General features: G+C 64.4%; 89 protein-coding genes and 5 pseudogenes. 57 read left to right on the top strand and 37 right to left on the bottom strand.

Going from position 1 to position 103,563, the window contains the following annotated elements:
• The 8 genes from E1809_RS17795 to E1809_RS17760 all read left to right on the top strand — a co-directional run.
• Nucleotides 1-1,698, top strand: a 1,698-nt coding sequence (locus tag E1809_RS17795) for an alpha-amylase family glycosyl hydrolase (RefSeq protein WP_133205564.1), incomplete at its 5' end; no start/stop codon positions are given.
• Nucleotides 1,699-1,738: 40 nt separating this feature from the next.
• The gene (locus E1809_RS17790) at nt 1,739-2,158 is read left to right on the top strand and encodes a hypothetical protein (RefSeq protein ID WP_133205563.1); all 420 of its coding nucleotides are present in this window, start codon (nt 1,739-1,741) and stop codon (nt 2,156-2,158) included.
• Between the two features lie 95 nt (nt 2,159-2,253).
• Nucleotides 2,254-2,628, top strand: a complete 375-nt coding sequence (locus E1809_RS17785) for an SPW repeat protein (RefSeq protein WP_133205562.1) — start codon at nt 2,254-2,256, stop codon at nt 2,626-2,628.
• 108 nt (nt 2,629-2,736) lie between these two features.
• On the top strand, nt 2,737-3,363 hold the full coding sequence (locus E1809_RS17780; RefSeq protein ID WP_133205561.1) for a TetR/AcrR family transcriptional regulator: 627 nt from the start codon (nt 2,737-2,739) through the stop codon (nt 3,361-3,363).
• An 81-nt stretch (nt 3,364-3,444) separates the two neighbouring features.
• Complete coding sequence (locus tag E1809_RS17775; RefSeq protein WP_133205560.1) at nt 3,445-4,035, top strand: TetR/AcrR family transcriptional regulator; 591 nt, start codon at nt 3,445-3,447, stop codon at nt 4,033-4,035.
• A 290-nt stretch (nt 4,036-4,325) separates the two neighbouring features.
• Nucleotides 4,326-5,822, top strand: coding sequence for an aldehyde dehydrogenase family protein (locus E1809_RS17770; protein ID WP_133205559.1), 1,497 nt, complete (start codon nt 4,326-4,328; stop codon nt 5,820-5,822).
• Entirely contained in the window at nt 5,823-7,463 is a 1,641-nt protein-coding gene (locus E1809_RS17765; RefSeq protein ID WP_133205558.1) for a GMC family oxidoreductase, read from the top strand. It begins immediately after the preceding gene.
• A gap of 301 nt (nt 7,464-7,764) precedes the next feature.
• Nucleotides 7,765-9,453 (top strand): APC family permease, encoded by a 1,689-nt coding sequence (locus E1809_RS17760; RefSeq protein WP_235835667.1) that lies wholly within the window; start codon nt 7,765-7,767, stop codon nt 9,451-9,453.
• 52 nt (nt 9,454-9,505) lie between these two features.
• Here the strand turns inward: E1809_RS17760 and E1809_RS17755 are convergent, their stop codons facing one another.
• Entirely contained in the window at nt 9,506-11,011 is a 1,506-nt protein-coding gene (locus E1809_RS17755) for an amino acid permease (protein WP_133205557.1), read from the bottom strand.
• Between the two features lie 266 nt (nt 11,012-11,277).
• On the opposite strand from E1809_RS17755, the gene E1809_RS17750 reads away from it, so the two are divergent.
• The 4 genes from E1809_RS17750 to E1809_RS17735 are packed head-to-tail and all read left to right on the top strand — an operon-like array spanning nt 11,278 to nt 14,874.
• Nucleotides 11,278-12,414, top strand: a complete 1,137-nt coding sequence (locus E1809_RS17750; RefSeq protein WP_133205556.1) for a diaminopropionate ammonia-lyase — start codon at nt 11,278-11,280, stop codon at nt 12,412-12,414.
• Nucleotides 12,415-12,426: 12 nt separating this feature from the next.
• Nucleotides 12,427-13,602 carry an ArgE/DapE family deacylase gene (locus tag E1809_RS17745; RefSeq protein ID WP_205754238.1) on the top strand — a complete coding sequence of 392 codons (1,176 nt, stop codon included), beginning with the start codon at nt 12,427-12,429 and terminating at the stop codon, nt 13,600-13,602.
• Nucleotides 13,603-13,610: 8 nt separating this feature from the next.
• Nucleotides 13,611-13,898 (top strand): RidA family protein, encoded by a 288-nt coding sequence (locus E1809_RS17740; protein ID WP_133205555.1) that lies wholly within the window; start codon nt 13,611-13,613, stop codon nt 13,896-13,898.
• Nucleotides 13,899-13,944: 46 nt separating this feature from the next.
• Complete coding sequence (locus E1809_RS17735; RefSeq protein WP_133205554.1) at nt 13,945-14,874, top strand: LysR substrate-binding domain-containing protein; 930 nt, start codon at nt 13,945-13,947, stop codon at nt 14,872-14,874.
• On the opposite strand, the gene E1809_RS17730 is transcribed toward E1809_RS17735, so the two are convergent.
• A complete protein-coding gene (locus E1809_RS17730) occupies nt 14,871-15,794 on the bottom strand; it encodes a LysR family transcriptional regulator (RefSeq protein WP_133205553.1) in 924 nt (307 codons plus the stop codon). The two genes, E1809_RS17735 and E1809_RS17730, sit on opposite strands and share 4 nt — an antisense overlap.
• Nucleotides 15,795-15,931: 137 nt before the next feature.
• Here E1809_RS17730 and E1809_RS17725 point away from each other — a divergent pair, with 137 nt between their 5' ends.
• The 5 genes and pseudogenes from E1809_RS17725 to E1809_RS17705 all read left to right on the top strand — a co-directional run.
• Nucleotides 15,932-17,311: an MFS transporter gene (locus E1809_RS17725; RefSeq protein WP_133205552.1), complete on the top strand. Its 1,380-nt coding sequence runs from the start codon at nt 15,932-15,934 to the stop codon at nt 17,309-17,311.
• 19 nt (nt 17,312-17,330) lie between these two features.
• The gene (locus E1809_RS17720; protein WP_133205551.1) at nt 17,331-18,050 is read left to right on the top strand and encodes an SDR family NAD(P)-dependent oxidoreductase; all 720 of its coding nucleotides are present in this window, start codon (nt 17,331-17,333) and stop codon (nt 18,048-18,050) included.
• 46 nt (nt 18,051-18,096) lie between these two features.
• Nucleotides 18,097-19,395: a flavin-containing monooxygenase gene (locus tag E1809_RS17715; protein WP_133205550.1), complete on the top strand. Its 1,299-nt coding sequence runs from the start codon at nt 18,097-18,099 to the stop codon at nt 19,393-19,395.
• A 96-nt stretch (nt 19,396-19,491) separates the two neighbouring features.
• A complete protein-coding gene (locus E1809_RS17710) occupies nt 19,492-21,177 on the top strand; it encodes a thiamine pyrophosphate-dependent enzyme (RefSeq protein WP_133205549.1) in 1,686 nt (561 codons plus the stop codon).
• Nucleotides 21,178-21,559: 382 nt separating this feature from the next.
• A pseudogene (locus tag E1809_RS17705) lies at nt 21,560-21,781 on the top strand (substrate-binding domain-containing protein); the annotation flags it as partial.
• 56 nt (nt 21,782-21,837) lie between these two features.
• Here E1809_RS17705 and E1809_RS17700 read toward each other — a convergent pair.
• Nucleotides 21,838-22,935 (bottom strand): LacI family DNA-binding transcriptional regulator, encoded by a 1,098-nt coding sequence (locus E1809_RS17700; protein WP_205754237.1) that lies wholly within the window; start codon nt 22,933-22,935, stop codon nt 21,838-21,840.
• A gap of 277 nt (nt 22,936-23,212) precedes the next feature.
• Here E1809_RS17700 and E1809_RS17695 point away from each other — a divergent pair, with 277 nt between their 5' ends.
• The 5 genes from E1809_RS17695 (at nt 23,213) to E1809_RS17675 (ending at nt 30,449) form a co-directional block, all read left to right on the top strand.
• Complete coding sequence (locus E1809_RS17695; RefSeq protein WP_205754236.1) at nt 23,213-24,172, top strand: carbohydrate ABC transporter permease; 960 nt, start codon at nt 23,213-23,215, stop codon at nt 24,170-24,172.
• Nucleotides 24,169-24,990: a carbohydrate ABC transporter permease gene (locus E1809_RS17690; protein WP_133205547.1), complete on the top strand. Its 822-nt coding sequence runs from the start codon at nt 24,169-24,171 to the stop codon at nt 24,988-24,990. Before E1809_RS17695 ends, E1809_RS17690 begins: the two co-directional genes overlap by 4 nt.
• A gap of 99 nt (nt 24,991-25,089) precedes the next feature.
• A complete protein-coding gene (locus E1809_RS17685) occupies nt 25,090-26,364 on the top strand; it encodes an ABC transporter substrate-binding protein (RefSeq protein WP_133205546.1) in 1,275 nt (424 codons plus the stop codon).
• Between the two features lie 89 nt (nt 26,365-26,453).
• The gene (locus E1809_RS17680) at nt 26,454-29,072 is read left to right on the top strand and encodes a glycoside hydrolase family 78 protein (RefSeq protein WP_133205545.1); all 2,619 of its coding nucleotides are present in this window, start codon (nt 26,454-26,456) and stop codon (nt 29,070-29,072) included.
• Between the two features lie 78 nt (nt 29,073-29,150).
• Nucleotides 29,151-30,449: an MFS transporter gene (locus E1809_RS17675; protein WP_133205544.1), complete on the top strand. Its 1,299-nt coding sequence runs from the start codon at nt 29,151-29,153 to the stop codon at nt 30,447-30,449.
• Between the two features lie 216 nt (nt 30,450-30,665).
• Here the strand turns inward: E1809_RS17675 and E1809_RS17670 are convergent, their stop codons facing one another.
• Nucleotides 30,666-31,226, bottom strand: coding sequence for a LacI family DNA-binding transcriptional regulator (locus E1809_RS17670; RefSeq protein WP_133205543.1), 561 nt, complete (start codon nt 31,224-31,226; stop codon nt 30,666-30,668).
• A 106-nt stretch (nt 31,227-31,332) separates the two neighbouring features.
• Here E1809_RS17670 and E1809_RS17665 point away from each other — a divergent pair, with 106 nt between their 5' ends.
• On the top strand, nt 31,333-31,941 hold the full coding sequence (locus E1809_RS17665) for an L-rhamnose mutarotase (protein ID WP_308166918.1): 609 nt from the start codon (nt 31,333-31,335) through the stop codon (nt 31,939-31,941).
• Between the two features lie 9 nt (nt 31,942-31,950).
• Here the strand turns inward: E1809_RS17665 and E1809_RS17660 are convergent, their stop codons facing one another.
• Complete coding sequence (locus E1809_RS17660) at nt 31,951-32,679, bottom strand: GAF and ANTAR domain-containing protein (protein ID WP_308166919.1); 729 nt, start codon at nt 32,677-32,679, stop codon at nt 31,951-31,953.
• Between the two features lie 427 nt (nt 32,680-33,106).
• Here E1809_RS17660 and E1809_RS17655 point away from each other — a divergent pair, with 427 nt between their 5' ends.
• From E1809_RS17655 to E1809_RS17640, 4 genes are all read left to right on the top strand, one after another.
• Nucleotides 33,107-33,325 (top strand): hypothetical protein, encoded by a 219-nt coding sequence (locus E1809_RS17655; RefSeq protein WP_133205541.1) that lies wholly within the window; start codon nt 33,107-33,109, stop codon nt 33,323-33,325.
• A 153-nt stretch (nt 33,326-33,478) separates the two neighbouring features.
• Nucleotides 33,479-33,997 (top strand): hypothetical protein, encoded by a 519-nt coding sequence (locus E1809_RS17650; protein ID WP_133205540.1) that lies wholly within the window; start codon nt 33,479-33,481, stop codon nt 33,995-33,997.
• A gap of 2 nt (nt 33,998-33,999) precedes the next feature.
• Complete coding sequence (locus tag E1809_RS17645) at nt 34,000-36,165, top strand: bifunctional polysaccharide deacetylase/glycosyltransferase family 2 protein (RefSeq protein ID WP_133205575.1); 2,166 nt, start codon at nt 34,000-34,002, stop codon at nt 36,163-36,165.
• A 278-nt stretch (nt 36,166-36,443) separates the two neighbouring features.
• The gene (locus E1809_RS17640; RefSeq protein ID WP_133205539.1) at nt 36,444-37,235 is read left to right on the top strand and encodes a hypothetical protein; all 792 of its coding nucleotides are present in this window, start codon (nt 36,444-36,446) and stop codon (nt 37,233-37,235) included.
• 58 nt (nt 37,236-37,293) lie between these two features.
• Here the strand turns inward: E1809_RS17640 and E1809_RS17635 are convergent, their stop codons facing one another.
• The 3 genes from E1809_RS17635 to E1809_RS17625 all read right to left on the bottom strand — a co-directional run bounded on the left by E1809_RS17635 (nt 37,294) and on the right by E1809_RS17625 (nt 39,804).
• A complete protein-coding gene (locus E1809_RS17635) occupies nt 37,294-38,724 on the bottom strand; it encodes a glycoside hydrolase family 15 protein (RefSeq protein ID WP_133205538.1) in 1,431 nt (476 codons plus the stop codon).
• Nucleotides 38,725-39,028: 304 nt separating this feature from the next.
• Entirely contained in the window at nt 39,029-39,475 is a 447-nt protein-coding gene (locus tag E1809_RS17630) for a hypothetical protein (protein ID WP_133205537.1), read from the bottom strand.
• Nucleotides 39,472-39,804, bottom strand: a complete 333-nt coding sequence (locus E1809_RS17625; RefSeq protein WP_133205536.1) for a hypothetical protein — start codon at nt 39,802-39,804, stop codon at nt 39,472-39,474. The genes E1809_RS17630 and E1809_RS17625 overlap by 4 nt, the downstream gene beginning before the upstream one ends.
• A 165-nt stretch (nt 39,805-39,969) precedes the next feature.
• Between E1809_RS17625 and E1809_RS17620 the strand changes: the two genes are divergently transcribed.
• Nucleotides 39,970-40,494 carry a hypothetical protein gene (locus E1809_RS17620; RefSeq protein WP_133205535.1) on the top strand — a complete coding sequence of 175 codons (525 nt, stop codon included), beginning with the start codon at nt 39,970-39,972 and terminating at the stop codon, nt 40,492-40,494.
• Here the strand turns inward: E1809_RS17620 and E1809_RS17615 are convergent.
• On the bottom strand, nt 40,478-41,179 hold the full coding sequence (locus E1809_RS17615) for a hypothetical protein (RefSeq protein ID WP_133205534.1): 702 nt from the start codon (nt 41,177-41,179) through the stop codon (nt 40,478-40,480). The genes E1809_RS17620 and E1809_RS17615 overlap by 17 nt on opposite strands.
• A 147-nt stretch (nt 41,180-41,326) precedes the next feature.
• Between E1809_RS17615 and E1809_RS17610 the strand changes: the two genes are divergently transcribed.
• The gene (locus E1809_RS17610) at nt 41,327-42,256 is read left to right on the top strand and encodes an ABC transporter ATP-binding protein (protein ID WP_133205533.1); all 930 of its coding nucleotides are present in this window, start codon (nt 41,327-41,329) and stop codon (nt 42,254-42,256) included.
• Nucleotides 42,253-43,524, top strand: a complete 1,272-nt coding sequence (locus tag E1809_RS17605) for an ABC transporter permease (protein WP_133205532.1) — start codon at nt 42,253-42,255, stop codon at nt 43,522-43,524. Before E1809_RS17610 ends, E1809_RS17605 begins: the two co-directional genes overlap by 4 nt.
• A gap of 304 nt (nt 43,525-43,828) precedes the next feature.
• Here the strand turns inward: E1809_RS17605 and E1809_RS17600 are convergent, their stop codons facing one another.
• Together E1809_RS17600 and E1809_RS17595 are read right to left on the bottom strand one after the other, a co-directional pair.
• Nucleotides 43,829-44,080 carry a hypothetical protein gene (locus E1809_RS17600; protein WP_235835666.1) on the bottom strand — a complete coding sequence of 84 codons (252 nt, stop codon included), beginning with the start codon at nt 44,078-44,080 and terminating at the stop codon, nt 43,829-43,831.
• Nucleotides 44,081-44,190: 110 nt separating this feature from the next.
• Nucleotides 44,191-45,330, bottom strand: a complete 1,140-nt coding sequence (locus E1809_RS17595; RefSeq protein ID WP_133205531.1) for an acyltransferase family protein — start codon at nt 45,328-45,330, stop codon at nt 44,191-44,193.
• 149 nt (nt 45,331-45,479) lie between these two features.
• Here E1809_RS17595 and E1809_RS17590 point away from each other — a divergent pair, with 149 nt between their 5' ends.
• A complete protein-coding gene (locus E1809_RS17590; RefSeq protein ID WP_133205530.1) occupies nt 45,480-45,830 on the top strand; it encodes a hypothetical protein in 351 nt (116 codons plus the stop codon).
• Here E1809_RS17590 and E1809_RS17585 read toward each other — a convergent pair.
• Nucleotides 45,811-46,506, bottom strand: a complete 696-nt coding sequence (locus E1809_RS17585) for a GntR family transcriptional regulator (protein ID WP_133205529.1) — start codon at nt 46,504-46,506, stop codon at nt 45,811-45,813. The two genes, E1809_RS17590 and E1809_RS17585, sit on opposite strands and share 20 nt — an antisense overlap.
• Before the next feature lie 103 nt (nt 46,507-46,609).
• Between E1809_RS17585 and E1809_RS17580 the strand changes: the two genes are divergently transcribed.
• From E1809_RS17580 to E1809_RS17565, 4 genes are all read left to right on the top strand, one after another.
• Entirely contained in the window at nt 46,610-47,302 is a 693-nt protein-coding gene (locus E1809_RS17580) for a fumarylacetoacetate hydrolase family protein (RefSeq protein WP_165962372.1), read from the top strand.
• Between the two features lie 42 nt (nt 47,303-47,344).
• A complete protein-coding gene (locus E1809_RS17575; protein WP_133205527.1) occupies nt 47,345-47,851 on the top strand; it encodes an SDR family NAD(P)-dependent oxidoreductase in 507 nt (168 codons plus the stop codon).
• A gap of 234 nt (nt 47,852-48,085) precedes the next feature.
• Entirely contained in the window at nt 48,086-48,622 is a 537-nt protein-coding gene (locus tag E1809_RS17570) for a PadR family transcriptional regulator (RefSeq protein ID WP_133205573.1), read from the top strand.
• 4 nt (nt 48,623-48,626) lie between these two features.
• The gene (locus E1809_RS17565) at nt 48,627-50,339 is read left to right on the top strand and encodes an ABC1 kinase family protein (protein ID WP_133205526.1); all 1,713 of its coding nucleotides are present in this window, start codon (nt 48,627-48,629) and stop codon (nt 50,337-50,339) included.
• A gap of 10 nt (nt 50,340-50,349) precedes the next feature.
• Here E1809_RS17565 and E1809_RS17560 read toward each other — a convergent pair whose 3' ends face one another.
• Nucleotides 50,350-51,156: an AfsR/SARP family transcriptional regulator gene (locus E1809_RS17560; RefSeq protein ID WP_133205525.1), complete on the bottom strand. Its 807-nt coding sequence runs from the start codon at nt 51,154-51,156 to the stop codon at nt 50,350-50,352.
• 546 nt (nt 51,157-51,702) lie between these two features.
• Between E1809_RS17560 and E1809_RS17555 the strand changes: the two genes are divergently transcribed.
• From E1809_RS17555 to E1809_RS17530, 6 genes are read left to right on the top strand one after another with little or no spacing between them, the layout of a single operon-like run.
• Entirely contained in the window at nt 51,703-52,482 is a 780-nt protein-coding gene (locus E1809_RS17555) for a glycosyltransferase family 2 protein (RefSeq protein ID WP_235835669.1), read from the top strand.
• Nucleotides 52,475-53,503 carry a glycosyltransferase family 2 protein gene (locus E1809_RS17550; protein WP_235835665.1) on the top strand — a complete coding sequence of 343 codons (1,029 nt, stop codon included), beginning with the start codon at nt 52,475-52,477 and terminating at the stop codon, nt 53,501-53,503. The genes E1809_RS17555 and E1809_RS17550 overlap by 8 nt, the downstream gene beginning before the upstream one ends.
• Nucleotides 53,496-54,584, top strand: a complete 1,089-nt coding sequence (locus tag E1809_RS17545) for a hypothetical protein (RefSeq protein WP_133205524.1) — start codon at nt 53,496-53,498, stop codon at nt 54,582-54,584. Before E1809_RS17550 ends, E1809_RS17545 begins: the two co-directional genes overlap by 8 nt.
• Complete coding sequence (locus E1809_RS17540) at nt 54,581-56,728, top strand: glycosyltransferase (protein ID WP_133205523.1); 2,148 nt, start codon at nt 54,581-54,583, stop codon at nt 56,726-56,728. The genes E1809_RS17545 and E1809_RS17540 overlap by 4 nt, the downstream gene beginning before the upstream one ends.
• Nucleotides 56,728-58,623 carry a hypothetical protein gene (locus E1809_RS17535; protein ID WP_235835668.1) on the top strand — a complete coding sequence of 632 codons (1,896 nt, stop codon included), beginning with the start codon at nt 56,728-56,730 and terminating at the stop codon, nt 58,621-58,623. Before E1809_RS17540 ends, E1809_RS17535 begins: the two co-directional genes overlap by 1 nt.
• Nucleotides 58,613-59,035 (top strand): hypothetical protein, encoded by a 423-nt coding sequence (locus E1809_RS17530; protein WP_205754235.1) that lies wholly within the window; start codon nt 58,613-58,615, stop codon nt 59,033-59,035. The genes E1809_RS17535 and E1809_RS17530 overlap by 11 nt, the downstream gene beginning before the upstream one ends.
• Nucleotides 59,036-59,096: 61 nt before the next feature.
• On the opposite strand, the gene E1809_RS17525 is transcribed toward E1809_RS17530, so the two are convergent.
• Nucleotides 59,097-60,029 carry a glycoside hydrolase family 16 protein gene (locus tag E1809_RS17525; protein WP_235835664.1) on the bottom strand — a complete coding sequence of 311 codons (933 nt, stop codon included), beginning with the start codon at nt 60,027-60,029 and terminating at the stop codon, nt 59,097-59,099.
• A 227-nt stretch (nt 60,030-60,256) separates the two neighbouring features.
• On the opposite strand from E1809_RS17525, the gene E1809_RS17520 reads away from it, so the two are divergent.
• The 3 genes from E1809_RS17520 (at nt 60,257) to E1809_RS17510 (ending at nt 64,640) form a co-directional block, all read left to right on the top strand.
• Nucleotides 60,257-61,405, top strand: coding sequence for an alkaline phosphatase family protein (locus E1809_RS17520; RefSeq protein WP_133205522.1), 1,149 nt, complete (start codon nt 60,257-60,259; stop codon nt 61,403-61,405).
• A 223-nt stretch (nt 61,406-61,628) separates the two neighbouring features.
• The gene (locus E1809_RS27110; protein WP_205754234.1) at nt 61,629-63,488 is read left to right on the top strand and encodes a hypothetical protein; all 1,860 of its coding nucleotides are present in this window, start codon (nt 61,629-61,631) and stop codon (nt 63,486-63,488) included.
• A 279-nt stretch (nt 63,489-63,767) separates the two neighbouring features.
• A complete protein-coding gene (locus E1809_RS17510; RefSeq protein WP_133205521.1) occupies nt 63,768-64,640 on the top strand; it encodes a DUF998 domain-containing protein in 873 nt (290 codons plus the stop codon).
• A 164-nt stretch (nt 64,641-64,804) separates the two neighbouring features.
• Here the strand turns inward: E1809_RS17510 and E1809_RS17505 are convergent, their stop codons facing one another.
• Both E1809_RS17505 and E1809_RS17500 read right to left on the bottom strand, forming a co-directional pair.
• Nucleotides 64,805-66,271: an amino acid permease gene (locus tag E1809_RS17505; protein ID WP_133205520.1), complete on the bottom strand. Its 1,467-nt coding sequence runs from the start codon at nt 66,269-66,271 to the stop codon at nt 64,805-64,807.
• A gap of 183 nt (nt 66,272-66,454) precedes the next feature.
• Nucleotides 66,455-66,895 (bottom strand): Lrp/AsnC family transcriptional regulator, encoded by a 441-nt coding sequence (locus E1809_RS17500; protein WP_133205519.1) that lies wholly within the window; start codon nt 66,893-66,895, stop codon nt 66,455-66,457.
• A gap of 71 nt (nt 66,896-66,966) precedes the next feature.
• Here E1809_RS17500 and E1809_RS17495 point away from each other — a divergent pair, with 71 nt between their 5' ends.
• Nucleotides 66,967-67,707 carry an AzlC family ABC transporter permease gene (locus tag E1809_RS17495; protein ID WP_133205518.1) on the top strand — a complete coding sequence of 247 codons (741 nt, stop codon included), beginning with the start codon at nt 66,967-66,969 and terminating at the stop codon, nt 67,705-67,707.
• Nucleotides 67,700-68,026, top strand: coding sequence for a branched-chain amino acid transporter permease (locus E1809_RS17490; protein ID WP_133205517.1), 327 nt, complete (start codon nt 67,700-67,702; stop codon nt 68,024-68,026). Before E1809_RS17495 ends, E1809_RS17490 begins: the two co-directional genes overlap by 8 nt.
• Before the next feature lie 325 nt (nt 68,027-68,351).
• Here E1809_RS17490 and E1809_RS17485 read toward each other — a convergent pair whose 3' ends face one another.
• From E1809_RS17485 to E1809_RS17415, 14 genes and pseudogenes are all read right to left on the bottom strand, one after another.
• Nucleotides 68,352-68,636: a DUF427 domain-containing protein gene (locus E1809_RS17485; protein ID WP_133205516.1), complete on the bottom strand. Its 285-nt coding sequence runs from the start codon at nt 68,634-68,636 to the stop codon at nt 68,352-68,354.
• 105 nt (nt 68,637-68,741) lie between these two features.
• Nucleotides 68,742-68,948: pseudogene (locus E1809_RS17480) on the bottom strand (hypothetical protein); the annotation flags it as partial.
• 699 nt (nt 68,949-69,647) lie between these two features.
• Entirely contained in the window at nt 69,648-71,489 is a 1,842-nt protein-coding gene (locus E1809_RS17470; protein WP_133205515.1) for a 2-oxo-4-hydroxy-4-carboxy-5-ureidoimidazoline decarboxylase, read from the bottom strand.
• A 138-nt stretch (nt 71,490-71,627) separates the two neighbouring features.
• On the bottom strand, nt 71,628-72,362 hold the full coding sequence (locus tag E1809_RS17465; RefSeq protein ID WP_205754233.1) for an ATP-binding cassette domain-containing protein: 735 nt from the start codon (nt 72,360-72,362) through the stop codon (nt 71,628-71,630).
• A 68-nt stretch (nt 72,363-72,430) separates the two neighbouring features.
• Nucleotides 72,431-73,543, bottom strand: a complete 1,113-nt coding sequence (locus tag E1809_RS17460; RefSeq protein WP_133205514.1) for a ring-opening amidohydrolase — start codon at nt 73,541-73,543, stop codon at nt 72,431-72,433.
• The gene (locus tag E1809_RS17455; RefSeq protein WP_205754232.1) at nt 73,540-74,856 is read right to left on the bottom strand and encodes a hypothetical protein; all 1,317 of its coding nucleotides are present in this window, start codon (nt 74,854-74,856) and stop codon (nt 73,540-73,542) included. Before E1809_RS17455 ends, E1809_RS17460 begins: the two co-directional genes overlap by 4 nt.
• A gap of 83 nt (nt 74,857-74,939) precedes the next feature.
• The gene (locus E1809_RS17450) at nt 74,940-76,070 is read right to left on the bottom strand and encodes a sugar phosphate isomerase/epimerase family protein (protein WP_215279592.1); all 1,131 of its coding nucleotides are present in this window, start codon (nt 76,068-76,070) and stop codon (nt 74,940-74,942) included.
• Entirely contained in the window at nt 76,070-76,894 is an 825-nt protein-coding gene (locus tag E1809_RS17445) for an ABC transporter ATP-binding protein (RefSeq protein WP_133205513.1), read from the bottom strand. Before E1809_RS17445 ends, E1809_RS17450 begins: the two co-directional genes overlap by 1 nt.
• The gene (locus E1809_RS17440) at nt 76,891-77,931 is read right to left on the bottom strand and encodes an ABC transporter ATP-binding protein (RefSeq protein ID WP_133205512.1); all 1,041 of its coding nucleotides are present in this window, start codon (nt 77,929-77,931) and stop codon (nt 76,891-76,893) included. The genes E1809_RS17445 and E1809_RS17440 overlap by 4 nt, the downstream gene beginning before the upstream one ends.
• A gap of 22 nt (nt 77,932-77,953) precedes the next feature.
• The gene (locus E1809_RS17435) at nt 77,954-78,826 is read right to left on the bottom strand and encodes an ABC transporter permease (RefSeq protein WP_133205511.1); all 873 of its coding nucleotides are present in this window, start codon (nt 78,824-78,826) and stop codon (nt 77,954-77,956) included.
• A 9-nt stretch (nt 78,827-78,835) separates the two neighbouring features.
• Nucleotides 78,836-79,876, bottom strand: coding sequence for an ABC transporter permease (locus E1809_RS17430; protein WP_133205510.1), 1,041 nt, complete (start codon nt 79,874-79,876; stop codon nt 78,836-78,838).
• 5 nt (nt 79,877-79,881) lie between these two features.
• Nucleotides 79,882-81,459 (bottom strand): ABC transporter substrate-binding protein, encoded by a 1,578-nt coding sequence (locus E1809_RS17425; protein ID WP_133205509.1) that lies wholly within the window; start codon nt 81,457-81,459, stop codon nt 79,882-79,884.
• 216 nt (nt 81,460-81,675) lie between these two features.
• Nucleotides 81,676-82,917 carry a M24 family metallopeptidase gene (locus tag E1809_RS17420; protein ID WP_133205508.1) on the bottom strand — a complete coding sequence of 414 codons (1,242 nt, stop codon included), beginning with the start codon at nt 82,915-82,917 and terminating at the stop codon, nt 81,676-81,678.
• Nucleotides 82,918-84,020: 1,103 nt separating this feature from the next.
• Nucleotides 84,021-84,911 (bottom strand): LysR substrate-binding domain-containing protein, encoded by an 891-nt coding sequence (locus tag E1809_RS17415; protein ID WP_133205507.1) that lies wholly within the window; start codon nt 84,909-84,911, stop codon nt 84,021-84,023.
• 106 nt (nt 84,912-85,017) lie between these two features.
• Between E1809_RS17415 and E1809_RS17410 the strand changes: the two genes are divergently transcribed.
• The 5 genes and pseudogenes from E1809_RS17410 to E1809_RS17390 all read left to right on the top strand — a co-directional run bounded on the left by E1809_RS17410 (nt 85,018) and on the right by E1809_RS17390 (nt 90,557).
• The gene (locus E1809_RS17410; RefSeq protein WP_133205506.1) at nt 85,018-86,256 is read left to right on the top strand and encodes a CaiB/BaiF CoA transferase family protein; all 1,239 of its coding nucleotides are present in this window, start codon (nt 85,018-85,020) and stop codon (nt 86,254-86,256) included.
• Between the two features lie 92 nt (nt 86,257-86,348).
• Nucleotides 86,349-87,554: an acyl-CoA dehydrogenase family protein gene (locus tag E1809_RS17405; protein WP_133205505.1), complete on the top strand. Its 1,206-nt coding sequence runs from the start codon at nt 86,349-86,351 to the stop codon at nt 87,552-87,554.
• 71 nt (nt 87,555-87,625) lie between these two features.
• Nucleotides 87,626-88,851 (top strand): annotated as a pseudogene (locus tag E1809_RS17400) (acetyl-CoA C-acyltransferase).
• Nucleotides 88,852-88,859: 8 nt separating this feature from the next.
• Nucleotides 88,860-89,654, top strand: coding sequence for an enoyl-CoA hydratase/isomerase family protein (locus tag E1809_RS17395; protein ID WP_133205566.1), 795 nt, complete (start codon nt 88,860-88,862; stop codon nt 89,652-89,654).
• Entirely contained in the window at nt 89,655-90,557 is a 903-nt protein-coding gene (locus E1809_RS17390; protein WP_133205504.1) for a 3-hydroxyacyl-CoA dehydrogenase family protein, read from the top strand.
• Between the two features lie 69 nt (nt 90,558-90,626).
• Here E1809_RS17390 and E1809_RS17385 read toward each other — a convergent pair whose 3' ends face one another.
• Both E1809_RS17385 and E1809_RS17380 read right to left on the bottom strand, forming a co-directional pair.
• Nucleotides 90,627-91,457: an NAD(P)-dependent oxidoreductase gene (locus E1809_RS17385; RefSeq protein ID WP_133205503.1), complete on the bottom strand. Its 831-nt coding sequence runs from the start codon at nt 91,455-91,457 to the stop codon at nt 90,627-90,629.
• 17 nt (nt 91,458-91,474) lie between these two features.
• Nucleotides 91,475-91,888, bottom strand: coding sequence for a carboxymuconolactone decarboxylase family protein (locus E1809_RS17380; protein WP_133205502.1), 414 nt, complete (start codon nt 91,886-91,888; stop codon nt 91,475-91,477).
• A gap of 113 nt (nt 91,889-92,001) precedes the next feature.
• On the opposite strand from E1809_RS17380, the gene E1809_RS17375 reads away from it, so the two are divergent.
• Complete coding sequence (locus E1809_RS17375) at nt 92,002-92,628, top strand: TetR/AcrR family transcriptional regulator (RefSeq protein ID WP_133205501.1); 627 nt, start codon at nt 92,002-92,004, stop codon at nt 92,626-92,628.
• 70 nt (nt 92,629-92,698) lie between these two features.
• On the opposite strand, the gene E1809_RS17370 is transcribed toward E1809_RS17375, so the two are convergent.
• The 3 genes from E1809_RS17370 to E1809_RS17360 all read right to left on the bottom strand — a co-directional run bounded on the left by E1809_RS17370 (nt 92,699) and on the right by E1809_RS17360 (nt 96,742).
• A complete protein-coding gene (locus E1809_RS17370) occupies nt 92,699-94,078 on the bottom strand; it encodes an NAD-dependent succinate-semialdehyde dehydrogenase (RefSeq protein ID WP_133205500.1) in 1,380 nt (459 codons plus the stop codon).
• A 40-nt stretch (nt 94,079-94,118) separates the two neighbouring features.
• Nucleotides 94,119-95,744 carry a flavin-containing monooxygenase gene (locus E1809_RS17365; protein ID WP_133205499.1) on the bottom strand — a complete coding sequence of 542 codons (1,626 nt, stop codon included), beginning with the start codon at nt 95,742-95,744 and terminating at the stop codon, nt 94,119-94,121.
• A 65-nt stretch (nt 95,745-95,809) separates the two neighbouring features.
• Nucleotides 95,810-96,742 carry an alpha/beta hydrolase gene (locus tag E1809_RS17360; RefSeq protein ID WP_133205498.1) on the bottom strand — a complete coding sequence of 311 codons (933 nt, stop codon included), beginning with the start codon at nt 96,740-96,742 and terminating at the stop codon, nt 95,810-95,812.
• 244 nt (nt 96,743-96,986) lie between these two features.
• Between E1809_RS17360 and E1809_RS17355 the strand changes: the two genes are divergently transcribed.
• The gene (locus E1809_RS17355; RefSeq protein WP_133205497.1) at nt 96,987-98,045 is read left to right on the top strand and encodes an alcohol dehydrogenase; all 1,059 of its coding nucleotides are present in this window, start codon (nt 96,987-96,989) and stop codon (nt 98,043-98,045) included.
• A 10-nt stretch (nt 98,046-98,055) separates the two neighbouring features.
• Nucleotides 98,056-99,888, top strand: coding sequence for a sigma-54-dependent Fis family transcriptional regulator (locus E1809_RS17350; RefSeq protein WP_133205496.1), 1,833 nt, complete (start codon nt 98,056-98,058; stop codon nt 99,886-99,888).
• 85 nt (nt 99,889-99,973) lie between these two features.
• On the opposite strand, the gene E1809_RS27765 is transcribed toward E1809_RS17350, so the two are convergent.
• Both E1809_RS27765 and E1809_RS28105 read right to left on the bottom strand, forming a co-directional pair.
• Nucleotides 99,974-100,099 (bottom strand): hypothetical protein, encoded by a 126-nt coding sequence (locus E1809_RS27765; RefSeq protein ID WP_268908713.1) that lies wholly within the window; start codon nt 100,097-100,099, stop codon nt 99,974-99,976.
• Nucleotides 100,100-100,248: 149 nt separating this feature from the next.
• Nucleotides 100,249-100,365: pseudogene (locus E1809_RS28105) on the bottom strand (recombinase family protein); the annotation flags it as partial.
• A gap of 235 nt (nt 100,366-100,600) precedes the next feature.
• Here E1809_RS28105 and E1809_RS17340 point away from each other — a divergent pair.
• The 3 genes and pseudogenes from E1809_RS17340 to E1809_RS17330 all read left to right on the top strand — a co-directional run.
• Nucleotides 100,601-102,199, top strand: a complete 1,599-nt coding sequence (locus E1809_RS17340) for a PucR family transcriptional regulator (RefSeq protein ID WP_133205565.1) — start codon at nt 100,601-100,603, stop codon at nt 102,197-102,199.
• Nucleotides 102,196-103,128 carry a glutaminase gene (locus tag E1809_RS17335; RefSeq protein WP_133205495.1) on the top strand — a complete coding sequence of 311 codons (933 nt, stop codon included), beginning with the start codon at nt 102,196-102,198 and terminating at the stop codon, nt 103,126-103,128. The genes E1809_RS17340 and E1809_RS17335 overlap by 4 nt, the downstream gene beginning before the upstream one ends.
• A 99-nt stretch (nt 103,129-103,227) precedes the next feature.
• Nucleotides 103,228-103,563: pseudogene (locus E1809_RS17330) on the top strand (amino acid permease); the annotation flags it as partial.

Raw genomic sequence — 103,563 nt, 5'->3', positions numbered from 1 at the left:
TTGTCTTGGCAGGACCGGCCCGCGGACCTGAAGGACCTCGATGCCCGGCGGGAGGCGGATCCGGACTGGTTCCAGGCGCAAGGGATGCTGGGCGGAGTCTGCTATGTGGACCGCTATGCCGGAAATCTCCCGGGCCTGAAGTCCCGCATTCCCTACCTCAGGGAGCTCGGCCTCAATTACCTTCACCTCATGCCTGTGTTCCTCGCTCCGGAACCGAACTCCGACGGCGGTTATGCCGTCTCCAGCTACCGCCAAACGGACCCTAAAATCGGGACAATGGCCGAGCTGCGGGAGGTGGCRGCGGAACTGCGGGCCAACGGAGTGAGCCTTGTGGTGGACTTCATCTTCAACCACACCTCGAACGAGCACGAATGGGCCCGGCGTGCCGCCGAGGGAGACCCCGGGTTCTCTGACTACTACTGGATCTTCCCCGACCGGACCATGCCTGATGCGTTCGAACGCACCGTGCGGGAGATCTTTCCGGACGAYCACCCGGGATCCTTCGTGCAGCAGCCGGACGGGCGGTGGGTCTGGTGCACTTTCCACACGTTCCAATGGGATCTGAACTATTCGAACCCGGCAGTGTTCCGCGCCATGGCCGGCGAAATGCTCTTCCTGGCAAACCAGGGTGTCGAGGTCCTGCGCATGGATGCCGTGGCGTTCATCTGGAAACAACTGGGCACCGTCTGCGAGAGCCTGCCTGAAGCGCACGTGCTGCTCAAGGCGTTCAATGCCGTGTGCCGTATSGCCGCGCCGTCGCTGCTATTCAAATCCGAGGCCATCGTCCATCCGGACGAAGTCATCCAGTACATCGATCCCGCCGAATGCCAGCTTTCCTACAATCCACTTGAAATGGCGCTCGGCTGGGAGGCACTGGCCACCCGTGACACGTCGCTACTTTCCCAAGCGCTCGAGCGCCGCCACAATCTCCCTGCCGGCACCGCGTGGGTGAACTACGTGCGCAGCCACGACGACATTGGCTGGACCTTCGCGGACGAGGACGCCGCGGAGCTTGGGATCAACGGTTTCGACCACCGGCGCTTCCTCAACGCCTTCTACACGAACCGGTTTCCGGGAAGCTTCGCCCGCGGTGTCCCCTTCCAGGACAACCCTCGCACGGGAGACTGCCGGATTTCGGGCACAACGGCATCCCTGTGCGGGCTCGAGGTCGACCCCGCCGAGGCGATCCGCCGGATCCTGCTGCTCCATTCGATCACCCTCACCACAGGAGGKATCCCGCTCATCTACCTCGGCGACGAGGTCGGCCAACTCAACGACGCCGACTATGCGCTGGAACCCGGACATGAGGCCGACAGCCGCTGGGTCCACAGGCCCCGATACCCCGCCGAACCTTATGAACACCGCCATGACCCGACCACCATGGCAGGGAAAATCTTCGAAGGACTGTCGACAATGCTCGAAGTCCGCGCGAAGACGCCCGAACTCTCGGGGAACCGGCTCGTCGGGTTCAACACCCACAACCGTCATGTCCTGGGCTACCAGCGACCCGGTGACGCTTGCACCGTCCTCATCCTTGCGAACTTCGCCGATACCCCACAGCACATCGGGACCGCGACGCTCTCCGGGTTCGAAAGCGGCGCCGTCGACCTTCTCACGGGGCGGACAGTCCACCTTACAGACGGCATCACGCTCCCCCCGCAGGAATTCATCTGGCTTCGGACCGAGCCAGTCCACTGACCGTCGACACATCGCGGGCACGGCACCAGGACCGGATCCCATGACAGAGCTTTCATCGTCCGCCAGTGCCCCCGGGACGAGGACGCGCAGGATTCTCGCAATCGCTTCTGCGTTGATGGTCGCGATCGCCTGGGTCCTTGTCGTCATCGAGGCCGTCCTGTATCGGGGCGAGTTCATCTTGACGACGGTCGCCGAAGCCGTGGCCGCCGTCATCACACTGCGCCGGGCATGGATCGTGGGTTTCTCCGGCCGCCATAAAGACCTGGCCCTGACCAGACGGCCATGGAGGTGGCTGACGCTCGGGGTCATCGTCATTGCGGTGATCCTCTATCTGCCCTCGACAGCGGGCCAGCGACAATTCCTGGGAATCACCGCCGCGTCCATCATGTTCGTCGGTTACATGTCCTTGGTCCTGTTCGTCGAGACACCAAAGCGGCCAGACGATGCACCGATCCAGTGAGGCCCGCCCGCGCGATCTGCCGTCCCGGCCCGGCCTATTGACCGGGCGGTCAATCAGGCGTAGACCGGAATTGCCAATGAACTATTCATAGGGAGATGAGTTTGATGAAGCCGTGGACCAAATGGCAGAACTGGGTGGCTGTGGCCGCTGGTTTGTACGCCGCCTTATCGCCGATCTGGACACCGACCACTGGAAAGACAACAGCAACACTGATCGTGCTGGGTGTTCTCACACTCCTTGCCGGATTGGCCGATCTGGCAATGCCGAGACTGCTTTCGGTGGAATATGCCCAAGGAGTTCTGGGTATCTTGCTCTTTGTCGCACCGTGGGTGCTTGGATTCACCGGCATGACCGGAATGGCCATCACCGCCTTTGTGTGCGGCGCCGTCACGATCATTGCCACGGCATGGGCATTGCCTTCGGTCATGAAGATGCACGAAGGCCACGGCCACCGGCCAGCAGCCGCATAAAAATGGCATGACACCGGGTTTGTCCGAGTGCCATGCCCACAGCAATCCGTTTAAGGGGCCTGGATTCCTCCGACCCCTTAGACCGCATTGCAAACAACGGAGGCCACAGTGAAAACCGTTCAGGGACCGGAAATCCTTGATACCCGCGGCGATGCCCGGACACTGATCTTGGATTCCGCCGAGGACCTCATTGCCGAACACGGATTCAAGGGCACTTCGACGGCCTTGATCGCCAAATCCGCCGGCGTCGCGAAGGGCCTGCTTTTCTATTATTTTCCGGTCAAGTCCGATCTGCTGGTGGCCCTCATGGCCGAGCGTTTGCCCGCCATGCCATTGGACACCGATCGGCTGGCAATTCCCGGAGACCCCGCAGCCGGACTAATCGGCACTTTGGACGCATTGAACCTTAGCGATCACAAATCCATCGTTCTTCGTGTGATCCTCTGGCGCGAGGCCGACACGCACCCGACCGTGCGTGCCCAACTAAGGAAATTCCAAACGGGCCTGGAACGCGATACCGCCGCGGTGTTGCGCAAATGCCTTCCCGACATCGCAGATGCTGAACGGATCAAGGCCTGCGCTACCGCCTGGGTCAGTGCCATCTTTTCCTCCGCTACCGACGACAGGCTTTCCGATCTTGACGGGCTCCCCCGACGAAGCAAGGAGCAACTAAAAGCCATCGCCTTCGCCCTCGCAGCAAGCCTGCGCGGTGCCACGGCCGTGCTGGCTTCATGAATGCTGCCCAAATTGTCCTGGCTCCGTGACTTCGCCGGTCAGCGAGATGCACCTGCCCGGGTTTCCCAATAGTCTGGCCGAGTGGATACAAACACCGTTAATTCCGGCGAACAACTCGGCAGGCAGTCGCGCATTCTCGAAGCCGTGCTGGACCTGCTGTCACGCCACGGCATTTCCGGTGTCAATATGCGCGCTGTGGCGCGGGAGGCCGGCGTCGCCCTTGGCCTGGTGAATTACTACTACGAGGACAAGTCGAGTCTCATCCGGGCTGCCCTGCGACGAATGGACGAACATGACCTCATGCTCGTCGCACCCGACCCCGCTTCGACCCCGGACGAACAGCTGCGCAAGGCCCTCAAGCGGGTTGCCGCCGCGGAACTTCTGACCACGCGATACTTGTCCTTGCGACTCCATCTCTGGGCCCTCGCGCAAGCCGACGAGGATTTTGCACTGATCAACGCGGCCGCGTTCGACCGATACCTGGACGGGCTCGCGGCGCTCATCGGAAGCGCCAAACCCGAGCTGTCCCGGGATGAATGCAGGCAGCGCGCGGACGACATCGTCGTCATACAAAACGGCATGTGGCTGACTTCGCTCCTCGGCATAGATCAAGCCGCCATCCAAAGAAGCATCGCCCGCACGGAGCAAATCGCCTTCGCTCCTGCAGAATAGAGCTCACCTGCGCCGAACCACCATCACCGGCGCGGCGGACGGCCCATTTCCGATTCCTCCCTCCTGACGCCCCTGCCCTTCCGCAGAAACCGGGCGCAAAGTTTGAACATTTGTTCAGGCTAACCCTTGAACACTTGTACAAACTCCACTAACCTGCCTGTATGACTTACGCCACACCGGACCGGTTCCGGATGGCCAAGCTCATCGAGCCGGGCCGTCGAAGCCGTCCCGCCCAACGCCGGGTGGGAGACCGACAGCCATCCCCTCGCCGTCCTACTGGAGGAGACCCTATGACCGATACCGCATCCACCCTGTTCATCAACGGCTCGTGGGAGCCGGCCGGATCCGGCGCAGTGCGCCAAATCCGGAACCCCGCCGACGGCGAACTGGTCGCCACCGTCTCCGAGGCAGGCCGGGAAGATGCCGAGCGCGCCATAGCTGCTGCCCGCACTGCCTTCGACTCCGGCGTCTGGGCTGCAGTACCGGCGCCCCAGCGAGGCGCCTTCCTGCTCAAGGTGGCCGCGGAACTGCGCGAACGCCGCGAGAAATTTGCCCGTGCCGAGTCGCTGGATACCGGAAAGCGGATCATCGAAAGCCGGATCGACATGGACGATGTCGCAGCCTGCTTCGAATACTTCGGCAGGCTCACCGGACAGCAGGCGGGCCGCATTGTGGACGCCGGCGACGCCGCCGTCGTCAGCAGGATCGCCTTCGAGCCGGTAGGCGTCTGCGGCCTGATCACGCCATGGAACTACCCGCTACTCCAGGCAGCCTGGAAGATCGCGCCCGCGCTGGCGGCTGGCTGTACCTTCGTCCTTAAGCCCTCCGAACTGACTCCGTCCACCAGCATCCTGGCCATGCAGCTGCTGCAGGACCTCGGCCTTCCCGACGGCGTTGCGAACCTCGTCACCGGGCCCGGCGCGGAGGCGGGCGCACCGCTCTCCGAACACCCCGCCGTCGACCTTGTCTCCTTCACTGGCGGGCTGGAGACCGGCAAGCGGATCGCCGCCGCGGCCGCCTGCACTGTCAAGAAGATCGCGTTGGAACTCGGCGGCAAGAACCCCAACGTGGTGTTCGCCGACGCGGACTTCGACGCCGCCGTCGACAATGCGCTCAACGGCGCCTTCGTCCACTCCGGGCAGGTCTGTTCCGCAGGTGCGCGGCTGGTGGTCGAGGAATCGATCGCCGAACGCTTCGTCGACGAGCTGGTCCGGCGCGCGCAGGAGATCCGCCTTGGCGGCCCCTTCGATGAAGCAGCCGAAACCGGGCCGCTCATTTCCGCGGCCCACCGCCAAAAGGTCGACGCCTACGTCCGGCGCGGCGTGGAGGAAGGGGCGCGGTTGCGGTGCGGCGGCGCGGCACCCGCCGCGCAGAAGTACGACGCCGGGTTCTACTACCAGCCGACCGTCCTGGACCGCGTGCGCCGGGGAATGTCCGTCGTCGTGGATGAAGCGTTCGGCCCGGTAGTGACCGTCGAGACGTTTCTAAGCGAGGACGAGGCCGTGGCAACCGCCAACGACACCGTCTACGGGCTTGCGGGCGCCGTCTGGACCCAGGATGCGGGCAAGGCACAGCGTGTGGCGGGCCGGCTGCGGCACGGCACCGTCTGGATCAATGACTACCACCCCTACCTTCCGCAGGCCGAGTGGGGTGGCTTCGGCCAGTCCGGCGTCGGCCGCGAGCTCGGCCCAAGCGGGCTGGCTGAATACCAGGAAGCCAAACACATCTACCAGAACACCAGCCCGCAGGTCACCGGCTGGTTCGCTGACCACAGCAAGGAGAACTAGATGCACACCGACAACGTCGAGACCCTCAACGACCGGGAGTTCGACTACATCGTCATCGGCGGCGGATCCGCCGGCGCCGCGGTCGCCGCGAGGCTAAGCGAAGATCCGGCCGTGTCCGTGGCGCTGGTGGAGGCCGGGCCGGATGACCGTGGCAAACCCGAAATCCTGCAGCTCGACCGCTGGATGGAACTGCTGGAATCCGGCTACGACTGGGACTACCCGATCGAACCGCAGGAGAACGGCAACTCCTTCATGCGGCACGCCCGAGCGAAGGTCATGGGCGGCTGCTCCAGCCACAACTCCTGCATCGCTTTCTGGGCCCCGCGCGAAGACCTGGACGAGTGGGAGTCCAAATACGGCGCCAAAGGCTGGAACGCAGAGGCCGCCTGGCCGTTGTACCAGCGACTGGAAATGAACGAGGACGCCGGCCCGGACGCGCCGCACCATGGTGACTCCGGCCCCGTGCACCTCATGAACGTTCCCCCGGCGGACCCGGCTGGCGTGGCGCTCCTGGACGCCTGCGAACAAGCCGGCATTCCGCGCGCGAAATTCAACAACGGCACCACAGTGGTCAACGGCGCCAACTTCTTCCAGATCAACCGCCGCGCGGACGGCACCCGATCCTCCAGCTCGGTTTCCTACATCCACCCGATCATCGAGCGCGCGAATTTCACCCTGCTGACCGGACTCCGTGCCCGCCAGCTCGTGTTCGACGCGGACAAGCGGTGCACCGGCGTCGACGTCGTAGATTCGGCGTTCGGCCGGACCCACCGGCTCGCTGTGCGCCGCGAGGTGGTCCTGTCCACCGGCGCCATCGATTCGCCCAAGCTGCTCATGCTCTCGGGCATCGGCCCTGCCGCGCACCTGGCCGAACATGGCATCGAAGTCCTGGTCGACTCCCCCGGCGTCGGCGAGCACCTGCAGGACCACCCCGAAGGCGTGGTGCAGTTCGAAGCCAAGCAGCCGATGGTGCAGGCATCGACCCAGTGGTGGGAAATCGGCATCTTCACCCCCACCGAAGACGGCCTGGACCGCCCGGACCTGATGATGCACTACGGCTCCGTCCCGTTCGACATGAACACCCTGCGGCACGGCTACCCCACCACGGCGAACGGGTTCAGCCTTACCCCGAATGTCACCCATGCCCGCTCCCGCGGGACCGTCAGGCTGCGCAGCCGCGACTTCCGCGACAAGCCCATGGTCGACCCACGGTACTTCACCGATCCTGAGGGCCACGACATGCGCGTCATGGTTGCCGGCATCCGCAAGGCCCGCGAAATCGCTGCCCAGCCGGCAATGACCGGATGGACCGGCCGTGAGCTGTCCCCGGGCATTGAGGCCCAGACCGACGAGGAACTGCAGGACTACATCCGCAAGACGCACAACACCGTGTACCACCCCGTCGGCACTGTGCGCATGGGCCCGGACGAGGACATCATGTCGCCGCTCGACTCCGAACTGCGGGTCAAGGGAGTCACCGGCCTGCGTGTCGCGGACGCCTCGGTCATGCCGGAGCACGTCACGGTCAACCCCAACATCACCGTCATGATGATCGGGGAACGCTGCGCGGACCTCATCCGCTCCAGCCAAGCCTGCGAATCCGCGACAGCGGAGGCAGAACTCCGCGCCGTCTTTGCCTGATCGGCTGCCGGCTTCACTTCAATCGCCACAACCAGGCGCGATTACCATTGAACATCTGTTCATTCACAAGCCTTGAACACAGGTTCATCACCAACTAGCCCGTACATAGGAACCACGCCGCACACAACGGAGTCAGGCGGCGTGTGTCCATGACTTTTCAGCGGCTAGTCATCAGCAATGGGGGCGACTGGCCGGGCACTGCAACGCGCTGCCGGCCCGTCGATTCAGCAGTGTGATTTCCGTGCGTCCAATGGGGGCCGCAGGGAAATCACCAACATGCTTTTCTGACTTAGGAGGTCAGATGTTGGAACCCAGCAAGAGTACTGATTCAAGTGGCATGGACGAATTCGGCTATGCCCAGACCCTGGACCGGAGTATCGGCAAGTTCGCCAGCTTCGCCGCCGGCGTCAGCTACATCTCCATCCTCACCGGTGTATTTCAACTGTTCTACTTTGGTTTTTCCATGGCCGGACCGGCTTATGCCTGGTCCTGGCCCGTCGTTTTCGTCGGCCAGCTAATGGTGGCGCTGTGCTTTGCCGAACTGGCAGGCCGCTACCCCGTTGCCGGCTCGGTCTACAACTGGGCCAAACGGCTCGCCTCCGGGACATCCGCGTGGCTGGCCGGCTGGCTGCTGCTGTTGTCGTCCATCATGACGCTGGGGTCGGTGGCACTGGCCCTGCAGATCACCCTGCCGCAGCTCTGGTCCGGCTTCCAGATCGTAGGCGACGGCACCGGCACCTACGACTTCGCCCTTAACGGGGTTCTGCTCGCCACCATCATGATCACCATCTCGACCCTCATCAACGCGTTCGGCGTGAAGCTCATGACCCGGATCAACAGCATCGGCGTCTTCGTCGAGCTGATCGCGGCCGTGCTGCTGGTCCTCGCGCTGGGCTGGCATGTAGTGCGGGGCCCGGAAGTTTTCTTCAACACTGCCGGATTCGGCCAAGGCCACGACCTCGGCTTCTTCGGCGTGTTCCTCATTGGCGCCATGGCTTCCGGCTATGTCATGTACGGGTTCGATACCGCAAGCTCGCTCGGGGAGGAAACAAAGGATCCCAAGCGCACGGCTCCGAAAGCCATCCTGCGGGCCGTCACAGCTTCCTTCTTGCTGGGCGGGCTGATCCTGCTCTTCGGCATCCTGGCGGCGCCGGACCTCAGCGACCCCAAGCTGGGAGCTGCCGACGGCGGCCTGCAGCACATCGTTCTCTCCGTCCTCGGGGGACCCTTCGGCAAGGCGTTCCTTGTGTGCATCGTGGTGGCCGTGGTGGTCTGCACGCTGGCCGTCCACGCCGCGGCCATCCGCATGATGTTCGCCATGGCGCGTGACAACAACCTGCCCTTCAGCCGGCAGCTCAGCAAGGTAGACCCGGTCCGCAAGACCCCTACGATTGCAGCAATCGTGATCGGTATCCTGGCCGTGATTCCGCTGCTGGTCAACATTACGCAGCCTGCGATTTTCACGATTCTGTCCAGCATCAGCATCGTCCTGATCTACCTGTCGTACCTGCTGGTCACCGTTCCCATGTTGCGCAAGCGGCTCTCCCGGAAATGGCCGCTGCTCGATGATGGTTCGAAAGCCGGATTCAGCATGGGCAAATGGGGGCTGCCCGTGAACATCCTGGCAGTCCTGTGGGGTGGTGCGATGACCCTGAACCTGATCTGGCCGCGCACGGAAATCTACAACTCGGTGCCGCCGTTCGAGTGGTACCTGCAGTGGGGCGGGGTCATCTTCGTCGCCGTAGTCACGGCAGGCGGGGTCATGCTGTACCGCTTCAAGATCGGGCACCAGACCGGAGTCCTCGCCGAGCACGCCGCCATGGCACCAGTCAATCCAACCGGTGACTCCGCCCGGAGCGATGACTCGGAAACGGCGCAGCTTGCGCCGGATCCTGTCCGGCATGGCGTTGGCGTGGCATCTGCCGACATAACCAACGAGATTCCGGATGCACTGGCAGTTGACGCCGTCGCATCAAACAAGGGGGCATAGGCTTCGCGATGAGAACGTCCGGGTGCTACGGCACCCGGACGTCCTATTTGCATTACGCCCCGGAGCGTTCCTCCCTGGTGGCTGTCTTCGCGTCAGCCTGGGCCCGGATGTTGCTGCGTGCGAGGTACCAGCCGATGACCAGCAGCGGGACGATCAAGGCGATCGATGCGATGGTGTAGGTGCCTACCGGGTAGTCCATCGCCATAAGGACAAGCACTGCCACCAGGAAGACCAGGGTGATGATTCCGGTCCAGGGTGCGCCGAACATCCGGAAGGCGGGACGGTTGAGTTTTCCTTTCCGGGCCCATGACCAGAGGCGCAACTGGCACAGCACAATGGTTGCCCAGGCGACGATCAGGCAGAGCGATGAGATGTTGAGGACAATTTCGAAAGCCGCCCCGGGCACCACAGCGTTGAGGCCGACGCCGAGCAGAGCCACGGCGCCGGTCATCAGGATGCCTCCGTACGGTACGCCGTTGCGGCTCATGCGCCCCGCGAACTTCGGGGCAGAGCCGGCCACCGAGAGGGAGCGCATGATGCGGCCGGTTGAGTAAAGTCCCGCGTTCAGGGACGACAACGCCGCTGTCAGAACAATGAGGTTCATGACGGCGTCTCCGCCGGCGATGCCGATGGACCCGAAGAAGGTCACGAACGGGCTTTCGCCGGCCTTATAGGCGGTGAACGGCAGCAGGCAGGACAGCAGCAGGACGGAACCAACGTAGAACACGCCAATACGGACAACGACGGCGTTGATCGCCTTGGGCATGATCCGTTCCGGGTTGTCGGTCTCCCCCGCTGCGGTCCCGACCAGCTCGATCGCACCGTACGCGAAGATGACACCTTGAATCACGACCAGGGCCGGGAGGACGCCGTTGGGAAACATGCCCCCGTTGTCGGAGATAATGCTGAAGCCCGCGCTGTGGCCCGCAATCGGGGTGCCGAACAGGACAAAGCAGACGCCGACGACGACGAAGGTCACCAGCGCTGCAACCTTGATAAGGGAGAACCAGAACTCAAGTTCCCCGAAGACTTTCACCGAGAGCAGGTTCAGGCCAACGACGAGGGCCAGTGCGGCCAGGGCAAACACCCATTGCGGTACGTCCGCCAGGACCGGAACGTATTTCTTGAAGAAGTTTATGTAAAGAGCGACGGCGGTGACGTCCACGATCGCGATCATGGACCAGTTGAGCCAGTACAACCAGCCGACGGCGAAGGCCGCCTTTTCGCCGAAGAATTCGCGGGCGTAGGAAACGAACGAGCCCGAGGTGGGCCTGTGTAGGACGAGTTCGCCAAGGGCTCGGAGGATCAGGAACGCGAAGAACCCGCAAACGGCGTAAACCATTACCAGCCCGGGTCCCGCCGCGGCCAGCCTGCCGCCCGCGCCCATGAAGAGCCCGGTTCCTATTGCTCCGCCGATTCCGATCATCTGTATCTGACGGGCCGAGAGGCCCTTGTGGTAGCCCTGCTCGTCCTCCTGGAATCCCGGACCTGCGGCCGGGGAATCCGGGCCTGTTTGCTTTATGTCGTGGGTTTCCCGGGTGCTGCGTTGCACGGTCATGAAGGTCGCTTTCGTGGAAGGGGGTGGCCACAAAACGTGGCGTGATTTCGGCGCAGCCCTGTGGCGCCGCTCACTGTCCGGTCAATCCTCAAGGACTCCGGCGAAAAGAAAAAGCGCGGATAGCCGGACATGAAAGTGAAGGGAAAACGGCCATTCGCCCGCTATGCACCCCGAACGGCGAGACCGCTGAACTTGAAGAAATACTTCAACAAAAGGTCCCGAAACTACCGCTTTTATTTGAACCTAAGCCGGTTCACTCTGGATACATGCCATCGACTGACACAACTTCCTGGTACGCCAACCCCGCTGCCCGCACGTGGCGGACGGCCGCACCATCGTCCGCACTCGCCTACCACCAAACGCTGGAGGGGTACGCCCCGACCCCTTTGACTCCGCTCCCACAGCTGGCGGCCGAACTCGGCGTCGGGCAGGTATTCCTCAAGAATGAGTCGGACCGTCTCGGCTTGCCGGCTTTCAAAATCCTCGGCGCCTCCTGTGCGGTCTGCCGCGCGATCTGCGAACGGTTCAGCCTCGACGCCAGCGGAATCACCGTGCCGGAGCTGCGCGACTACCTGACCGCAAATGTTCCGGCCGGCCAGGTTCCGATCCTCGTGACAGCCACCGACGGCAACCACGGCCGCGCCGTGTCACGCATGGCTAGACTCCTCGGACTGAAAGCCCGCATCTACATTCCGAAGGGACTCAGCGATGCCGCTATCGAAGGAATCAAGGGCGAAGGCGCCGAATTGATCCCGCTGGAACTGACATACGACGACGTCGTCCAAGCCGCGGCGGAATCGGCAGAAGGCAACCCGCTGGACCTGCTGGTCCAAGACACCTCCTGGCCCGGCTACGAAGACATCCCCCGCTGGATCGTGGACGGGTACACCACCCTTTTCACCGAAATCGACCAGCAGCTTGCCGTCCTAGGCTACGACGGCCCCGACCTGGTGGCCTGCCCCGTCGGGGTCGGTTCCCTGGCCCACTCATTGGTGGACCATTACCGCAGCAACGGCCACCCGCACCCTTCGCTGCTAAGCGTCGAGCCGGAAACCGCCGCATGCATCGCCCGGTCATTGCTTGCCGGCGAGCCCATCACCGTGGACACCAGCTTCCCGACCATCATGTCCGGCCTGAATTGCGGCACCCCCTCCGAGCTTGGCTGGCCCTCGCTGCTCGCCGGACTCGATGCGGCCATCAGCGTCTCGGAGGACGAGTGCCGGCAGGCAGTAGTGGACCTCAATGCCCTGGGCCAGGACGCCGGACCGTGCGGAGCGGCCACGCTGGCAGGGGTGCGCACCGCACTCCAAGGCGAGGGCCGCCGTCGTGATCTCAACATCGGACCGGAATCCATCCTTGTCCTCGTCAGCACCGAAGGCCTGGACGCCAACCCCCTCCGCTAAGGACCAACAACAATGTCGACACAATCAGAAACCACACCCGCGGCCCGGCCCGTCATGGACCCTGCCGAACTTCTCAAAGACCTGGTCCGCATCGACTCGGTCAACCCCGGCCTCGTCGCCGGCTCCGCCGGCGAGACCGGAATCGCCGACTACACCTCAGCGTGGCTTGAATGTCACGGCTTCGAGGTAACGCGGCTTGAAGCAGAGCCGGGCCGCCCGTCCGTCGTCGGCGTTGCCGCCGGCAGCGGCGGCGGCAACAGCCTGATGTTCAACGGCCACCTGGACACCGTAACCCTCGCAGGGTACGACGGCGACCCCCTCGATCCGCGGGTGGAGGACGGGAAGATGTTCGGCCGGGGAACGTTCGACATGAAGGCCGGCATCGCGGCCATCATGGTCGCCGCAGCCACCGCCGCGGCACAGCCCCACCGCGGTGACATCATCGTCGCCCTGGTATCCGACGAAGAATACGCCAGCGCGGGAACCGAAGAAGTACTCCGCCACTTCACCGCCGACGCCGCCATCATCTCCGAACCCACACACGAAGACGTTGTCATAGCCCACCGCGGCTTCGCCTGGTTTGACGTCACCATCCACGGCGTGGCAGCCCACGGCTCCCGCCCGGACCTCGGCATCGATGCGATCGCGAAAGCCGGACGCTTCCTCACGGGCATGGACCAGCTCACCCGCAAGCTCGCCGAAGGGACACAACACCCCACCCTGAAAGCAGGAAACATCCACGCCTCGCTGATCCGCGGCGGCGAAGAAATCTCCAGCTACCCAGCCGAATGCACCATCTCCCTGGAACGCCGCACCATCCCCGGGGAAACCGCCGACACCGTCGAAGCCGAACTGCGTGCGATCCTTGACGATATAGCCGCCACCGACGCGGAATTCCAGTACACCATCACCCGCGGACTCGAACGCCAACCTTTCGAAGTCTCCCCCGAAGAACCCATCGTGCAGGCGCTGCTCACCGCCGCCAAGAACAGCACCGGCCAGGACCTGGCGCTGCGCGGCGAACCGTTCTGGACCGACGCCGCGCTCATGCTCGACTCCGGCATTCCCGGCCTCCTCTTCGGCGTCGACGGCGGCGGCGCCCACGCGGCGACCGAATGGATCGAACTGGCTTCACTCCGCCGCGTTACCTCGGTCCTGACCCAGACCACCCTCAACTATTGCCAGTGAAGGAACCCATGACACAGACAACCCACCACACCGGACTGCACGAACAGACGAAGCATCGACTGCAGGAACTCGGAATGGAACTGCCCACGCCTTCAACTGCCGTGGCCAGCTACGTGGCCGCCACCCGGATCGGAAACACCGTTTATACCTCCGGACAGCTCCCCCATGAAAACGGAGTCCTGGCCGCCACCGGCAAAGTCGGCGCCGACCTCGACCACGCACGTTCCGCCGTCGGGGTCGCCGAACTGCCCCTGAACGCACCGGTGGAAGTGGAACTCATCGTAGAGTTTTCCTAGCCATGGCCTCCACGGCCAGCGAAAACCATTAGCGGAAGGGCCGCACATGCTCAATGTCGGCAGGCTGAGGGTCTTGCGGGAACTGCATCAGCGCAAGACCCTTTCCGCCGTGGCCGAAGCCCTTTCCTACAGCACCTCGGCCGTGTCCCAACAGGTCCGCCTGCTGGAAAAGGAAGTCGGCGTGGCCCTGGTTGAGCCCGCCGGGCGGCGGCTGAAGCTGACGCCTCAAGGACTGACCTTGGTCGCCCACGCGGAAACCATCCTCGCCATGCTCGAGCGCGCAGAAGCAGACGTATCCACCTCGCTGGAACAGCCACGCGGAACAGTCAAAATCGCGGCCTTCCAAACGGCCGCCCTGACCTTCCTGCCACGGGTCGCCCTGGACCTGCGCGAGCTGCATCCGGACCTGACCATCGAATTCCATCAGGGCGAACCGGAGGAAACCCTCCCTGCCCTCCAATCGGGCGAATACGACCTCGTCATTGCCGAGTCCTACCCAGGCCTGCCGGCACCGTCCCTGACCGGCATCGTCTATGAGAGCTTGTTTCAAGACCCACTTAGGCTGGCCATGGACGCGGCCACAGCCGCCGGGATCAACCCCGGGCAGGACATCATCGGACAACTCTCCGAAGCAGGCTGGGCCGTCGAAGCGATGGACTCCGCACCCCGCACTTGGGTCATCAACCAGTGCCGCGCCACAGGATTCGAACCCCGCATCGTATGCTCCTCGGAGGACCTGGCCGTGCAACTGCGTTTCGTTGAGGCCGGACTCGCCGTTGCCGTCCTCCCCGGCCTCGCGCTGGAACACGCCGCGCCGAACATCCGCCGCTACCCCACGTCCACGGGAATCCAGAGCCGCACGGTGCTCGCCGCGTGCAGGGAAGCGTCCAAAGACCGGCCCGCAATCGCGGCCACCCTCGCTTCGCTGCACAGGGCAAGCACAAGGTACGGGAGTAACCAGGCACGCGCGGGCTAGTCGGGCGTGACGTCCTGCAGCAAAGCGATGTGCTGGTGGGCGTACTTGATGAACTCGCGGGTCGCCGGTGAAAGTGAACCATTGACCCGGGTGATGAAGGCGAAATGCTCATGAAAGGCAGGGGCGAGGGATACGTATCCCAGCCCCTGCCTTTCAATCATGGATTTGGCAACGTGGTACGAAACCAGCGAGTCGCCAACGCCTTGGGCGGCCAACTCAACAGCGTGGGTCTGAAACTCCACCTCTGCGATCGGGTTCAAGGTCACTCCCGCATGCTGGGCGCGCTCGGTCATCGACAACCGCAAAGGGTCTGAATTGGACCAGCGCGCCTCCGAAAGGATCAACGGCGCAGCGGCCATCTGTTCAATCGAAACCGGACCGGTCAACCGTTCAGGATCCGCACTGACGTAAACCACCTCGTCACTGAGCACGGGAGGACCGACGGACAATCCCCGGTCATCGACCGGCAGTTGCACGAGGCCGGCCTCCAGCTCACCGTCACGGACGGCATCGGCCACCTCGGAGGAATTCAGGCCGACAACCCTGATTTTCACCATGGGGTACTGCTCATGGAAATCACGGATGAGTCCGGTCAACAGGTAAAGGTGGGCACTGTTGAACGTCCCGAAGGAGACGGTCCCGCCTTGGAGAGTGCGGACCTCGCGCACAAGGTCGGACAGGCTGTCGACTTCATCGAGCGCCCGCTGGGCACTGGGCAATAGCAGCCGGGCTGCTTCGGTGAGTTGCAACTCCCTGTTGGTACGGGTGAACAGCTTCACTCCGAGGCTGCTTTCCAGCCGGCGAATCTGTTCGGACAGGCTTGGCTGCGCGATGTGCTCGGCCTCGGCGGCCGCCGACAGCGTCTTGTGCTTCGCCGCCGACAGAAAATAGCGGAGCTGCTGGAGCGTCAAACTAGGCATAGGCTTTTCCTTGAGGAAGGGTAAGAATTTGAGTCTACACCTCGAGCCAAATCTTCCGTAACGTTGTTCCCACGCCGGTGACGGCAATCACATCCAGCCGATTCCGGCACACTTTCTCCACTGATTAGGACAACGCCATGACTGCGATCTCTGCTGCTTCAGGCACCCATCTCATCGACGATGGACCACTGACGAGATACCACCGCCGGCTCATCGCCGCCTGCTCAGGCGGCCCCTTCCTGGACGGCTACCTCCTCAGCATCGTCGGTGTCGCCCTCACCGGCGCCAGCGCGGAACTGCGACTGGATTCCGTGCAGCTTGGCCTGGCCGGCGCCGCGTCCCTCGTGGGCCTGTTCCTCGGCAGCCTCGCCCTTGGCCCGATCACCGACCGGATCGGCCGGAAGATGATGTACACCGTGGACCTGCTGGCCATGGTCATCGGTTCCCTCGCCTGCCTTTTCATCAGCAACGGGGTTCAGCTGATCCTCCTGCGCCTCGTGGTGGGCCTGGCCGTGGGCGCGGATTACCCGATCGCCACCGCCCTCCTGACCGAATGGATACCTAAGAAGCGCCGAGGAGCGATCATCGGCTGGCTTTCCACCATCTGGCTGGTCGGCGCCATCGTCGCGTACCTGGTGGGCTTCCTGCTCTCCAGCACGTTCGGGCAGGGATCCTGGCGCTGGATGCTGGCCAGTGGCGCACTGTTTGGAGCCATCGTGATGCTGCTGCGTTTCGGCGCCCACGAGTCACCCCGCTGGCTGGTGGCGAAGGGACGGCTCGAGGAGGCCCGCCAGGCTCTTTCCAAAGCACTCGAACGCCCCGTCTCCCTCGAGGATGTACACGCCCTGGTGGCGACGGACGAACCCGAAACCAAGGCAAACTTCGTCGCCTTGCTCAAGGCACCCTTCCTGAAGCGCACCTTGTTCTGCGGGCTGACGTGGATGTGCATCGCCCTCCCGCAGTTCGCCCTGTTCACCTATGGCCCGATCATCCTGGCCCAGTTCGGCCTCGGACACGGCGGCGCGGAAGAAACCCTCGGCCAGATCGTCCTGAACCTGGGATTCCTCATCGGTTCCCTCCCGGCCCTCCGGTGGGTGGAAACCCGAGGCCGTCGCCCCTTGATGATCTGGACATTCGTCGCCGCGGCAGTCTTCCTGCTCCCCCTCGGACTGTGGCCGGAAGGACCCGGCTGGTTCGTGATGGTGTTCTTCTTCCTCTTCACGCTCGCCAGCGGCGCCGGAACCATCCTGGTGTTCATCTACCCCAATGAATTGTTCCCCACCAGTATCCGTGCCTCGGCCGTCGGACTCGCCACCGCCATCAGCCGCATCGGCGCTGCCATCGGCACCTACATGGTCCCTCTCTCCCTCAGTGGGATCGGGACCGGTCCGACCATGCTGATCGGTGTCGGGCTCACCGTCCTCGGCCTGGTGATCAGCATCGCCTGGGCCGAAGAAACCCGCAACAAGTCCCTCGCATCACTGACCACCAAGATCCTGACCACGGTCAAGGGCTAAGACTCCAAGGAATATCCGCATGAACACCACCTCACCCCGCGTCGCCCTCATCACCGGAGCAGGAAGCGGTATGGGCCGCAGCACCGCCGATGTCTTCCTCAACGAAGGTTGGCACGTCATCGCCGTCGACGTCACGGCCCCTGAATTCAACGGCCACCCCTCGCAGGTGACGCCCTTGGTAGCCGACGTCCGTGACCGTGCAGCACTGGAGGAAAAGCTCGACGGCGTCCTGCCGGGGATCGGCGGCGAAATCCACGCCGTCGCCAACATCGCCGGCGTCTACCCGCCCTCCACCCTGGACAGCTACACCGACGAGCTCTACCGCCTGGTGTTCGACGTCAATGTGCTCGGAGTCCTGAACGTTATGGCCGCCGCGAAGCGGTCCATGCCCGAAGGCTCCGCGATCGTGAACTTCGCCTCCGTGGACGGCTACCATGTCTCTCCTGGCCAACTCGTCTATGGAGCTTCCAAGGCCGCCGTCATCATGGTCACCAAGGCCACTGCGCTGGAACTGGCAGACAAGAAGATCCGGGTCAACGCGATCGCTCCAGGCTGGGTCAACACGCCTGGAAACGCCGCGACGGGCCGGATGGACGCCGCGGCCGCGTCCATCCCGCTTGGCCGCGTGGCCCAGCCGGAGGAAATCGCCCGCTGGGCATGGCTGTTGACCGGCAGCGACCAAGCCGGGTTCATGACCGGCGAAACCGTCACCCTCTCCGGCGGGGACGTCATCCGCTAACAGGCACCCGCCCACATCACCCCCGATACTTGAACGGATACACACCATGACCCGCTACTGCGTCATCGGCGCCGGTGCTGCCGGCATCTCCGCACTCCAGCAACTCCGCCAGGCCGGCTACGACGTCGACTGCTTCGAAAAGAGCGACCGCGTCGGAGGCCACTGGCACACCGACTACGAGGCGCTGCACCTCATCACCGCCCGGGATATGACCCACTTCGAAAACTTCCCCATGCCCGCGCACTACCCGCACTTCCCGCGCCGGGACCAGGTCCGGGACTACATCGAGTCCTACGCACGCCACCACGACCACTACGACATCATCCAGTTCAACACCGAAGTCCTCTCCGTCACCCCGGTCGCCACCGACGGCACCACCGGATCTGCGGGATGGAATGTCACCACCTCTAACGGATCAGATGTCTACGACGGCGTGATCGTCGCCAACGGCCACCTCTGGGACAAGAAGGTCCCTTCGTTCCCGGGCGAATACACCGGCAAGCAACTGCACTCCAGCGAGTACAACAACGTCAAGGACATCGACGGAAACCGGGTCCTGGTGGTCGGAGCCGGCAACTCCGGCTGCGACCTCGCCGTCGACGTCGCCCAGCACCGCCTCGAAGCAGACATCGTGATCCGCGAAGGAACCTACTTCCAGCCCAAAGCGTACTTCGGCAAACCCCGCCAGGAACTGGACTTCCTCAAACAATTCGCCCCCGACGAAGTAGACCTCATCAGCCGCCTCCTCGCCCGGGTCTCCATTGGCGAATGGAGCGACTACCCCGGCATGCCCGAACCCAAGCACCGCACCCTGGCCGAGGGAAGCACTGTGGTCAACAGCCTCCTGCCCTACTGGGTCCAGCACGGCCGCGTCGGAATCGTCCCGGGCATCGAACACTTCAACGGGAAAACCGTCCACTTCACCGACGGCACCGCCCGCGATTACGACACCATCCTCTGGGCCACCGGATTCCACTCCGGCGTCCCCTTCCTGGACACCCGCCTGGTCCCCCGCAGGAAAGGCGCCCCGATCCGCTACGGTGCCGGCATCATCCCCGAAGGCCTGGAAAAGCTCTACTACGTCGGCATGATCGCACCCCGCGGACCCCAAATCCCGGTCTACGGCATGCAAACGAAACTCGTCACCAAAATGATCGCCCTCCACGAACAAGCCGGAGAAAGCGGCGCGAACGTCGGCGCTTATCTCTCCGGACTCCAGGAATCCGAAGACCGCATCGACATCGTCCGCGCCATCTGGGAAGACCAGATGAAAGACACCGAACGACTCCTGAGCGCCTTTACCGCCGCCAAGTCCTCCGCCGTCCCGGAACCATCCCACGCCTAGCCGCATCCACGGTCAGGTGCGGCCTCCACAAACCCGTGTGCCGCACCTGGCCATCCTTTTTGACATCACAAAACTAACTAAGAGACCAGGAAAACGATGACGACGCAGTCGACGGACTTCCACCCCCGACTCCTTGAACAGATCCCTCCCACAACAAAGTCAGCCGGGCATGTCATTGTCGACACGCTGGTAGCCCACGGGGTGGAACGGACGTTCGTCGTGCCCGGCGAAAGCTTCCTCGACGTCCTGGACGGCCTGCACAACTCACCCATCGAGACCATCGTCTGCCGCCACGAAGGCGGAGCCGCCTACATGGCAGAAGCCGACGGGAAAATGAACCAGATCCCCGGCATCGCGATGGTCACCCGCGGCCCCGGTGCGGCCAACGCCCACGTCGGCCTGCACACAGCGTGGCAGGATTCGACGCCGCTGGTCCTCTTCGTGGGGCTGATCCCGTTCGCCCACCGGGACCGTGAAGCTTTCCAGGAATTCGACATCAAAGCCTGGTTCGACACCGGCGCCAAACGCGTCATGGTCCTGGACCACCCGGAACGCGCCTCCGAAATCGTCGCCGAAGCCATGTTCGCCGCCACGAGCGGACGCCCCGGACCCGTCGTCGTCGGCCTCCCCGAAGACATCATCCGCCAGCACATCAAACCCGCACTGCACCCCCGCATTCCGGTGGCAACCGGAGGCATGACCACCGCCGACAGCAGCGCAATAGCCGACGCACTCATGAACTCGACCAAGCCCCTCTTTGTCACCGGAGGCAACGACTGGTCACAAGCAGCGACCGCCAAACTCACCCGCTGGCTGGAAAAGCACCACATCCCGGCCGCGGCAGAGTGGCGCACCCAAGGAACGGTACCGTTCGATTCCCCATCGTATGTCGGCCCCATCGGATACGGACGCCCCCGCCCGACCTACGACCTGCTCGAGGAAACGGACCTCCTGATCTTCGTCGGCACCGTGCCCGGGGATGTCATCACCGACGGCTTTCTCTGCCGCCAGGACTGGAACAAGAAGAACTTCCTCGTCACTATCGATCCCTCCCTCCGGGGCCGTTCAGGCCCCGTGTCCTGGCAAATCGTCGCCAAACCAGACGTGTTCGTCCGGGACCTCGTCGAGATCGAACTGCCCTACCGCCACGACTGGAAAGCCTGGACGAACAGGATGCGCGGCGAACAAGTAGCCTTCGCATCGCTGCCGACCCAAACGCCCGGCAACGGCCGGGCCCGCATGGACACCCTCATGGCAAACCTGGTTCCAACCTTGCCCGACGACGCCATGGTGACCTTCGGGGCCGGTGAGCACACCAACTGGGCCCACCGCTACTTCCCGACCCGGCGCTACGCCTCCATGCTCAGCGCACGGAACGGCTCCATGGGCTACTCCATCCCCGCGGCCATCGCAGCTTCCCTGGCCAACCCGGGCCGGAGAATCGTCACCATCGCCGGCGACGGGGAGTTCCTCATGAATGGCCAGGAACTCGCCACAGCCGCACAGTATGGGGCCGCGCCGCTGATTATCGTCATGGACAACCAGGAATACGGCACGATCCGCACACACCAGGAACGTCACTACCCCGGGCGCGTTTCAGGCACGCAACTCCAGAACCCGGACTTCGCACTGATGGCGCGCGCCTTCGGCGGTTTCGGCGTCCGGGTCGAAATGGACAATGACGTCCCCGCCGCCCTCCAAGCCGCCCTGAACGCCATCGACAACAACAACGTTTTCGCCCTCATCCACCTCGTCGTGGAACAACGCGTCAAGGCCTACTAACACCCGAAGGCCAACACCCTCCCGCTCTACCCCAAAGCGCCCAAAACACCCCCAGCCTTTGGCGCCGAACCAGATAAGGAACCGGAAGCAATGAAATCCCGAACGGCATTGCTGCATCGCCAGCCAGCAGTGCGCATGCGCCCTTTGGCCACCAGCCGATCCGTCGTCGCAATCAGCGCCCAGCCCATGGGGCCGGATTGTGAAGATGAATGCCCCTACTGCCACCGCCCTGAAACCGACTAAACCGCCACGGCGGTAAACCGGACCAGCAGCTGCCAGCGACCCCTTCACGGACGGCGCAAAACACGAAGGTCCCGGCCCGGGCGCTGTTGGCTCAAGTCGGGACCTCGCGGGTTTGCGGGGAATTACACGGTGGCGCGGTTTCGCAGCATCCGCTGCCGTGCCATTCTCCTCCATCCGCCAGCCCACCGACGCCATCGGCAGGACCGCCGTCGAACTCCTGGCGGAAGAACTCGACGTCTGGCACCGGCGGCACCGCGCCGTCGTCTACACGCCCGAACTAGTCATCCGGCAAAGCACGGCAGGAACGGCGTCCCCGGCAAAACACCACACCCGAACCACCGCTCGGGTTCTGAGCGGCTAAACGCGCACGTCGGGATTGAAAAAGTGCCTTCCCCGCCTCGCTCCTCAGCAGGCGCCCTAAAGAGGCGCGGGATTGGCCGGTGCCATGCCTGCCCGCCTATCTTCTTCGGGCCGGGGGCGCCCGTTTGGGCCGAGGGTGCTTTCGCGGAGCACGAGCTGGGGTTTAAGGGTGAGCACGCGGTGTTCGTGATCCGGGTTGCGGATTTCGTCGAGGAGGATCGCCATGGCTTCGGCACCCATTAGGTGCCCATCCTGGGAGACGGTGGACATGGAAATCGCGGCCTCGGTGGTGAAGTGATTGTTGTCGTACCCGATAACGGCGACATCGTCGGGCACTTGCAAGCCCCTGGCCATGAGTTCGTGGATGACACCCGCCGCGATGCGGTCCGATGGCGAGAGGATTCCGTCGGGCATTTGACCTGCGGGGCGGTCAGCGACGGCGGCGGCTATTTTTCGCCCTTCATCGCTTTTCAAACGGCGGGACGGGATGACTTCCATGGTGACATTGCCGGCCTCCGTCACGGCACGCAGCGCACCGTTGCGCCGCTCCTTGATCGCGTAAAACTCTTCCGGACCGCCGGCGAAAAGCAGCCGCCGTCGGCCGAGCCCGATCAGATGCCGGGCCGCCAAGTATCCACCGTATTCCTCGTCGGAGAGCACCGCGCAGCAGTCCTGGCGCCCTCCGGCGTAGTTGACCAGAACGATCCTTCGGCCGTGGCGGCGTACACGGTCGACGCCTTCCAGGCTTGCGTTCATGGGCGTGAACAGAATGCCTGCCACCCGGGCCTCGTCGAAAATGTCCAGGTAGGATTCCTGGCGGCCGAGATCGATGTCGCTGTTGGCCAGCAGCAGGGCGTGTCCTGATTTCCGCGCCTCGTCCTCAGCGCCCCGGGCAATGTCGACAAAGAGCGAATTGTCGATGTCGGTCAAGACCAGGCCGACGGTGGTGCTGCTCCCGGCCGCCAACGAACGGGCGGCACTGTTCGGGACAAAGCCCAGCTGCTCAACAGCCGTGCGGACTTTCTGCAAAGACCTCTCCGAGACCTTCTCCGGTTTGTTGAGCGCGTGCGAGACGGTGCCCAAAGACACGCCTGCCAGGCGTGCGACATCCTGCATGCTCGGAGCCCGGCCCCCATGGGCCGTGTTGGCTGTCACCCGGTTGTTCCTCGGCTTTCTTCGTCCCGGCCATCATGCCCACGCGCTTCGCTGAAGCGCTTCACGATGACTATCAAGACAGGATAAAAGAGTGGGCGATGGGGGTCAAGTCCGACAAATCAGCTTTATATCGTTTCAAAAAGGGATTGACGCACGTCACACGCAGCCCTACTCTTGATCCAGATGAAGCGCTTCAAAATCTGTTTCAACTCGATGGAGAGGTTCCCGTGAATCGACGGATTGGCACTACGGTGCCCCTTTTACCTGGTGGCGTACGGTGAGCTCGATCAAGAGCCCGTCGCTCGCCGTTGCTGATGCTGCCGCCCCCGTTTCCCCGGCCGGCCGCCGCACCAAAAAATTCACCGCACGCCGGATCGGCGCGGTCCCGTGGTGGTTCGTGGTTCCAGCCTTGGTGTTCTACCTGTTCGTGGTCCTGTGGCCGAGCCTGCAAGGTGCGGCGTATGCGTTCACCAACTGGGACGGCCTCTCGGCCACGAAGGACTTTGTGGGCCTGGCCCAGTTCGAACGCCTCCTCAAGGACCCGGGCGGCGTAGGCGCCGTTGTCCACACGCTGCTGATCGCCGTCGCGATCACCGTGGTGCAGAACCTGATCGGCCTGCTGCTGGCGTTGGGTGTGAACACCAAGATCAAGAGCCGCAACATTCTGCGCGTCGCGTTGTTCACCCCCGCGGTCATCACCCCTGTGGCCACCGGCTACCTGTGGAAGTACCTGATGACCCCCGACGGGGCGATCAACCAGCTTCTGGGTTTCTTCGGTCTCGGCGCCCTGCAGCGTGACTGGCTTGGAGACGCCGACATCGCCCTGTGGTCGATCGTCGCGACCGTTGTCTGGCAGTTCGCCGGCTACTCCATGGTGATCTTCCTGGCCGGCCTGCAAGGTGTCCCGGAGGACGTCCTTGAAGCTTCCCGGATCGACGGGGCTGGACCGTTCCGGCGGTTCTGGTTCGTCGTCCGCCCGGAGCTCGCTCCGGCGATCACCATCAACTTGATGCTCTCGATCATCGGCGGCCTGAAGTTGTTCGACCAGGTGTGGGTCATGACCTCCGGTGGCCCGGGAACCTCCACGGACACCATGTCCACGCTGATCTACAAGAACGCGTTCCAGTTCGGAGACTTCAGCTACGGCATTGCCATGGCACTCGTCCTGACCGCTTTCGTCGCGATCCTGTCCACCGCCCAGTACAAGCTCCTCGGCAAGCAGGGAGGCACCAAGTGAACCGCTACTCCTGGCGGACGTTCATCCTCGAGGCCGTCATGGTCCTCGTCGGCGTCCTGTTCTTCCTGCCCGTCTACATCCTGGTCAACCTGGCACTCAAAAGGCCCGACGATCCGTCCTCGCCGCTGGCCCCGGTCACCGACCTGACGTTCCAGAACTTCTCGGACGCCTGGAACCAGGCCAACCTCGGCCAGGCGTTGCTGACCAGCGCTTTCGTCACCGTCTTCAGTGTCCTGGTCATCGTGGCCATTTCCGCCCTCGCCGCCTACCCCTTGGCCAGGGTAACGAAGGGGTGGTCGAAGTGGCTGTTCTTCCTCTTCATGCTCGGGCTGCTCCTGCCGTTCCAGCTCGCCCTGATACCGCTCTACACGACCATCCGTGACCTGGGCCTGCTCGGCAACCCGGTCTCCCTGGTCCTGTACTACGCCGGGCTGCAGGTCCCGTTCTCAGTATTCCTCTACACCGGCTTCATCCGGGCGGTCCCCCTCGACTACGAGGAGGCCGCGGCGATCGACGGTGCCGGGCCGATGCGCAGCTTCTTCTCCGTGATCTTCCCGCTCGTGCGTCCCATCACCGGAACCGTCATCATCCTGAACGTCCTGCACGTCTGGAACGACTTCCTCACCCCGCTGCTGTACCTGAGCGGGAGCAACCAGCAAACCGTTCCCGTGGCACTGTTCTCGTTCGTCAGCCAGTACGTCTCGCAGTGGAACCTGGTCTTCGCCGGCCTGGTCATCACCATCGCACCGATCCTGATTGCCTACTTCGCCATGCAGAAGACCATCATCAAGGGCTTCGCCAGCGGCCTCAAAGGCTAGCCCCACCCCCTAGGCGCGGCACCGTCCGGTCAGGCGCGGCACCGTCCGGTCAGGCGCGCCCACCATGCAGCCATGCTGCAGTTCAAAGGAGAGCACTAAATGTACAAGAAGAGCCTTCTGGCCCTGTCCGTCGCGGTCGTCGCGGCCGTGGGCCTGAGCGCCTGCAGCGGCGGAAGCTCCAATGCCAGCTCGGGCGGGGACAACAAGACCCTCACCCTGGCCGCCACCACCAACGAAAAACCCGCGCTCGATGCCGTCGTCGCCAAGTTCAAGGAGCAGAACCCCGGCGTCGACGTGAAATACACGACCTCAGCCCTGGACCAGTACCAGACCACCACCCGCACCCAGCTCTCCTCCGGCACCGCCCCCGACGTCGTATTTGTCTGGCCCGGGGACGGCAACCCGATGGCCACCCGCGTAGTCGCCAAGGCCGGATTCCTGGAGGACCTCTCCAGCCAGTCCTGGGCGAACAGCTTCCCGGCAGGCATCAAACCTGTCACCCAGTCCAACGGCAAGACTTACAGCGCCGCGGTCACTTTCTCGGGCATCGGCGCGGTCTACAACATGACGGCCATGAAACAGGCCGGACTGACGCCGCCGACCACGTGGAGCGGCCTCCTGCAGTTCTGCTCCGACGCCAAGTCCAAGGGCAAGGCCGCCTTCGAACTGGGCGCACAGACGAACTGGGTCACCCAGCTCATCCCGTATGCCCTGACCCCCAGCCTCGTCTATGGTCCGAACCCGAACTTCGCCCAGGACATGACGGACAAGAAGGCCACGTTCAGCGATTCGAAGTGGTCCGATGCCTTCAACAAGTACCTTGAGATGCAAAAGGCCGGCTGCTTCCAGGCCAACCCCCTGGGCACGGACTACAACGCCAGCCTTTCCGCCGTCGCCAAGGGCGACGCGCTCAGCGTGATCCAGGTCAACTCCGCGGTTGCCGCGATCAGCACCCAGGCGCCCAAGGGCACTGAGCTGAACATGCTCCCCGTCCCGGCGACCGAGAACGCGGCCGATACCCGCATGGCCGGCGCCGCCGGTTCGACCTATGGCGTCAACGCGAAAGCGAAAAACAAGGACCTTGCGATCAAGTTCGTCAACTTCCTCGAAAGCCCTGACGGGATGAACCTGTACGCGCAGACCAACAAGGCCCTGCCCGCGGTCCCGAACGACAGCTTCAAGGTCGACGCAGCGCTGAGCACGCTGCAGGACTACCAGAAAGCCGGTAAGACCGACCCGTTCATGGACCAGAACTGGCCCAACGCCCGCGTCCAGCAGACCCTGTTCCAGGTAGTCCAGGATCTCCTCGCCGGCAAGACAGACACCGCCAGTGCCCTGAAGCAAATGGACACCGCCTACACCTCAGGCTCCTAGGCCCACGCAGTACACATCCGCTCGTCCGGCGGTGGCGGTCCCCGGGACCGCCACCGCCGCCACACTTGAGAACATCTGGGAAGAAAAACATGACAGTCCCGGCAGCCGCCACAGACACACAGCAGACCACCGAACCCGCCGCCCGCGTCGTCCGCGTCCAGGCCGAACGCAACCCCACGGCGCTGGGCATCGGCGAAGCACTGCCCCGGCTCACCTGGCAGACGCAGGCGCCGGCCGAGTGGGAGCAGCAAACCTACGAAATCTCCCTCCGGCGCTCCGGGAAGCAGGACGCCACCGAGGAAATCGTGTCCTCCGACTCGGTCCTGGTGGACTGGCCGTTTGCTCCGCTGCACTCACGTGAACGCGCCGAGGTCCGGGTGCGGGTCAGCGGCGCCGACGGAAACCCGTCTGCCTGGAGCGACGCACTCACCATCGAAGCCGGACTGCTGTCCCCCGAGGACTGGACCGCGTCGGCCATCACCCCGGACTGGGAACACGACCCCAACACGGACAACCCCCCGGCGCTGCTCCGCCGCTCCTTCGACACGGGAGCAGGAATAGCGTCGGCCCGCCTCTACGTCACCGGTCAGGGCGTCTACGAAGTGGAAATCAACGGCCGGCGCGTCGGTGACGAGGTCCTCGCCCCCGGCTGGACCAGCTACCGCAACCGGCTGCTTTACTCGACCTTCGACGTCACCGGGCTCCTGCACCCGGGCGGGAACGCCATCGGCGTGTGGCTGGCGGACGGCTGGTTCCGTGGCCGTATCGGCTTCCAGGGAGGAACCCGCAACGTCTACGGCGACCGGACTTCCCTGCTCGCGCAACTCGAGGTCACCTACACGGACGGCCGCCGGACCGTGATCGGCACCGATGAGCAGTGGAAGGCCTCCCGCGGACCCATCACCTTCGCCGGCTTTTACGACGGCGAAACCCACGACGCGCGCCTCGAACAGCCCGGCTGGTCCGCCCCGGGCTTCGACGACGGCACATGGTCGGGCACGCGCACGGTCGACCTGGATAAGGGCATTCTCGAAGCCCCTGCGGGACCGCCCGTACGGTGCACCGAAGAGCTCGCGCCGCAACGGATCTGGACATCGCCGGCGGGCAAGACCCTCATCGATTTCGGCCAGAACCTCGTCGGCCGGCTTCGGCTGACAGTCCAGGGCAAGGCCGGTGACACCGTGACCCTACGCCATGCCGAAGTCCTCCAGGACGGCGAGCTGTGCACCCGGCCGCTGCGGCTGGCCGCATCCACCGACACCTACATCCTCGCCGACGGATCCGAGCACACCTGGGAACCGAAGTTCGCCATGCACGGCTTCCGCTACGCCGAAATCACCGGGGCGGTGGAAGCCGTCAACCTCGAGACGCTCACCGCCCGGGTGCACCACACCGACATGGAACGCACCGGCTGGTTCGAATGCTCGGACCCGCTGATCAACCGCCTGCACGAAAACGTCCGATGGAGCATGCGCGGGAACTTCGTCAGCATCCCCACCGACTGTCCGCAACGCGACGAGCGCCTCGGCTGGACCGGCGACATCCAGGTCTTCGCCCCCACCGCGTCCTACCTCTATGACTGCTCAGGCATGCTCGCAGGCTGGCTCAAGGACGTCGCTGACGAACAGCTCCCCGACGGAACCGTCCCCTGGTACATCCCCTGGGTCCAGGCAGGGTCCTGGGATGAAACCGTCCCGGGCGCGGTCTGGGGCGATGTTGCCGTGCTCACCCCGTGGACCCTGTACGAGCGGTTCAACGACAAAGGCGTGCTCGCTGCGCAATACTCCAGCGCCAAAGCCTGGGTGGACCTCATGGCAGAACGCGCCGGCGACACCCACCTCTGGGACGAAGGTTTCCAGCTCGGGGACTGGCTTGACCCCGCCGCTCCCCCGCACGACCCCGCCGATGCCCGCACCGACCGATACCTCGTCGCCACGGCCTACTTCGCCTGGTCCACCCGCCAGCTCTCCCGCACCGCCGGCGTCCTGGGAAAGACCGACGACGAGGCACGCTACGCGGATCTGGCCGGGAAAGTACGTGCCGCATTCGCGCAGCGCTACGTCCACGACGACGGAACCATGACCAGCGACGCGCAGACCGCTTACGCTCTCGCCCTTGTCTTCGACCTCCTGCCCACCACCCGGCAAAAGGACGGGGCAGCGGACCGGCTGGCCGAGCTCGTTGCCGGGGAAGGGAACCGCATTGCCACCGGATTTGCGGGAACCCCGGTCATCAGCGACGCACTGACCCTCGGCGGCCACCTCGATACCGCCTATAACCTGCTCAATGAAGAAGAATGCCCTTCCTGGCTCTACGCCGTAAAACAGGGAGGCACAACCATCTGGGAACGCTGGGACTCCATGCTCCCGGACGGCTCAATCAACCCGGGAGAAATGACCTCCTTCAACCATTACGCCTTGGGCGCCGTGGCTGACTGGATGCACCGAACCATCGGCGGCCTCGCACCCCTGGAACCCGGCTACAAGAAGATCGCCATCAAACCCCGCCCCGGCGGAGGGATCACCCACGCGTCCACAAAGCACCTGACCCCGTACGGCCTGGCCGAAGTCAGCTGGCGCATCGAGAACGGCCAGATCCGGCTGTTCGCCAACGTGCCCACAGGAACCACCGCAACCGTTCAACTCCCGGGCACTGCATCCAGGGAAGTTGGCCCGGGCAACCACCACTTCACAGCGCCCGTCCTGTAACACACGTCCTGCGCCGGATCCGCTAGCCCGGCGCAGGACAACCCCCATCCACACCGAACCAGATCAAAGGAGCCTTCCTTGACCCCCAATGCACGAGAGACGACCGCGAAAAATCCGTGGTGGACGGCCACGATCGCAGGCATGGCGTCCTACCTTGACGCTGCAGCCATCGTCAGCACCGGCATGGGCATGGTCCTGTTTGAAAAGGAGTTTGACCTTGGCCCCGCCGCTTTGGGCCAGCTATCGGCCCTCCTGACCGTCATGATCGCCATCGGCGCGCTCGTGGGCGGGCGACTAGGCGACAAATACGGGCGCCGCAAAGTCTTCTCTACGACCATGGGCATCTTCGCCGCAGGCGCACTGGCCCTGGTGTTCGCCACCGCCCCGTGGATGCTTTTCCTCGGCATCATCCTGCTCGGCTTCGCAGCCGGCGCAGACCTGCCGGTGTCGATGGCAATGATCGCCGAAACGGCACCCCCGGGCAAGAAGGGCAAGATGATCACCTTCTCGCACATCCTGTGGATGGTCGGAGTCCTGGCCGTCCAGCTCATCGGCATCATCGTCGGCGAGATGGGAACCACCGGCGGACGGATCCTTTTCGGACATTTGCTGGTCATGTCGCTCATCGTCCTGGTCCTGCGCGCAGGACTGCCTGAATCCCCGGAATGGGCCACCTCCCGGACCCGCGCCGAGAACTCCGACACTATCGCAATGAGCTCACTGAAAACGCTCTTCCACTCCAGTTACGTGGTCCCGCTGATCGCCACCGGCCTGTTCTACGCGATCGCGAACGTGGCCGCCAACACCAACGGCCAATTCAGCACCTACCTATACGTCAACGTCGCCGGCGCCAGTGTCACCACCGCATCGACAATAGGGCTCATCGCTTTCGGCTGCAGCTTCCTCGGACTCCTGGCAACCATGAAGTTCGCCGACACCCGCTGGCGCATGCCCGTCTTCATCGCAGCGACGGCGGTTTCCACCATCGCCTTCCTCGTCCCTGCCATCATGGGCACCACCACACCCACCCTGGCGATCATGGCTGTCCTCTACTCTCTCGGGGGCGCCGTCGCCGGGGAACCAATGTACAAAGTCTGGTCCCAGGAACTATTCCCCACCATCTACCGGAGCACCGCCCAAGGCATCACCATCGGCTTCACCCGCGTCGTTGCCGCCGCAATCGCACTCTTCACCCCAGCCATCATCAACGGCGGCGTCCAAGTGCTGTTCATCTTCCTTGTCACCACGACGCTCGCATCGTGCCTCATCGGCGTCCTGTGGCTGGCCAAACTGTCAAAGGCAGAACCCAGCACATCCGACCACGAGCAGGAATCCACACCTGCAACCGACGCACGCGAAAGCATGACAATGGCCTGACCCAAGGCAATTCCGCCTAAATCCCCACAACCGCACGACGACACTTCAATAATTCGGCCGCCCGGCGTCCCAGGAGTTCCCGGGGTTGTCTTATTGACGTCAGCGGAATGCTTGATTAGGCTGCGAAGTCGATGTCGTCGAAGCCGACCAGCGCGATGTCATTCGTTACTCTGATTCCTTCGCGGCGGATGCTTGCAGGAGGCCTAGGCAAGCCGGTCATTCGCGGCGAAGACGGTCCGGCGTCTGGAGCCTTTGAAGCGTGGCCTCCGTTTCGTCGACGGCGGTTGCGGCACCGGCGTGCCGGGCGGCGAGACGGCCCCCGACGACGTCGTCGAGTAAAACCGAGCAGAAGTGTCCGTGCGGAAAAGCGGTCGACGAGTATGGCGGGAATCCCGGGTTCCCGCATCCGCTCCAGGCGGGCGAAAACGTCGCCGATCGGGCTAATGAACACACCGCGCACGCGCTGCTCTTCGAAAAGGTCCAGGTACGCCGCCTCCTGCTGGGGTCCTCCGCGGTGTTGGCGAGGATGAGGGAATGGTGGTGCTTTGCCGCCATGTCTTCGGCACCGAGCGCGACGTCCGTGAAGCAGGGGTTGCGCACATCGAGGACGAGCATGCCGACTGTCGTTGTGGTTCCTGCGCGGAACGTCCTTGCAGCTTCACTGCGGACGAAACCGAGTTCTTTGATCGCGGCGAGTACGCGTGCCCGGCGTTGGGAGGACACCGAGACGCGCCCTTTAAGGACGTTTGACACGGTCCCGACTGAGACGCCGGCCATGGCGGCGACATCCTTGTTGACGTGAACAGGAACACGACCTAAGGTGTGAAGCGAGTTACGGAATGAAACGATTCAGAAATGAGGCAATGATGCCAAACACAACCGTTTGGGGAAGGCCTTCGCCCTCTGGGACGTTGAGAAGCTTGGCTCCCTCGCTGCCTACGCCGGTGCCGCCTTGGCCTCCGGCCAGATCACCGGTGCCGAAGGCGAGACCTTCAAAGCAGGCAACCTCGGCGAATTCAAGATCGGAGCAAACGCGCTTGATGAACTCTTCAGACCAGGCGTCCTCCACGCCGTTTCACCCACCAGGAGCACCATGAGCGAGACCCCCACGCGTCGGAGGATCTGCTTTCAGCAACGGATCCACCCGGACCGCATCGAGGAATACAAACGCAGGCACGCCGCCGTATGGCCCGAGATGCTCGAAGCCCTCGAAGCCACCGGCTGGCACAACTACTCCCTCTTCCTCGCACCCGACGGACTCCTCATCGGCTATGTCGAAACGGACAGCCTTACCGCCGCAGCGGACCGCATGGCCGCCCACGAGGTCAACACGCGCTGGCAAGCCGAAATGGCCGACCTGTTCGACGGCATCGAAAGCCCGCCCGATGAGTCATTCGTTCCCCTGGAAGAAATCTTCAACCTTGAACAGCAATTAGCCGCCGCACGCTCCGCAGCAGGCGCGAGCCGTCCCGGACAAGTTCCACGCCGCTAAGCACCGCCTCTAGTCTTCGAACCGCATCGGGCTTCCGGTTCCGCCGTTGAGGGTTGCGACGATGTCGGCGGCGAGGTCGTGGAGTTTCTGGTTGCGGTGGCTGGAAGCTGTGGTCAGGATCGTGACGGCTTCGGCGTGGGTGCACCGATTTTGGGCCATGATGATCCCGCACGCGGTGTCGATCACGGACCGGCTGGCCATCGCCGCTTTCAGGTCGGCGTTGGTGTGTTCGACCGTCTCGATCCGGATCGCCAGCCGCAGGGTACTTCCAGCGACGTCGGAGAACGTTGTGGCGGCGTCAATCACGTCGGGGGTGAACACGCCGGGCCGTGGCGCGAAAAAGTTCAGCACGGCTTCGGACCTCTCCCCCAGGTCCATCGGCACACCCAATGCGGACCGGCACCCGGCCTCGGCCAAGGTGCGGCTGTATTGCGGCCAGTCGGTGTCCGTTCCGACGTCGGCCAGCAGGACCGGGCGTCCGGCATCCAGGGCGTCCAGGCACGGGCCCTGGTCCAGGTTTTGTTCGATGAGGTCCAAAAGGATGGCTTTCTCACTGCTGCCCGCAACGGTGGTCGTACGCTTGCGCTGGCGCAGCGTCAGGGCGCAGTCGATCTCTTCCCCCGCTGCCTGCGTTACCGCGGCCGAGGCGAACCGGGTCACCCCGTCCAGGATGCCCTTGATATCGGCAGTGCCGGTCACCAAGTCGTGAAGGTCAAGAATATGCTCGACAGGATCCATGACCATCATGGTAAGTCGTTCGTGTTCTTCCGCGCTCCTGGTTATCGAAGAGCCCGGGAAAGGGCGGGGCCGGACCGGCCTATGTCGTGGCCGGTGCCCTTGACAATCACGAGGCACCGGGCCGATCCTACACATACGAGCGTCCACGCTCGACGGACTGCGCACCATCGAAGCCGCACTCCCCTGCCGCCCGGAACTCCTGTCCAGAGCCCGCATCCAACAAACGGACCCCGGCTCCCCCGTATTAGCCACAACCACAGGACGGGCGCCCAGCTTCAGATACCGGAGACCGCAATAGCTCCCGGGCAGACCCACAGGGATCGACAACCGCTCCAGTACGCCCGGCCTTCTTCGTATACATGCAACACGTCGTTTGTCCGCTTCCGGGCAATCACTCGCCACCCACACTCCTTATAAAGAAGGCACCATGAACGACTCAGCACCCGCAAAGGACCGGTGCACCATCCACGTCTCCGACCCCGCGGACCTGGATACCCAGCTCAGCCAGGCAGAGGCACAACTCCAACACCAGGCCAGCCGGTACCAAGACCGCGGAATCCTCATTACCCGCCACTCCCCCTGGGACTTCACCCTCGAACTCGACCCAAGCGTCCCCTTCGGCACCACCCGCGAAAACCCTGCCTAACAGGACGCAAAAGAACCGGAAACCACCCACCCGCGATCCGGCAGGGCAGGGGGTTTCCCGGCGACGGGCAATCATGTTCTGCAGGCCTGGCCCAGGGTTCCTGGGTGACGGTGTTTTGGGAAGGGCGAGGGGATCCTCTAAGGTTGGTGCCCGATGGCAGCTTTGGACGAACCACCCGCTCACCACACTTCCGCGGCTTCGGACGGACCCGTTTTTGTCGATGCGTCCGGCCGGCGTCTGCGGCGCCTGAAGCTTTTCGGGATTGGGGCGCTGGCCGTCGTCGCCGGGTATGTTGCCCTTCTGCTGGTTGCGCTGATCGGCGGCCCGAACATGGCTGCCCCATATCTTCCCTTCCCTGCCGCTCCTCCTGCAGCGCGTGATCTTCCCCCATCCGTGCCCGCGCCGGCCTCCGTTGCGGCCGGGCCGGGGGTCGGTGACTCTGCGGCAGCGGCACCCCTTGCACGGGCCGCTGTTCCCGCCCCTGCGGCCCCGGTCCTCGGCGCCCCCGCAGCACCGTCCCTCAGCAGCCCGGTCCTTGACCACACAGCTCCCACCGCTCCCGCGGCGTCGAACGGGGCGGGGACCGCACAGGGTGCGGCGTCGACGTCGCCGGGTAAGAGCGGCTCCGCTCCCGGCCGGACCGCGCATCCGTCGGCACCCGCGCACCCGTGAGCATGCCACGCCGGAACCAGGGCACGGAGCCCGTACCTGTTCGTGTCAGGGCTCATTGGGTGGTCCTGACGGCCGTGCTGTTCGCGGTCGGTCTCGCCCTCACCGTACAGGGGTATTTGCACCACCTGGCGGGAATCGGAAACGACTCCGTTACTCCAAGCGACTCTGCCGCCGCGGTGCCGGACACCGTGACCCACGGCGGTCCCTTGGTTGACTCCCGTCAAGGCGTTGTCCGCACTGCCGGCCCTCCCGACCACACGCTTGCCCTGACTTTCGACGACGGCCCCGACCCCGTGTGGACGCCCAAAATCCTCGATGTCCTCGAAAAACACCACGTACACGCAACCTTCTTCATCGTCGGCTCTGCCGCGATCGACCACCCCGAACTGGTGCAGCGGATCATCGCCGACGGCGACGAGATCGGGGTGCACACGCTGACCCACGCCGACCTCGGAAGCGCGCCGGCGTGGCGCCGCCAGCTTGAGGTGCAGGGCGACCAGGAAGTTCTCGCCGGAATCACCGGCCAGGCTGCCACGCTCCTGCGCCCGCCGTACAGCTCAGAGAACGACGCCGTCGCGGACGGGACGTGGGCCGCCATGCAGGCAGCGGCGAACCAGGGCTACCTGACCGTACTCACCACGAAGGACAGTGAGGACTGGCAACGACCCGGGGTGTCGACGATCGAGAAGAACCTCGCGCCCTCAGGCGCCCAAGGGCAGGTACCACTCATGCACGACGGCGGAGGAGACCGCGCGCAAAGCGTCGCCGCCCTCGACGCGAGCCTGACGACATTCGCGGACCGGGGTTTCCGAGTCACGAGCGTGGGCGAGGCCGTCGGGATCACGAGCATGCGTGGCGCCTCGGCCGCCGAGCAGATCAGCGGTACGGCGTTTGTGTGGGGCCTGAGGCTGAGCGAATGGGCAGTCACCGCGATCTCCTGGGCCCTGGTGGCGGCAGGCATCGTTACTGTCGTCCGCGCAGTCCTGGTGATCGGCTTTGCGGCCCGGCACCGGCGCGCCGCCCGGCGCATCCAAGCCGCCGGCCGGGGCCGCCGTCGTACGCAGGTACCCATCCGCCCGGACATCACAGACCCCGTCACTGTGATCGTGCCGGCCTGCAACGAATCGGCCGGGATCCAGGCCGCCGTGCGGTCCATCGCCGCGTCGACCCATCCAGTGGAGATCATCGTGGTCGACGACGGCTCGACCGACGGCACCGCCGATCTTGCCGAGGCCCTCGGCCTGCCGAACGTGCGGGTGGTACGGCAGGAGAACGGCGGAAAGCCCTCGGCCCTCAACGCCGGCCTCCGCCTCGCTTCCCACGAGATCGTGGTCATGGTCGACGGCGATACCGTCTTTGAGCCCGACACGGTCCGTGCGCTCATCCAGCAGTTCTCCGATCCACGCGTTGGAGCGATTTCGGGAAACACCAAAGTGGCAAACCGCGGCGGGATCCTGGGCGCGTGGCAGCACATCGAATACGTGGTCGGATTCAACCTGGACCGCCGGCTGTTCGATCTCGCTGAGTGCATGCCGACCGTCCCGGGCGCCATCGGCGCCTTCCGCCGCGACGCCCTCCTGCAGATCGGCGGGGTCAGCAACGACACGCTCGCTGAGGACACCGACCTGACCATGTCACTGTGCCGCGCCGGCTGGCGCGTGGTGTATCAGGACGACGCCAGGGCCTGGACCGAAGCGCCGGCGAGTCTTGGCGCGCTGTGGAAGCAGCGCTACCGCTGGTGCTACGGCACCCTCCAAGCCATGTGGAAACACCGTGGCGCAATTTTCCAGGGCGGGCAGGCCGGGAAGCTCGGCCGGCGCGGCCTCGGCTACCTGCTCGTACTCCAGGTCCTCTTGCCGCTCTTCGCGCCTATCGTCGACGTGTTCTCCATCTATGGCCTTGTGTTCCTCGACCCGGTCCGGATTGCCGCGCTATGGTTGGGCTTCCTCCTCGTGCAGTTTTTCATGGCTGCCTACGCCTTCCGGCTCGACAACGAACCACTCAAACCCCTCTGGACACTGCCCCTGCAGCAATTCGTCTACCGCCAGCTCATGTACCTCGTGGTCATCCAGTCAGTCGTCACCGCCCTGGCCGGAGTACATCTGCGCTGGCACCGGATGGAACGCTATGGCAGCCTGCGCGTCCCACCCGCCCAAAACCAGAGCTAACGCCAACCAATCCACCCGTCGGCGCGGTTCACGGTCGACGGGAACGGCAGTGGTCTTGTGGGACAGGTGATCTATGCGTGTTTGATGGTCCCCAGGTGGCTCAAGTCAGGTGACCGGTACTCGTGTGGAGACGATCCTGCGGAGCCTACGCTGGCGCATCGGGTGCGGACTGACCCGGTGAGCGTAGATACAGATGGGGACAGGAAATGGAGAATTTCCGGGCGCGCCGAACGCCATTGCAGCCGCAGCGAAATGCGCCCCGGAGACCAGGAGGGACCATGAGCAACTCCCGTCCGGCACGCAAGCTGAACCGGGTTCACACACGGCACGAACCACGGCTCCAGCAGTCGGGCGTCGGCACGGAAACCCCCGCGCCCGCTCCCCCGCCACGAGGCAACACGGTGAAACCGACTGGTCCCGGCCGCAACCACGGCTTGCCGTTCATGATCCTGGCCGGCGTCGTCCTTGCCCTCTCGTTTTGGGTCGGGCCGATCGCCAGCACGCTGCTTTGGGCCGGCCCGCCCCCTGCAGCCGCCGGATCTACCGGCTCCCCTGCAGCCGCCGGATCTACCGGCTCCGCTGCGGACCCGGCACCTGAGAACCCGTGGGCCATCCACCCTGGCGCTGCGGACCGGATCCGCGCGGCAGGCCTGCCCGTGAGCACGGATGAAGGAATCCTTGAGCATTTCCACTCCCACCTTGACGTCTTTGTCGACGGCAAAGCTGTGACCGTGCCGACTGGGATCGGGTACCCCGACATCGCCGAGGGGCAAAGCGGCGCCAGATCCCCGCTGCACACGCAGGATGCGTCCGGAATCCTCTACATCGAAGCCAAAACCCCGGGTCAGCGCTTCACCTTGGGCCAGGTCCTGCAGGAATGGGGCGTAATCTCCAACACCGGGGCGATCGGAGGCCTCCCGGCCGAAGGGTGGGCAGTCTTCATCAACGGCAAGGGGCAGACCACCAGCGTGTACTCCGTTTTCCTGCACCCCAAAGACGAAATCGCTCTGATCCACGGCACCGCTCCGGTGAAAATCCCTTCAAGCTACAACTTCCCCCCGAACCTCTGATCACCCCCGTACCCCCGGCAACACGAGAAAGGACAGCAGGACCGGAGGAATAGCTCAGTCAGGCAACCACGGCCCGTGCCCGCAGCGCGGAGAGGAAGGCCGCGTAACTCCAGGTCAGGTTGCGGACACTGCGCTCGTACCCAGTGGTGCCGTCGAATTGCTCGGAGAGTTCCAGGTTGTCGCTGTGGTAGACGACGGCGCGCATCATGGCGTCCCCGGTCGCGGTCAACGAGACGGCGGCATCCGCCGCGGACGTCGACGCATCGATGCCGGACTGGGCAAAGAAGACGGCTGACAGAGCGTCCAACGGCACATTGGCGCTCGAGGTGATCGCAGCGGCCAGCTTGTAGTGCAGTTCGGCGACGTTGCATGTGGTGAGTGCCCAGGGGTGGCCGCCAAGGACCGGGTCTGAAGTGTCGCCGTCGTACTCGTCGCCTGGGTAGCGGCCAAACAGCGGCCCGATGCCGAATCTCTCCTTGTCCGTCTTGTTGATCGGGTAAAACGCTTCGCCGCCTTCCTCCCACTGGGTCCGCAGCCTGGCAGCGGTGGCCAGCAGTTTGGTGTCAGTGACCGGAACGGCGCCGTAGACGGCGGACTGGACGACGTCGATGTTCGGGTCATAGGCGGGGGCGACCGGGTCGTGGGGTGACGGCGGGGCGCCGTTGCCGGGGTCAGCCATCATGCTCACGTATTGGGTCCCGTCCCAGTGGCCGGCCAGCGCTTCCGAAAGCCAGTCGATCGCGGTTTTCAGCCCGGCCAGCTTGTCGATCCCGGGAATGAGGGAGGCTTGGATTTCCTGGAAGCAGCGTCGCTGGGCGGCCCGCGCGAAGAAACTGTATCCGGTGTGTTCCTCCCACAGGTTTGTCGTGACGTCCTGGTACACGCCGAGGAGGTAGGCAACGTTCGAGTTCACCAGGTCGACCGCGCGCTGCTGGGTGTCGGGAGCGAGTTGGTTGTAGGCGGCAAGGAGGGTGATGGTTTGCAGGGCCGGTCCATCATTCTGTTCGGTCCACGGGCGCACGTCCCCGGCGATGGTGAAGCAGGCGTGCCCCTTGGAGACCGGCGGTTGGGCGTTGGAGTGGCAGAGCCCGGCGAACGCCACGTAGTCGTTCAGGGTCTGCACGGTCGCTTCCGGGCGGGTAGGCATGTTGGCCTTGGCCACCTCCATGGCCGTGATGGCGCCGTCACGCACCCAGTTGAAGACGTAGTCTTCGTCGGTGCCCGGCGTCTCGGCGGGGAAGGACGGGGCGGCGATGATGCAGCCCGGCTTCGAGTCCTTGGAAATGTCGTCCGGGAACTGCGGGTCACTGAAGATGAACCCGTCGCTGGCGATGTTGCGGAACATGAGTGTGTACATCGTCGGCCCGAGAACGGCCAAGTCGATCGCTCCCGGAGCCAGGGAGTTTTCAACGTTGGCCCGGGCCCGGGAAAGCTGCGGGGCCCGGCTCGTGCGGGATGGGAGTGCCTGGCTGGTGATGTGCTCCGACATTGCTGAACCTTCTTCGCTGTGAGACCGGTTGGCCAGTGTCCAGACCGGACAGGCCGCCGGCGGTACTCGCAATCAAGCATTGCGGCCGGTTCGGGGGATGCTGGCAGCCCGGCCACATCCACATCATGGAGACCGGCAATGCCGCCGTCAATACGCCGGAGGAAGTGACCTGCGGCGCGGTTCCGGCCCCGGCAAGTCGGACCAGAACTTTTCGGATCACAGCGTTTGTTGCCGGCGCGATAACGCAGATGGCGGCAACCCTCGTGGGGTTGCCGCCATCCGTTCGGTCTGACTACAAGGGCGGTTACTTCAGGACGTACCCGGAAACATCGGCGATGATCTGGGCGGTGCCCAGGGAGTTGTTCGCGACCGAGACCTTCCCGTCGGCCCCGACCGGAAGGTAAGCCATGTTGGCCGCCGTCTTCCGGTTCCATCCGTAGATCAGGTTCGACGTCGCGGGCGCCAGCGTTCCGGAGGCAAAGCCGGTCAGGAACCCGTCACCCTGGGTTTCGGTCACCGTCAGGTTGACCCACACACCCGCCACGTTCGCCGGTACGCCGTTCACCCCGGCCACCGGGAAGGACACCACTCCGCCGCCGGCCACCGGGCCCGAGGACGTGCGCGAGTCCAGGAAACGGGTCGGAGCCAGCGTGCCGAACGCTCCCGCGTCCACGGCCGTGCCGGCCAGGAAGTAGCCCGAGACGTCAGCGACGAGCTGGACGGTGCCATTGGACGTATTCGTCAGCGTCACCTTCCCGTCAGGGCCGCCGGGACGACGGCGAGGTTCGGGATCGTCTGGTTGGCGGCGTAGTTCACGTTTGAGGCGTTCGGGGTGCCCGTTCCCGAGGCATGGGCGGTGACAAAACCGTACGACGACGGTTCGGTCACCGTCAGGTTCACCACCACCGCCGCAGCATCGGCCGGAACCCCGGCCACGCCACCGGCCTGGAACGACACCGATCCGCCCGGGCCGACGTCACCGGAAGACGTCCTCGTGTCGAGGAACCGTGTCGGGGTGATCGTCACCGCCGCGCCTGGCTGCGCCGGAACGGGCATCAGCGCCACATTTGCCGGACTCAAAACCGGGACACTACCTGGAGCGGACAACGGGTTGTCCTCGCTCAACGCTTTATGCGCTGGTCCAAGTGCGGCCGGGTGAGACGAGAATGTCGGGGCAAGCTGCCGACGATAGACTTCCTCTGGCGGTCGCGGGGACGGCCTCCACCGCACGCGAGGGGACGCGACATGAACCAGGAAACACAACCGCAGACCGATCAGTCTGACGCGGTAGAACTGCTTCATGTGCGCCCGCCACAGTCAATCGATGAGCCTGCGCTCAGTCCCCGTAACGCGTCAAGGTCGCGGCATTGGCGGTTCTGGCTGGGACTCATCGAGCTGCTCACGGGTGGCGCCACCGGCCTGTTCACACTCGCGTCCGCCGCGAACCTCATCGGGCAAGTGCAGGACGACAGCGCTTCGGGGATGCCGCCGGCGGCCGGGTGGATCACGGGCATCATCATCGTCTTCGTGGCCTACACGGTGGTCTCGCTCGCCGGTGTGATCATCGGGATCTGGAACCTCTCCACCCTCAAAAGCACCGCCCGGTCACCACTGATCGCCGCCATCGTGGTCTCCACGGTGTCCATCGTGCTCGTCATGGTCTTTATCAGCGGTCCCCCGTTCGAGCCGGTGAAAGTCGCATGGGCGTTCGTTCACGCGCTCGTCAGCGTCTGGACCATCCGCATCCTCCGGCTCAAGAAAATCCCGTAGACCTCCCGCGTTTCGCGAATTCAATGCGTATGTAGTTGAGCTCTTCGCGCGGCAGGACGGCCGTCACTACCCCGTTGTTTCCGAGAGACGCTCCCACGGCGTACACGACCGGATCCGTGTCGATTTCGATCCCCCGGACTTCGGCGCCATCAACCTGGACGGCGACCTCGCGGGTTGCTGGCGCGTTTCTGGCGTTCCGGGTGTGAGGATCCCAGGCGTTGCCCCCGATCCACTGCCGCCGGTTGCGGTTCATCAAGATGTGAATCAGGTGGTCCGTCAGCACCCACGCCACCGATGACTGACCGGTCGGGTCGCGATGCCACGTGGTCCTCACCGCCTCCCAGAGCTGTGGGTAGCGAAGTCGTTCAACTTGCTCAACCAGCCACTGCGGCCGCGGCCAGGGAGGAACAAACCCGATCGAGGCCCGCGTCTGCTCATCGAGCTCGGCCAGGTTGATCGGGTCGGACTTATCGACCGGGTTTCGCCACAACATGTAGGTGATGCTCGCCGACATTTCGTTGTACCCGCGGGAGTCCTGGCCGTACTGGAAGCCGATCATGTCCGGGTCTTCAAGCGTGGGCTGAGGAACCAGCCCCATGATGGGGATCGGCATCAGTTTCAGACGCTTGGCGTTTTCGATGCGCGGATCGGGCGCGTCCTCGGGAAGCACTCCCTCGAATCTCATGCGCCGAGTCTTACCGACGAACAGTCCGATGACAACGGGGAGTGACGCGGTGAACCCGCACCTTCTTACCCGCTCCTTGGGCGACGCGGGCGCACCGAAGAGTTATTGTCAGGGCTCCGGACCCCGCCTTGCGGTTAGAGTGTGTGCATGACTGCGGGGGGCGCGGCTATTGAGCCATTGGTGCGTATCGAAAATTTCAGGATGGATTTCGGGGAGACACGGGTCATCCGGGATCTATCGTTTGATGTCCGGGCCGGGGAGACATTCGGGTTCCTGGGCAGCAACGGTTCGGGCAAAACCACCACGCTGAGGGCGTTGCTGGGGATTTACCAGCCCACGGCCGGGGTGCTGCATATCGGCGGGAAGGTCTTTGAACCCCGCGACGGTGTCCGGCTCGGGTACCTTCCCGAGGAGCGCGGCTTGTACAAGAAGGAAGCCGTCCTGGACGTGATGGTCTATTTCGGCCGGCTCAAAGGACTTTCCAAAGCACAGGCACGGTCCTGGTCCTTGGAGTACTTGGACCGCGTCGAACTCGCGGACAAGGCGTCGACCCGGTTGGACAAGCTGTCCGGGGGCGAGCAGCAGAAGATCCAGCTGGGCGTGACGATCATGAACGATCCCGAGCTGCTGATCCTTGATGAGCCGACGAAGGGGTTCGACCCGGTGAACCGGCGCCTGCTGATGGACATCATCGAAGAACAGAAGCTCGCCGGTTCCACGGTCATCATGGTTACCCACCAGATGGAGGAAGTCGAACGGCTCTGTGACCGGGTAATCCTGCTCAAGGACGGCACCTCCCGCGCCTACGGCACCGTTGCCGAGGTTCAGGAACAATTCGGCGGCACCCTCTACCGCATCACCTACACCGGTCCCCTGCCCGGTTCGGACCTGTACGAGGTCACGGCCGCCGACGTCGGCAGCGCGGACCTGGCGCCGCGGAACGGGGCGGACGAGACAGCGGTGCTGCGTGAACTGGTTACCTCCGGGGTCGCGGTGCGGTCCTTCACCACCGAACGGGTATCCCTTGAGGAAATCTTCATCCGCGTCTACGGCAAGGAAACGGCGGACCTGACATGACCACCACGCCAACCAGAGCCTCCTCTTTCCTGGGCCGGCACAACCTCGGCACCGTCGTCGGTTTCGAGTTCATCCGAACCATCAAGAAACGCCGCTTCTGGATCGCAACCCTGGCGATCCCGGTGGTCATGGCCATCATCTTCACCCTGGTGTTCGCCAGCAATTCCTCCACCCGCGCCACCTCGGAGGCGCAGAAGAACGCGACCCTGTCCTTCACGTACACGGACGCGTCCGGGATCATCCCCGACGCCGTGGCCACGGCCATGGGCGGCCACAAATCCACCGACCCGGACACCGCACTGGCGGACGTGAAGGCCGGGCGCAGCGACGCGTACTTCGCCTACCCTGCCAACCCGGCGACCGAGCATGTGAAGGTCTACGGCGCCGACAAGGGGATCTTCGCGGACAACACCTACGAAGCCGTCGCCAAACAACTCCTCACCATCGCAGCCCAAGCCAGGATCGGATCCCCCGTGCTGACCGCGGCCGCGGGCGGGAACGTCACCGTCGACACCCAGACCTTTCGGAACGGGCAGGTGGCCGGCGGTTTCGGCACCGCTCTACCGCCGTTGATGTTCCTGGTGCTGTTCTATGTGAGCATCATCCTGCTCTCCAGCCAGATGCTCAACTCCACGCTTGAGGAGAAAGAAAACCGGGTCACAGAGATGATCCTGACCACCTTGAACCCGACCACCCTCATCGTGGGAAAAATTATCTCCCTCTTCCTCGTCGGACTCGTCCAGATCGGCGTATTCCTCACCCCGGTCGCGATCGGCTACGCCTTCTTCCGGGACCGGCTCGCCCTGCCCGACGTCGACCTGACCTCCTTGGTCTTCGAACCGGGGCCGCTCTTGGTTGGCGCGCTCCTTCTGCTCGGCGGGTTCACCCTGTTTACCGCCATGCTCGTCGCGATCGGCGCGATCATGCCCACCGCGAAGGAAGCCGGTGTCATCTTCGGACCCCTCATGGCCCTGATCTTCGTCCCGTTCTACGCGATCAGCCTCATCCTCAGCGACCCGCACTCCGCCGTCGTGCAAGCCTTCACCTACTTCCCCCTCTCTGCCCCCGTGACCGCCATGCTCCGCAACGGCTTCGGAACCCTGAACACCACCGAAGCGATCATCGTCATCGCCGAACTGTTCATCCTCGGCACCCTGGTCCTGCGCCTGGCCGTCCACCTCTTCCGCTACGGATCCATCCAGTACTCCAGCAAACTCTCCGTCACCAAAACCCTCCGCCGCACCCCACCCGAACTCACCGGAAAATAGAATGACCGGGACAACGGGCACAAGCACACCTCGACTTGGATGGTGATGTGGGGAACCTGCTCGGCGGTTTGTCTGTCTGGGCGCCTGTTCGGGTGCGGCTGGAGCCATCGCGCTCAACCTCAGCACCGCGTGGGGCCACGACATCAACGCCTCCGCCCTCACCTGGGGGCTGTACTTCCTGGTCCTCGAAGCGATAGTCATGACGGCGCTCGGGCTGATCGCCGCCGTCGTCATCGCTGCCAGGTTCCTCGTGACCGATCCCGCAACCCGGACGGTCGCACTAAGGGATGCCATGAAATAGTAGTCAGTTGTTGCGGTTCAGAAGATGCTCGAGGAGCGCCTGGTCCGGTCGCCCAGGATGGCGGAAGATGCACAGCCTCAATTTCGCCCGGACCCTCTCACCGCCGGGATCAGTACCGCTCAGAATTTGATCGATTATCTCCTGGGCCTGCTCACGGAGGGTCACCAGGTTGTCATCATTCGTACCGGGCGAAGCAAGCAACTCGGGTAGATCATCAGGTATTTCCGGGAAATGATCCCGCTGCGGTTCACCCATTCTAATTCCCCCCGTGATTGGCCAAGCCGGTCAGCCCGGCTTGGGTGCGACGGCTTTCATGATAGCCAGAAAGCCAGGTTTCAATGTCCGCCGTTACGGTTTGCTGACAGTCATGACGCCACACTATCCGACCTGGAGCCAGGCGGACGAAAGTGCGCTGACCGGAGCAATCGCGCGCGGAGACGCCGTGCCGGTTTCTCGACCATGACACTGCTCAGGTAAGCAAGCGGACAGACGAGAACCAGTGCGGCAGCGGCGAACACCAATGGAGAGACATGGGAGGGCAGCCTGAGGGTCGCCAGCAGTTGTTGGAGGGGCCATCCGTAGATGTAGACGCCGTAGGAGATGTCGTGGCGTGACCCGATCCTGGATGCGACGGGAAGAGAGCCGATCGAGAGGATTACGTAGGCGAAAGGTAGTGGTGCCAGTGCCGGACCAAAGCCCGTGAGGTAGGCACCCCACACGGCCACCACTGCGAGCAGGCACGGCAGCAGGCCCATCCTGATGCGATCCCGCATCGTGGCCAGAAGAGCGCCGGCCATGAAGAGTGCGATGAAGGGCAGGACAAATTCGGTCCGGTTTGCTCCGAAGCCGCCAGCAATGATCTTGCCTGCAACGGCGCCGGTCGCCGCTGCGAACAGCCACAGGATGGCGGCGGCGGTCCCATTCCGGTCAGGAGACCGCCGTCGAACGAGGAAGACAAGGACCCCGATGAGGACGTAGCACAATGCCTCCCAGGTCAACGTCCACAACGGGCCGTCCCAGTCGAAGTGGTCGTTGTTTCCGAGCAGGGAGGTCCCGATCGGTGGCGTGTTCATGACTCCGATGAGGAGCGCAAGGGCCGCCTCCAGGAAGACGATTGCCCCTGAAAGGCTGTAGCGTCCGCCGGTCATGAGGGCGCCGATCGGTGCCGCGACGAACGCCACGAGCACCGCGGACACAACAAGACCGGGGTATATTCGCAGGACCCGTGCGGTCACATATTCAAGCGTTGTCGACCCCTCGGCACTGATTGTGATGAGGTATCCGGAGATCGCGAAGAAGCCCATGACGCCTGCAGTGCCGAGTTTAATCCCGAACAACGCCGGTTCCTGGCCGTAGCCACCAAGCCACCAAGCATGCGAAACAATCACACATGACGCGAAAACAAGGCGCAGGGCATTGAGCGAGTTTCCCCGTCCACGCAGTGCCTCACCGAGCGAACGGGTCCCGCTCAGTTGGTGCTGGATCTTCCGGGTCGCGTCCATCATGCCCCTTCTCCACCGGGGAGACTCAAAAGCCACGCCCGCCAACCTGACCAAAACCGAAAGCAAACACACAAAAAGTCACATAGGCAGCTTACCGTTGCGGATCTACTCGTGTATATTCGCATCCGAATGTTAGGCATGTCACATTCACCGTGTTTCACGCAACGACCTGGAGCAGGCATGGGCTACTCCCCGACGGCCTCCCGGCCATCGCTGCAGAGACCGACGGGGTCGTCGCCGGCGTCAAGCCCGACCGCGAGAACTCCGAGGAGAACATCGCCAACAGCAACATCGGCGTGGTCGTCTGCGACGTCACTGTCGGCCGCGCCCTCTACGACCGCGCCGTCGCCGGCCAGGTCGGCACCATACTCGCTCTCTGGAAACACCCGGCGGCGGGCGTTCGTATGCGCAGAACATCCGCCGCCGCCCAACACACAACAGGGTCTTTGACCGCCCCTGTCAGCATTGACCTCCCTTGGCCCGTCAGGGGATCGCTTCGATGATGTTTCGGGCACTGGCCCCGAGGTGCCGCCTGATGGCGCTATCCGCCTTCTGTAGATCGCCGGCCTTGCACGCTTCGAGGATCTCGCTGTGTTCTTTGTCCAGTTGCGGAGACGGAGCAGTGGCCTTGGCAGATATCAGCAGGTAGGCATTGGATGAGCCGCGCAGATTGTCTATCAGCTCAACAAGTTGATCCATCTTGGAGAGGCGGTAAAGACCCATATGGAACTGATGGTTCAACTCCACGTATCGGTCAGGATCCACACACCGGCTCATCTCGTCGATGAGCGCTTGCAAAGGGGCAGCGTCCTCGGCCTGAAAGTTGGCGGCGGCGTGGCGGGCAGCGAGCGCTTCCAGCGCGGTCCGGATCGCGTACTGCTCCCGCAGCTCCTCGGCTGACGGCGAAAAGACCGTCGCCCCTCGCTGGGGGGTATGACGAACCAGGCCTTCATGCCGAAGGATCGCAATGGCCTCCCTCACCGGCGTCGTGCTGGTTCCGAAACGATTGGCCAGTTCGTTCTGGCGCAACTTCTCCCCCGGAAGAATCCGGCCGGCCGCGATCTCGGCGCGCAGCTCTGCAGCTATTGCTCCGGCGATGGTCGTGGCGCGCAAAGATCCTGTTGGGGTTGCAGACATGGGGCCAGTATCGCAGGTGTCGCTTTTGATGACAATATGCATATTCGCTATTGCCAATCTTATCGAATATGCATATTGTCAGTTCTCAGCAACGGACAGTTCTCGGAAACCGGATCTCCCCCACCCCCTCGATCGAAGGCAAGAAATGATGACACCAAACTCCAGCATCGAGTCCTCCGGCGAACCGGATCTGCCCATCGGCGCACCATCGAAGATGATCTGCGTTGGGCTGAACTACCGCGACCACGCCACCGAAGCCGGCCTCGAGGCGCCTACGATGCCGCTGCTCTTCGCTAAATGGCCCAACACGCTCATTGGCCACGGCGGCGAGATCCACGTTCCCGAAGGTGTCCGCACAGACTTTGAAGCCGAACTCGCCGTCGTCATCGGCCGAAGAGCGCGCAAGGTCACCGTCGATGAAGCCTTGGACTATGTGGCGGGGTATCTTTGCGCGAACGACGTCTCTGCCCGCGATCTTCAGTTCGACGACGGACAATGGGTCCGCGGCAAGAGCCTGGACACGTTCTGCCCAATCGGCCCAACACTGGTGCCCCGCGACCAGATCCCCGACCCCCAGAACCTTGGAATCAAGCTCTGGTTGAACGGTGTCCTCATGCAGGACTCATCAACCGCGCAGATGATCTTCGGCGTCGCCGACATCATCAGTTATGTCTCCCAAACCGCCACCCTGGAACCGGGCGACGTGATCCTCACGGGCACCCCGGCCGGCGTCGGAATCTTCCGCAACCCGCCAGTCGGCCTCAAAGAGGGGGACGAAGTCACCGTCGAAATCGAACGGATCGGTAAGCTCACCAACCGCGTCCGGGTCACCAACTAGCACAAGCCGCCGCCAGATCCTGGCGGCGCCAGAAGGAGCACCATGGAATTAAAAGGCAAGGTCGCCCTGATCAGCGGCGGAGGTCAAGGAATAGGGGCAGGAATTGTGCAGCGCTTCCTGGAAGAAGGGGCGCGAGTCGCCATCCTGCAGCGCGGGCCCCTGCAGAGTGCGCTGCAGGGGCACACTGATGTCATCGGCATCCAGGTCGACCTCACCGATGTCTCGGCGATCGCGAGCGCCGTCGACCTAGCTGCCGCCCACTTCGGCAGAATTGACGTCCTCGTCAACAACGCCGGAATCATGTTCGAACGCAGCGTCGCAGGAATCCAGCCGGAGGAACTTGACCTTATCATGGCCCTGAACCTTCGCGCTCCGCTGTTCCTAGCACAAGCGGCCCTCCCCCACCTGAAGCGCAGCGGCGGAGGCAGCATCATCAACATCGGCTCCATCGAAGGAATCGCGGCCAACCCCGGCCACACAGCCTATTCCGCCGGTGAGATCATCGTGCTCGACGGCGGCCGGACAGCAAAACTCCCGCTCCCCTTCTGACCCAGCACCCCGTGTTCGAAGGCCTGCACCCGACAACGGTGACTTCCGCGCTTACGGCCGGAACGCCGTCGGCGTCCTGCTCGCCGAGCCCAGCCAAGACCCGGCTTTCACAAGGTCTTGATTGTCTATATCGCTCAATATCGTCCGGCGGCCCGAGTCTATGGTTTTCGTGCACATCCAGGCATATCGTTGACTATCGTTGTAAATCGTTCGCGATTGACGGAGGAACGCGTGATGCAGGATTCGTTCCCGGCAGGCGGGTTTGGAGCTGGAAATATTGACGGCGTCTGGCAGGCCGTTGAGGATTTCCGTTCAAGATTTGAGAAGCGTCCGGGCAGCCGCGTGGGTCGTGGTGAAGTTCGGTTGGCGGTGCTCGCCGTGCTCGCTGAGCAGCCGATGCATGGCTATCAGGTCATCCATGAAATCGAGGAGCGAAGCGGTGGCAAATGGAAGCCGAGCGCTGGCTCTGTCTATCCGACCCTTCAATTGCTGGCCGACGAGGGGCTCCTCACTGCCGAGGAATCGAATGGCCGCAAAATCTACTCGCTGACCCAGGCCGGTCGCGAGGAAGTGGCGGGCGCTGATCCTTCATCGTTGTGGGAGCCAGCAGGATCAGGCGTCGGGTTCGCCGCTCTGCCTAAGGCCGGCGTTGAGCTTGCGCAAGTCGTGGGCCAGGTGGCTCGTACGGGCACGCCGAAGCAGGTCCAGGAGGCCGTGACGGTGCTCGACGAGGCCCGTCGTCGGCTCTATTCGATCCTCGCCCAGGATTGACGGGGTGACGTCGGTTCAACGCGACCGGGCAGACCCGGTGCCCGGCGCCGGGAAGTCCCGTGCCCGTTACCGACGAATCATCCGTTTCGCCGCGTGGCATCTAGCCGTGACCTGGTGGTTCGAGCTGTTCCTGCCACGAATCGGGCTGGGCAGGGTTGCCGAACGCACCCGCACCAGGAGAATGCGGCGCTTCGCACAGCGCTTCCATCAACTCGCGGTTGAACTCGGCGGCTTGATGATCAAAGTCGGCCAGTTCATGTCATCCAGGCTCGACGTACTTCCCCCCGAAATAACCTCGGAGCTGGAAGGGCTGCAGGACGAAGTACCACCCGTCCCCTTCCCGGAAATCCGGGCCTTGGCGGAGGCGGAGCTGGGGGTGCCGCTTAATGCGGCGTTCGTAGCGGTCGAGGAGACACCCATTGCCGCCGCGTCCCTCGGTCAGGCGCACCGCGCACAACTGAGCCCTGACGACGCCGCTGACACCGGGCTCGACAGCGGCGTCCTAAAGGTGCAACGACCGGGAATCGACGCGATCGTCGCCGTCGACCTGGCTGCGCTGCGCAAGGTGGGCGGCTGGCTCAGCCGAATCCGCATCGTCGCCAATCGTGCCGACGTTCCCGCCTTGATCAAGGAGTTTTCGCAGACCAGCCTCGAAGAGATCGACTATATGAATGAGGCGGCCAATGCTGAGCGCTTTGCCGCTGATTTCGCCGATGACCGCAGGGTAGCTGCGCCACGCGTCGTTTGGGAGCGGACCACCCGCCGGGCGCTCACCCTGGAAGATGTCACGGCGATCAAGATCACTGACTCGGAGGCGCTTCTCGCAGCCGGCATCGACCCCGTGCAGGTCGCCCCGGTTTTCGCTTCCGTCATGTTCGACCAGTTATTCACTAATGGCTTTTTCCACGCCGATCCGCACCCTGGCAATATCTTCATCACTCCGGTTGAGGATTCATCCGCCGAACATCCGTGGAAGCTGACGTTCATCGACTTCGGCATGATGGGCGAAGTTCCGCCCAAGACGCGCAGCGGCCTGCGGAAGCTGCTGATCGCAGCCGCGTCGCGTGACGGCAAGGGTCTTGTGGCGGCGATCAAGGACTTGGGTGTGCTCGTGCCGTCGACTGACTCGGCCGGGCTTGAGCGGGCGATGACCAAACTTTTCGCCAGGTTCGGTGGTATGGGCTTTGCCGAGCTTCGAGAGGTGGATCCGAAGGAGTTCCGTGATTTCGCAGTGGAATTCGGCGACGTGATTCGTTCGTTGCCGTTCCAGTTGCCGGAGAACTTCCTGCTCATCATCCGCGCGATGTCGCTGACCTCGGGCGTGTGCAGTTCATTGGACGCCCGGTTCAATTTGTGGGATTCGGTCGAGCCCTATGCGGCACAGTTGATGCGAGACGAGCGCGGCAACGTCGTGCAGGAGGTGGCTCGGCAAGCGTTCGACGCCGTTGGGATCGCCTTTGGTCTGCCCAAACGCGTCGATGGGCTACTGGCCCGCATCGAGGAAGGCCCGCTTTCCGTGGCCAACCCCCGACTCGAGCAACAGGTGTCGCGGCTCACCCGTGTGACTCGCCGATTGGCGTCGTTGGTGATTTTTGGTGCACTACTCATCGCTGGTGCCATCCTGCGGGCGGACGACATGGTGTTCGGCAATGTGCTGATGGTGGCGTCAGTGGTTGCCTTGCTTCATGGACTGTGGGTGGGGCGCCGCCACCGATAACTAACGGCGTTCACTCCATCAGCCTCCGGTCGGTCGCCAGGGTGTGAACATTGGAATACATCTGGCTGAACGGCAGGCTTCCGAAAGGATGCTGACGTCCGCTGACGCCCACCGCGTGGTGGATCAGGCCGGCGAGCGACGGGGATGGATCCACGCCGAATTCGCGTCGCAATCCGGCCGTAAAACCCCGGTAGATGTCTAGGGCGGAGACAAGGTCCCCGGTGGCGAGGTGGGCCTGAATGAGCAAGCGGTACGATGATTCCCGGAACGGCTCCAGGGCGATCGCCAGCGAAGTAGCCGCCTTTGTCTCCTCTGCGTTTCCCTGGCGAAGGTGGTACTCGGCGAGGGAGTCCAAGGCCGCGGTCCGCATGGTGCGGAAGCGTTCCTGCTCGGCGAGGATCCAGTCTTCATACCATCCAGGAAGCAACTCCGATTTCCGCAACCGTTCCCACCGCTGATACGCATCCGGCCTATCCGAGGCGGGCTTGCGCAGCTTGCGCTCGAGCTTGATGACGTCGATGCGCACCTGCGGGCTGAGGGCGACGGAAACATCAGCGGTTCCCTCCGCATCGAGCAGTCCCGGCAATTCATGGCTGATGTGCCAGATACTCACCCGCAGGCCGACGGCAGCCTGGGCCTCGGAGGATTCCGGCCACAAGAGGCCGGCGAGGAAACTGCGTGGCCGCTCTCCGAAAAGGGCCAGCGCGGTGATTAGGCGTTGCTGACGATGAGCAACCTTCTGCCGTTTGCCGGCCCTGGTCAAGGTCCACCCGTTGAGCAGGCTCAGCGACCACTCGGGCTTTTGCTTTTTAGCCACCCCTTGTACCCCCGTAGAACGTCGGATACTCTTTGAAGCCGCCAGCTGCCCGGAGCTACTCGTGTGGGTCCGCTTGGAGCGCTATTGGTCGATGCTCCGACATTACGGTCGGCGGCCCCGCGGCGCGCGAGTAATCGGTACTTGTCTTGAGCAACCAAAATTACGGACATCCCGATTCCGGTACTTGCGTCCAGATGCTTGGATCGGGAAATTCTTGTGCTGAACTTTGCTCGTCCACTGCTCGCCTGCCTGAAGCGGTTTCTGTAACGGGGCTGTAACGGGCGCGGTTTCAAGCTCGTGCCTACTGCACCTGTCCTGGTGCGTAGATCGTCAGTGAGATCGAGGTTCGGTCATGAGCTACGCAGACGCGTCTTCCCGGCGACCGCCAGGTCGGCAAGCGGCATACCGATCAGCTGGTTGCCGGTATGCATTTTGCACCGGTGGGCGGGGGTGAGCTGGTTGTCCATCGAGCATCTGGAGAGGGCTGCTGAGCGGAACCCGGCATCTTCGGTCGCGGGAGCTTCGTTCCCGGCGGCCTCAATCAGCGTGGTGATCCCTACGTTGAATGAGGCGCTGAATCTTCCATGGGTGCTGAGGCGAATGCCCTCGTACGTTGACGAAGTGATTGTCGTCGATGGCCGGTCCGAGGACCTGACTATCGACGTCGCCCGCGCGCTGCGCTTCGACGTCGTCGTGGTGAACGAGCTGCAGGCCGGCAAAGGCGCCGCCATGCGGGCCGGTTTCGCCGCAGCCACGGGGGATATCATCGTCATGCTGGACGCGGATGGAAGCATGGACCCGAGGGAAATCGGGTGGTTCGTCTCACCCCTGCAGCACGACTACGATTTCGTCAAAGGCTCCCGCTATGTCACCGGCGGCGGATCGGATGACCTGACGCGCTTGCGGAACCTGGGCAACCGCGCGCTCACCAGGCTCGCGAACAGGGCCTTGCACTGTAATTTCTCGGACCTTTGCTATGGCTACATCGCGTTCCGCAAGGAGTGCTTGGAGATCCTCGAGCTTAAGTCCGACGGGTTCGAAATAGAGACGGAGCTGATTTCCCGGGCAGCCCAGGCCGGACTGCTGATCGCCGAGGTCCCTAGCCATGAGCTGACGCGCATTTCGGGCAATTCCAACCTCCAGACGTTCCACGATGGCTGGCGGGTTTTGCGCACATTGACCCGCGAATGCCTCGGATGGGATGCTCCGACGGCGGGGGCGAGGCCGGAAGCCCTTCGACGGGTGAAATACCGCTACCCCGATTCAAGGCTTCCGCATCTACCTACCGACCCGAAAACGGTCCTGACGGTCCTGGGGGATGACTGAGATGCCCGGGAGCATGGCGGGACCCAGTGTCAGCATCGTGATTTGTTGCTTCACCGAGGACCGGTGGGATCTTCTGCTGCGCGGGATCGGCTCAGTACTTGAGCAATCGCTCCCGCCTGAGCAGGTCATCGTCGTCGTTGACCATAACAGGGGCCTGTACCTTCGTCTGGCAGAAGCCGTGACGGGCGTGGAAGTAGTTGAGAATTCCGGACCGACAGGTCTTTCCGGCGCCCGGAACACCGGGGTGCAGACGGCCACCGGCGAGATTGTCGTGTTCCTGGACGACGATGCCGAAGCAACCTCGGATTGGCTGGCCAGGCTCGTTCCTCTTTATGACGACCCGGATGTGTTGGCAGTGGGAGGACGGGTTGAACCTGTTTGGGAATCCGGCAGGCCGGCGTACTTTCCAGAAGAACTCGACTGGATCGTAGGGTGCACCTACAGGGGATTGCCACGGGTCGCTACCCAGGTCCGCAACGTCATCGGCGCGAACATGTCCTTCCGTCATGAGGTGTTTGAACAGGTCGGAGGTTTCCATGCCTCCCTTGGCAGGCAAGGGGCACGCCCTCTTGGCTGCGAGGAGACCGAGATGTGCATCCGGGCGTCCATCAACGCCCCTGGCACCCGGGTGGTCTACGAACCGGCGGCAGTGGTCCTGCATCACGTGCCGGCCAACCGTGGCACCTTGCGTTACATCCTGGCACGGGCATGGTCCGAAGGTGTGTCCAAGGCCCAGGTCACCCGGCTTTCGGGCCGTGCCGAAATCCTTGGACCGGAACGCCGGTATGTCCGCCGTGTACTGCCCCGCGCAGTCTTCAGAGGGCTCCGTTCGTTCGGGCAGGGCGGGGACCCCGGCGGAGTCGCCCGGGCAGGAGTGGTGGTAGCAGTCCTCGCTGTCACGGCCGTCGGCTACCTGAACAGCCTGTGGCAGGCCTCTTCGCCGCGCCGGCGCCAGCCCGGGACCGTGTTTCTTTATCGGCGCATCCGGACCGACGGCGCGGAGGCAGGGACCAATGACTAGTCAACAGACCACTGCCTTACCGACATCCGTGTTTGATGTGCACGGACGCGTCGACCTCAAGGTCGCACCGGGCACGCCGGGCGAGGCGCAGCTGCGCGATATGCTCGGGCCCTTCCTGGGCCCTTCTGCCTCGGCTGTTCAGCTGGAAGTGAGCGGCACCATCACCGGTGTTCCCGCTCAATCACGCGCCGAGGACGCCTACCGCTATACGGACGATTCTTTGTTCCTCCCGGAGGACCGGGTACGGATCGTACGGACGGAACGCGGATTCGCCGTCGAAGGACCCGGAGAACTGTTGACCGCGGTTGTGCCTTTGCTGGACCACCTGTGCATCCAACAGGACACCGCGATGGTCCACGCGGCCATCGTGGACTTCAGGGGATCCGGCGTCCTGCTCCCGGCATGGGGCGGCGTGGGGAAAACCAGTACGGTGGCGAAACTGATGGCCATGCCCGGCGTGGGCTTCATGGCGGACGACTGGGGATTCCTCACCGGGCGGGGCGATCTGCTGTCCTACGCGAAACCCATGTTCATCAAACCCCACCACCGGCCGATCTACCCGGAGCTGTTCCAGGGTGTCCGCAAGCCCCTCGCGCCTGGCTGGCTGACCTCGACCGTGAGCAACCTGGCCACCGCAGTCCACCCGGTGATCGTCAGGTATCCACGGACCGCCGCGTTCACCCGCCGGTGGTCCCCCGAACACCGGATGGTCCACCCTGCCGAGGTGTTTGGAGCGGACAAGATCGCGCAGTCAGCGCCTCTCCGGCTCGCGATCTTCCTCGAACGTTACGACGATTCGGAGGCCAGGCTCGAGCGGCGCTCGAACGCCTGGATGGCATCAAGGATCGTGGGAAACTTCCATTCGGAGCTGCCATCGGTCTCGCGGCGCCTCATCGAGGCACTCGGAGCCACGGGGCTGGTACCCCTGAGCGACCATTTTTCGGCGAAGACCTCCGTCATTGCCCGGGGCTTGGGCGAGGTGCCGTGCTTCCTGCTGCGCCTGCCCGCGTCATGGTCGGCAGACCGGACGTCCGATCATGTCTCGGCCACTGTCGTATCCATGGTGGAAGGCCGGGCATGAGCAAGCATGTCCAGGCCGGTAGCGTCCTGGACATTTCGGTCGTAATCCCGGCACGCAACGCAGCGAACTGGCTGGACGGATGCCTGAGGTCTGTTATCGCCCAGAATCCCCGCGAAGTCATAGTCGTTGACGGATGCTCCCAGGACTCCACCGTCGAGATTGCCCGTTCGTTGGGGGCCGTCATCATCTCCGACGACGGACGCGGCCTGCCCGCAGCGCGCATGCTCGGCGCCAGGGCAGCACGCGCGGACCTTGTAGCGCTCATTGACGCCGACGTCATTGTGCCGCCCGGCGCCCTCGAACACCTGATGGACGAATTCGAGTCGGGTGGTTTCGACGGTCTGCAGTTCGGTCTCGTCAGCGAGCCCGACGGCGCGGGCTACTGGGGAGCGGCCCTCGCCTGGCACCATAATCACAGCAGGGTCCGCTCATGGTTCGGGGTCAGCGCATCGCTCATGCGCCGTCGCGTGCTGCTCGAGGCTGGTTTCGATGAAAGCTTCCGGTCCGGGGAGGACATCGAGCTCCGGATCCGGCTTGAGGACGCGGGGTACCGGATCGGGGTCTCGGCCACGACCTTTGTCAGGCACCGCTTCGCAGACAGCTTCGAGTACGCGCAGGACCAGTGGCTCCAGGACGGGTCCGGTCTGGCGAGGACCATGCGCAAGCACCCACGCCGGGCAGGATGGCTGGCTTTCCTGCCTCTGCTGGCCACCGTGCGCGGGATTGTGATCTCTCTGGCCACTGCCCCGAAGTTCCTCCCGTACTGGGCCGGCTTCGCCTTTCATAACTATCGTGCGATGTGCGCCACCTTGCTCAAACTTCCCCCGAACGGGCTTTCCCTGGGCGGGAACGCTGTGTGGCTGGCCGCAGCCCGTATTGCACCGATGGCGGCCGGGCTGCTGTTTTGGGCCATGGCGGCCCTTGCTACGTCTCCGGACCGTCTGGGCCTGGCATCTGCCGTGGTTTCCGCTGCTTTACTCACTGTGCAGTTGGGCATGCTCGGAATCGGTCCGGCAACCTTGAACCTGCTGCCGGCCCAGCAGGACGGCGGCCGGACCCTCATCCCGGCGAGCATGGCGGCGGTGGTCTTTTCGTCGCTGCTCGGTGCCGGCGGCCTGGTCCTGGTCACGTCCTTCCTGGGTTCCGGCGTTGGCACGGCGTGGCAGGATCCGGCCATGACTGCCGCCTTCTTCGCGGCTGCGCTCCTGGCTGCCGTCGCGTTTCAGCTTGACCACATCGCCGTCGCGCAGGCACGCGCCGATCGAGCGTTGATCCGCAGCCTCGTGCAAGCCCTGTTCCAGCTCGGCACCTTGGCAGTCTTCGTGATTGCCGGCTACCGGGAGCCGGCCGCTGTCGTCGCCCCGGTCGCCGTCGGCGCTTTGGCCAGCGTCGTGTTCGGGGTGCGCCAACTCAGGCGCTCCGATGCAGCTCCGGACTGGACCCGGCTCAACGCCCGCGAAGCGGTGAAAGTACTGGGTCCGGGCCTGCGCCAGTATGCTTTGATGCTCGCCGATCGTGCCCCCGGCTATGTCCTTCCCCTGATCGTGGCAGCGGCATTGAACACCTCGGCAGCCGCGGCCTGGTATGTCGTGTGGATGCTTTCCTCGGCGATCTTTTTCGTACCGCAGTCAGCGGGCTATTCCCTCCAGGCAGCCATCGCCGCGGACACCTCCGGTCCCCAGCCCGTCTCACGCCCGGGTCTGATCCGGAGGGCCTTGCAGATGAGCCTGTTCCTCACAGCCCTTGCCGGGGTGCTGTTGTTGGCGGCCGGGTGGCTGCTGCTGCCGCTGCTGGGCCCGCGCTACGCGTCGACCTGGGTGCTTCTGCCGGTCCTGGTCCCCGCCTTGATGTTGACCTGTGTCACCCAGGTCTATTACGGGGTATGCCGCTCCACCGGACGACTGGCCGAATCCTCGATCGTCGCGATCACCGCGTGCATTCTTGCGCTCGCCCCGGCGCCGGCCGTCGCACAGCAGTACGGCCTGACCGGTATCTCCGTGCTCTGGCTGGCGGCCCAACTGGCCGCGGCGTTGATCGCCGCGGGCCGGCTTCACCGGTTTGCCCGACGCCGGCCGCCGGCACCGGACAGCCACGCCAGTGAGCGGACAGCCGGACCGCGCACGCACGGAGTGCCGGCGCAGTGATGGTGGTCCAAAGCCCCTGGAAGTCCTCCACCCGCCGGGTGGACCGGTCCGACGTCGGCGTTGCCACGATCAGCGAGACCGGTCCGACGGCGCCCCGCCCGGCCCAGCACCTGGCGGACCGGGGAAATCCCAGAGCCCCGGTCATGTTCGCAACGATGGCGGCGGCCGCCCTGGTCCTGGGTGTGTGGGCCCTGAAGACCGTGAACGTGCAGGATATCGGGGGTGCCGGTCTGATCCAGGTGCTGCCGCCCACCTACTTTGTTGCCCTGGGCATGAGCCTTGCCGGTTTCGTCGGTTCCCTGGGCCTGAAGGTTCTTCGCCCCTGGTTGCTCGTCGTTCAACTTCTCGTGCTGATCATTGTGTTGCACGGGGCCGACCCGATCATTCACGACTTGCCACGCTTGGAAGCCAGCTACCGCCATTTGGGCATCGCCGACTACATTTCGCAGTCCGGGGGCCTGAACAGAAAGCTGGACGCGTATTTCAACTGGCCGGGCTTTTTCGGTCTCCTCGCGATACTTTCCGATGCCACAGGTGTCCATGACCTGACGTGGGCTGCCACGTGGGCACCGATCGGCGTGAATGTCCTGCTCCTGCCCGCCTTGCTGGCGCTGGCCCTGCGTCTTTCGTCCAATCCCAGGCAGGCCTGGGCGGGCGTGTGGATGTTCTATCTAGCCAGCTGGGTGGGGCAGGATTACCTCTCCCCGCAGGCCTGCGCCCTACTGCTGTTGCTGACCCTGCTCGCCTGCGTCCTGACGGTTTTCCCCGGGTGGCCCTGGAAGCGGACAGGCAAGTTATCCAGCCGTATCCGCGGCTTTGTCCGCCGGGTCGAAATCGGACGCCCTGCAGCAGTGAAACTGGACTTGTCGAGGACCGGCTATATCGTGCTGGCCGCGGTCTGCGCGGTGCTGCTGGCAGGAATGACCGTCGCCCACCAGCTCACGCCTTTCGCGGCTATTCCTGTCCTGGGGTTGCTGGCCCTCAGCGGAAACAGCCGCCTGTGGTTTCTGCCGGTCCTGGCGTTGCTCCTTCCGGTCTGCTGGCTGGTCTTTGCAGCCACCCCGTTCCTGCTCGGTCACTTGCAGACTCTCTTCGGGTCCCTGGGCAATATCAACGCCGCAGCATCTGCATCGCTGCTCAACAGGGTCGGTGGCAGTCCGGCCCATCAGTTCATCGTGTACTCCCGCCTCGCCGAGGCAGCCGTCATCTGGTTCCTCGCAGGACTGGGCAGCCTGCAGGGACGGCGGTCGCGCAGGCCGTGGCTGGCGGCCGCCCTTGGGACCGTGGCCCCGTTTGTCATGTTCCCGCTTCAGTCCTACGGCGGCGAACTTCTCCTGCGCATCTACCTTTTCAGCCTCCCCTTCGCCGCCTGCCTGGTCGTGCTTCCGCTCCTGCCCCGCGGTCCCGAACCGCCGGGCGCGCGCCGCATGGGCGCGCTACTGTTGCTCGGGTCCGTCATCGCCACCAGCACGGTCACCGCGCGGTACGGCAATGACGCCATCGAGACTTTTACCCCTGACGAGATCGCACTGGCCAGCCGGCTGTACTCGATCGCCCCCCACGGTACGGTCCTCATCGAAGCAGTCCACGACACGGCGTGGAGATTCAACGACTACGCCGGATACCGGTACGAGACCCTCCTTCAGGCCGAACCGGCAAAACCGGGGGACGCGCCTCCAAGCTGCGCATCGATTACAGAACTCGTCCCGTCCACGGGCGCCTACCTGATAGTCACCGCGAGCCAAATCCACGCCGCCGAAATACTCAACACCGGACCCGCCGAGGGGTTGGAACACCTCATCGACAGGTGTGCCCTCCAGGGTGGCTGGTCAATGGAGTTCCGCAATGCCGGCGGAGAGATCTACCACCTACCGGGAGCACCACATGGCATCTGAGCACAGCAACGCCAGCAAGGTCAGCGCCCTCGTCGCCGCAACGGCACTGTCGGCGATCCCGCTATCTTTCGCCGGCCCGCAGATCCTGCGCCTGACCGTCATCGGGCTGTTCCTGCTCGCCGGGCCGGGGACCGCGCTCATCCTCGTCCTGAATCCCGCCCGGATCAGAAAAGGAACCGGGATCGACGTGATCCCCCTGGCAGTGGCAATAGCGGTCAGCTTCAGTCTTGCCATGGCGATCCTGCTCGCGACGGCAATGCTCTTCACCGGTTTCTGGTACCCGTCGGCTGCGGTCTGTTGCCTGGCTGTGATGACATTGGGGGCGCTGGCCGCGGCCGAAAGACGCTTCCGGAGAACGGGGCCGGTGTCCGCGGTCACTTCACAGACCGGCCGGCGACGATCCACGCCCTGACGCCTGCCCCGGTGCAATCGTGTTGGAAACGATCCTTGCGCTCAGAACGCCGATGATGCGTTTACTCCTTGGCCCAGATCGCCACCCAATCCACCTGCAGATGCCCGGCCGTTGCGGGTGCCGGGCAGCCTGTCAGGCACGATTCGGTCTGGAGGATGTAATGCATCCTTCCGGCGGGAATGCCGACTGTGCTGACGCCGATCGACACACCGTCGAGGAAGAACTCCACCTTGCCCGGGCTCCACTCGGTTGTCGCGATGTGCCAGGAAGTGAACCGTGCCCCCGATTGGATATTGTGGGAAATGTCCTGGTTCGACCCCGCCTGATGGACGGCTCCGTAGAAGGTCTTGGACAGATCACCTTCGGGGTAGTCAATCTCCCCGTCGCGCGGCCACACGCCGCTGTCGGGCCACAGCAGCCACGCCGTCTTGAACCCGGGCAACGATTCGGACCTGAACCGGACAGAATACCGCCCGTACAACAAGCTGTCATAGGGCCGGCCATTGCCGGGAAGAAGCTTCGGAGCAGGAGCCGCCCCCATCGAGACCCCGTTTTCGCTGTGCAGGTACATATCGAGGACACCGTCTTTGACGCTGAGCACCTTCGACGGATAGTACCCGGATCTGCCGCCGTTCTGCTGGCCGGCCGTGTCCGGGGTCCCGTCAACATAGTTGACGCTCCACTTCGCGCTGTACAGTGGACCGGGGAAACTCCCCACCGGGACGTTCCCTTCAGTGAAATCCTCGCTGAACACCTGCCGCCATCCGGGCAAGTCCCCCACCGGCATCCGTGGGTCCGGCTGTGCCTTCATTGACGGCGTGGCGCCCGGCGTATGTCCGGCCGCTCCGCTTGCCCCGGACGGCCCCGGCGCGGCCGGTCCGCCGAGACTGCATCCGCTCAGGATCAGGGCCAACGCCGCGACAAGCACGATCGCCGTGCGCGCCTGGCGGGAAGTCCCCGCGCCCTTGCCCCTGCGCTGTCCGTCCTTGTGCATGGCACCCAGTGTGGTGGCAGATCCACCCCGGAACAAGGCCCGGTCCGCTCTCCCGCCGGGTCGCCCCGCCGCCCGGCAGGACAGCAGCCCCCGCATTCACAGCCTGGCCCGCGGATTCACAGGGAACCCGAAGCCGGGTACCGTGGCCCGGCCGATCATCGTATGCGACAGTGTGCCAAAGGACCGAAAGGGAACAAGATCTGATGGAACTCAGGATGAGATCCGGCATGAGGTCCCCGGGCGCCCGCCGGCTGCGGGCTGCACCGGTGCTCTTGACCGTCCTGATCGCCCTCACCACGGCCTGCCAGGGCCCAGCCGGGCCGGGCGCGCCGGTCTCCAAACCCGCCGCCACCACATCCGCCTCCCCCGGGCTGCCAACAACGTCGCCGGGTGACACCGGCACTACAGCCGCGGCCGGCAAGATCGGGCACGTCTTCGTGATCAATCTGGAAAACGAAAGCTACGCCAAGACCTGGGGACCGGATTCGGCCGCCCCCTACCTCTCCGGAACCCTGCGCAACCAAGGCGTCCTGCTCACCCGGTACTACGGGATCGCCCACCACTCCAACCCCAACTACCTGGCGCAGATCTCCGGCCAGGGATCCAACCCGATGACGCGCAATGACTGTACGACGTACGCCCCGTTCACCCAGACAGGAACCGCTGCCCCCGGACAGGTCCTCGGAACGGGTTGCCTGTACCCCTCCTCCGTCCCGACCGTCGCCGGACAACTCAGCGCTGCGGGAAAAACCTGGAAAGCCTACATGGAGGACATGGGCACCCCCTGCCGGCACCCCGAACCAGGAGCCCGGGACGATGCGCAGAACGCCAAAATCAACGATCAGTACGCGACCCGCCACAACCCGTTCGTTTATTTCAGCAGCATCACTTCCTCCCCGGACTGCCAAAACAACGTCGTGGACTACAGCAATCTCGCCACGGACCTGCAAAACATCGCGACGACCCCGAACCTGGCCTACATCAGTCCCAACCTCTGCCACGACGGCCACGACAGCCCCTGCGTCGACGGAGAACCGGGCGGGCTGGTCAGTGCCGACGCCTGGCTGAAGGAACAGGTTCCGGCCATCCTCGACTCCCCGGCGTACCGGCAGGACGGCACGCTCATCATCACCTTCGACGAAACGGACGGCAACGCAACCGGGCCTTCCGGCCTTCCAGGCGGCACCGCCGGCGGCCTCGTCGGAGCACTGGTGCTCTCCCCCTTCACCAGTCCCGGGACCAGCACGTCAACCATGTACAACCACTACAGCCTGCTCGCGACTATCGAGGACATCTTCTCACTGCCCCGCCTCGGCTACGCCGGAGCAGCGGGCCAACACACCTTCGGCCCGGACGTCTACAACGTCCACCCCTGAAACCGCAGGGCAGCCGGCTCCCAACCGGACCGTGAGCCGGTAACGCAGTTGTAACCGCCGTCATGGTGCCATGGCTTTTCGATGTCATATTCGGGGTCCTGGCCCATAACCCGCGTGCCCGCCGACGGGTTATGGGCCGCCTGGTCGCCGAAGCTGCAATACCCGCAGGTCCGGGCCGGAGCACGATTGAAGTCCTTTCGGCCCCAGACAGGAGGACAGATCAGTGAAACGGCTGCTGAGGTTGGGCTTCATCAATTTGCTCGCCGTGCCCGTCATGGCGCTTGCCTTTGTCTCCGCTCCGGCAATTGCGGCACCCTCGCCGACCGCCTGTTCAGCCGGTACCCCTGCACCTACAAACGCCTACCCCGGGACAACCGTCGTGGCCAACAACTTCGAATCCGGTACCCTGGACGGGTTTACCGTCAACACCGGAACCACCGGGACGGCAACCATCGACAACACACAAGCCCACACAGGAACGTGTTCGGCGCACCTTCATGTGACCACGGACCCCGGGTCCCTAGCCAACCTGGTGACCACGCTCCCGGCAAATTCCAATGATGTCTACGCAGACGCCTGGTTCAACATCACCACAGTAGGCGTCGCCGGAAACGACGTCCCTTATTTCCGGTTCTTCTTCGACACCACCAGGTTCGTGGACATCTACCGTTACAACAGCAACGGCCAACTGTGGCTCAGAGTAACGTCCTCCACGGGCTTCAACTACACCGAACTGGTGCCTGGCTCGATACCGCTGAACGCTTGGCGGCACGTCGGAATGCATGTCATAGCCAACGGGGCTGCCTCCACCATTGAAGTCTGGTTGGACGGCACCTCCGTCTTTTCCAGCAACCAGGTGGTCACCACCGCGACCAGCGTCTCAGCGGTGCAGCTCGGGGCCGAGCATCTGACGCAGATGGGCGACGAGTATATTGACGATCTGGTGATCAAGGTCGGCGGAACGACCAGCACTGCCGCGGCCCCGGGCGCCCTCATCCCGATCGCCCCCACGCGCTTCCTCGATACGCGGAATTCCTCGCCGGTCGCCCCGGACTCCACCGTTTCATTCCAGGTCGCCGGCGTGAACGGCATACCCGCAAACGTCTCCGCCGTGGTTTTCAACCTCACAGTGGCTGAAGCCAAGTCCTTCGGATTCATTACCGCGTACCCCTCGGGCACCGCCCGCCCGAACGCGTCCAACGTCAACTTCGACACCGGGCAAATCGTGCCGAACCTTGTCACCGTCCCGGTCGGGTCCGACGGCAAAGTCACCCTCTACAACCGCTCCGCGGGCGCCACCCAACTGGTCGCCGACGTCTCCGGCTACTACCTGGCAGGAACGGCAAGCACCCCCGGCGCGTTCCAACCCATTGCGCCCACCCGGTTCCTGGACACCAGAACCGCCGCCGCAGTCCCCGCCGACAACAGCGTGTCCTTCCAGGTCGGCGGCGTCAACGGAGTTCCGGCCAACGTCTCCGCCGTCGTCTTCAACCTGACGGTGGCCGAAGCGAACTCCTTCGGATTCATCACCGCATACCCCTCCGGGACGGCCCGCCCGAATGCATCCAATGTGAACTTCAACACCGGGCAAATCGTTCCTAACCTTGTCACCGTCCCTGTCGGTGCCGACGGAAAAGTCACGCTCTACAACCGTTCCGCGGGCGCCACACAATTGCTCGCCGACGTCTCCGGCTACTACTTGAACGGCACTCCGAACACTCCCGGTTCCTTCCAGCCGATGGCTCCGGCCCGGTTCCTGGACACCCGGACCGCCGCAGCAGTCGGGACCGATTCGACCGTGTCCTTCCAGGTCGGCGGGGTGAACGGGATCCCCGCGAAAGTCTCCGCTGTCGTCTTCAATCTGACGGTTGCCAACGCGGCTTCCTTCGGATTTGCCACCGCATACCCCTCCGGAACGGCCACCCCGAACGCATCGAACGTGAACTTCAGCGCGGGGCAAATCGTTCCGAACCTCGTTGTGGTTCCCGTCGGCCCTGACGGAAAAGTCATGCTCTTCAACCGCTCCTCCGGCCCGACCCAATTCATCGCCGACGTGGCCGGCTACTACCTCTCCGGCAACTGATCACCCACTCCGGGGAAAGACATCAAGCCGGGTCCGGATTCATTCCGGGCCCGGACCCATGTCTAAGCACCTGAGCCGGTGCGAAGGCGAAACGCAGCCGGCCGGGCAACCCGCAAGCCTATTTTCGCTGTCATGCCCCCTGAGGTGCGCTGATCGCCGTCGAAATGGCTCCGGTCATTAGCTAAGAACAGTCAGCAAGCGCTGCGAGTAGGTCACTACCAGCATTCCGCGTAGCACCTCCTCTAGTAATCCGATCGGCCTCGGGCCTTAATCGCTGCCATGAGTGGTTTCAAGAGTGCCATCGGTTTGCTCGACGGCTGGTCGGAGGGTGGTGACCCCACAGTCAACGATTCACGCCACATGGTCGGCTCCTGGGCCGCCAAGGCTGCCTCGCTGTTCTTTGTGTTCGAGTGGGCCGTCCACTATGACTGGACCGGCGCTCAGCCCTACAACTACGGCACGAACGTCGTCAGTGACCTGGGGGCGACCGGATGCGCAGTAGCTTCGGCTTCCAACTGCACGCACTCATTCGTTGCCATGGATCTCGCCTTCGTCTCCATCGGCATCGGCTTGTTCGCGACCTCGTGTCTGATCACCTCACCCGTGCTGTGGGTTGGGGGACACTCAGGCGACCTGCGGAATGAATACGAAAAATGGAGGAATCCAGATCCCCACGCGGTTCTTCGGGGTTCAGCAGGACCGACTGGATTTGTGCGAACGATGACAGCCCTGTGCAGGTGGCTTCTTGCACTAACGGGCGTGTCTTTGACTATCATCGGGCTTGTTCCCGAGAACGTAATCCGTCAAGTGCACGACAGCTCCGTTGTCGCGCTCGGGATCGGCATGTGTTTGTGGCTCATCTCCATGAGCGTCTTGTGGTTCAAGCGCACTTACTGGGTGTTCGCGTTTATCCTTCTAGCGATCATCGCGGGCTTCGGCGGCTGGGTCCTGTGGCACGGCACGAATGCGCCTGGCATGTATGAACGCTTCATGATCTATCCGTTCATCGTCGGCATGGCGATCATGGGCATCATGATCACGGTCGGGGCCAGCCGCGAACGGCGGGGCATGGTGGAGCCGCGACACAGAAGACCCTGGCAGTCGGGTCTGCCGGTTCCGCGGATACCCCGCCTGAAGCCGCGCCACTCTTAATCCGCCTTGTAGTCACTCCGCCGCATCAAGCCCGCATTTCGCCAGGTACTTGAGGGACTAAGCAGAGCGCCTTTGTCGAGATCGCCGGAACGCGACCGGGTCGCCGAAAGGTTCGGGCGAGCCGGCACCGTTCCGGCGAGTTCGCGTCCGGGATTCCCACAGGGTTAGCTGAAGAGTTCGCTCTTGGGTTCGTTGTTCTTGACCTTCTGCCAGCCCAGCCACAGGACCAGGGCGAAGAACGGGATGGTCGCGAGAGTCCACAGGCCCAGGAGGAACACCTCGCCGGTGGCCTTGTCCGTCATCGTGTCCATGCCGATCAGCACCGTGATGGCCAGAAGCGCGACCAGCCCGGCCCAGCTGGTCCACGGCGACCCCGGCATCGGCAGGGACGAAACCTTGCCCTTCTTCTTCCGCAAAGCGATCTGGCTCGCGAAGATCGAACCCCACGTGAAGATCACCCCGATCGATGCCGTGTTCAGCGCCAGGTCGAACGCGTGCGAACCGCCCAGCCAGATGTTCAGCAGGATCCCCACCAGATACACCGCCCCGATGGCCAGGATCGCCGCGTACGGCACGTGCCGGGTGGACATCTTCGTCAGCCACTGCGGAGCATGCCCATTATTCGCCATCGTGCGGAAAATCCGCCCGATCGAATACAGCCCCGAATTGCACGAGGACAGCGCAGCGGTGATCACGATCATGTTCATCACATCACCCATCCACGGCAGGCCCATCTGCCCGAACACGGTCACGAACGGCGAGGTGCCCGCGTGGTACTGGTCCGAGGGCAGCAGCATCGCCAGCAGCGTCACCGAACCGACGTAGAACACCACGATGCGGATCACGACGGCGCGGATCGCCTTGGGCACCTCACGTTCCGGGTTCTGCATCTCGCCGGCGGTGATGCCGACCAGTTCGATCGCGTTGTACGCGAAGATCACCGCGTTCAACACCAGGATCATCACCAACCCGCCCTTGGGGAACATCCCCCCGTCCGCGGCGAACAGGTTGGTGGGTGACGCGTGGCCGCCACCGACCTGCGCGTTCGTGACCACCATGAACGTGCCCACCGCCAGGAAGATCAGGATCGCCGCGACCTTCAGGCACGAGGCCCAGAATTCGAACTCGCCGAAGGCCTTGACGCTGAACAGGTTCACGGCCACCAGCAGCACCAGCGCGGCGATCGCGGACGCCTCCACGGGCACGTTCGGGAAGAAGAACTGGAAGTACAGGCCGATCGCGATCAGCTCGGCGATGCCCGTCATGGCCCAGTTGATGAAATACATCCACCCGGACAGGTACGCGCCCTTCCTGCCGAACATTTCCCCCGCGTAGCTGACAAACGAGCCTGAGGTCTGGCGGTACATGATCAGTTCGCCGAGGGCCCGCATCAGCAGGTAGGCGATGACCCCGGCAATGGCATAGGAGAAGATCAGGGCGGGCCCGGTGGAGGCCAGGCGCCCGCCGGCACCCATGAACAAGCCGACGCCGATCGCGCCGCCCATCGCGATCATGGTCACATGACGACGACTCAGGGTCTTCTTGTAGCCCTCGGCGCTGAGGGTGGAACTACCAACGGCAGTGGATGACGTCGTCGGATTGTGGAGGTCTGTGGAAGTACTTTGCGTCACAGCTGTTCCTTGCAGGTTGGGGAAGATCCACCAACTTTAGCGAGGGCAAAGCGACACGCGATTGCCAATCCACCCTCAGAAGAGCCCATCGGCGCAATGAATTTACGCAGCCTGAACCAAAGCTGCAACGTCGTTGCCGTCATTCTGCGAGGCTGGGTTTGCCCCGGTTCGGACACCGCGCAGCTATTGCGGCGACTTGACCGACTTCATAGTGAACCTCGAATGCACCTTGAGGATTCCAGGGAGGGCCATCACGCTTTCGCTGAGGAAGGCTTCGTAGGCTTGCAGGTCGCTGACGGCGACCCGGACAAAGTAGTCCGGCGAACCGAACATCCGGCGGATCTCGGTCACTTCGTCGAATCCGGCCATGGAGGCTTCGAAAGCGTAGACCGTCTCGCGATCGAATGCTTTCAGGTCGACGTCGAGGATCACTTCGAAGCCCCGTCCGAGCGCCGCGGTGTCAACCACTGCGCGATAGCCGAGTATGGTCCCGGACTCTTCGAGCCGCTGCACTCTGCGCAGGCAGGGGCCTGGAGTCAGGTTCACCTTGTCGGCCAAGTCCACATTGGAAATGCGTCCATTCAACGTGAGTTCGCGGATTATTGCACGGTCAATTCGATCCATACGCATATGTTGCTCCATAACCGACGGGTCAAGCAATATTGGCAATCGCGTGGCAACCGTATTCCAGGACCATGGAAGACGTGAACCACACCGCCATTGTCTCTGCGCCCCCCACTCACCCAATCAAGGCAGGTATCAAGGACTCGTTCGCCGCCGGCTTGGGCATGTTTCCCCTCGGTATCGCGTTCGGCCTCCTGGTTGTCCAATCCGGCCTGCCGTGGTGGGTTGCCCCTGCCCTGTCGATCTCGGGATTTGCCGGCTCACTTGAGCTGTTATTGATCGGCATGATGACAGCAATGACTCCGCTGGCCACAGTGGCCCTGACCACCTTGCTGGTGAACTTCCGGCATGTGTTCTATAGCTTCACGTTTCCGCTGCATGTCGTGAAGTCGCCATTGGCGAAGACATATTCAATGTATGCCCTCATCGACGAAGCGTACGCCGTCACGGCTGCTTCGAAAGGGAACTGGAACAGCCAGCGCCTGATCAGCATGCAAGTGGCTTTCCAGGCTTACTGGGTGGGCGGTGGCCTGACCGGCCTCGCGGTCGCCGCGGTGCTTCCCATACGCATCGAAGGTCTTGAGTTCGCGCTGTGCGCGTTGTTCGTGACGTTGACGCTTGACGCCGTGAAGTCGCGCAAGGAGCTTCCGTCGCTTGTGTTGGGGGCTGCTTCATACACCGCAGCGGTGCTGTTCATGCCGAACGCGGCACTTTTCGCAGGGCTAGTGATGTTTGTTTTCCTGCTCGTGGCGCGGCACTTCTTCTTTGGCCGTAAGACTGCATCCACCCCGACAGGAGAAGACCATGCCTGACACTTGGTACATCGTCGCGGTGCTGGCCATCGTCTTCAGCATCACCTTCGCCCTCAGGGCGGTTCCCTTCGCGGCCCTGGGACCTCTTCGACGGTCGGCACTGGTCAAGCAGCTTTCCCACTGGATGCCGGCCGGGATACTGGTGATCCTCGCTTGCTCCACTGTGAAGGGGGAAGTCCTGGGCAGTCCCGAGCACCTGCTGCCCGCGGTTGTCGCCGTCGGGGTTACCGTCACCGCCCATCTGCTCGGTGGCCGCCGCACGCTTCTCAGCGTCGGACTAGGAACGTTCAGCTACGTACTCCTGGTGAACCTGCACTAAAACACGCAGAAAGTCCCGCGCGTGACCAAGCAACCTGAGAATTCTCCGCCCGGTCATCCACGACGCAACCGTGGCTGTAAAGGTGCAGGGAACTCGAGGCGGTAATGGAGTCCCGGGGAACCGCCGAAAACATGCCGAGTACGGCGCAGTCCGGCACCGGTACGGCCCAGTCCGGCACCGGTACGGCCCAGTCCGACACGGCCCTGTCCGACGGCCCTGTCCGACGGCCGGGGGGTGCACATTGTGCACACCCCTCTTTTGGATTGCGTCAGCAGGCCGGATCCGTCAGACATGCCAGCCGTACAAAGCACTCACTGCGCGGGTGTTACTCCTCGATGATGACCCCGCGCCAGAAGGCTACGCGGTCCTTGATGGAAAGCGCGCGTTTCTTGGGGTCGGGGTAGTACCACGCGGCGTCGGCATTCCGCCGGCCGTTGACTTGTAGGCTGAAGTAACTTGCTTGGCCCTTCCACGGGCAGATCGAGTATATGTCGCTGTCCGTCAGATACCGGTCGTCAACGGCACCGCGGGGAAAGTAGTGATTGCCCTCGACCAGGATGGTGTCATCCGATTCGGCAATGACTTCTCCGTTCCAGATAGCTTTGACCATGATCTGCGGTTCCTTTCGTTGCGCCCGATCCGAGTCCGGGCCGCTAGTTGCGGGAGTTCTGGTAATGTCGTTTCCCCGGTTCATCCGAGGTGCAAGGGTACGGCCCTAAGCATTGGCCGTCGCGTAGGAATCCGCTTCAAGGTCCTTGTGCTCGAATGGCCAACCGATGACTTTCTTGGGCCGCGGCGTGCCGTAGGTCCGAACTTTGGAGGTGGACAATCCCAGCCGGACCGGCGATTCTGCAATGCTAACCGCGGCCGCCACCCCGTCCACCACTGGTACGCCGGCGCGCTGGCGGATCTCCCGGCCCAACAGACTCCACAACCGGAAAAACTCCTCGGAAATTACGCTCAGCAATAACCAGATGAAGAGTAATACGGTCCGCGGATTTGTCACTCAGCAGCGAATCGCAGAGAGCTTGAAAACGTGACCGGAAGGCGTCATCTTGAAGGAGAGTTCCGAACCCTGCAGTAAGCGCCGGTGCCACTAGCCGGAGCGACTGCCAAAGGGTGACCGCAACGCTATCGAAGACAGGAATCCCCAACTCTGGCTCCAGAATCGGGGCCACTGACGCGCCGTGAAGGTTCGTGCAGAGGATTGTCACTGCTTGCGCGTTCGATGCCGCTGCCCGGACTCCTGCGGCAACGGCATCTCCAGGGATGCGAGCAAACGCCTTGTTGTCCTCGATTCACATGTGGGATTCGGAGACTATTTCCACCCCTTGTACCGCGAACTCCGCCGCGATCCTCACGTTCACGTCCGCGGTGTAGGGGGTGGCAAGGCCGCGGTGACCTCAGGCACGCCGCCCAGCAGCCGGTAAGTGACCGGCTCCAGGCAGGTATTTGATGACGGAACTAGCATTCCAAGGCGCACACCGTCATTTCCGTGAGCCATACCGTTCCTTCCTTGCCCTTCTTCCTAGGACGGCAAATCCAATGGGCCGTGGCAAACGAATCAAACTTCCAGTCATGGTGACCGAACGTGTCTCCAAGGAGTTCGCCGTTGGAAGCATCAGAGGCTCATCTGGACGCTGGGGGCCAATTGCTGCATCAGCTTGGCGATGCGCATCCGGCAGATCAGCTCCAGCTGCTGCCGGGACCTGCCCAGTTCTTGTCCGGGCTCGGCCCGCAGCCGTTCCTTCATGGCCTCGAGGACCTCGGAGCTGGTCCGCCCGGTGGCCGCTATGACGAAGGTGTAGCCGAAACGTTCCTTGAATTTCAGACCCGTCTCCACGAGTTGGGCCTTCACGTCACTCGCAGAGGCGTGGATTGCGGCCTCCTCCTGGCGGGACCAGTTGGCTGCCCGGGACTCGCCGCCACGGTCCACCGCGATGGGCGGAAACTCGTTGAGCACGTCCGGGAGGACCCCATCGGGGATGGCCCGTGTGGCCACCCCTGACTGGTCCTCGGCCTCCTCCACCGAGCGGAACGGCCGGGCGGAGACCACCATCGCGCCCCACTCCGGCAGGGGGCAGCAGCTGGCGACCGCCGTCAGGGCCTCGGTTTCCGGCAGGGCGTTGAAGACCTCCAGGCCACCGTACACCGTGGTCTCCGTGCTCATCGCCGGCTCACCCGACGTGAGAGAGTCCACCGTCTCCTGGCACAGGGCCGCTGCCTGCTCCGGGGTCAGCCAGCGGGGGTACTCCTCGATGGCGTCAATGGCGTCGTTGAGGGCTTTGTAGACTGCCTCGACCTCCGCACCGCTGAGCTCCAAGCCCAGGTTGGCGGCGAGCTGGCGTACCATGGCGCGGGTGCTGAGGCGATCCCAGACCCAGCGGATGTCGGCGCCCACCACGTCCGCGTGGAGGCATCCGGAGATCGGCGGGAAGGTCCGGACACCGTCCCGCAGGGAACTAAGCACATCGGCGGTGGTGCTCTTAAGGTACGCGTAGCCTCCCGTGACCGGCTTGAGGGCCGGGTTCGGTATGCCGGTCTCCTGACAGACGAGGTCGGAAAGCGCTTGCAGACCGGACAGCTTGATGCCGGTGTCCACGCCGTAAAGGACCTCCAGGCTGGTGGCCACTTCCTCCAGCGGCGGGAAGCCGCAGCGGTAGGAGACTCCGTTGACGGAAACGTCAGGGCCGGCACCCGCGGCAGCCGCGGCGATGGCACCTGCCGTTCCGAGTCCGAAGTCGTCGTGCACGTGCATGGTCAGCGGAACCTCGGTGGCGAGCCGCGAACGGAAGCGCCGGATGAATACGCGCATGGCCTCGGGGCTGAGGCTGCTGGTGGAGTCCATGAGATCGATCCTCTTGGCGCCGAGCGCCACGGCCTCGTTGGCCACGCGCATCATGCTATCGAAGCCCCGACGTCCCGCTTGGGCCAGGGTGACGGTCCACTCCAGGCCGCAAGAGGTGGCGTACTCCACAACCTCGGCCAGCTGGCGCAGCTGCCGGGCCTCGCTTTCCGGGGACGAGGCCTCCACGATCCCCGGCGCGATCACCTTCGCGCCAATGGACAGCAGGAGGTCCACCGTGGAGCGGGGGTCGATGCGCGGAGGTCCGTCGCCGTTGCCCAGCAGGGTGTCCGCGTAGACGTTGCAGGTGAAGGCGAAGCCCCCGGCCAGGACTTCCCGGACCATCTCCAGTTCCCGAGGGTTCGGGGTATCGTCGCCCCACCAATCCAAGTTGAGGCTCTCATCCTTGATGCCTATGTCCTCAAGGGCCTGGGCGATCCGGAGGAAGCCGTCGATAGTGGTCTCGGCGCCGGCGGTGTAGTTCGTCTTGCGCAGCGTGCTGTCGATCAGGCCCAACGTGTTGGGGAAGTCGAAGTCGCGGGTGACCTCGTCATCGAAGTTGACGGGGCTTACCCAGTGGCTGCCCTCCAGCCGGTATTCGCGGTTGGGATTGATCATGTTTTTGTCCTTTGCTGAAATCAGTGGCGAGCGGTGGCAGTCTGCGCCAGGGGTGTGTGAAGTGGGAAACCGGCGGAGCCGATGATGGACCGGGCCATGCGGGCGCCGGTCTTGATGCATTCCACGGCCTAGGCGTATTCATACGGCTGGGTGAGGTAGCTGCGCCAGCCGGCCACTGTGCCGAGGTCGTGGGTGATCAGGAGCACGGCCAGACCCCGTTCCTTTGACATCTTGTCCATCAGGGTGAGGGACCTGCTCCTGGACGCGGACGTCCAAGGCTGTAGTGGGCCCATCCGCGATGATCAGGGACGGGTTCGAGATGAGCGCCATTGCCAGGACGACCCTCTGCCGCATGCCGCCGGAGAACTCGTGCGGGTACGCCTTCATGCGGGCCGCCGCGTTCACCACGACGAGTTCCTCCAGCACGGCCTTGGCCCGGCGCTCGGCCTCCGCGCGCTTCACTCCCGCGATCCGCAGCGGCTCCATCACCTGCTCGCCGATCGTCATGAGCGGATTGAGCGCGCCCATCGGGTCCAGGAAGACCATGCCGATCTTGTGCCCGCGGACAGAAACCATGTCCTTCTCGCTGAGCTTCAGTAGGTTCTGGCCTTGGAAGTCGATGCTGCCGGAGAGACGGAAGTCAGGATCCACACGCATGATGGCACGGGCTGTGACAGATTTCCCTGAACCCGATTCACCTACCAGGGCCACTCGGTCGCCCGGGGCCATGTCCAGGCTGAAACGGTCCACGAGGCGCACGGAAAGCTCCTTCGAGCCCGCCTCGATAGTAAGGTCCGGTACAGACAGCAGAGTGCCAGGAGCAGGACGGCGTTCGCCGGCCTGCTGTACTGGGGTGTTGGTCATTGTTTTCATGTTCCGGTCCTCACCGTTTGCGGAGTGCGGGATTGAAGCCACGATGGTTGGCAGAAGAGGGCGGCCCCTCAGCTCACGTCGAGGACGACGGCGATCGTGCCGCCGCCGGGCGGGCCCTGCTGGACACCGGCCGCGGAGATCCAGATCATGTTGTCCTGGAGCATGGCGGAGAACGCGCTCGCGACGACGGTCTTCAGGTTCTTGATGTAGGTCGGATCCTCGGTCACCAGGCGCCGACCGCGGATGCGTCCGCCCACCGGCTCCTGGTACTTGACGTATGTGGTGATGATCCGCGACTGCACCTCGGGCGGCAGCGGCCCGTCGCCGACCGGGATGCCCGCGTCGCGCACGGCGCGGGTGACGGCGCTGATGTCGAGCAGATCCTCGATGACCGCGCGTCCGACGCGCAGCCGGCCGCCGGCGCCCCGGCTGTTGCCGAGCGCCAGCAGGTGGGTCTGCGGACCCGCCCCTCCCGCGCCCTCCCAGATGTTCGACGACACAGCCACCTTGTCGCTCCACAGGTCGGGATCCGTGCCGACGCGGGAGGGATCCGGGATCGGCTCGCCGTCGACCGCCGCTTTCACCGCCTGGGCGATGCTGCCGCTCGAGAACCGGAAGACCTCCTTCGCACCGAGGTCGGGGATCGGCGCGCCCGCCGCGCGCGCGGCGGCGATGTCCTCGAGCGGCGGGTAGTACGACTTGCCGATCACGAACTCGATGTCGCCCGGTGCCATCCCCGCATCGGAGGCGGCGGCCCGGACGGCATCCGCATTCGCCTGCACGTGCGCGGTCGACCCGAACCACTCCGGAAGGATCGGCGCGGATGAGGCGCCGCCGACCGCGAGCCGGGGAAGGCCGTCCGCCGCGGGCTCCGCGGGGGTGCGTGTGTACACGACCAGGTGCGGCGTCATGATCGTGCCGACACCCGCGCTGAACGCCATCGGGATCGCCTCAACATCTGCCGCCGACCGGCTGCCGTGGTCGAGCAGGAACCGGCGCACGGCGTGATCGGCATCCACCCGGCTCGAGCCGTAAGTGTCGCCGAATCCGCCGGTCTTCCCGGTGACCGCCACGATGTCGTCGGGATTCAGCCTCCCGTCCTCCACGAGCGCGCCCAGCTCGGAAACGTCCCGCAGGCCGCCCATGGCGACGCGGAATGCGTCGACGGCCGGCGAACTCATACGGCGCTCGGTTCGCCGACCCGGACCGACGCCCGCAGCACGGCTTCCGCCTGCTCGGGGGAAAGCCAGCGCGGGTACTCCGTGATCTCGTCGATCGCCGCATTGAGGGCCCGGTATCCGGCCTCCACCTCGTCGTCGTCGAGCTCGAGACCGATGTTGACAGCCAGCTGACGCACCATGGACCGCGTGCTGAGGCGGTCCCACACCCAGCGGATGTCCGCACCGACCACGTCGGCGTGCACGCATCCGGAGATCGGCGGGAACGTTCGCAGTCCGTCACGCAGAGCGCTGAGGGCGTCGGCCGCCGTGCTCTTCAGGAAGGCGTACCCGCCGGTGACGGGCTTAAGCGGCGGATTCGGGATGCCGGTCTCCTCGTACACGAGGTCGGAAAGGGCCTGCAGGCGCTCCAGCTCGATGCCGGTGTCGACGCCGTACAGCACCTCGAGGCTCGTGGCGACCTCCTCCAGCGGCGGGAAGCCGCACCGGTACGAGACACCGTTGACCGACACGTCTGGACCGGCACCGGCTGCGGCCGCGGCGATCGCGGCGGCCGTCCCGAGCCCGAAGTCGTCGTGCACGTGCATCGTGATCGGTACCGCGGTGGCGAGCCCTGCGCGGAAGCGGCGGATGAACACCCGCATGGCCTCGGGGCTGAGGCTGCTGGTGGAATCCATGAGGTCGATCCGCTTCGCGCCGAGCGCGACGGCCTCGTTGGCCACCCGCAGCATGGAGTCGAAGCCGCGTCGCCCGGCCTGGGCGAGGGTGACGGTCCACTCCAGTCCGTTGGAGGCGGCGTATTCGGTGACCTCCGCGAGCTGACGCAGCTGGAGGGACTCGGCCTCCGACGACGGCGCCTCAACGATCCCGGGAGCGATGACCTTCGCGCCCAGCGACAGCAGGAGGTCGACGGTGGAACGCGGGTCGATGCGCGGCGTGCCAGCGCCGTTGCCGAGGAGCGTGTCGGCGTACACGTTGCAGGTGAACCCGAAACCGCCGGCGAGGATCTCGCGGACCAGCGCCAGCTCGCGGGCGTTCGGCTCGTCGTCGCCCCACCAGTCGAGGTTCAGGCTCTCGTCGCGGATGCCGATGTCCTCGAGCGCCTGCGCGATGCGCAGGTAGCCGTCCGTGGTGGTCGTGTTGCCGGCGGTGTAGTTGATCTTGCGCAGCGTGCTGTCGATCAGGCCCAGCGGGCGCGGGAAATCGAAGTCGCGGGTGACCTCGTCATCGAAGTTGACCGGGCTGACCCAGTGGCTCCCCTCGACCCGGTATTCACGGTTGGGGTTGATCATGTCTCGTCCTTCGTCAATCGTCATTCGTTCTTCGTGCTCATCCGGCACCGGTCCGGTGCGCACCGCTGGGATGCGCACCAGACTGGTGCTCGCGTGTTCCTGCCCGCTCAGAATGCGCCCACGGACTCCTCGACCGGGGTGTGCAGCGGGTAGCCAGCGTCGGCGATGATGGTCCGGGCCATGCGGGCGCCGCCCCGGATGGCCCGGACCGCTTCGTCGTACTCGTAGGGCTCCGTCAGATACCGGCGCCAGTCCGCAACCTCGCCCGACGCGATCCGCTCCTCGTAGGTGTGGACCATGTCCAGGTACGCGGCTAGCTCTTCGACTCCCAGGTCGGGGTGCCCGGCAAGGAACTCGGGATCGAACGCTTCGATCACGCGCGGACGCGCCGCCGGCGCCTTGTCCAGGTAGGACTGCGGCGGCTCGATCGTCACGTTCATGGTCGGGTTGGCGGCCACGATGATCGGCAGCACGCCCGCGAAGTCGACCACGCCCTCGCCGTACGGCCGCAGCTGGTGGGCGAGTCCGCCGTCGTCGTGCGCCACATAGGCGTCCTTCAGGTGCGTCTGGCGGACGTATGGCGCCACGCGCCGCGCCGAGAACACGGGGTGCTCCATCCGCTGGAGGACATTGGACGTGTCGAACACGATGCCCGTGGCATCCGGCCCGACCGCCTCCACGAGGCGCACCAGCTCGAAGCTGGTGATCTCCTCGTGGGTCTCCAGGTTCATGTGGATGCCGAGATCCCGGGCGATGGGAGCGAGGCGCTTCAGGAACTTCTCCGTCGCGGCCAGCTGATCCGCCCAGTCCACGTCGGTGCGGAACCGGTCGTACGCGAGACGGCCGAAGTACGTCCCCTTGAAGTTGGCCGTCGCGACCCATAGCTCCCGGCACTCGATGGCGGCACAGGCCTCCATCATCCGCCGGAAGCCGTGCAGGATGTCGCCGTCGCCGATGGCCCGGAGCTCCGGTGCCTCCGGATTCGCGTACGGGTTCACCTTGCCGAGGCCGGTCTCGAGGTAGAGGTCCAGCTCGTCCGCGCGCTGACGCAGCGCGTGCAGCTCCCCGACATCCAGCGTCGGACTCATGTCCAGCACCGTGCGGAAGAACAGCCCGTCCATACCCAGCTCGTGAGCGTGATCGATGGTGGCGAGCGGTCCGCGCTTCGCCGATTCCGGGATCTTCTTGCCGTCGACGCCGACGCGGATGCGGTGGGCCGATGCCTTGGTGTCGATCATCACGCCACCTTCTCCTCTGCGAGTCGTTCCTGCGCCCGTTGCCGTGCGACGGTCGGGTTCGGGTTGGGCACGGCCCGCAGCAGAGCCTGGGTGTAGGGATGCGTCGGATTGGCCAGCACCGTCTCCGACGGTCCCTCCTCCACGATCTGACCGGACTGGATGACCGCGACGCGCGAGCAGATCTGGCGCACCACCGCGAGGTCGTGCGCGATGAACAGCACCGTGAAGCCCAGCTCCTCCTGCATGTCCTGCAGCAGGTTGAGCACCTGCGCCTGCACCGAAACGTCCAGCGCGGACACCGGCTCGTCGCAGATCAGGAGCTTCGGCCCGATCGCGAGCGCACGCGCGATGGCGATGCGCTGGCGCTGACCGCCCGAGAACGACCGCGGGTGGCGATCGAGGTCGCGGTCGCTGAGGCCCACCATGGTGAGCAGGTCGGCGACGCGGGCGCGACGCCGGGACCGGTCGGTCTCCAGCTTGTGCACCAAGAGGCCCTCGCCCACCAGCTTCTCCACGGTCATGCGCGGATTCAGGCTGGATGTCGGGTCCTGGAACACGAACTGCACCTCGCGCCGCACGCGCCGCAGCTCGTCGCCCTTGGCCTCCGGGATGTTGATTCCGTCGTAGGTGATCGTCCCACTCGTGGGCTTCTCCAAGCCCATGATGCTCTTGATGATCGTGGTCTTGCCGGATCCCGACTCGCCCACGAGGCCCGTGATCGTCCCTTCCTCGACCGTCAGGTTGATGTCGCGGAGTGCCTTGACGGGCTCGCGGCCGAACGCGTGGAAGGTCTTGCACACATCGCGCAGTTCCAACAGGCTCATGCTCCCTGCTCCTCTCCTGCTTCGGCTTCGGCTTCGGCTTCGGCTTCGGGGTAGTGATGGCAGGCCACGACCCCGCCGCCGGGCGCGGGCCGCAGCTCCGGCACCTCCTGCCGGCAGAGGTCGAAGGCCTTGGGGCAGCGCGGGTTGAACGCGCACCCCGCGGGCCGGGCCGCCGGGTGCGGCGGCGCACCGGCGATGGTGAGCAGCCGCGGGACGGTCTGATCGATGCGCGGCACCGCCTGCAGCAGGCCCTGGGTGTAGGGGTGCGCGGGGTGCTCGAACAGGTTGTCCACTGTCGCCTCGTCCACCTTGCGACCGGAGTACATGACCGCCACGCGGTCAGTGAAGCCGGCCACGGTGCCGAGGTCGTGGGTGATCAGGAGAACGGCCAGGCCGCGCTCCTTGGACACCTTGTCCATCAGCGTCAGCACCTGCTCCTGGACGCGGACGTCCAGGGCGGTGGTGGGCTCGTCCGCGATGATGAGAGACGGGTTCGAGATGAGCGCCATCGCTAGGACGACCCTCTGCCGCATCCCGCCGGAGAACTCGTGCGGGTATGCCTTCATGCGGGCCGCCGCGTTCACCACGCCGAGCTCGTCCAGGACGTCCTTCGCCCGGCGTTCCGCCTCGGAACGGGACACGCCCGCGATCCGCAGCGGCTCCATCACCTGCTCGCCGATCGTGATGAGCGGGTTGAGCGCGCCCATCGGGTCCTGGAAGACCATGCCGATCTTGTGCCCGCGGACGCGGACCATCTGCCGGTCGCTGAGCTTCAGGAGATCCTGCCCCTGGAAGCGAACGCTGCCGGACAGCCGGAAGTCCGGGTCGAGTCGCATGATCGAGCGGGCCGTGACCGACTTGCCGGATCCGGACTCGCCCACCAGTGCCACCCGGTCGCCCGGGAACATGTCGAGGCTGAAATCCTGGACGAGCCGGATGGGGTCGGGCTTGGTACCCGCATCGATGGTGAGGTTGCGCACCGAGAGCAGCGCGTCGACCTCCGGACGGGTGTCGGTCTGCTCCGGGAGAGCAGTCATGATTGTGTTCATTGTTCGGGACTCACCTTCTGCGGAGCGCGGGGTTGAATCGGACCTGGAGGATGTCGCCCAGGAGGCCGAAGGCGAGGGCGGTCAGGGCGATCGCGAAACCGGGGGCGAGTGCCGCCCACGGAGCCGTGGCGATCACGTTCTTCGCGCCGGTCACCATGGCGCCCCATTCGGCGCTCGGCGGCTGCGCGCCGACTCCGACGAACGACAGACCACCGAGGATCAGGATCGTGTTGCCGATGTCGCCGGCCCACTTGACCACGAGCACGTCGAGGGAGTTCGGCAGCACGTGGTGGAGCATCAGTCGGGTCCGCGAAACGCCCAGGACCCGGGCGTTCTCGATGAACGGCTGGCTCATCGTCTCCTTCATGACGCCGCGCAGCAGGCGGGCCGTGACGGGCCATCCGGTGAGGATCATGGCGATGACGGCCGAGCTGAGGCTCGGGCCGAGCGCCGCGGCGACACCGAGGGCGAAGATGATCGGCGGGAACGCCAGGGCGGCGTCCACGATCCGCATGACGATCTCGTCGGCCCTCTTGCCGCCCAGGGTGGCGATGGTCGCCACCAGGATGCCGAGGACCGAGAAGCCCGTGACGATCAGCACCGAGGACAGCAGCGAGGACTGCGCCCCGGCGATGATGCGCCAGAAGACGTCGCGACCCTGCCCGTCGGTGCCGAGCCAGTGCGCCGCGCTCGGCGCCTGCAGCGAATCCAGGATGTTGGACCGGTAGACCGCGTCGAAGGGCGCGATCAGCGGACCGACGATCGCGAGGATCACCAGGAGCGCGACCATGATGGGAACGATGACCTGGACTCCGGAGACACCGGTGATCGCCCGGACGGTTCTGCGCCGCAGGGGCGCGATCTTTGTGAGAGTGTTGCTCATTTCAAGCTCCTAGCCCAGCTGCCCTGCCCGCAGACGCGGGTCGCGGATCAGCTGGAGGACATCGACGACGTAGTTGGACACGACCACCAGGACACCAATCACCAGCACCCCGCCGAGGACGGCGAAGGTGTCTTTCTGGGCGACCGCGTTGGTGAGGTAGGAGCCGACTCCCACCAGACCGAACACGCCCTCGACCAAGACCGCGGCGCCCGTCATGGCGCCGAACTGAATGCCGACGAGGGTGATCCCCGGACCGATGGAGTTCGGCAGCACGTGCCGCCAGACCAGCTGGCGCTGGGGCACACCCTTCGCGCGCGCCACCGTGAGGTGCTCACGGGACAGGACCTGGATGAGCTCGGCGCGCAGGATGCGGTACAGCTGGGCGCCGAACGGGAGGGCCAGGACGATGGCAGGGACGATCAGATGCTGCAGACCGTCCCAGGCCGCCAGGGGGTTGCCCGCCAGGAGCGAGTCCACCACCACCGCCCCGGTCTGGGTCGGGATGTTGAACTGGCGCGAAAGGCGACCCGAGATCGGGACGATCCCGATCTGAGTGCCCAGCAGGTACTGCAGAAGCAGAGCCAGCCAGAAGGTCGGCATGGCGGCGCTGAGGATCACGAACAGCTTGATCGCGACGTCTGTCGCGCCGTCACGGCGCAGCGCCGACAGCGTGGCCAGCGGCGTCACTACCGAGATGATGATGATGATCGCCAGGACCACCAGCTCGATGGTCTGCGGCATCACCTGCTCGATCCCCTGCAGGACCGACTGATGGGTCGTGATCGACGTGCCCAGGTCCCCGTGCAGCAGGCGCCCGAAGAACTGGAGGAGCTGCACGAAGAAGGGCTGATCCAGGCCCAGGCTCTTGCGGACGGCCTCGACCTGCGCGGGGGTGGCGTTCTCGCCGGCCGCCACGCGGGCCTCGTCGCCCGGGATGAGCTTGACCATCAGGAAGACGAACATGCTCAAGCCGATCAGGGTGATGACCGACGACACGGCCTTCCGTACGAGGAAGACGGCTGTCTGACGTGCGGGACTGTTGTTGGCCATGTGACTCACCCCAGACGGAGGGTCTGGAACGAGATCGGCGTCGCGGACCAGGAGGCCGTGATGCCCTTGAGGTCACTGCGGTATCCGACCGGGAACGCCACCTGGTACATGTAGGCGGCCGCCGAGTCGGACTCGACCTGGGTCTCGACTTGCTTGTATTGGGTGCAGCGCTGGGCGAGGTCCGTAGTGACCCGAGCCTGGTCCAGGAGCGCATCGACCTTCGCGTTCTTGTACGCGCCCTTGTTGGTGCTGCCGATGTTGGCCGAGTTATACAGCTTGTCCAGGCCCGCGCCGGGGTCCGAGGTCATGATGTAGTCGTTCAGCAGCATCAGCGACGGGATCGTCGACGGGCTCGACAGCGTCTTCAGGTAGTCCGGGAACGCGATCGGCACGAGGTTGATGTTCACGCCCAGGTCCTTCAGGTTGGACTGGAACAGCGTCGCCAGCTGGGTCTGCGTGTCGTCGACGGACTGGTAGCGCAGGTCCAGCGACGTCGAGCCGAGGCCGGCGAGCAGCTGCTTGGCCTTGGCCTTGTCCTGCACCGACGGCGTCGGGGCCGGGAGGCAGGTGAAGGCGGGCGAGAGGATGCCGTTGGAGATTGTACCCTCGCCGGCGAGGATCCGGCTGTAGCCGCCGGCGTAGTCGAACGCCAGCTTGAGACCCTCGCGGATCTTCGGGTCGGCGGTGGGACCGGTCGAGTTGTTGAAGAACAGCTCCGTCTGGCCCGGGGTCTTCACGAAGTTGACGGCGAGGCCGGAGGTGCCCTTCAGGCTCTCCGCATCGCTCGCGGTCAGGCCGAGGGCGACGTCGATGTTGCCGGCCTTCAGCTCGTCGTGCTCGGTCGCGCTCTCATCGATGCGGCGGAAGACCAGCTGCTTCGGACGCGTGGCGTCGAAGTTCCAGTATTTGTCGAAGCGCGTCGCCGTCGTGCCGTCGGGCGAGGAGGTGCTGGAGCCCTCGTACGGGCCGGTGCCGGCCTCGTGCGACTGCAGCCAGCCCTGGCTGTCGTCGGTGCCCGCGTGCGCGGACACGGCGGCGGCCTCCATGATGTAGACGTCGGCCAGGCCGCTGATGAAGAACGCGTTCGGTGCGCTGAGGTTCACCACGACGTGCGAGTCGTCCACGATGGTCGTCGACTTGTAGCCGGCGAGCTGCGACGCGATGCCCTGACCGAGACGAACGTAGCGGTCGAGGCTGAACTTGACGTCCTTGGCCGTGAACGGGGTGCCGTCGTGGAACACGACATTCTCGCGTAGCGTGAACTCGATCGACTTCGCGTCGGGCGAGACCCTGTTGGCGGTCGCGAGCATCCCGACCATCTTGTTGTCGTTGGCGGCGTCGAACTGCACGAGCGGCTCGTAGACGATGTTGTCGACCATGTTGGTCTGGGCGTAGTCGGCGTGCAGCGGATCCATGGTATTGAACTCGTGCTTGAAGCCGACGACGACCGACGAGGACCCGGAGGTCGCGCTGCCGTCGGAGGCCCTGCCGGCGGTACAGCCGCTCAGGGACGCGACAACGAGAGGGATCGCGAGGATTGCAGCACCGAGGGCGAACCCGCGGTGAGGATGCTGAAAGGACATGGAGTACTCCTGTGAATGAGAATCGGTGATTTCTCAGGGCGCGGGCAGCGCCCTGTCCGGTTCAGGCATCTCCGCTCAGCAGACCCTTGAGGGTGGGGGTCTTGCTAATCGAAGGCTCTTTTGGAGTGCCTCCGGTGTCGCTGTGTAGTTGTCACCGCTCGGCCTGAATGGCCTGCGGCGGGGGTGTCGTGCAACGCTCACCCCGCGGGTGAGGGATCAGAGTTCCCAGACGCCTCTGGGTGACTCGGTGATCCATTCGGCTCCGTCGTCGTTGACGAGGGCCATGTCGCCGGCGACAACGCATCCGAGTCCGGGAACGGTGAAGTTGGGGTGCACTTCGATGACCATTCCCGGCTCGATGAGGACGCCGGACGGATCGAGGGACTTGTCCCGGAGGGGGTTCAGGTCCCGCGCCATCCCGGGCTCGACGTAAGTCAGGCCGAGCCCGTGGCAGCTCTGGAAACGGAACGGGTCCGTCTCCCGAGAGAAGGGAGCGTGCTTCGCGTACAGGTCTTCGATGACGTCGATGACGCGATGCAGGGGCTCCCCAGGACGCATGACCGCGAGGGCCGCGTCCTGGATCTTCAGAAGGATTTCGGAATACTCTGCGAGCTCTCGGCTAGGAGTTCCCCGGACTCCCATCCTGAGGCACTGACCAAAGTATCCCTCGTAGGCAGTGGTGGTGCCCATCTGCACACGGTCGCGCGAGGTGACCTCCGGGGGAAGCTCCATGAACTCGAAATACGTGGTGGGGGGTTCCTCCCCTACCGAGAGCCAGCAGTTGGCCAGGTCGGCGCCGAGAAGCCGACCCGTATGCTCGATCTCGGCCATGATGGAGGGTCCGGATGCTCCAGGACGCGTCGATTCAGCGAAAGCGGCTGCGACCATGGCATCGGAGATCTTCGCGGAGATGCGGATCATCTCCACCTCCTCCGGCGCGCGGGTCAGCCGCAGCCGGTCCAGGATGCTGTCGGCGGTGACGGTCGCGTAGGCGGCGAACTCCTGCTCTAGCGCGACGTGGGTCGCGTGGCTGAGCTCCTCGACGCCGATGACGCCGATCCGCGACCCGGCGCCGAGGCCGGCGTCGGAGAGGAACCGGACGGCGGCCGCGGGATGCAGCCGCTGCTCGCCGCTCTGGATGACGTCGCCCAGCCAGCCGGAGCGCTCGGTGCACTCGCGGGTCTCGTGCGGGCCGAAGGTCAGCACCGCGGCGTCCGACGCCGTGAGGACGACGGTGGAGGGGGTGTGCTTGGCGGCGAACCCGGCCAGGTACTGGATGTATCCGCTGGTCTTGGTGCGCGAGCCGAGCAGGCGCGGGGAGCCGAAGGCGACCACCGCATCCAGACCCTGCTCGGCGAGAGCGGACCGGACGCGGGCAAGCCGCTCCTGCAGGACTGTGAATGGGAGTTTGATGGTGAAGCGCTCTAGCGACGCGGTCACCGTGTTCGGCGGCGTCATCGGACGCTATCCAAGGTGATGCCGCAGGGGGAGGATTCGACGCCATTTCTGGCGATCAGTGCTGAAGGGACGGGGCGCGGAATGTACTTCGCCCCCGTCTCCCACAGTGCCGAACTCGCCTTCGGCACTGTTGCGTCTGAAAAGTTCATGATTCAGAGCCAATCTGTCTTCGTTGACGCCCCAGGAAGGGGTGGGACTCAGTGTATTTCTCGTCACATTCTTCCGCAAGAGAGAATCTAAATTCCGCAGAGTGGAATTTCTGTCAACGAGGGTTCGACAGCCACGAACAGTCCCGAAACGGCGGAATTCCGCGGAAAGAGTCCTGAAAGACACTTCTCAAAACATTCCCGCCGCACGCGACTGAGCCGATTGTGACCGGCGAATGGAATAGCTTCATCTGAATCCACGACCAGGTGCCGCATAAACTGCCAAGACCCGCGCCGGGTCATTTTGACGACGATCGCATCGGCCTGGACAGCCGGGTAACCCCGCGGCGACTGCGGTTCGAGCGCGGCGGTAGATAGCCAAAAGCCTCCAGCAATCCGAGGACAAGCCGACGGTACGTTCCAAAGCTGTTCCCGTGAATCGGGCCGTTGGCCGCCGGGTAGTGCGGACCGTGTGACCCTACGGATTTTGCTGCGGCACATCGCAGACACGAGGACCGGCCTATGTTCGTAAACGCCATTGCCGGACTTCCTGACGGTCACTGTGAACAACCGATCGGCTACCCGCCTCCGCCTCGAAATCTTCAACCACCACTGCCTCGTCGCTGCGGACGGCGGGCACCCCAAAGGCAGCCTGCCTCCTTCACCACTGCAAAAACACGTCCGGAAAAACCGCCGGTCCTAAATGTTGAGAACCGGGGTGGACTGAAACCATGCAGTCACTCAAAGGCTTCCTAGGCCGAATCGCACTGGTCGACCGAGCCATGCGCATCCGAGCGGGTGGGCGTCAGGCGCACACTAAGCGTTTGTTGAGCAGGGGAAGGCTGCGGTATACCAGTGCGATCGTGCGTAAGGGCCATCTGGATTCGGGCGCGGCTTCGCCAGCCGTCCGCGTTACCCTTCGGGCGTGCCGATGACGGAGTGGCCGAAAGCGAAAGTTCAGCTGGGCCATACCTGTTCGGCAAGTGCAAGGACCGGTGGAAGGGCCGGGTTCTCCGAGTCCCCGCGCCAGGCCATTCTCAGGTAGATCGGGAGGGTCTCGTCGAGAACCCGCAGGAATCGCACATGGGGGTCGGTGACATTCTCCGCAACCGATGACACTGTCAATGAGCACCCCACCTCGGCTCCGACCAGGGCCATTGCAGTCCAGGAGTCCGGTGCTCTCTGCACGATGTCAGGATCGAACCCGACACCCAGGCTTAGCCGGCGAAGGCGGTCGGCCAGGACAGAGCCTTCGTGCGCGGGTAGTGCGACGAACGGTTCGCCGGCAAGTTCCTCCATGTGGATCTCTCCCCTTAAGGCGAGCCGGTGCGATGCGGGGACGGCCATCACGAGGTGTTCTTCCACGATGATGCGGGCCTTGACGCCGGCGGGTACAAAATCCCAGCGGCCGAGACTAACGTCGACGTCGCCGCGGAGCACGCGGGCCAGGGCGGGCAGGGCAAAGTCCTGACTGTTCAGGCGCATTTCGATGCCCGGGTGAGCCTTCCGGACTTCCCTGGCCAGCACTCCCACCAGGACATGCGTCGAGGCCCCCGCGTAGGCGAGCTTCACCACTCCCACTTCGCCGCGCCCGGCAGCCAATGCGAGGGCCTTTGCGCGGTCCGTTGCAGCAAGAATGTCCTTGGCTGATGCCATCAGAGCCACCCCCGCCGCGGTGAGCTGCACGCTGCGTGTGCTCCTGACGAAGAGGTCAGTCCCCACATCGCTTTCCAACTGCCGCACCATCCGGCTGACCGGCGGTTGGGCCATGTGGAGGCGCTGGGCGGCACGGCCGAAGTGCAGCTCCTCGGCCACCGCCAGAAAGACCTTTAACTGCTGAATCTCCATCCTTCGATTATTGCAGGTGAGGCAATAATCAAGGTAGGAATAAGTATTGGACGCGACGTAATTCCCGATGGGATAGTCAAAAGGAACCCTTTTCGGAAGAGGACCCATGACACTCCAGAGCAACGCCGCTCCCCCGTCGCCGGGAGCCGCACCCTACCGCCAACCGGCGGGCGTACGTCAGGACGCGTTCGGACGCCAGCCCAGTGGCCCCCTGGCCGGAATCGTCGTTGCTGACTTCAGCCGCGTCCTCGCCGGCCCCTACTGCACCATGCTGCTGGCAGACATGGGCGCCGCCGTGATCAAGGTGGAAAGCCCTTCCGGTGATGAAACCCGGGCCTGGAAGCCGCCGGTGTACGAAGACCAGTCCACCTACTACCTCTCCATCAACCGGAACAAGCGTGCCATCGCCCTGGACTTTGCGAACCCCGACGACGTTGCCACCGCGCAGGAGATAGCCGCCAGTGCAGACGTGGTGCTGGAGAACTTCAAGCCCGGCGGACTGGACCGCTTCGGCCTGGACTACGCGTCCGTCGCCGAGCGGCATCCGGCGGTGGTGTATGCGTCGATTACCGGTTTCGGCACCGCAGGCGGTGCCGCCCTGCCCGGCTACGACCTCCTGGTCCAGGCAATGTCCGGGCTCATGAGCCTCACCGGCGATCCGGAACTCCCGGCCTACCGGTCCGGGGTGGCCGTCTTCGACGTGATCACCGGCCTGCACGCCGCCGTGGGCGTCCTCTCCGCACTTCACGAACGAAGCCAAAGCGGCCGCGGACAGCGCATCGAGGTGAATCTCATGTCCTCCGCGCTCTCCGGCATGGTCAACCAAACCGGAGGGTACCTGCTCAGCGGAAAGGTACCTACCCGCATGGGCAACGAGCACCCCAGCATCTACCCCTATGAACCGATGCCCACCGCGGACGGGGACATCGTCCTGGCCATCGGCAACGACCGGCAGTTCCGGACCCTCTGCGGTGTGCTCGGCTCACCGGCCTTGGCAACCGATCCACGTTTCGCCACGCCGCCGGACCGCAGCCTCAACCGGGCCGGGCTGCGCCCTATCCTGCAGGACCTGCTCGCCTGCAAGACGGCCGCGGAATGGTTCGACGTCTTCACCGAAGCCCGGCTGCCCTGTGCCCCGATCAACGACGTGCGCGGTGGCATCGAATTCGCCCAGCGACTGGGCCTGGAACCGGTCGTGGAGGTGGGTTCCGGCGATCAGTCCATCCCCGGCATCCGCAACCCCATCACCTTCTCCGAGACACCCGCCAGCTACGACCTCGTGCCACCGGGCATCGACGCGGACCGGGCCGACATCGTCCAATGGCTCCGCTCCACCAAGCCCTAGCCCGCCGCGGCACACCGCATCCGAAGCCTCGCTTCACCGCACCTCACGCCGCCAGCCGGCCATCCCGCACAGCACCAATCGAAGGACCAGCCATGACCGCCACCACCGAAACCCGCGACGCCGCCATCTCCGACTACTTCCGGCTCGACGACGGCCTGACCCCGGAGGAGACCGCCATCCGGGACAAGGTCCGCGACTTCGCCGAGAACCGGGTCCTGCCCGTCATCAACGGGTACTGGGAACGCGCGGAGTTCCCTGACGAACTCCTGGCCCCGCTCGCCGAACTCGGCATCATCGGCACCTTCATCCAGGGCTACGGCTGCCCCGGCATGAGCCGCAAGGCCGCCGGCATGGTGGCGCGGGAAATGGCCCGGGCGGACGGCAGCATCAACACCTTCCTAGGCGTGCACTCCAACCTGTGCATGGGCGCGCTGAACATGCTCGGCAGCGACGAACAGCGCCAGCGCTGGCTCCCGGACATGGCCCGGCTCAAGAAGACCGGCGCCTTCGCCCTCACCGAGCCGGACCACGGCTCGGACTCCGTCGCCCTGGAAACCAGTGCAACACGCGACGGCGACACCTGGGTCATCAACGGGCACAAGCGCTGGATCGGCAACGGTCACGCCGCGGAGGTGATTGTGCTGTTCGCCCGCAACACCGGAGACGGCAAGGTCAATGCATTCGTGGTCGAAAAGGACGCCGCCGGCAACCACCCCGCGGGCTACAACCCCACCGTCATCACCGGCAAGATCGGCAAACGTGCCATCCTCCAGGCGGACATCGTCATCGAGGACATGAGGATCCCGGACGCCAACCGGCTGGAGAACTGCCACTCCTTCGCCGACGTCTCCCGGGTGCTGCAGGCCACCCGCGGGGGCGCCGCCTGGGAAGCCGTCGGCCACGCCATGGCTTGTTTCGAGATCGCCGCCGACTACGCCGCAAAGCGTGAACAGTTCGGCAACCCGATCGCCGGCTACCAACTGGTCCAGCACCGCCTGGCCAACATGCTCAGCGAGCTGACCGCGATGCAGCTGATGTGCAACCGCATGGCCGAACTGGCGGACCAGGGCCTGCTCACCAACGCCATGGCCTCCATGGTGAAGATGTCCACGTCCCAGAAGGGCAAGTGGATCTGCAACGAAGCCCGCGAGCTCCTGGCCGGCAACGGCCTGCTCCTCGAAAACCACGTGGCCCGCCACATGACGGACATGGAGGTGGTGTCCACCTACGAGGGCACGGACTCCATCCAGGCCCTGCTGGTGGGCCGCGACATCACCGGCATCTCGGCGTTCCGCTGACAGCGGGCCTTCCGCAAAACACCGCCAGACGACTGAACCCAGCCATACACAGCCACACCTAGGAGCTTTTCATGACTGACGCCTTCCTCATCGGCGGGGCCCGCACCCCCGTCGGCCGCTACGGCGGCGCACTGTCCTCCGTCCGCCCGGACGACCTCGCCGCACTGACGGTGCGTGCCGCCGTCGAACGCGCCGGCATTGACCCGGCCGTCGTGGACGAGGTGATCCTGGGCAACGCCAACGGCGCGGGCGAGGAAAACCGCAACGTCGCTCGGATGGCGTGGCTGCTGGCCGGCTTCCCGGACACCGTTCCCGGCGTCACCATCAACCGGCTCTGCGCTTCCGGCCTGAGCGCCATCATCATGGCCTCGCACATGGTCAAGGCCGGTGCCGCGGACATCGTGGTGGCCGGCGGCGTGGAGTCGATGTCACGCGCCCCCTGGGTGATGGAGAAGCCGGACAAGGCCTTCGCTAAGCCCGGCGCCGTGGTGGACACGTCCATCGGCTGGCGCTTTCCCAACCCGGTTTTCGAGTCCGGCGACCTGTCCCGGGACGGCAAGGCCATCTTCTCGATGCCCGAGACGGCGGAGGAAGTGGCCCGCGTATACGGCATCTCCGGGAGGACTGCGATGATTTCGCCGTCCTCTCCCACGAACGCTCCCTCGCTGCGATAGCGGCCGGGCACTTCGCGGACGAAATCGTCCCTGTCACCGTCAGGGGCCGCAAGGGCAGCGAAACAGTCGTGGATACTGACGAGGGGCCACGGCCCGGCACCACCCGCGAGATTCTCGCTGGACTGCGCCCCGTGGTCAAGGGCGGCAGCGTGGTCACCGCCGGCAACGCCTCCACGCTCAACGACGGCGCATCTGCGATCATCGTCGCATCGGAGGCAGCGGTTCAAAAATACGGACTCAAGCCTCGCGCCCGCATCCTGGACGGCACCTCCGCCGGCGTCCCCCAGGAAATCATGGGCATCGGCCCCGTCCCGGCCACCCGCAAAGTCCTGGAACGGACCGGCCTCGCCGTCGGCGACCTGACCGCCGTCGAACTTAACGAGGCTTTCGCTTCACAGGCCCTCGCCTGCATGCGCGAACTCAAGCTCGAACCGGGTGTCGTCAACAACTCCGGCGGTGCCATTGCCCTCGGACACCCGCTCGGCTCCTCCGGCGCAAGGCTGGTCATCACCCTGCTGGGCCGCCTTGGCCGGGAAGCCGGGGACGGCCGCAAACTCGGGCTCGCCACCATGTGTGTGGGAGTCGGCCAAGGCACGGCACTGCTGCTCGAGGGGCTCTCGTGACGGAATTGATGTACGACGCCGGCGCGCGCCTGGGTGCCGGGGCTTTCGAAACGCTGCGGGTCGAGGAGTCCGCGGACCGCGTTTCGGTCCGCCTGCACCGCCCCGAGGTGCGGAACGCCATCGACCAGCACATGGTGGATGAACTGCACCAGGTGTGCTCCTACCTCGAGGGGACGCCCAAGATCCTGATCATGTCCGGCACGCCGGCAGACGCGTCGAACGGCACCAAGGCGCTTTTCGCCTCCGGCGCGGATATCGCCCAGCTGCGGGAGCGGCGTCGTGACGATGCGCTGGCCGGGATCAACTCCGGCATCTTCGACCGGATCGCGAAGCTGCCCATGCCGGTGATCGCCGCGCTGGACGGATTCGCGCTGGGTGGTGGCGCCGAACTGGCCTATGCAGCCGACTTCCGCATCGGTACAGACGCCCTGAGGATGGGCAACCCCGAAACAAACCTGGGCATCCTGGCCGCGGCCGGAGCCACCTGGCGGTTGAAGGAGCTCGTCGGCGAGCCGCTGGCCAAGTGCATTCTCCTGTCCGGCAAGGTGCTGACCGGACGGGAATGCCTGGCGGCCGGACTCATCACGGAACTTGTTTCGTCGGATGAACTGATGGACGCCGCCCATTCTCTGGCGGACTCCATCGCGGCCCAGGATCCATTGGCTGTCCGGATCACCAAATCTGTTTTCCATACTCCCCGGGAAGCCCATCCCGTCATCGACACTCTGGCCCAGGGGATGCTTTTCGAATCCCGGGCCAAGTTCGACCGTATGCAGGCATTCCTCGACAGGAAGAAGAAGTAAATGACCAGCCCCCTCATTCAGACCGCGCCCTTCGCACTTTCCCCCGGCCTTCCCGCAGGCCTTCCCCGCTTCGTGGGGGTGCTCGGTGGCGGCCGGATGGGTGCCGGCATCGCCCACGCCTTCCTGATCAAGGGCGCCGACGTGCTGGTGGTCGAGCGTGACGAGCGGTCAGCCGAGGCCGCCCGCGAACGGGTGGAGTCCGCGGCTGCCAAGAGCATCGAACGCGGAGCCACGCACGCGAACCTGGACGAGATGGCCGGCCGGCTGACCGTCGGGGTCGACTATGACGCGTTCAAGGACCGCCAGTTGGTGGTCGAAGCGGTGCCGGAGGACTGGGATCTGAAGGTCTCCTCGCTGCGCGGGATCGAGGAGCGCCTGGCACCGGGGGCGTTCCTGGCGTCGAACACGTCCTCCTTGTCCGTGAACGGGCTGGCCCGCGAGCTGCGGCGGCCGGGGAACTTCCTGGGCCTGCATTACTTCAACCCGGTCCCGGCGTCGACCCTGATCGAAGTGGTGCTCGGAGAACAAACCTCACCTGAACTGGCCGCGGAGGCTAAAAGGTGGGTGGAGGCACTTGGCAAGACTGCCGTCGTCGTCAATGACGCGCCCGGGTTCGCGTCCTCACGGCTGGGCGTGGCGATCGCGCTGGAGGCGATGCGGATGGTCGAGGAGGGCGTGGCCTCTGCCGGGGACATCGACAACGCCATGGTCCTGGGCTACAAACATCCCACCGGCCCGCTGCGCACCACCGACATTGTGGGCTTGGACGTGCGCCTGGGCATCGCCGAATACCTGCAGTCCACCCTCGGTGACCGGTTCGCGCCGCCGCAGATCCTGCGTGACAAGGTGGCCCGCGGCGAACTCGGCCGCAAGACCGGCAAGGGCTTCTTCGACTGGAGCTGACAGGCGTCGGCAGGAACTGAAAAGCCGGCCGGGTTGGATCCCGGTCGGCTGTTCGGCGTGCGCCCGTTCTTACCGCTGCGGCTTCTTTCCCATGGAGTCGAACAGCTGGGTGGAGGACATGGCGTTGAAGGGCATGGCGACGTTGTGCTCGAGGCCCTTGAGGTGGGCGGCCTTGAGGTCCTTGAGCAGCACCGCCAAAGCGGTATCCGCAGTCCACTCCGAGACTGAATCCCAGTTCCGGACCACCCAGCTGTCGCCGGTGCTGACCTTGAACAGGTTCAGGAGTTCGGCTTCGGGCACGTTGTAGTGCGCGCCGAATTTCAGCCCCTCGGCGACGGCATTCATGGTGATGCCCAGGATGAGGTTGTTGACCAGCTTCGCTGCCTGGCTGTTGCCGGGCCTCTCGCCGAAGTAGAAGAAATTGGATCCGATTGCGTCAAAGTACGGGCGCGCGGCGGTCACCACATCCCCGGCGCCTGAGGCCATGATGGACAGGGTGCCGGCCTCGGCGCCGGTGGAACCTCCGCTGACGGCGGCGGCGATGAGCTTCACGCCGGTGTGTTCCTCGACCTGCTGACCAAGCTGGTTCATCGCGTCCGGGTCCAGCGTACTCATGACGATGATGGTGATGTCCCGGGGGCCGGCGGACAGGAGCCCGGCATCGCCCAGGATCACATCAACGTTCTGCGCGTAGTCGCGGACCATGGAGACGATCGCGTCGTCGGCCTGTTCAGCGACGGCCTTCAGGGTTTCGGCGACGGTAATTCCCGCAGCCCGTGCCTTCTGCCGGGAGCCTTCGAAAGCGTCATAGCCGATGACGTCGAAGCCGGCCTTGTTCAGGTTGACTGCCATGGGAAGCCCCATGGTTCCCAGTCCCACGAAACCGATTTTCCTGCTCATGATCAGATTCCTCCGTCTCAGTGCGTGGTGGTTTCGGTGGTCATGCCGCGCTCGGCCATGACCTCTTTGACCAGGGTCAAGCCGTTGAGGACGCGCGGGAATCCGATGTAAGGGATGCACTGGATCAGGGTGCCGACGACCTTTTCCTTGGTCAGGCCCACGTTGAAGCCGACGTTGATGTGCAGCTTCAGCTGAACCTCGGTGCCGAGTGCGGCCAGCGTGGAGATGGTCACCATGGTCTGTTCCTGCTGGGTCAGGCTGTCGCGGGAGTAGATGTCGCCAAAGGCGAAGGAGACGATGTAGTCGGACAACTCCGCATCAAGGGCCGCGTAAGACTCCACCAGCTTGGCGTGGTCAAACGTGTTGCTGTGTTCCGTGGAGACGAGTTCCATCATGCGGTCCAGTCCGCGCTGGTAACGGTCGGTAGTCATGCTGCTGCCCTTCTAGGCTTTGAGGTGGAGTAGGTGTGGCGTTTCATTTATTTGAAACGCTACGTTGCGTTTCAATATTAGCACTTACGATTGATGGAACGGAAGGGTTTGGGATGGCATTGGATGCAGGCGATGGAGGGACGGCCGGGTCAACGGTTTCCGGCCACCAGAAGCGCCGGGCGCGTACTGAGCGGGTTGTCCTGGACACCACGCGGGAACTGCTGGCCGATTCCGGATTCAGTAGCCTCACGGTCGAACGCGTCGCCGAGCGGTCCGGTGTCGCAAAATCCACCATCTACCGCCGGTACCGGTCCCGGAACGACCTGGCAATGGCTGTCCTGCTGGACATGCTGGGCGACGTCAGTACCCTGCCGTACGTCAAGGACACTCAGGCCGAGCTGACGCGGCTTGTGGGCCGGACGGTGGAGCTGATGTCCGGCACCCTGCTGGGACGCATCATGCAGGGCCTGGTCTCGGAAGTCGCCGTCGACGTCGAGCTTGCCGGAACCTACCGGGCGACGGTGGTGGGCAAGCGCGTACGGGAAGTGACCGCCCTGGTGGAACGCGGCGTTGAACGCGGCGAACTGAGGGACGGGCTGGATCCGGAACTGGTGACTGACCTTCTGCTTGGGCCCATCTACTACAGGCTGTTCCTCAGCGGCGAGCCCCTGGATGAAGCGTTCGGCAGGCAGCTGGTCGCCTCTCTTTATCCTGCCTTCGCGAAGAAGCCGGAAGCTTAACGGCCCGGTCCCGGGTTGCGGGCACATCGGCCCGCAACCCGGCACGGTGATTCACACGCCGGGTTTGGGGCTACCTCGCTCCCGGACTGCGCACCAACTTCTTGTTAGCGAACTCATTGAAGCCGAACCGGGCCAGCTCCCGCCCGAAGCCCGAGCCCTTTACGCCCCCGAAAGGCAGGTCAGGTGCGCTCTTGCTGGTGCTGTTGATCCACACCATGCCCACCTCCAGCTCCCGGGCCAGCCGCTCGGCCTTGGCCATGTCCGCGGTGAAGATGCTGGAGGACAGGCCGAACGGTGAGTTGTTGGCCAGCTCGATTGCCTCCTCCTCGGAGCTGACGCGGTAAACGACGGCGGCCGGTCCGAACAGTTCCTCGCTGAACGCGCGCATGTTCGGGGTGACGCCGGCCAGGACCGTGGCCGGGTAGTAGGCGCCGGGGCCGTCCGGGCGCTGGCCACCGAGCAGGAGGGAGGCTCCCTTGGCAACGGCGTCCTGGACCAGCTCGTCGAGTTCCTCCACGCCGGCGACTGACGAAAGAGGGCCCAGTTTGGTCTCCGGGTTGGTGGGGTCCCCCAACTGCCACCCCGCCATCGCGTCAACGAACTTCGGCAGGAACTCGTCATACACGCTGTCCGCCACGATGAAGCGTTTCGACGCCGTGCAGGCCTGGCCGCCGTTGCTGAGCCGGCCCACTGCCGCAGCACCGGCCGCCGTGTCGATGTCGGCGTCGTCGAGCACGATGAACGGGTCTGAACCGCCCAGTTCCAGGACGCACTTCTTCAGGTGCCGTCCTGCCACCTCGCCCACTGCCGCTCCGGCTTTCTCCGAGCCGGTGAGTGAAACGCCCTGCACGCGCCGGTCCGCAATGGCTGCCGCCACCTGGGCCGAGGAAATGAAGGCATTGAGGTACACGCCGTCCGGCAAGCCGGCCTCGCCCAGGACCCGTTCGATGGCCAGGGCGGACTGGGGGCAGTTGCGCGCGTGCTTGAGGATGATCGTGTTGCCGAGGGCGATGTTCGGGGCGGCGAAACGTGCCACCTGGTAGTACGGGTAGTTCCACGGCATGACGCCGACCAGGGGCCCGACGGGTTCGGTGCGTACCATCGCCGTTCCCGCGCCCTTGATACCCAGTTCCTCGTCAGCAAGGTATTCCTCGAGGTGGTCCGCGTAGTGCTGGTAGATGGACGCCACCAGTTCCACCTCTCCCCTGGCCTGGGCGACCGGCTTACCCATTTCCAGGGTCAGCAGTTTGGCCAGTTCCTCCGCCTGCCCGCGGTGGATTTCCGCCGTGCGGGTGAGGACGGCCCGGCGCTGTTCCAGGGGTGTGGTCCGCCAGGACCGGTAGGCGGCGGCGCTGCGTCCGATCAGGGTATCCAGGTCGGAGTCGGAGATCTCCGGGTATTCTGCGGTGGCCTCCCCGGTGGCCGGATCGGTTGTGGCGTACACGCCCATGGTTGGTTCTCCTCTGTGGTGGTGGGTGGTTGAGTCCGCGTCAGGCGGCGACGGCGGTGGCCGGCGTCAGTTCGAAGCCGCAGTAGCCGTTGGCTGCGACCTCGGCCAGGACCCCGCGGTAGTTGCCCAGGCCGCCCAGGTAGAACAGCACGCTGGGTTTCTTGCCCGGGATATTCGCCCCGAAGATCCAGGACTCGACCTTGGTGAACACCGTCATGTTCGCGATCCGGGTGCACAACTCGGTCCATTCCGCCTCGGCCCCGGGCGTAGGCTCGATGGCCCGGAGACCGGTCTTTTGGGCGTGATCGATGGTGTCACTGATCCACTCGACCTGGGTCTCAATGCTCGGCGGCAGGTTGGTGAACGGGCCGTTGGGGCCAAGGACCATGAACCAGTTGGGGAAGTTTGCGGTGGAGATGCCCAGGTAGCTGGTGGGCTGGCCGTCCCAGTGGTCGTTGATGTTCAGTCCGTTGCGGCCGACAATTTCCATGCGGCGGTAGTTTCCGTCCACGGCGTCGAAGCCGGTGGCGAAGACGATGACGTCCAGTTCGTGCAGCACGCCGTCCTCGGTCACGACACCCTTGGCGGTGACTTCACGGATCGGGTTCTCCTTGATGGCCACTGCCTCGACGTTGGGCCGGTTGAACACCTGGAAGTAGCCGTCGTCGCACAGCGGGCGCCGGGCGAACAGGCCGGTCGGCGTCAGCTTGCGTGCCGTCTCGGGGTCTTCGATGATCTGGCTGATCTTGTTCCGGATGAAGGACGCCGCGGTCTCGTTGGCTTCCTCGTCCGTGGCGATGTCGCTGAAGGTCTCGAACATGAAGCGGAAGCCGCCGCCGTATTCCCAGGCCTTCTCGTAGACCCTGCGGCGTTCTTCTTCGGAGACGCTCATCGCGGGAACGGTGCTTTCCTCAAATCCGAAGGCTACGGCCGAGCGCTTGACCTGTGCCCAGATATTGTCGTAGTCGGCTTTGATGTCGGCGATAGCTTCAGCTGTTGCCGGGCGCTTGCCCACCGGGACCGAGTACTGCGGGGTCCTGACGAACACGGTGAGGTGGTCCACCTCGGGGGCCAGTGCGGTGATGACCTGCTGGCCGGTGGAACCGGTGCCGATCACGCCGACCCGGCGGCCGGCCAGTGACTTGCCCTGCGGCCAGGCTGCGGTGTGGATGGTCTCCCCCTCAAACTTGTCCAGGCCGGGGAGGTTGGGGAAGTTGATGGCAGAGAGCAGTCCTACGGCATTGATGACATAGGTGGCGCCGTAAACGGCGCCGCCGCCGGTGGTGACTTCCCAGAGTCCTTCGTTTTCGAGATAGACGGCGGACTTTACCTCGGTGCCGAAACGGAAGTGTCGGCGGAGGTCGAAGCGGTCAACCACGCCTTCGAGGTACTCGAGGATTTCGGGCTGGGTGACGTAGCTGTGCTTCCACGTGCCGTCCTGCAGCAGGTCCCTGTCAAAAGAGAAGCGGTAGACGTGGCTCTCGGTGTCCGAGAGTGCGCCCGGGTAGCGGTTCCAGTACCAGGTGCCGCCGGGGCCGCCGGCCTTGTCAAAACCGACAACGGTGAGGCCTTGCTCATTGGCAAGTTTGTGCACCGCGTAGATGCCGCCGAAGCCGGCGCCGATGACCACGGCGTCAACGGTCTGGATGGTGTTCTGTGCAGTCATGGCGAACTCCTTTGTCGTTCTGATGCAGGGGATGAATATGGTTTGGCGTTACTTCCGGTACTGCTCTATTTCGTGTACCAGGCGGCGAGCTTTTCGAACTCCTGTGCAACGAGGGCCGAGCGGCCTGCCAGGAACGGGTAGACGTGTTGCTGGCCCTCCCCGATGGACAAGGTGACGTCCACGCCGGCGGTCCTGACGCGATCCTCCAGCCGGGTGGCGTTGTCAAGGAGGGACTCCACGCTGCCGGCGGTGATGTACAGGCGCGGGAAGCCGCTGAAGTCGGCATACAGCGGGTTGGCCAGCGGAGTACGGGGGTCAATGGTGCCGCCGAGGACGCCGGCGATCATGCCTTCAAGCAGTTCAGGGGTGATCAGGGCGTCGGTGTCATTGTTGGTGACCAGCGTTTCGCCCTTGTTTTCCATATCCAGCCACGGGGAGAAAGCAATCACTTGGCCGGGCGCTTCCTTGCCCTGTTCCTTCACGGCAAGGGCTATGGCGATGGCGAGGTTTCCGCCGGCGGAATCGCCGATGGTGGTGATGTTTTCCGGTGCAATACCTGAGGCGACGAGCGCGTCGAAGGCCGCCACGCCGTCGTCCACCTGGGCCGGGTGAGTGAACTCCGGGGCCCGGCGGTAGTCCAGCACGAAGCTTACCGAGCCGAGCGCCTTGGCGACGTGTGCGGCCAGCTTCCGGTGGCTGGAGGCAGAACCGACGGCGAATCCGCCACCGTGCGTGTAGAGGAGGACCTTGGTGCTGTCCGCGCCTTGCGGCAGGCACCAAATGCCGGGGACACCGCCAACGGTGTCCTCACGGTAGGTCACACCTTCGGGTTCGACGGTGGGCTGGTGCCATTCGTCGAAGATGGAACGAAACAGGCGCATGGTCAGACCGGGGGTGGTCTCCATGATCCGGGCCCAGTCGGCGTACAGCTCGCGCAGTACGTCCTGGTTCTGGGTGCCGGCTGGTGCGGCTGTCTGCTCAACAACGTTGGCGGTCATGATGCTCTCCTTTGAGTCCGCTCTGGATTGCCGGCGGTCCGCTGCTTCGGCGGCCGCCCCGGCGTTGATTCAAAGGTAGGAGTGTGTTCCATGCCACAGGCGTTCCAATCTGAAACGGTCACCGGCCCCGCATATTGATACCTGAAGTGGGCCCAATGAACCCACGAATAGGTATTGGAGGGCAGGGCAATATGTGGCGCATGATGAATGAAGACCCATTGACCCCAACGAAGAGGTGCTCCCCATGCATGCATTCGCCGTCCAGCCCGACGACCCGGCCATCCATGATCTGGACCTACCCACACCGCGCCCGGAGGGACGGGAGGTGCTGCTGAAAGTGCTGCGTGCCGGGGTTTGCCACACCGACACGCACCTGCGCGAAGGTGGTTACGACCTTGGCAGCCGGGGTCAGATGAGCCTGAAGGACCGGGGCATCGAGTATCCCATGGTCCTGGGGCACGAAGTCGTCGGAGTCGTGGAGCAAACGGGCGCCGACGCCACGTCCGTTGGTGCCGGAGACATTCGCCTCATCTACCCGTGGATCGGCTGCGGTCAATGCCGCCACTGCCGGGCGGGCCATGACAACCGCTGCTCCGCCGGGCAGAACCTCGGCGTCGCACGCCATGGCGGTTACGCCGAGTACATTCTGGTACCGGATGAAAAATACCTCGTGGACATCGATGGGCTCGACCCGAGCTGGGCCGCGACGCTGGCCTGTTCCGGCCTCACAGCCCACAGTGCGGTGGACAAGGTCCTCCCCCTTGAACCGGACGAACCGGTGGTCATCTTCGGCGCGGGCGGGCTCGGGCTGACCGCGATTGCCATCCTGCGGGCCCGGGGCCACCAAAACATCTGCGCTGTGGATGTCTCGGAGAGGAACCTTTCGCTGGCCCGGGACATGGGCGCCATCAGCACCGCACTGTCCGGGCCCGGCCAGGATCCCGGTGATATCAGCCGCGCAGCCGGCGGACCGGCCGGCGCCGTCATCGATTTCGTCAACAACGGTGCCACTGCCGCAACCGCCTTCGATATCCTCGCGAAAGCCGGAACCATGATCCAGGTGGGCCTCTTTGGCGGGGAAGTCACTATTCCCACCGCGATGCTTGCACTGCGCATGATCCGCATCGAGGGCAGCTTCGTGGGCACATTGGCCCAATTGCACGACCTGGTGGGCATCGCCAAGACCGGTAAACTTCCCAGCATCCCGGTCGCCGAAAGGACGCTGTCCGCAGCTGAGGTGTCGCGAGCCCTGGACGAACTGACCCGCGGCGGGATTGCTGGACGCATTGTTCTGACTGCTTGAGAATGGGAAAGTGATCGAGAAATCACGCCGCGAAGACGCGGTCCGGAACGCCCGGGAACGGCTGATCACAGAAGGCCTCGTCCGGGCCTCCATTCCGGCGTCGCTCGTTCCCGAGGAAATTGAACAGAGTTGGCGGCGCTCGGTCTCCCATCATGTCAATCCGGCGACCGGCCCGCACGTCCTCGGCGACATAGATCCCGACAGCGCCATCCTGCGGGCCGCGGGCAGAATCCTGGACCAATGGCAGGACAACCTGACCGACACCCGGCTGGCGCTCTTCCTCGCCGACGAGGAGGGGCGGATCGTTTCGCGGCGCATCATCGATGCCCAGGACGCCCGGACCCTGGACAACGCTTACGCGGCCGAGGGCTTTGTCTTCTCCGAAAAGGCCTTGGGCACCAACGGCCTCGGCACCCCCATTGAAGGGCGCGGAGTAGTCTTCGTCCTGGGGACCGAGCACTTCAATGACGCGCTGGCTCAACTCGCCTGTGCAGGTGCACCCATCAAACACCCAATCACCGGCCGGATTGTCGGATCACTGTCCATTGCTTCCCACGTTGACGCCGCCAGCCCGCTGATGGTCTCCATGGCGCGCCAGGCGGGCCACCAGATCGCAGAAGCGCTGGAGCTGATGGCTGACTCCCGGAACCTGGAGTTGGCACGCACCTACCGCAGGTTCCAGTCCTCCAGGAATCCGGTCCTGGTCATGAATTCCGAAACCGTCATGACCGACCTGCCCGCGCTGGCGCATTTTGACGCCGAGGCACACGCGTATCTGTGGGAAACGTTGCGCCGCCACCAATGGGAGAAGGACACGGTGCAGCTCGAACTTCCCCTGCTCGGAACCGAAGCGGTGATCAGGCGCCTGGGCCGCCCAGGCCAGGACGCCATCTTCGCACTCGAATTCACCACGCCGGCCGGTGCCGCAAGTGGCAGAATCGAATCCACCCGCACCCTCGGAGACGCAAAAGAGCCCGGGCTCCGGGAAGTCCTGAACGGCCTGTCCTCACGCAAGGCCCGCACCACAACGTCTTACAGCGCCTTGCAGAATGACATTTCAAAGGCCGCCGCGACCGGCGGCACCATCCGGGTCATCGGAGGCCCCGGCGTCGGAAAGCGCCACCAGTCTTCAAAGTGGTTGCGCCAGCACACGGGGCGGGAACCCGGGTCCTTTGCTGCCAACGAGTTCACCACCGATCCGTCAGCCTGGGCCCGCATGGAAGCGGTCCTGAATGAGGGACGCGGCGTCATCATCGACGGATCCACCATGCCGGAAGAACTGCTGGGCCGGCTCATCCAATTTGCCGGTATTGCCAGAGCCGGAGTCCATCCCGGCGCACGGGTCGTCCTCACCCAACGGACCAACGGTCAGGCACCCCATCGCGGTGATGACACCCCGGGCCTGTCCGGGCCCGTGCACGTGCCCTCCCTTGTTGACGTGCGCGACGAACTCCCTGAAATTATCCGGGAGGTGTCCGCCGAAATCTTCCCCGGCATCCAGCCCCCACGGTTCTCCCCCGCCGCGCTGCAATGCCTTTTCGCATGGGATTGGCCCGGCAACGTGGGGGAACTGGCCCGGCTTCTTGCCGTGCTCCGGCATTCAACCGGAGACGCTCTGGTCCAGACCAAGGACCTGCCCGCCGCCATGCATCGGGCGTCCCTGCCATCATTTAGCCGCTATGAGCAGTCCGAACGCGATGCCATCGTCTCAGCTCTCGCGGAAGCCGAGGGCAACAAGACACGCGCAGCTGAGATTTTGGGAATCGGCCGCACCACAATGTGGCGCAAGATGCGCACCTTGAAGATTGACGCGGATGAACGGGTGATCCGTCCGGGAGTGTGAAGAACCAGAAGTAGTCTGCTGCGCAAAGACGGCACCGGTGCCGAGCGGTCAGCTCAGTGCCAGGGCCGTATGCATGTGGGGAAACTCAGTCGACCAGCGCGTCGGCGATGCCGGAGGGATCCCCGGCGTCGTTCCGCGTGAGCGAATCCTTCACGTCTGTGTACCGCGGCGCACCCAACGGTTCGGTAGGGGTCTTGGAAGTCTCACGCATCCCCAACCGGGCAACGGCGCCATTCGTTACAGTCGGGCCGGGGCCACAGCCGCTGTGCCGGGCGGGTCCCTCCCGCGTTCAGGGATGCTTGGGTGAATCGGACGTCCAGTTCCAGTTTCCGGGCGCCGGCTTTGGAGACCGGCGCGATCAGAAAGGGCTTCCCGGCGTCCGCGGTAGGCTCCGCGTTTCTTAGCCAGTGCAAGCCCTTCGCGTTGGCGTTCACCGATCAGTGCGCGTTCGAACTCTGCGAAGGCACCCATGACCGAATTCCGCCCAGTTCGATGCTGTGGATCGTTTCGAAACCGTCGGTGAGCGGGGGGATGTTCTGAAGGCTGACTGATGAAGGTTGACGGGCTTTTCAGCTGCAGCGAACGGTATTGGACCAGCACCTGAAAACCCTGCATGCAATTTGGATCCGGACACATATTCTGCGGAATATCTGCTCGCTACGATGAGGTGACCGGACAGAGCCGTCCGGCGGAATCGACGCAGAAGGAAGCCATGGCCGCGGTTACGGTGGATGATATCCTTTCGGACTTTCCTCTAGGGTTCGCCACCCTCGTCATGCGGCCCGCCTCCGGGCGTTCGGCGGTGGAAAAGTTCCTGATCGTGGATGCGGACGATGAAGTCTCCGACGCCGGCGCAGCCTTCGTCCTGCTGATCGGCGTCCGTGGCCGGTCGGCTTTGCCGGCCCTGCGCCGGCTCCTCGGGAACCCGCCCCTGGTTGTCGCGGTCAAGGGAATCCGTGACGAGCTGACCGAGGCAGAGGAACTGCTGGGCGCCGCCGGCACCGGGCTGCTGCTCGTGGATCCGGCTGCCGATTGGGACCGGTTCCTTTCCATCGCCAAGGACAGGATCCAGCCGCGAAGCTACCCCAGCGAAGTGCTGACACTTCTGGAAGAAGATCTGTTTGCCATTGCCCAGACCACCGCGCGCCTGACCTCCAGTCACGTGGTTATCGAGGATGCGGCCAACAAGGTCCTGGCCTACTCCACGGTGTCGAACGACATCGACGAGCTGCGTAAAGCGTCCATCCTGGCCCGGCGCGGCCCGCGGAAGTACGAAATGCTGCTCAAAGACCTCGGCGCTTACCGTGAGCTGCACAGAACACGGCTGCCTGTGCGTGTTCCGGCCAGGCCGCAGGACGGGCTGAGGGAACGGGTGGCGATAACGCTGTTTGCCGGTGAGCGGATCATGGGCTACATATGGCTTCAGGAAACCGGGGACGGCTTCAGCCCGGATGTTGACTACGTACTGACGGGGTCTGCTGCCCGGGCCTCCGCCGAGCTCATCCGTTACCGTAACCAGCAGTCCGTGCCCATGCGTGAGGACCGCGTTGCCAGGATCCTCTCGGGTGCAGCAGAGGCTGCTGCGACTGCCCGAAGCGGAAAAATCCCTGCGGAGCGACCGGCGGCACTGATACTGATAGGTATGTCCCCGGCGGACAGCGAGGCCGATGACGCGGCATTGAAGCATGGCGAGCTTGCCAGCCTGGCCTCGATCCATGCCGCTGCATACAAGGCGTCCGCGGTCGTCGGGCAATTCAAGGGCGACACTGCCGTCATTGTTCCGGGCTTGCTGTCCGCTACCGCCGAACAGGGGCTGCGGAGCCTGGCCGAATCCGTCATCCGGGACGCAGCCAGGCATCTGGGCATCAGCCCCTTCGCTGCTGTCGGGCCGGTGGCTCCGGATCTGCTGAGCCTCCACTCGGTCACTCCGATCACCGAGGCCCTGCTCGAGTGCGTGGGTGCATCCCCTGACGCATCTGTGGCGACAGTGGCTGACTTTGAAGCCGAGATACTGTTCCGTGACGCACTCCACAGGTTCAAATCCTCGACGTTCCGGCACGGCAGCATGTCAGCCCTCATGCGCGATGATGCCGAACTCGCCGAAACCTTGCGCGTCTATTTCGACTGCTCGCTCGACGTCGCCGAATGCGCCAAACGGATGGCGCTTCACAAGAACACCGTCTACTACCGAATCAGCAAGGCCGCCCGGGTCACCCGCCTGGATTTCGACAATCCCCGCGACGCGCTAGTGGCACTGCTGCATGTCCATGAATGGGCCGGCCGACGCAACGACCTACAGGGCAGGAAATGACCACAGCACTGGATGCACCGCCGTTGGGACCGATGCTCGATGACATCGTGTCCAACCACAGACCGCAAAGGGAATCCGGTTCCGTACCGGCGAACATCCCGTCTCTCGCGGGCGTTCCATTCAGCAGATTCGGAATTGCGGTCGCCACCGCAGCCGGCGACGTCTTTTGCTCGGGAGACGCCGATGTCCCTTTTTCCATCCAGAGCATCTCCAAGGTATTCACCCTTGCGATGGCCCTGCGCCGGGACAGCCCGGGAGCCCTGTGGTCCCGGGTGCTGCGCGAACCCTCCGGCACTGCTTTCAATTCCTTGGTCCAGCTGGAAGTGGAACACGGCATCCCGCGGAACCCCTTCATCAACGCCGGTGCCCTGGTGGTCACGGACCACCTGATGGACCAGACCCCCGATGCCGCCGCAGCTCTTCTTGACTTTCTCACCGCAGAGAGCGGACCAGGCGGTCCCTTCATCGATGAGGCCGCGGCGGCAAGCGAACTGCGCAACAGCAGCCGCAACCTGGCCCTGGCCCACTTCCTCAAAGATTTCGGCAATCTCAGGCGATCTGCGGAGTCGGTGGTGGAAAACTACGTCCGCCAGTGCTCCATCATGATGACTTGCAGGGAGCTCGCCCAAGCTGGCCTCTTCCTCGCCCGGGAGGGCCGCGGCGCGGCTGGAGCGGTGGTGACACGCAGCGAGGCCAAACGCATCGGCTCCATCATGCTGACCTGCGGCATGTACGACGCCGCAGGAGAATTCGCGTACCGCGTCGGTTTGCCCGGCAAAAGCGGCGTGGGCGGAGGCATCCTGGTCATCGTTCCCGGCCAGTGCGCCATCTGTGTCTGGAGTCCCCGGCTGGACACCAAAGGCAACTCCCTGGCGGGCACCGCAGCTCTCGCCGAGCTGTCCGACCGCACCGGCTGGTCGGTTTTCTAGTCCGTTCTTAGCCCTGCCCCTTCAGCCTCGGGCGGCATCCGTTCTTCCACCTGATTCCCCCTAACCGGACAGACCTGTGCCCGGATCGAAAGGAAATCCATGCCCAACAACAACCCCAATGTCGAGGTTGCTCTCCACCACACGGTCCCAAAGCAAGCGCACGCCACCGAAAACCTCCTCCACGCGGAAGACACGGGCTACCACAAGAGCCTGAAGCCCCGGCAGATCCAGATGATCGCGATCGGCGGTGCGATCGGCACCGGCCTGTTCCTGGGAGCAGGCGGCCGCCTGAACGCCGCCGGACCTTCCCTGGTCATCGCGTACGCCGTCTGCGGCTTCTTCGCCTTCCTGATCCTGCGCGCCCTCGGCGAGCTGGTGCTGCACCGCCCGTCCTCGGGATCCTTCGTCTCCTACGCCCGTGAGTTCTACGGCGAG

It is taken from the genome of Arthrobacter terricola, assembly GCF_004354015.1.
Lineage (GTDB): Bacteria > Actinomycetota > Actinomycetes > Actinomycetales > Micrococcaceae > Arthrobacter > Arthrobacter terricola.
The sequence above is the reverse complement of the archived record's forward strand: the minus strand, read 5'-3'. Positions and strand labels throughout refer to the sequence as shown.

What these genes read in the sequence shown, in the direction of transcription:
- E1809_RS17445 (WP_133205513.1), bottom strand. Translation starts at nt 76,894, where the DNA reads ATGAGCCTGTTGGAACTGCGCGATGTGTGCAAGACCTTCCACGCGTTC.
- E1809_RS17710 (WP_133205549.1), top strand. Translation starts at nt 19,492, where the DNA reads ATGACGACGCAGTCGACGGACTTCCACCCCCGACTCCTTGAACAGATC.
- E1809_RS17450 (WP_215279592.1), bottom strand. Translation starts at nt 76,070, where the DNA reads ATGATCGACACCAAGGCATCGGCCCACCGCATCCGCGTCGGCGTCGAC.
- E1809_RS17540 (WP_133205523.1), top strand. Translation starts at nt 54,581, where the DNA reads ATGAGCAAGCATGTCCAGGCCGGTAGCGTCCTGGACATTTCGGTCGTA.
- E1809_RS17750 (WP_133205556.1), top strand. Translation starts at nt 11,278, where the DNA reads ATGCCATCGACTGACACAACTTCCTGGTACGCCAACCCCGCTGCCCGC.
- E1809_RS17500 (WP_133205519.1), bottom strand. Translation starts at nt 66,895, where the DNA reads ATGGATCGAATTGACCGTGCAATAATCCGCGAACTCACGTTGAATGGA.
- E1809_RS17735 (WP_133205554.1), top strand. Translation starts at nt 13,945, where the DNA reads ATGCTCAATGTCGGCAGGCTGAGGGTCTTGCGGGAACTGCATCAGCGC.
- E1809_RS17670 (WP_133205543.1), bottom strand. Translation starts at nt 31,226, where the DNA reads ATGGCCGGCGTCTCAGTCGGGACCGTGTCAAACGTCCTTAAAGGGCGC.
- E1809_RS27765 (WP_268908713.1), bottom strand. Translation starts at nt 100,099, where the DNA reads ATGCGTGAGACTTCCAAGACCCCTACCGAACCGTTGGGTGCGCCGCGG.
- E1809_RS17600 (WP_235835666.1), bottom strand. Translation starts at nt 44,080, where the DNA reads ATGGGTGAACCGCAGCGGGATCATTTCCCGGAAATACCTGATGATCTA.
- E1809_RS17580 (WP_165962372.1), top strand. Translation starts at nt 46,610, where the DNA reads ATGATGACACCAAACTCCAGCATCGAGTCCTCCGGCGAACCGGATCTG.
- E1809_RS17720 (WP_133205551.1), top strand. Translation starts at nt 17,331, where the DNA reads ATGAACACCACCTCACCCCGCGTCGCCCTCATCACCGGAGCAGGAAGC.
- E1809_RS17520 (WP_133205522.1), top strand. Translation starts at nt 60,257, where the DNA reads ATGAGGTCCCCGGGCGCCCGCCGGCTGCGGGCTGCACCGGTGCTCTTG.
- E1809_RS17430 (WP_133205510.1), bottom strand. Translation starts at nt 79,876, where the DNA reads ATGGCCAACAACAGTCCCGCACGTCAGACAGCCGTCTTCCTCGTACGG.
- E1809_RS17485 (WP_133205516.1), bottom strand. Translation starts at nt 68,636, where the DNA reads ATGGTCAAAGCTATCTGGAACGGAGAAGTCATTGCCGAATCGGATGAC.
- E1809_RS17410 (WP_133205506.1), top strand. Translation starts at nt 85,018, where the DNA reads ATGACACTCCAGAGCAACGCCGCTCCCCCGTCGCCGGGAGCCGCACCC.
- E1809_RS17785 (WP_133205562.1), top strand. Translation starts at nt 2,254, where the DNA reads ATGAGTTTGATGAAGCCGTGGACCAAATGGCAGAACTGGGTGGCTGTG.
- E1809_RS17760 (WP_235835667.1), top strand. Translation starts at nt 7,765, where the DNA reads ATGTTGGAACCCAGCAAGAGTACTGATTCAAGTGGCATGGACGAATTC.
- E1809_RS17765 (WP_133205558.1), top strand. Translation starts at nt 5,823, where the DNA reads ATGCACACCGACAACGTCGAGACCCTCAACGACCGGGAGTTCGACTAC.
- E1809_RS17470 (WP_133205515.1), bottom strand. Translation starts at nt 71,489, where the DNA reads ATGATCAATCCCAACCGCGAATACCGGCTGGAGGGCAGCCACTGGGTA.
- E1809_RS17465 (WP_205754233.1), bottom strand. Translation starts at nt 72,362, where the DNA reads ATGAAAACAATGACCAACACCCCAGTACAGCAGGCCGGCGAACGCCGT.
- E1809_RS17370 (WP_133205500.1), bottom strand. Translation starts at nt 94,078, where the DNA reads ATGGGCGTGTACGCCACAACCGATCCGGCCACCGGGGAGGCCACCGCA.
- E1809_RS17365 (WP_133205499.1), bottom strand. Translation starts at nt 95,744, where the DNA reads ATGACTGCACAGAACACCATCCAGACCGTTGACGCCGTGGTCATCGGC.
- E1809_RS17425 (WP_133205509.1), bottom strand. Translation starts at nt 81,459, where the DNA reads ATGTCCTTTCAGCATCCTCACCGCGGGTTCGCCCTCGGTGCTGCAATC.
- E1809_RS17535 (WP_235835668.1), top strand. Translation starts at nt 56,728, where the DNA reads ATGGTGGTCCAAAGCCCCTGGAAGTCCTCCACCCGCCGGGTGGACCGG.
- E1809_RS17375 (WP_133205501.1), top strand. Translation starts at nt 92,002, where the DNA reads ATGGCATTGGATGCAGGCGATGGAGGGACGGCCGGGTCAACGGTTTCC.
- E1809_RS17495 (WP_133205518.1), top strand. Translation starts at nt 66,967, where the DNA reads ATGGAAGACGTGAACCACACCGCCATTGTCTCTGCGCCCCCCACTCAC.
- E1809_RS17390 (WP_133205504.1), top strand. Translation starts at nt 89,655, where the DNA reads ATGACCAGCCCCCTCATTCAGACCGCGCCCTTCGCACTTTCCCCCGGC.
- E1809_RS17510 (WP_133205521.1), top strand. Translation starts at nt 63,768, where the DNA reads ATGAGTGGTTTCAAGAGTGCCATCGGTTTGCTCGACGGCTGGTCGGAG.
- E1809_RS17530 (WP_205754235.1), top strand. Translation starts at nt 58,613, where the DNA reads ATGGCATCTGAGCACAGCAACGCCAGCAAGGTCAGCGCCCTCGTCGCC.
- E1809_RS17490 (WP_133205517.1), top strand. Translation starts at nt 67,700, where the DNA reads ATGCCTGACACTTGGTACATCGTCGCGGTGCTGGCCATCGTCTTCAGC.
- E1809_RS17570 (WP_133205573.1), top strand. Translation starts at nt 48,086, where the DNA reads ATGCAGGATTCGTTCCCGGCAGGCGGGTTTGGAGCTGGAAATATTGAC.
- E1809_RS17740 (WP_133205555.1), top strand. Translation starts at nt 13,611, where the DNA reads ATGACACAGACAACCCACCACACCGGACTGCACGAACAGACGAAGCAT.
- E1809_RS17605 (WP_133205532.1), top strand. Translation starts at nt 42,253, where the DNA reads ATGACCACCACGCCAACCAGAGCCTCCTCTTTCCTGGGCCGGCACAAC.
- E1809_RS17595 (WP_133205531.1), bottom strand. Translation starts at nt 45,330, where the DNA reads ATGATGGACGCGACCCGGAAGATCCAGCACCAACTGAGCGGGACCCGT.
- E1809_RS17525 (WP_235835664.1), bottom strand. Translation starts at nt 60,029, where the DNA reads ATGCACAAGGACGGACAGCGCAGGGGCAAGGGCGCGGGGACTTCCCGC.
- E1809_RS17340 (WP_133205565.1), top strand. Translation starts at nt 100,601, where the DNA reads ATGGCCGCGGTTACGGTGGATGATATCCTTTCGGACTTTCCTCTAGGG.
- E1809_RS17745 (WP_205754238.1), top strand. Translation starts at nt 12,427, where the DNA reads ATGTCGACACAATCAGAAACCACACCCGCGGCCCGGCCCGTCATGGAC.
- E1809_RS17395 (WP_133205566.1), top strand. Translation starts at nt 88,860, where the DNA reads ATGTACGACGCCGGCGCGCGCCTGGGTGCCGGGGCTTTCGAAACGCTG.
- E1809_RS17435 (WP_133205511.1), bottom strand. Translation starts at nt 78,826, where the DNA reads ATGAGCAACACTCTCACAAAGATCGCGCCCCTGCGGCGCAGAACCGTC.
- E1809_RS17655 (WP_133205541.1), top strand. Translation starts at nt 33,107, where the DNA reads ATGAACGACTCAGCACCCGCAAAGGACCGGTGCACCATCCACGTCTCC.
- E1809_RS17545 (WP_133205524.1), top strand. Translation starts at nt 53,496, where the DNA reads ATGACTAGTCAACAGACCACTGCCTTACCGACATCCGTGTTTGATGTG.
- E1809_RS17380 (WP_133205502.1), bottom strand. Translation starts at nt 91,888, where the DNA reads ATGACTACCGACCGTTACCAGCGCGGACTGGACCGCATGATGGAACTC.
- E1809_RS17730 (WP_133205553.1), bottom strand. Translation starts at nt 15,794, where the DNA reads ATGCCTAGTTTGACGCTCCAGCAGCTCCGCTATTTTCTGTCGGCGGCG.
- E1809_RS17645 (WP_133205575.1), top strand. Translation starts at nt 34,000, where the DNA reads ATGCCACGCCGGAACCAGGGCACGGAGCCCGTACCTGTTCGTGTCAGG.
- E1809_RS17460 (WP_133205514.1), bottom strand. Translation starts at nt 73,543, where the DNA reads ATGAGTTCGCCGGCCGTCGACGCATTCCGCGTCGCCATGGGCGGCCTG.
- E1809_RS17620 (WP_133205535.1), top strand. Translation starts at nt 39,970, where the DNA reads ATGAACCAGGAAACACAACCGCAGACCGATCAGTCTGACGCGGTAGAA.
- E1809_RS17455 (WP_205754232.1), bottom strand. Translation starts at nt 74,856, where the DNA reads ATGACGATTGACGAAGGACGAGACATGATCAACCCCAACCGTGAATAC.
- E1809_RS17385 (WP_133205503.1), bottom strand. Translation starts at nt 91,457, where the DNA reads ATGAGCAGGAAAATCGGTTTCGTGGGACTGGGAACCATGGGGCTTCCC.
- E1809_RS17635 (WP_133205538.1), bottom strand. Translation starts at nt 38,724, where the DNA reads ATGTCGGAGCACATCACCAGCCAGGCACTCCCATCCCGCACGAGCCGG.
- E1809_RS17615 (WP_133205534.1), bottom strand. Translation starts at nt 41,179, where the DNA reads ATGAGATTCGAGGGAGTGCTTCCCGAGGACGCGCCCGATCCGCGCATC.
- E1809_RS17685 (WP_133205546.1), top strand. Translation starts at nt 25,090, where the DNA reads ATGTACAAGAAGAGCCTTCTGGCCCTGTCCGTCGCGGTCGTCGCGGCC.
- E1809_RS17650 (WP_133205540.1), top strand. Translation starts at nt 33,479, where the DNA reads ATGGCAGCTTTGGACGAACCACCCGCTCACCACACTTCCGCGGCTTCG.
- E1809_RS17335 (WP_133205495.1), top strand. Translation starts at nt 102,196, where the DNA reads ATGACCACAGCACTGGATGCACCGCCGTTGGGACCGATGCTCGATGAC.
- E1809_RS17715 (WP_133205550.1), top strand. Translation starts at nt 18,097, where the DNA reads ATGACCCGCTACTGCGTCATCGGCGCCGGTGCTGCCGGCATCTCCGCA.
- E1809_RS17355 (WP_133205497.1), top strand. Translation starts at nt 96,987, where the DNA reads ATGCATGCATTCGCCGTCCAGCCCGACGACCCGGCCATCCATGATCTG.
- E1809_RS17680 (WP_133205545.1), top strand. Translation starts at nt 26,454, where the DNA reads ATGACAGTCCCGGCAGCCGCCACAGACACACAGCAGACCACCGAACCC.
- E1809_RS17440 (WP_133205512.1), bottom strand. Translation starts at nt 77,931, where the DNA reads ATGACTGCTCTCCCGGAGCAGACCGACACCCGTCCGGAGGTCGACGCG.
- E1809_RS17415 (WP_133205507.1), bottom strand. Translation starts at nt 84,911, where the DNA reads ATGGAGATTCAGCAGTTAAAGGTCTTTCTGGCGGTGGCCGAGGAGCTG.
- E1809_RS17725 (WP_133205552.1), top strand. Translation starts at nt 15,932, where the DNA reads ATGACTGCGATCTCTGCTGCTTCAGGCACCCATCTCATCGACGATGGA.
- E1809_RS17610 (WP_133205533.1), top strand. Translation starts at nt 41,327, where the DNA reads ATGACTGCGGGGGGCGCGGCTATTGAGCCATTGGTGCGTATCGAAAAT.
- E1809_RS17640 (WP_133205539.1), top strand. Translation starts at nt 36,444, where the DNA reads ATGAGCAACTCCCGTCCGGCACGCAAGCTGAACCGGGTTCACACACGG.
- E1809_RS17790 (WP_133205563.1), top strand. Translation starts at nt 1,739, where the DNA reads ATGACAGAGCTTTCATCGTCCGCCAGTGCCCCCGGGACGAGGACGCGC.
- E1809_RS17660 (WP_308166919.1), bottom strand. Translation starts at nt 32,679, where the DNA reads ATGGATCCTGTCGAGCATATTCTTGACCTTCACGACTTGGTGACCGGC.
- E1809_RS17360 (WP_133205498.1), bottom strand. Translation starts at nt 96,742, where the DNA reads ATGACCGCCAACGTTGTTGAGCAGACAGCCGCACCAGCCGGCACCCAG.
- E1809_RS17755 (WP_133205557.1), bottom strand. Translation starts at nt 11,011, where the DNA reads ATGACCGTGCAACGCAGCACCCGGGAAACCCACGACATAAAGCAAACA.
- E1809_RS17550 (WP_235835665.1), top strand. Translation starts at nt 52,475, where the DNA reads ATGACTGAGATGCCCGGGAGCATGGCGGGACCCAGTGTCAGCATCGTG.
- E1809_RS17575 (WP_133205527.1), top strand. Translation starts at nt 47,345, where the DNA reads ATGGAATTAAAAGGCAAGGTCGCCCTGATCAGCGGCGGAGGTCAAGGA.
- E1809_RS17420 (WP_133205508.1), bottom strand. Translation starts at nt 82,917, where the DNA reads ATGACGCCGCCGAACACGGTGACCGCGTCGCTAGAGCGCTTCACCATC.
- E1809_RS17405 (WP_133205505.1), top strand. Translation starts at nt 86,349, where the DNA reads ATGACCGCCACCACCGAAACCCGCGACGCCGCCATCTCCGACTACTTC.
- E1809_RS17770 (WP_133205559.1), top strand. Translation starts at nt 4,326, where the DNA reads ATGACCGATACCGCATCCACCCTGTTCATCAACGGCTCGTGGGAGCCG.
- E1809_RS17585 (WP_133205529.1), bottom strand. Translation starts at nt 46,506, where the DNA reads ATGCATATTGTCATCAAAAGCGACACCTGCGATACTGGCCCCATGTCT.